Origin of the sequence: Micromonospora sp. DT43, from assembly GCF_049841645.1 — a bacterium.
GTDB lineage: Bacteria > Actinomycetota > Actinomycetes > Mycobacteriales > Micromonosporaceae > Micromonospora.
In genome coordinates, this window is the sequence record NZ_JBNCKR010000010.1 from 56,259 (window position 1) to 171,601 (window position 115,343).

The following is a 115,343-nucleotide window of genomic DNA, read 5'->3' on the forward strand; positions in this document are numbered from 1 at the left end:
CACGACGCGATCGGCTTGGCGCTGCCGGCCGACTCGGCGACGCCGCCGGCCGGCCCGGGCCCGGCCGCGCCTGCCGTCCGACGGGCAGCTCATCTGGCGGCGGTCGCCGACGTGATCGACCGCCTGCCCGACGGCTACCGCACCCCGCTTGTGGACACACCGCTCTCCGGCGGTGAGACGCAGCGCCTCGGCCTGGCTCGGGCGTTCGCCGCCGAGCGGCTGCTCATTCTGGACGACGCGACGTCCAGTCTGGACACCGCAACCGAGCACCGGATCACCGAGGCGGTTCTCGGAGGCGGCGGCGAGCGTACCCGACTGGTGGTCACCCACCGGAGCGCGGCGGCCGCGGCGGCCGACCTCGTCGCCTGGCTGGACGGTGGTCGGCTGCGCGGCCTGGCGCCGCACCGGCGACTCTGGGCCGACCCGGAGTACCGTGCCGTCTTCCAGCCGGCCGGCGGCGGGTCATGAGCCGTCGCAGCGTACGACGGGTCACCTGGCGGGCGCTGCGGGCCCGCCGGCGCGACCTCGCCCGGCTCTGCGGCTGGTCGCTCGTCGAGTCGTTGCCGGCGCTGCTCTCCGGCCTTCTGGTCGCCCGCGCCGTCGACCAGGGGTTTCTGGCCGGACGTCTCCTCACCGGCCTGGCGTGGTTGGCGGTCCTCGCCGTCGCCGTCATGCTCGGCGCGGCGGCGACCGGCCGGACGTACCGGAGCCTGGGCGCCGTCGTCGAGCCGTTCCGCGACGAGGTGGCCGCCCAGGTGGTCCGGGGTGCGCTGCGCGACGCCACCCGGGCGGGCGGTCGCCCGGACGGCGCAGCGGTGACCCGGCTGACCCACCAGATGGAGATCGTCCGCGACACCTTCGCCGGTCTGCTGATGGTGACCCGCGGTTTCCTCTTCTCCGCCGGCGCGGCCCTGCTCGGCCTGCTCGCACTGGCGCCGGTGGTGGCGGCGCTGGCCGCCGCGCCGCTGCTCGCCGGCCTTGTCGTGTTCCTCGCCGCGCTGCCGTCGATGGTCGGGCACCAACGCGCGTACGTCCGGGCCGGTGAGCAGCTCGGCCAGTCGGCGTCGACCGCGCTGGCCGGTCACCGCGACGTGGTGGCCTGCGGCGCGGAGGCACGCGTCACGTCCGAGGTGGAGCGGCGCGTGTCGGCGCAGGCCGTCGCCGAACGTACCCTCGCCCGGATGGCGGTGATCCGCAGCCTCAGCCTCGGCATCGGCGGCTGGTTGCCGCTTGTCGTGCTGCTTTCGGCCGCTCCGTGGCTTGTCGAACGCGGACTGACGGCGGGCGCGGTGCTGGGTGCGCTGATCTACGTCTCCACCGGCCTGCAACCGGCCCTGCACACGCTGGTGCAGGGCCTCGGCGGCGGTGGGCTGCGGTACGTGGTCACCCTGGAGAACATCCTGCGAGCCGGTACGGCGCCCGACGGACCCCACCTGCCCGCTCCCGCCACCGGGCCAGCGCCCGCCCGCCCGCTGACCGGTCCGGCCGGCCGCGCACCTGCCGTCGAGGTTCGCCGACTGACCTTCGGGTACGGCCCGCGCGCCCGGCCGGTGCTGGAGGACTTCTCGCTGACGCTTGCCGACGGGGAGCACCTCGCCCTGGTGGGCCCGAGCGGCGTGGGCAAGTCCACGCTTGCCGCCCTGCTGGCCGGTCTGGTGCCGCCGCAGACCGGCACGGTCCACCTGGCCGGCGTCACGGTGGCCGACGTCGCGCCGGCCGACCTGGCCCGGATGCGGGTGCTGGTGCCGCAGGAGGCGTACGTCTTCACCGGCAGTCTCGCCGACAATCTCCGCTACCTGCGGCCGGACGCCGACGCCGACCTGCTGGAGGCTGCCCTCGACGCACTCGGCGCGCGTCCCCTGGCGACGCGCCTGGGCGGTGTGGACGCGCCTGTCGCGCCGGCCCTGCTGTCCGCCGGTGAACGGCAGCTCATCGCGGCGGTCCGGGCCTGGCTGGCACCCGCACCGCTGGTGGTCCTCGACGAGGCGACCGGTCACCTGGACCCGGCGCTGGAGGCGACAGTCGAGAGTGCCTTCGCCCGGCGGCCCGGCAGCCTCGTGGTGATCGCGCACCGGATCAGTTCCGCGCTGCGGGCCGATCGGGTGCTGGTCCTCGGCGGCGACGAGCCCATGGTGGGAACGCACGAGCAGTTGATGGCCCGCTCAGCCACCTACCGGGAGCTCGTCGGCTGCTGGGACGATCCGGTGGCGCGGCCCCGGACGGCGGTGGCGCGGCGGGGGTGAACTCCGCCTGCCCGAGCCGACGCCGCTGTCAGATCCAGCCCGCCTCGCCTGCCATGCGTACGGCCTCCACCCGGGTGCGCGCACCCACCTTGCGGGTGATTCGACCGAGATGGTTGCGGACGGTGCCCCGGCTGAGCCCGAGCGACGCGGCCACCTCCGCGACCGGCGCCCCCGCTGCGGTAAGCGTCAACACCTCTGTCTCGCGGCTGGTCAGCGGCCCGTCCGAGCGCAGCGCCGCCACGATGAGATCCGCGTCGAGCACCGGCTCGCGGCGGGCGAGCCGGCGAATCCCCTCGATGACCCGCTGAGGGGCCGCGTCGCTGCGCAGGATGCCGACCGTCCGGGTCGGGCAGAGCATGCCCCGCAGGCGCCGTGCCCGATGTGGGTGGGCCAGCACCAGGACGGGGCACCGGCCGAGGCGGCTCGGGTCGACTCCCTCGACGACGTCGAGGTCGGCCACCACCACGTCGGGGCTTTGGGCACGGACGGCGGCGGAGACCGCGTCGCCACGATCCACCTCGGCCACGACACGGATGTCGTCCTCGGCGGCGAGGACGAACGACAGCGCGCCCAGCATCAGGGCGCCGTCCAGGGCGAGCAGGGTACGGATCACGATGAACCTTCCCGCACTCCGATGAATGACGATCACACAACGTCAATATTCAAACACGCATCCACGGGGTCCGCACGGCGACGGGGCGGGGCCAGGACACCTCTGCCGGCCCCGCCCCCGACGGCTACAACCAGCCGTTACTTCGCGCGCGCCACACCGCTTCCAGACGGTTGCGAGCCCCCGTCTTGCGCAGGATCACCGACAGGTGGTTGCGCACCGTCCCGTGTGCCAGAAAGAGGCGGGACGCGATCTCCTTCAGGGGCAGACCCTCGGCCGCCATCCGCAGCACGTCCATCTCCCGAGGTGTCAACGGGGTCGCCGCAGGGCTCAGCACCGCCACCGCGGCGGCCACGTCGATCGCCCGTTCCCCGGCGGCGAGCGCGCGGATCGCCCGCACCAGCTCCACAAGTGAGCTGTCCTTTCCGACCAGGCCGCGTGCGCCGGCCTCCAGCGCGGCCTCGACCAGGGCGGGGTTCCACCGAGGGCTCATCGCCAGGACGGCCGCGTGCGGCACCTCGACGCTGATCCGAGCGACCACCTCCACCGGGTCGGTCGACTCCGGTGTCAGTGCCAGCACCACCACCTGGGGTCTGCACCTGCGGACCACGGTCAACAACTCGCCGACACCCTCGACGTCGGCGACCACCTCCATGTCCTCCTCACGTGACAGCGCGGCGCAGAGCGCCCCGCGAAGTAAACCCATGTCCTCGGCGACGACAACGTGGATCACCACGTTTCTCCGATCTCAGGTACGCGTCACACCGGCCACCGAACCCGGAACGTCCACGGGCTGGTCAGGCGGTCGTGCGCGACGGACGGACAGGCATGGGCCCGCGGCACACCGTCAGGGCAGACGGGCACGGGCACTGATCGACCAGACCAGCGGGCGGGGCCGAGCGGATCGGCCGGCCACCCGGGGGCGGTCGATCCGCCTCAGCCCGGTCGGGCGATCGCAGACGGAGCGCGGCTTGTGACGAGGACCGGCACGAGTTCGCAGGGCACCCAGTTGCCGAGGGGGGACTGCCGGTCGACCGGCCGGATCAGCCCGGGGACTGGCGTCGATCCGTTGTCGACGCCGGCGGCATCCTCGTCGACAGGCGCGACGGGTCGGACGGGATGGCCGGCGGCCACAGCCAACGGGGCTGAGCGCACGGCCGGGTGTTCCCTCGAGGCCGTGGAACGCGCGGGTCCGGCGACGGACATCGGCGGCGGCGCGGCCGGAGGCGCGGCCGCCGTGGCGCGTACCGCCCCGCACGCGGCGTGGACGGGTGGCAGCGCCGGTGATGTCGGAACGGCCGCCGCCGGTGGCGAGCCGGTCACCGGCACGTCGGCCGGCCCGGGCGCTCGGGGAGCAGTCAGCGGAGGTGCCGGCGGGATCACCGCCCGGAGGGCGGGCGGGAGAAGAGCGTCGGTGACACGGACGAGCGCGATGATGACCGACTGGATCGGCACCGCGCGCACGATGTCGACGACGTGCGGCAGAGGGGCGGTGATCAGGCCCACCGCGAGAGCATCGGCCGGTACGGGCAGCGCCAGCGTGTCGGTCGTGGCGGGGACCGGCCGTGGCGATGGGCCAGTGACCGGCCGGGACAGGCGCCCATGGCGAGCGGGCCGATGAGCCGCGGGTGCGGGGGAGGCGGGCCGCAGCCGTGTGCGCTCGGCGGTGCCGGACGGGACGGTGGCGTCGACCCGAGGCGGCGGCACGGGCCGGGGCGATGTGTGCGTCGAGCGACGAGGCGCCGCCGGGGGTGTCACCGCACGGGTGGCGACGACGCTGCCGATGGCCCCCGCCAGCGGGGCGCGGGGCCGGTCATGACGGGGTTTGTCGGCCCGTACGACGCGCGGGCGGGCATCCTCGGAACGCTCGGCGACGGTGAGCCGCGCGATCGGCTCGACCAGGGCGCGGAGCTGCCGATGAGGTTCGTCGCCGGGGTGGCTGCGTGTCCCGTCGGCGGCGGCCGGCTCCTGGAACAGGGCGGCCAGCAGGAAACCGGCGCCGACGGCAGCCGCGATCAGCACCACCCGCCGGGCGAGCCTGCGCAGTCGGCCGGCCACGAGCGGAGCCGATCGGTCTGGCGCAGACATCGTCGCGGTTCCGTTGACGGGACTTCGCACGCCGGCACGACCCCCCTTCCCTCTGGATTGCTGACCCATAGTAGCCACGCACTTACGTATTCGCATCTGGTGATGCGTGAGAGTCGTCAACCGGACTCGGCACCGCGCTCGCGCGATCTCGGCGGTGCGGTTCGGGAATCCCGCCCAGGCCGGCGAGAACGCGTGTCCGTTCGTCCGGCGGTAGTGTCCCCGGCGTGGCGCGACGGTGGACCCTGGCGATCGTGATGGCGGCCTTCGGCGTGGTGGTCCTGGTGGCCCAACTGCGCGCCGGGTTGCCCGTGGTCGGTGGCGTCGAATTCCTGATCCTCGTGCTGCTGGCGCTGTTGCTGTCGCCGTGGGCCTTTCCCCGCTCGGCGGGCGCGGCCGTGGCGCAACGGGCAAGCGCGGCGGACGGGCGGCCGATCGTGTACTGGCGTCCCGGCTGTCGCTACTGCCTTCACCTCCGGTTCTCGCTCGGCAGGCTCGCCCGGCGGGCGCACTGGGTGGACATCTGGCACGACCCGGCGGGTGCCGCCGCCGTCCGGGCGATAACCGGCGGCAACGAGACCGTGCCCACCGTCGTGCTCGGTGGTCAGGCCGTGGTGAACCCCGATCGGGCCTGGCTCCGCGAGCGACTCCGCCCGTCCTGACACGCTCGTCGTCATCTTCGGGAACCCGCAGGCGGGCACCCCGCTCATGCAGGCCCATCCGGCGATCGCCATCGACCTGCCGATGCGAATCATGGTGCGCGACGACGGCGAGCCCGGGCTCGCTGGTCACGTGGCAGGCCCCGGCGTACCTCGTCGAGCGGTACGGACTGGGCGAGGATCAGCTCGCACCCCTGAAGGCCCCGGCCACCATCGCCTCCGCGCTGGACGGCGGCTGACCGGCGTACGCCCGCACGAGGTCACTCGGGCACGCACGCGCAGCCGTGTACCCGTCACATCCGGCGTAGCCTCGGCCCATGCGCCTGCTCGCCGGTCTCGCCAGCTCCACCTCCGCTGTCGGCGACCTGATCCGGCTCGGCCCGGTGACGATGTCCGCCGAGCGTCTGCTGGGATGCGCCGCCGCGGTGGCGGACGACCTGCACGGCGAACCGGTCGTCGCCGTGCACGCCACCGCCACCGCCGAGACCGTGGTGGGGGTGGTCGGCGCACTGCTCGGCGGGGCTGCCGTCGTCCCCGTGCCGCCCGACTCCGGGCCTCGGGAGAGGGCGCACATCCTGCGCGACTCCGGGGCGACTTTGCTGCTCGGCGGCACCGGAGACGAGCCGGCGCAGGTCGATGTCCGCCGGGTCGACCTGGGGCGCGTCTCGGACACCCGGCACCCGGCGCCGGCCCCCGAACGAACCGCCCTGATCATGTACACGAGCGGCACCACGGGGGCGCCCAAGGGTGCCGTCCTGTCGCACCGTGCCGTGGAGGCCGGCATCGACGCGCTCGCCGACGCCTGGGCCTGGACCCCCGACGACCTCCTGGTGCACGGTCTTCCCCTGTTCCACGTCCACGGTCTCGTCCTCGGCGTGCTCGGCGCCTTGCGGGTGGGTTGCCGACTGCACCACACCGGACGACCCACCCCGCAGGCGTACGCCGAGGCCGGCGGCACCCTCTACTTCGGGGTGCCGACCGTCTGGTCGCGGATCTGCGCCGAGCCCACGGCCGCCGCGCGCCTCAGTTCGGCGCGGCTGCTGGTCTCCGGCAGCGCCGCGTTGCCCGTACCGTCGTTCGAGCGGATGCGTCAGCTCACCGGTCACCGGCCGGTCGAGCGCTACGGCATGACCGAGACGCTGATCACGCTGAGCAACCGGGCCGACGACCCGTCCCGTCGGCCCGGCATGGTCGGCACTCCGGTGCCGGGGGCGCAGACGCGGGTCGTCGACGACGACGGACGCCCGGTACCCGCCGACGGTACTGCCATCGGGGAGCTCTGGGTTCGCGGGCCGATGCTGTTCGACGGCTACCTGGGCAAACCCGACGTCACCGCCCGACTGCTCGACGGGGACGGGTGGTTCCGTACCGGTGACATCGCGAGCGTGTCACCCGACGGCGCGCACCGACTGGTCGGTCGCCGGTCCACCGACCTGATCAAGAGCGGTGGTTACCGGATCGGCGCGGGTGAGGTCGAGGACGCGCTGCTGGCCCACCCGGGCGTTCGTGAGGCCGCTGTCGTCGGTACGCCCGACGACGACCTCGGCCAGGAGGTGACCGCCTTCGTCGTCGCGGACCAGGTCACCGCGGCCGAGCTCGTCGACTTCGTGGCGCGGACGCTGTCCGTCCACAAACGGCCTCGAAAAATCAGGTTCCTCGACACGCTGCCCCGCAACGCGATGGGCAAGGTGCAGAAGCACCTGCTCGCCGGCTGACCACCGGGAGACCGGTGGCGCGCGGCCTGGCCCCGGCGTCTGTCATCCTCGTGCGGACGGTCGGCGTCGGGTCAGTCGGAGGCCCTGTCGGCCGGGGCGTCGTGCGTCAACTCCGCGCGCAGCGCGTCGAAGGCCTCGTTGATGAGGTGGCGCAGGTCGTCGGCGCCGTTGCTCTCCGCCCAGTACCGGATGGCCTCCGTGGTGGCCGCCAGGGCCGCCGCGACGACGACCCGCAGGTGCAGTTCGCTGCGGGACCCGCCGGCGGTGGGCGCCAGGGCCGCGAGGAGCAGCCGCTGGTCGGCGTCGCGCCGCTGCCCGGTGCCGGCTCGCAGCGCGGGCGTCCGGTGGACCAGCCGCATCCGGGCCAGCAACACGTCGCGTTCGCTGTCGTAGAGCTGGTTGAGCCCGTGCGTGAGAGCGTGCCGAATCTTGTCGATGGCGGGCTCGTCGGCGGGGCGCTCGTCGATCAGGTCGGCGATCATCGGGTCGTAGTCGTCCTCGAGCGCCGCGTCCTCCTTGGTGGGGAAGTAGCGGAAGAACGTCATGTGGGAGACGCCGGACGCGGAGGCGATCTCCTCGACCGTGGTGGCGTCGAAACCCTTCTCCAGAAAGAGCCGCATGGCGTTCTGTTGAAGCAGCCGACGGGTGCGCTCACGTTTCGCGCGCCGCCAGTCGGTTCCCGCGGCCCGGGACGCATCAGTACCGCTCACAGGGGGCTCATTCTGCGGATTCATCGGGATACCGTGGCAGCCTAACCTCTGCTGTGCGCGGTGGTACGCGCCGGGGATTCGTCGTCATCGTGCGGTGTCACCGCCGTGAGCGATTCGCGTGTCGGCAGGAACGCCAGGCAGAGCGCGCCGCCGACCACGGCGAGCCCGAAGCAGCACCACATCACCATCGACATCGCATCGACGTACGCCAGGTGGGCGGCGCGCAACAGCGCGGGACCGGACGGTCCGAGCCTCTCGGCCACGGCGGCCGCGCCGAACACCGACTCCTTCGCGGCGTCGGCCGTGTCGGAGGGGAGGCCGTCGAGAGCCGGAGCGAGGTCCTTTCGGTAGACGCCGGACAGCACGCTGCCCAGCGCGGCAACCGCCACGGCGCTGCCGACCTGGCGCAGCGTGTTCACCACGGCCGAGCCGCTGCCCGCGTCGTCGTCGCCGGCCGAGCCGACCGCCGCCTCCAGGGAGGTGGCCATCACGGCGCCGACACCGAACCCGCAGCCGGCCAGGCCGACCGCCAGCCACAGGTACCCGCTGGCATCGTCGACCCTGGTCAGCAGGAGCAGACCGGTGCCCAGCACCACCAGACCGGTGATCACGATGGCCTTCCCGCCGAATTTTCGGTCCAGGCTGGTGGCCAGGGCGCCGGACACCAGGAGACCAGCCATCATCGGGATGATCCGTAGGCCGGTGCCGAGCGGGTCGAAGCCCCGCACCGCCTGCAGATAGAGCGGGACCACGAAGATGACGCCGGCGAGTGCGAAGGCGACGATCATGATGGCGACGGTGTTCCAGGTGAACTGCGGCATGCGGAACAGTCGGAACGTCATCAACGGGTGGGTGACGTGCCGTTCCCAGGCCACGAACAGCGCGATCGCTGCCACCGCGCCGATCAGCAGTAGCCCGGCCACGAACGCGATCGCGAGGATCGGAACGTTGATCCAAAAGACCGAACTCCACGAGTAGCGCTCGAGCAGGACGCCGCCGAGGATCGGCCCGAACGGCATCCCGGCGCCGACCGCGGCCGTGAAAACGGCCATGGCCCGGGTGCGTTCCCGGCCGGAGAAGGTCGTGATGACAAGCGCCGGGGTCAACGGCAGGATGATCGCGGATCCGACACCCAGCACGGCGCGGGCCGCGATCAACTGGCTCGCCGTCTCCGACAGCGCAGCGGCGAACGAGGCGACGAAGAACAGGCCGACCCTGCCAGCATGACCTTCTTGCGGCCGATACGGTCGGCGATCGCGCCGGAGGGCAGCATCGCGCCGGCGATCGCCAGCGAATACGCGTCGACGATCCACTGCAGGTCGGAGGTGCTGGCGCCCAGCGAACTCGAGATGCTGGGCAGGGCCACGTTCAGGACGGTGAAGTCGAGACTCAGCACCAGTACGGCAAGGCAGACGGCGACAAGCATCCACCAGCGGCGATCAACGCGAGTGCTCATCCCCGGACCCCTTCGAGTTAGCCACTAACATGTTAGAAGCTAACGCTTGGATGCCTCGCGGACAAGTGGGTGCCGACGGCGTTGGGTGACCTGTGGCAGGGTGCACCGAATGTAGGACTTCTTCGTATAAGACCGGTTAATGCGAGTTCCGCTCGGCTACGTTCCCCGTGGGGGCGACAACCGATTTGTCGCTGTCTGCACCGAGTGTGACGTGCAGAGACATGGTGTACGGAGAAGGGGCAGGTATGTCCGACCATCGACACCCGAACGACAACGACACAGCGGCAGATCAACCTCGTCCGCCGAGGAAGCGGCGGGCCCGCTGGCTCGTCGCCGGGGTGGCTGGCCTGACCGGCGTCGCCGGCCTGGCCGCCGTCGCGGCACCGGCAGGGGTGACCGCAGCGTTCGCCACGGGCGGCGGCAGCCTGCTGAACGTCGGAGAGCAGGTACTCACCGGGAGCAGCCGGGCGGCGGACGACGACAAGGCGGGGCATGACTCCGGCGGTCGCGACGACAAGGACCACAAGGGCGACGACCAGTGGAGCGGCGCGGGCGGCGACGTCTGGGACGTACCCTGTGGCGCGAATGAGCTGATCGCGGCGCTCGTCCGCGCGAACGCCGGCCACGGCGGGAAACTCAAGCTCGCCGAGAGGTGCACCTACACGCTCAACGCGTCCGCGCCACAGCCGCCCGTGCCCCATGGTCCCATCGGCCTGCCGATCGTCACTCAGCCGATCACCATCGACGGCAACGGGTCCACGATCGTCCGCGCGGCCACCGCCACACCGTTCCGGATCCTGGAGGTGGGCGCGGGCGGAGACCTGAAGCTGCGCGACGTCACCATCAAGGGCGGCGAGGACAGGAGTGGGATCGGCGGCGGTGGAGGCGGCATCCGGATCGACATCGGTGGCCGGGCCACCCTCGAGAACATCGAGGTGGTCTTCAACCACACCAACGGCCTGGGCGGCGGGATCGCCAACTTCGGGAACACCAGCATCCTCGGCCGGAGCGATCACGGCGCGGACAAGGGCCGGAACGACAAGGGCGGGGACGACAAGGGCCGGGACGGCAAGGACGGCGACAAGCACGGGGACGACGAGAGCAGGATCAGCGACAACGGTTCCCAGATTGACGGCGGGGGCGTCTACAACAACGGCAACCTCACCGTGCGGAACACCAGGCTCAGCGACAACAGCACGGTCGGGATCTTCAACGTCCTGCCCATCGGTGGCACGGGCGGTGGCCTGTCGAACTCCAGCGTCGCGGTGCTCGAGGACGTCCGCGTCCACCACAACACGGCCGGCTTCCGGGGTGGTGGCATCCGCAGCGGCATCAACGCCACCACCACGGCCCGGAACATCGAGGTCACCGAGAACGCGACAGGCAGCGAGGGCGGCGGAATCTTCAGCGACGGCGTCTTCCACCTGGAGCACAGCAAGATCGGCCGCAACAACGCCGGCCAACGCGGCGGCGGGATCTTCAACCAGATCGGTCAGTTCGTGGCCGAGGACGTCCAGATCAGTGAGAACGCCGCCAGCACGAACAGCAGCATAGAGAACGGCGGCGGCGTCTACGTCGGCAGCGGCGTCGTCGTCCTGCGGCACACCCAGGTCCACCGCAACAAGGCGTTCGGCACGGACTCGCGGGCCGGCGGCATCTACAACGGGGGCACCGTCACCCTGACCGAATCCAGGGTCACGGAGAACATCTCCGTCCTGGCGCCTGGCGGGATCTTCAACGACGGTGGCCAGGCCACCGTGGACGAGAAGTCGGTCGTCAGCGGCAACCGGCCCACCAACTGCACGCCCAGCGCACCACCCGTGACCAACTGCTTCGGCTGAGCAAAGCCTCGGCCAGCTTGCCGAGCGAACCAGCGCGACCGACAGCGGTACGGGGACATCCGGTCCCGCTCCGGCTCGATCACCAGATCGGACCGTGGCGGGACCGGATGCGCGGTTCAGAGCGGCTTCTTCCTGCCGGAGGCGACCGGGAGCGGCCACCGCCGACGCGGTCGTCGCGTCAGAGCCGGGAGGTGAAGGTGGCCAGGAAGCGGTGCGGGGTGACCACACCGGCGTTGTCGAAGCAGATCACGTCGACGTCGGCGTTCGTGGTGTACGTCCACGGTTGGGTGAGGTGGCAGTAGTTGCTGCCGGTGCCCTGCGCCACCACCTGGACGTGGGTCTCCTTGAGACCGATCTGCGGGAAGGTCGCCAGGTAGCGGCCGGCCGGCGCCAGCGGCGCCACAGTGTTCGCGCCGACGCCGAGCACGGAGTTGTCGTTTGTCGGCCCGCCGACGGCGGTGCCCAGATACCCGAAGCGCGACGGCGGCGCGAGGGAGCCGATCACCGGCCGGCGACGGTGGTACGACAGCGCGAAGTCGGTGTTGACGAACGCGCCGGCCTGGTCGTAGCAGAAGACGTACACCTGCACGTCGCTGCCCACCGCGGCCCAGGAGTAGACCTTGCAGCGGCGGGGACCGGCGTTCGGCTGCACGGCGGTGACCTGCACGTTGCCGGCGAGCACCCCGGCCAGCCCCACCCCGGGCAGCCGCACCAGGTACTGCCCGACCCCCAGCGGCCCGGCCGTGTTCACCACGCCCGTCGAGTTGTACGACTGCACCACCACGCCGCTGCCCCACTGCACGTACGCGTGGGAGGTGCCGGCCGGCAGTACGCCGGAGCTGGTCGTCCAGAGCACTGTGAACGGGGTGTCCTCGCGCGTGCCGCCGGGCCTGTGGCACTGCACGTCGACGATCTCGTCGGCGCCGGACTGGAACCAGCGAACCACCTCGCAGTAGTGCCCGGTCCGGTTCACAGGCGTCACGTGCGGCACGCCCCGCGAGGCGGCGCCCACCTGTGGGAAGCGGACCTGGAACCGGCCGGGCGCGAGCTTGACGCCGGTGGCCCAGGCCGCCGGGAACGCGGTCTTCCAGCTACCCCACTGCCGGCTGGTGTCCAGCACGGTCCAGACCGGCACCGTGGGGTCCTGCACGTACGCGAACCCCCAGCGGTCGGCGGTGGCCGCGGCGGCCGGCGTCGGCGGTGTGAGTGCGCCGACGGCCAGGACGGCGGCCAGCGCGGCGGTGACAAACGATCGGAGACGCATCTGTTCCTCCAGTCGACAGGGACGTGTCGGCAAGGAGTGTGCGCCTGGTGACGGATTGGTCACAGTCGGCTGCGCCGCGTGCGGGTGTCGGGTGTCGGCCACCCACAGGTGATGACGGACGGCCCCCTCGCCGAGCGAGAGGGCCGTCCAGTAGTGCGGATGCGGGGATCAGCCGCCGGCGAACGTCGGTTCCACCCCGCACTTGGCGTCCTGGTTGAGGCAGGACTTCACCAGGGCGCCCAGGTGATCGGGCTCCCAGGCGTTCATGAAGTCGCCGTGCATCGAGGACGGCTTGCCGGAGGCGAGGCTGAGACCGTCCCCGCCCAGCGACTGGTAGTTGACCATGAAGGAGAGGTCGGGCACCGCCACCGGGTACTTGCCGGTGCAGACGCCGTTCACGGGGTCGCCCATGTGCGACTTGTGGTCGGGCGAGTCGATGTTCTTGCCGTCCCAGCAGTCCTTGAACACCAGCTGGAAGATGAGGTTGCCGCCGGGGGCGCAGACCGGCCAGTTGCCGTCGGCGCTGCGGCCGATCTCGGCGCTGCCGGCGCACCAGAACTGATTGCTACCGGCGTTCTTCGGGGTGTCCACCTGCTTCTTGGCGTCGCCCTCGACAACCCGCAGACCCGGCGGGAAGGGCTTGACGGTCGACGGGTCCTTGACCCGCGAGCCGTAGTAGACCCGGAAGCTCTTCATCGGTACGGGCTTGCCGTCCTTGCGCAGCTCCGGGACCCAGTAGGCGCTCAGGTCACCGGGAGCGTTGCAGGTGGTCGTCGAGGAGAGCAGCTTGTCGGTAGTGGTGAAGGCGTCGACCTTGGGGCCGAAGAACGTGTGCATGTGCGAGGCGCCCGACAGGCCGGGCAGGACGATCGGGTCGTCCGGCGCGGAGTTGGCGACCTCGCAGTCGGTGTGGAACTCGGGGACGCGTGTGGTGCCCGGCGGCACCGCCTTCGGCGTGATCGCGTTGAAGGCGGCCAGTTCCTTGCTCCACCTGGCCTGGTCGACAGGCACCCAGCCGCCGCCGGCCGGAGCGCCCGACGGGGACGTCGAGGGGGACGCCGACGGGCTGGAGCTCGGTGCGGCAGTGGCGCTCGGCGTCGTGGCCGTCGCCGGACCGAACGTGAACCAGTTCAGATTCACGAAGTCCGACGTGCCGATGCTCTTCAGGACGGCGAAGACGGTCTGCGCGCCGGCTGGCACACGTGACGCCTTCGCGGTGACTGTCGTCCACTTCTGCCAGCCGCCGGTGGAGGCGATCGGGAAGCTGGCCAGCAGTTGACCGTCCTGCGCGCCGAGGTGCAACTCGACAATGCCGCCGGTGGTGTTCTGTGCGGCGACCCGGGCCGTCAGGTCGGCACCGGTAATCGACACATTGTCGTATCGCAGCCAGTCGCCGTCGGCCAGCCAGCCGACGTTCTTGCCGCCGTCGGTGTCGCCGGTGCTCTCGGTCTGCGCACCGGACTGGGCGGCGAATGCCTCCGCCTGGACCCGGCCGGGCACGGCTACCTCTTCGGCCTGGGCGCCGGCGATGTAGATGCCGCTGCCGCCCAGCGCGGCGACGACCGCGGCGGCGAGCGTGGCGCGGGTGAGGCGACGGCGCTTTCGCGCCCGGTCCGGCGGTGCGACATGCGCGGGGGGAGTCCGCATTGCCAGTGGTTTCCTTCGAGTTGGCGATAACGCTCCGGTCGGGATGAAGTATGTGCACGTCCAGAACCCGCAGCAACGTGCGGAAAAAGATTTAAGGAGGGTGGTGAGCAGGTCTCCTGGTGGCCGGCGTCCCCGCTCCGGATAACAGTTTTTCGACCGCTCAGCCTTAATTTTGTTTTAACTCTCCGAAGTCGGCCCGGCCTCGCTGATTACGAATTTTGCGGTAACGAATCGTGCTCCGATCGGATACTGGGAGGCATGTCGTCCCGACCGGGCACTCCTCGGCTGACGCGCCAGCCGGGGCGGCTGGTCGCCTTCAGCGACGGTGTCTTCGCCATCGCCGTGACGCTTCTCGTGCTGGAGATCCAACCGCCGAAGGACTTCGGGCGCCTCCTGCCGGGCCTCGGGGCGTTGTGGCCGTCGTACCTGGGGTACGCGCTGAGCTTCCTGCTCGTCGGGCAGGTGTGGGTGAACCATCACGTCATGTTCGACCGGGTCCGGCACGTCGACCGTCCGGTCCTGTTCCTCAACACGCTGCTCCTGATGGTCATCGCGTTCCTGCCGTTCTCCACGTCGCTGCTCGCCGACGCGCTCCGCGCGGAGCAGGGGCTGCGCATCGCGGTAGTCGTCTACGGCACGACACTGTGGGCGGCGGCGGCCCTGTTCAACGTCATCTGGGCACACCTTCGCCGGGCGAAACTCCTGGATCCCGGTCTCGGCCCCTTCGGCGTCCGGGCCATCGGCCGCCGCTACGCGTTCGCGCTGGTCTGGATCGGCGGCGGCATCCTCGTCGGCGCGTTCGTGCCGATCGCCGGCGTGGCCATCATCGCGGCCTTCCTGCCCGCCTACTACCTGCCCATCCGCGGTGAGTACGGCGAGGACGGCGAGACCACCCGCCGTCGGAGCTGAACCGGACCCGATGGCCCGGAGACCGGCTCGGCGCGCACCGCGTGGAGATTCGTCAAAATAATGTGGGCGTGGTTGTCGATCGGGGCCGGCTCTCTTCGTAGCCCTGGTGAGAGCCCGGCATCGAGACGGGCCACGCACCCGCTGGAGGGCACGATGACCACCACCGCGCAGACCACCCGCACCACCACGTCGGCCTTCGGCGCGCTGATCGGGGCCGGTGCGCTCGCCACGGTCGCCGCGAGCGCCGCCACCATGGCCGTCGCCGCCGTCGGTCGTGCGGCGGGCATCAGCCTCGACGTGAGCGGCGCCCCGATTCCGGTGCCGGGGTTCGGCGTGCTGACCGCTGTCTTCTCGTCGATCGGCGTGCTCCTCGCCGTACTGCTGTCCCGCTTCGTGCGGCGGCCGCGGCGCGCGTTCGTCCGTACGACTGTGGTGTTGACGGTCCTGTCCCTGGTGCCCGACGTGCTCGCCGACGCCGGGACGGCCACCAGGGCGCTGCTGATGCTCACCCACCTGGTCGCGGCCGCGATCGTGATTCCGGCTGTCGCGCGTCGCCTGGCCGCCTGACCCGTTCCCATCCCACCGTCGAGTTCGTCGAAAGGACCACCATGAAGCAGTACCTGCTGTCCGTGCACTCCGTCGAGGGTGCGCCGACGCCGTCCGACGAGGAAACCCAGATCATGTTCCGGGAGACCGGTCGGATCATCGACGACATGCAGGCCGCGGGCGCCTGGGTCTTCGCCGGAGGGCTCACGTCGCCCGACAGTGCCACTGTCGTGCGGGTCGAGAACGGCGCCACCTCGATGAGCGACGGGCCGTTCGTCGAGACGAAGGAACACATCGCCGGATTCTGGGTGATCAAGTGCGACGACCTGGACGCGGCGCTGGCCTGGGCCGAGAGGTGCGCGGCCGCTTGCGGTCCGGTCGAGGTGCGCCCCTTCGACGACCTCTCGCAGGCCTGAGCGGAGGTCATCACCCGACATGGACCTGGCGAGCGTCTACCGCGCGGAGTACGGCCGCTGCGTCGCCACCCTGGCCCGCCTCCTCGGCGACATCAACCTCGCCGAGGAGGCCGTCCAGGACGCCTTCACCACAGCGCTGCAGAAGTGGCAGACCCTGCCGCCCAACCCCGGGGCCTGGATCGTGACGACCGCGCGCAACCGGGCCATCGATCGGCTCCGCCGGGAGTCGACACGCGAGGCCCGACACGCCCAAGCCCTGCTGCTTCGCCAACAGGACGAACCCCAGGAGGTGGGACCGGTGCAGGACGACCAACTGCGACTCATCTTCACCTGCTGTCACCCGGCACTGGCCCCGGACGCGCGGACGGCCCTCACACTCCGTCTGCTCGGCGGTCTGGAGGTACCGGAGATCGCCCGGGCGTACCTGGTCCAGGAGGCGACAATCGCGCAGCGGATCGTGCGCGCGAAGAAGAAGATCCGGGACGCCGGAATTCCGTACCGGGTGCCCGCCGAACACGAGCTGCCGGACCGGCTGCCGCCCGTGCTGACCGTGCTCTACCTGATGTTCAACGAGGGCTACGCGTCCACCGCCGGGCCGCTGATCAGGACGGACCTGTGCGCCGAGGCGATCCGGCTCGCCCGCGAGCTGGCCGCGTTGATGCCCGACGAACCCGAGGTCCTGGGCCTGCTCGCCCTGCTGCTGCTGACCGAGGCACGCCGTCCGGCCCGGCTCGGCCCGACCGGCGAACTCGTGCTCCTGCCCGACCAGGACCGGTCACTGTGGAACCGGGCGCTCATCGCCGAGGGCCACGACCTGGTTCGGCGCTGCCTGCGGCGCAACCGCCCCGGCCCGTACCAGATCCAGGCCGCGATCGGCGCGGTGCACACCGACGGCGCGGCCACCGACTGGCCGCAGGTCCTGGCACTGTACGACCAGCTCCTCGCACTCGCGCCAACCTCTGTCGTCGCGCTCAACCGGGCGGTCGCGGTCGCCGAGGTGCACGGGCCGGCGGTGGCCCTCGCCGTGTTGGAGGACGTCGACCTCCCGGGCTACCACAGGCTGCCCGCCACCCGGGCCGAGCTGCTGGCCCGGCTCGGCCGCGACGGAGAGGCCCGAGCCGCCTACGACCAGGCCATCGCACTGACCAGCAACGAGACCGAGCGCGCCTTCCTGCGGACGCGTCGTACCGCACTCACCCACTGAGGGAGACAAGCATGACCGCCACCTACACCTTCGACGTCTTCACCAGCCTCGACGGCTTCGGCAGCAGCACTGGCAACTGGGGCGGCTACTGGGGTAAACAGGGCCCGGAGCTGCTGGAGCGCCGACTTGCCACGTACGGCGAGGACCACCGCATGGTCTTCGGCGCCAGCACGTACCGGATGTTCGCGGGGATGCTGGCCGCCAGCACCGAGGACTCCGACGTCCGGGACGCCTGGGTCAACCGCATGGTCAAACTTCCGGCGACCGTCGTGTCGAACACGGTGGAGGGCCCCCTCGACTGGCCGGACGGGACCGTCGTGCGCGGTGACGCCGTCGACGTCGTCGCCCGGCTCAAGGAGGAGTCCAAGGTGCCGTTGCGCTCGCACGGCAGCCTCTCGATGAACCGGGCACTGCTGGCCGCCGGTCTGGTCGACTTCGTCCAGGTGACGCTCTTCCCGGTGGTCACCGGCGCGACCGGAACCGAGCCGATCTTCCACGGGACGGCCGACTACGACCTGGAGCTGATCGAGAGCCGGACGCTCGACGGCCGTACCCAGGAGTTCATCTACCGACCCACCCTGCACGCCTGAGTCGTCCCTGCACCCGGCGATGGTGGTGCGGCCGGCACGGGCCGCACCACCGTCACCGCGGCGCACCGGCCGCTCGGGTGACCACCTGAGCGCCGCGCCAGGCGTCGACAGCGCCGGTCAGCAGCGCACTTCGGTCTCCTTCTGCGCCACGTCCGAGATTCCGCCGAGGGCCCGGGTGCACACCGTCAACGTGTTGGCACCCAGCGACCAGACGTCGGGGCCGCTCGAACACTGCAGGTCGCGCAGCGTGCTGCCGGTGACGATCGAGGTGCAGACCTGGTACGAGCCGTGGCTGGCCCGGTACTGCTGCCACACGTACGTGTACGCGTAGTTCTTGCCACAGCCCTTGTACTGCTTGACCGATGCGGCGGTCTGCCCACCGACGGTCACGTACGCCGTCGCGCCGATCTGCACCGAATCCGCGCAGCGCGGGTTGGTCTCGGCGTGGGCGGGTCCGGCGAATGCCAACGTCGCGGGCACAGCCAGCCCGGCGGCCGCGAGGATGCGCACGCCGCGTCGGGAAAGGCTCTTCATCGGTGACCTCCTTGAATGCACCGGGACCGTCGATCCCCGTGTCGTCGGTGCACCACATTGATGGTCGCCGCGGCCCGTTCGGTAGCCTCTGACACGCTCTGACAACGTCTGACGAAGTCGTCTGACATGGGGGACGGATGAAGGACCAGCGTGCCGCCGCGGTGTCGAATCAGGACGGACGGGCGGCCGAGAGGTTCGCCGAACAGTTGCGGGCACTGCGGAGCGCCGCGGGAGACCCGTCATTCCGCAAGATGGCGGGGCGGTCGGGCCGAATCTCGCACACGACGTTGCACGAGGCAGCCGCCGGGACCAGGTTCCCGTCCTGGGAGACCACGCGGGAGTTCGTCCGAGCCTGCGAGGCGGACGAGGCCCAGTGGCGACGCCGATGGGAGGATGCGCAGCACCCGGGGAGGAGCCACGCCACCCCGGAGGGCGGCCTCGCGCCGGCCGTCGCCGACTTCCCGATCGGGGCCGGCAGCTCAGTCACGGCCGACGGCACAGAGACCGGAGTCGAGGCGTCCGGCGGCTTGGGCGCTCCGATGGTCCACAGGCCAGTCGTGTCGGGCGTCGACGCGTCCGCGTCGAAGGATCAGGGCGCGCTGCCGACAGTGGAATATCCGCAGGCCGAGGATGATGTCGAGAGTGCGCGGCGGGGCCGGCTGCCGTGGCTCAACGCCGCCGCGGTGGTGCTTGTGGTGGCGATGGTCGCCGTCTTGGCCGTGGCCGTCCGCAGTTGGTCGTCCCCGGCTGGCTCCGACACCCCGTCGGCGGCACCGTCGGTGGCGGCACCGTCGTCGGCGGCGTCGCCGTCGGCGTTCTCGGACTCGCTGATCCCCGGGGACGCGAGCAAATTCGTCGCCGACGTCACCATCCCCGACGGTACGCAGGTAAAGCTGAACGCCCAGTTCGACAAGGTGTGGGCCCTCGCGAACGTGGGGAAGGTCGACTGGCACAACCGGTTCCTGGCGCGAATGGACCCCGCCGCCGACGGTGCCGGTTGCCGGACGCCGGATCGGGTGCCGATCGGTGACACACCGCCCGGCGAGCAGGTGATGATTCGCGTTCGGGTGACCGCGCCGAGCCGCCCCGGCAAGTGCTGGGTCAGTTGGAAGATGGTCGACGAGACCGGGCGGGAGTACTTCCCCACCCGCCGGCCGGTGTACTTCATGGTCAACGTCGTGGCCTGAGCGCGCCTGACGGCGGCTCCGGTCACGTTCACCTGTCGATCGTCCGGCCCAGGGTCGCGCCGATCGGTGTCAGGGCGCGAACGACCGATGTCAGTCCCGGGTGCCGCCTGAACTGACAACACCGCATTCATCGAGGTCGGTGACGGCCTGACGGATCTGACAGGACGACGGGGGTACCGAACAGCGGGGTGCTTCTCGCAGGGTGATGTCTGTTCCGAACACGACTCACCACTAACGAGGAGGACCGACCTTGCGTCGTCCCTGGTTATCCGTCGGGCTCGTCGCGCTCTGCGTGGGCGTCGCGGTTCCGACCCATGCGTGGGCCGGGACATCCGGCGCCGCAGCGCAGCAGCGGGCGGTCACCACGGCTGCGGTGCCCGTGGTGAACATGGAGGCCACCGTCCTGGCCGCCCAGATCGACCCCCGCCGCGCGGACAACACACTGACCCCGGGTGCGAAGAGTTCCGTACTCGCCGTCGAGCAGGCGCTCCAGGCCAGGAATCTGCTGGACGCGCAGTGGGTCGACGGCTACTTCGGCACCGTGACCGTCTCGGCGTACGCGGCCTATCAGCGCTCGCTCGGCTACACCGGCCTGGCCGCGAACGGGCTGCCCGGCACGACGTCGCTGACGAAGCTCGGGCTGAACCGCTACACCGTCGGCAACACGATCGGACCGGGCGCGAAGGTCCCGCGTGACGGGTACGTCGTCAATGCCCGTACCCAGGCGATGCTGGCCGAGGCGCAGCGTCTGCTCGGCCGCACGCTGCTGCTCGAACAGGGGTCGTACAACCCCGGGGGTGACCCGACCTCGGCCGGTACGCACGACGGCGGGGGTGTGGTGGACATCGCGGTCGCCGGCATGACCGCGGCCCGGCGCACCGCCGTCGCCAAGGCTCTGCGCCAGGTCGGCTTCGCCGCCTGGGTCCGTGACCCGAGCCAGGGCGACTGGCCGTGGCACATCCACGCCACGGCGATCAACGACACCGACCTGTCCAGCCAGGCGCAGCACCAGGTCGGCGACTACTACCTCGGCATGAACGGCCTGGCCAACCGTGGCCCGGACGACGGCCCCCGGATCCCGATCCAGACCTGGGAGCAGTACCAGCGCGGGCAGTGACCCGCACCCCTCACCGTTTTCGGAAAGGACACCATGAACATCCGTAAGAGTCTCGCCGCCGCCGGCGTCGTGCTGGCCGCGAGCACCTCGATCCTCAGCGTCGCATCGCCCGCGTCGGCGGCGGCCCGCGACGGCGTTTGCGACAGCGGCGAGTTCTGCTACTACTACAACAGCGACAACGCGGGGTCGATCTCGGACTTCACCGGTTCGCTCGACGACTACGGCACCGAGCAGCCCTCGTGCTACGACTTCAAGGGCGCTGGCGCCGGCAAGGGCCTGTGCATCAAGAACGAGGCCGCCTCGGTCTGGAACCGCAGCACCAAGACCGTACGCGTCTACTACAACAGCGGCTACGCCGGTTCTTACCAGGACTTCGCGGCCGGGGCGAAGGGCAACCTCAACGCCACGCTGAAGAACAACAACGCCTCGCACCAGTTCTCACCGTCGGCGCGCACGAACCTGTCGTACGCCCTGTACCAGGCTAGCGGCGGCTCGGTCACGTGCGGCTTCGACGGTTACACCACCACGCCCGGCCGGCACGAGGGCATCGACATCGCCCGCAGCGTCGGCTCGGACGTGCACGCGCTGGTCTCCGGAACTGTCACCTACGTCGCGCGGGGCAGCACCGGCAGCGGCGGCCTGTCCACGATCTCCGTCTACAACTCCTCGTCCAACAAGACGGTGATCTACCTGCACACCGCCCCGAGGTCCGGGGTGAGCGTGGGCGACGCCATCAGCAAGGGCGAGATCATCGCCGACGAGTCGTGGCACGGGGTGTCCTCCAGCTCGGGCGCGCACACCCACGTCGAGGTCCGGGCCGGCCGGCAGACCCACGCGGCAGTAAGCGTCGGCGACCCCACCCTGGACAACGCCGACCCGACCGCGTTCTGGAACTCCCAGGGCTACAACGAGAAGTAGGACACCGTGAATATTCGCAAGGGCCTCGCCATCGTCGGCGCCGTCCTCGCCATGTCCACCTCCATCCTGGGTGTCGCCTCACCGGCAGCGGCGGCCACACGGGACGGAACCTGCGACAGCGGTGAGTTCTGCTACTACTACAACAGCAACCAGGCCGGCTCGGTCTCCGACTTCACCGACTCCCTGGACGACTACGGCACCACCCAACCGACCTGCTACGACTTCAAGGGCACGGGCGCCGGCAAGGGCCTGTGCGTGAAGAACAACGCGGCGTCGGTGTGGAACCGGACCGGCAGGACCGTGCGGGTCTACTTCAACAGCAACTTCGCCGGAGCGAGCCAGGACTTCGCGGCCGGGGCGAAGGGCAACCTCAACGCCACGCTGAAGAACAACAACGCCTCGCACGAGCTGGTGAGCGGATCGACCGGTTGCAGCACCGACGGCACCAACGCCAAGCTGCCGAGCACCATCCTCGTCTACCGGGTCGGTCTCGGTCGCGTCGACCGGGTCGACTTCAAGACGTACGTCAAGAACGTCCTGCCGAACGAGTGGATCACGAGCTGGCCGAAGGCCTCGCTGGAGGCCGGTGCCGTGGCCGTCAAGAGCTACGGCTGGTACTGGGCGCTGCACTCGACCCGGAAGACCCCCGGCGGCCAGTGCTACGACGTCCGGGACGACACCGGCGACCAGGTCTACCGGCCGTCGTCGGCGCAGGCGTCGACGTCCGCCGCGGTGGACAGCACCTGGTCGACCCGGATGACCCGCAGCGGCAACATCCTGCAGGCCCACTACTGCGCGACCACGACGGCGTGCGGTGGCTGGGTGGACGGGGACTGGCTGTCGCAGTACGGCTCGCGTGATCAGGCGAACGCGGGCAAGACCTACCAGACGATCCTGCGCTACTACTACCGCGACGTGGTCATCTCCTGACGTTGCGCGTCGACCGTGCCGCCCGCCGCACACCCGCGGCGGGCGGCACGCGGCTGGCCGGCCAACCGCCCGGCGCGGTCGGCCCGTTCGCCGGGCCGAGGGGACGCGCCCGCGCCGGCCGTGCGGCGACGGGTGGCAGACTCGTCGGCGTGAACGACATGGCCGCATCGACCGTGGACGGCGAGCTGGAGAGCGTCAGTCTGGTGGACCTCGCCGTCTCCCGGCTGACCAGGGAAATCCTCAGCGGCAAGAGCGACCCGGGTGAACGCCTCGTTGAGGAGCAGTTGACCCGCCGACTGGGGATCAGCCGGGCTCCGCTGCGGGAGGCGCTGCGGTTGCTGGCCCAGCAGGGCCTGGTCGAGCACGTGCCTCGACGCGGTGTCCGGGTGGCCACCCTGTCCGACCGCGACGTGCGGGAGTTGTACGAGCTGCGTGACGTGCTGGAACGTTTCGCGGTGCGGGCGGGGATCCCGGTCGGCCGGGAGAGCGACCTGACGGGGTTGCGGGCGACGCTGGACCAGATGCGGGAGGCGACGCGGGCCGGCGACCGGATGGCGGTCGCGGAGTCGCACCGGGCGTTCCACGTCGCGCTGGTGGCGCTGGCCGGCAACCGCCAGCTCTCCGCAGTGTATGGCTCGATCCTGGTGAAGTTGCAGCTCTACATGGCCATCAACCTGCGCCGCGAGGCTGAGGTGGCGCAGCCACTTGATGGGGTGCACCGGCACGAGCGGCTGTTCGAGGCGGTCGTCGGGGGAGATCCCGAGGAGGTTCTCGCCGTGCTCTCCGCGCACGGCGCGCGCTCGTACCTCGACTGACCGGCGAACGGCGGACGGGTAGGCGTGCCGTCATGCCCTCGTTACAGAGAGCGTGATTCCCTGAAACAGAACGGTCGACAATCGACAGTATGCCAGAGCGAGTGGAGTCCATTTCGGAGCTTCGGTCGGCGTACCACGCGGGTGGCCGCACCCCTGTCGACCAGGCCGAGCGCATCCTGGACGGCCTGGCCGAACGCGACGGCGAGTCGGTCTGGATCAGCACCGTCCCGGCCGACCGCCTGCGCGAACGGGCCGAGTCGCTGACCCGCCACGGCGATCCGGCACTGCCGCTGTACGGGATCCCGTTCGCGGTCAAGGACAACATCGACGTGGCCGGCATGGTCACCACGGCCGGCTGCCCCGACTTCGGATACCTGGCGGGCGAGGACGCGCCAGTGGTGCGCCGACTGCTCGACGCCGGCGCGCTGCTCGTCGGCAAGACCAACCTGGACCAGTTCGCCACCGGTCTCACGGGCGCCCGCTCGCCGTACGGCAGTTGCCAGAGCGTCTTCGGCGGCCGCCTCATCTCCGGCGGCTCCAGCTCCGGCTCCGCGGTCGCGGTCGCCGCCGGCCAGGTCAGCTTCGCCCTGGGTACGGACACGGCCGGCTCCGGCCGGGTGCCGGCGGCACTCAACGGGATCGTCGGCCTCAAGCCCACCCGCGGTCTGCTCAGCACGGCCGGCGTGGTGCCGGCCTGCCGCTCGCTCGACTGCGTGTCGGTCTTCGCCCCCGACGTGGCCGGCGCCCTCGACGTGCTGCACGCCGCCCGTGCCGTCACCTCGGCCGACCCGTGGGGCCGTCCGTTGCCGGCGGAGCGGGTGGTTCCCCGCATGCCAGGGACGCTACGCCTCGGGGTGCCGCGGGCAGAAGACCTCGAATTCTTCGGCGACACCGGGCAGGAAGCCCGGTTCGCCGCCGGTGTGCAACTGCTGCGTACCCTCGTCGGGTCCCCTCGGTCGGTGCCACTCGGGCCCTTCTTCGCGGCGGGGGACCTGCTCTACCAGGGGCCCTGGGTGGCCGAGCGGCTCGTCGCGCTCGGCGGTTTCCTGCGGTCGCGCCCGGACTCGGTCCTCGCGGTCACCCGGGCCGTGCTGGAGACCGGGTGGCGCTACGACGCGATCGACGCCTTCCGTGGCCAGCACCGGCTGCGCGAGCTGCGCGCGCAGGTGGACCAGCTCTGGCAGGACGTCGACGTGTTGGTCGTGCCCACCGTCGGCACCACGTTCACGCTCGACGAGATCGCCGAGGACCCGATCGGCCGCAACGCCATGCTCGGCCGCTACACCCAGTTCGCGAACCTGCTCGACCTGGCCGCGGTGACCGTACCCAACGGATTCACCGCCACCGGTCGACCGGCGAGCCTGACCCTGCTCGGCCCGGCGTTCAGCGACACCACCCTGGCCGCGCTGGCCGCCACCCTCACCGAGGGCGGCACACCGACCGGGGCCGTCGAGGCCAGCTCACCGCCGGCCCAACGACCGGCGGACGTGCTGATCGCCGTGGTCGGTCGGCACCTGGCGGGCGAGTCCCGCAACGGCGAGCTGATCGGGCACGGCGCGGTCCTCGCCGGCGCCGCCCGCACCGCGCCGCTCTACCGGCTCTACCGGATGGACACGCCCGATGGCGAGGGGCTGCCCGGTCTGGTCCGGATCGCCCCGGACGGGCCGTCGGGCCATCCCATCGAGGTCGAGCTGTGGCGGTTGCCAAGCGCCGCGGTCGGTGGGTTGCTGGCCGGCGTGCCCGCACCCCTCTCGCTCGGCTGGGTCCGCCTGCACGACGGGCGGGACGTGCTCGGCTTCCTCTGCGAGGCGTACGCGGCCGGCCCGCCGGCCGAGGACATCAGCGCCAGCGGTGGGTGGCGGGCCTACCGGCGTTCCGCCGCCCGGAGCTGACGCGGGCGGCACCAGCGATCACGACAGGAGGCGAGAGGATGGGCAGCATCGGGCCGGTACCGGCCAACCCCTACCCGTGGCCGTACGACGGCGTCGCGGACACCGCGCGTACCGCAGTGCTCTGCATCGACTGGCAGACCGACTTCTGCGGACCGGGCGGCTATGTCGACGCGATGGGTTACGACATCGGCCTCACCCGGGCCGGCCTGCCGGCCACCGCCCGGCTGCTGGAGCACGCCCGGTCGCTCGGGATGCTTGTCGTGCACACCAGGGAGGGGCACGATCCGCAACTGTCCGACCTGCCGGCGAACAAGCGGTGGCGCTCGGCGCGCATCGGCGCCGAGATCGGAGCGGCCGGTCCGGCCGGCCGGATCCTGGTCCGGGGCGAGCCGGGTTGGGAGATCGTGCCCGAGGTCGCCCCGGTGGCCGGTGAGGTGATCATCGACAAGCCGGGCAAGGGCGCCTTCTACGCCACAAACCTCGACCTGGTGCTCCGTACCCGGGGCATCACCCACCTGATCCTCACCGGCATCACCACCGACGTCTGCGTACACACCACGATGCGCGAGGCGAACGACCGGGGGTACGAGTGCCTGATCCTCTCCGACTGCACCGGCGCCACCGACAAGGCCAACCACGACGCGGCGCTGCACATGGTGACCATGCAGGGCGGCGTCTTCGGCTGCGTCACCACATCCGACGACGTCATCGCCGCCACGGCGAAGTGAGGTGCGCCCATGTTGACAATCGCGGCGAGGCCCGGCCCGTACTCCTTCGACATCTCGACCACCGCGCTGCTCCTCATCGACATGCAACGCGACTTCCTGGAGCCCGGCGGGTTCGGTGCGAGCCTGGGCAACGACGTCAGCCACCTACGCGCGACGATCGCGCCGCTCGCGGCGTTGCTGGCCGACGCCCGCGCCGTCGGTCTGACCGTCCTGCACACCCGCGAGGGGCACCTGCCCGACCTGTCCGACTGCCCGCCGGCCAAGCTCAACCGGGGTGCACCGAGCATGCGCATCGGTGATCCCGGCCCCAAGGGCCGGATCCTGATCCGCGGCGAGTACGGCCACGACATCGTCGACGAGCTGACGCCGCTGCCCGGCGAGCCGGTCATCGACAAGCCCGGCAAGGGTGCCTTCCACGCCACCGACCTGGACGCCCTGCTTGCCGAGCGGGGCATCCGCAGCCTCCTGGTCACCGGGGTCACCACCGAGGTGTGCGTGCACACCTCGGTCCGGGAGGCCAACGACCGCGGGTACGAGTGCCTCGTGCTCGCCGACTGCGTCGGGTCCTACTTCCCGGAGTTCCAGCGGGTCGGGCTCGACATGATCGCCGCCCAGGGCGGGATCTTCGGGTGGGTCGCCGACTCGGCGCAGGTACGCGTCGCGCTGTCCACCACGTCCGCGTTGCAGCCCTCTTCCTGACCGGGAGCAGCCATGGTCTCCACGAAGTCCACAGTCGTCGGGCTCCCGTTCTGGGTGCGCGGCGACACCAACGCGTTCTTCGGTTTCGGCGTCAACGTCCTGGTCAACGTGCTCACCCTGACCGGGCTCTGCATCGCCGTGGTGAACCTTCCCGAGGGGGAGGTGTTCGGCACCATCCTGCCGGCGCTCGGCATCGCCCTGGTCGCCGGAAACGTCTACTACACCTACCTGGCCCGCCGCCTCGCCCGCCGGGAGAACCGTTCCGACGTGACGGCCCTGCCGTACGGGCCGAGCGTGCCGCACATGTTCATCGTCATCTTCGTCATCATGCTGCCGATCTACCTGCGCACCCAGGATCCGGTGCGGGCCTGGGAGGCCGGGCTGGCGTGGGCCTTCATCATCGGCGTGATCGTGCTGATCGGCGCGTTCGTCGGGCCCTACATCCGCCGGTACGCGCCCCGGGCCGCGCTGCTCGGCACCCTCGCGGGGATCTCGATCACCTTCATCTCGATGAACCCGGCCGGTCAGATGTGGCGCATGGCCTGGGTCGCCCTGCCGGTCCTCGCGTTGCTGCTGATCGGTCTGCTCACCGACGTGAAGTTGCCGTTCAACTTCCCGATCGGGCTCGCGGCGCTGCTGGTGGGCACCGCGATCGGCTGGGCCGGCGGAGCGATGTCGGTGCCCGACGTCACGGCCGCGGCACGGGACATCGCGTTCGCCGTACCCTCGTTCAAGCTGGACCTGCTGTTCACCGGGCTGGCCGACATGGCGCCGTTGCTGGCGACGGCGATTCCGCTGGGCGTCTACAACTTCACCGAGGGCATGACAAACGTGGAGAGCGCCGCGACCGCCGGGGACAACTACAACCTGCGCAGTGTGCTGCTGGCCGACGGCGCGGGCGCCGTGATCGGCGCGGCGCTCGGCTCGCCGTTTCCGCCCGCCGTCTACGTCGGCCACCCCGGCTGGAAGGCCGCCGGTGGCCGCAGCGGCTACTCGATGGCGACCGGCGTGGTGATCGCGGTGCTCTGCTTCCTCGGCATGTTCGGGCTGCTCGCGGCGATCTTCCCGACGGCGGCCATCGTGCCGATCCTGCTCTACATCGGTCTGCTGATCGGGGCACAGGCGTTCCAGGCGACCCCACGGGCGCACGCCGCGGCAGTGGTCGCCGCGCTGATCCCCAACATCGCGGCCTGGGCGACAGGGCAGATCGACAACGCGTTGGCGGCGGCCGGCACCAGCGCCGCCGCCGTCGGCGACGACGCTCTCAACGGCGCCGGCGTGGTGTACGACGGGCTGCTGGTGCTCGGGCGGGGCGCCATCCTCGCCGGCCTGGTGCTCGGCGCGGTGGTGGTCTTCATCATCGACAAGCGGTTCGTCCGGGCGGCGGTCTTCGCCGGCACCGGCGCGGTGCTCTCGTTCATCGGGCTGATCCACGGCGAACGGATCGAGTGGAACGCCAGCGGACAGGTGGCGCTCGGTTATCTCTTCGTCGCGGCGATCTGCGTGATCTTCGCGCTCGGTCGCCCCACGCCGCGCGAACCCGACCCGGAGGAGGCCGAACTGGACCGGACGCCCGGTCCGGCCGCCCCCACCGGCCCCGATCCCGACCGACTGGCTGACGAGCAGAGGACGTCGGCGCTGAGCGGCTGAGCCGGCGGGCGCGGTGGGGGATGTCGCCGCCTTCCCACCGGGCTCGCCAGCGCCGACCCGACGGATCGAGAGGACGTACCGCATGGAGATCGATCGGACCGACGTGGTCGCCGAGGTGGCGGCGGCTTTCGCCGGCTACGAGCGGGCGCTGGCCGACGGCGACGCCGAGGGAGTCTGCGGGTACTTCTGGGACTCCGACCGGACCGTGCGGTTCGGCCTGGCCGACCACCAGTACGGGTTGGACGAGCAGCGCAAGTGGCGGGCAGCGCAGCCACCGCTGCCGGCCGGACGCCGGCTCGTCGACCCGATGATCAGCACGTTCGGCGCGGACCTCGCGGTCGTGACGACCCGATTCGGGTACGCCGGCACCGCCGCCACCGGGCGGCAGACCCAGACCTGGGTACGCCTGCCCGTCGGCTGGAGGATAGTCACCGCCCACGTCTCCGAACCATCCTCGGACTCCGCCTGAGCGGGCCCGCCGGGCTCGACGAAGCGCCCCGTCCAGATCTGGACGGGGCGCTTCGTCGGTTCAGCCGAGCTGTGTGCCGGGCACCGGTCGGGCCTCGTCGGCGTTCGACTCCGGTGCGGCCACCTCGATCCGGGGCGACCGGTCCGGCGGAAGATGGGCGGGGTCGGCGATCACGACGACGTCCACCTCCCCGTCGACCATCTTCTGCTCGACCCTCTCCCACGACGCCCGCATGATCCCGTTCAACCGGTAGTCATGTCGGCGGAGGTGGTGAAGGCACATCGCGATGGCGTGCTCGGACGGCTCGATGTCGGCGGGTACCCAGATGACGGCCAGTTCCATGATTCTCTCCTGATCAACGCAGTGGACGCGGATGAAAGATCAGGAGCTGCCGTGGCGGCGGGGGACCCCGCTCCACGGGCCGACTGGCGGCGTGGCTGTCGAAGGGGACGACGGCGCGCCCCCGGTGCAGCGGTGCGGCACGCGGTGGCCCGTCGGTCGCCGACGACGCCTGGTCGAGCCCGCCGACGCCGGCGCCGGCGGAGGCGGACACGTGTGCCGGCGCCAGCGCCGGTCGACCGGGGAGGGGCCCGGCGGGAGGGGGCGGCGTCGGCGGCGGAGCGGTCATCGTGACAGGCGTTCGAGCCGGCGCGCGACCGGTGGCGGGGAGGCCGGCGCGGGACGCCCTCGCCGTCAGCTGGGTCTGCGATGGTGGCGAGGTGGGGCGTGCGGCCGGCGAGTCCGCGGTGGACGGGACGGGCGCGGTGGGCCGCGGAGACGACTGTCGCGCACGGGGCGGCCGAGTTGGCGCGGCTGTCGATGGTTCGGCCGACGGCTTCGGTGCGGCTGTGGCCGTGGGCAGGGGCAGGGGAACTGCCGTCGGCAGCGGTAGCGGAAGGGTCGTCGGCACCGGCAGGGGGATCGCGGTCGGCAGGGGCAGGTCGACGCCCAGGGGCCTCTCGACCACGTCGTGCAGCAGCGACCCGACGATCCCCGGTGCGGTGGCGTCGGCCGTCGGTGAGCCGGTCGACGGCGACGGCGACGGCGACGGGCCGGCGTACGCGGGCTCCGCGCCCAGGGCGGCACCGAGCGCCGCCGCACCCAGCGCTGCCGCCCCGAACGCCGCCGCGCTGAGCGCGACCGGCGGCGGACGCCGCTCCGGCCGCCTCACGCGCTCCCACCCATGCGCGGACTGTTGCCCCCGGGCACCTCGCGCTACACCTGTCGCGGGCCGGCACGTCGGCCCGGCTGGACGCCGCTCCGCACCCTCTGCGGTACGCGGGGTAGGTGACCTGGACTGTGAGCGATAACAAGACCTCCGCCCGGTGCGCTCAGCGCGTCGAGAGGGGATGGATCATCGACCCGTTTCGGCGCGGACGTCGACAGGTAACGATGAGCCGGGCAACGCGAACCGATTCGGTCCGGTGCCTATGTGGCCGGCTCGTTACGTCTTGACGAACAGCATGTTATCGCTCACTCTCGATGCAGAGGTCGGCGGCGTCGGTGGCTCACCGGGCGAGTCCCGCGGTCGCGCCTCGAAGAAGCACGGCGTCCCCGGGCAGCGGACGTCGTTCAGGACTCGCGTGGTTACCGGCGAGCGCCGGCCAGGCCGCGTGTGCCGGTGCGAGGTGCCCAGGATGACCGTCCCGGATTCCTTGGCTCACACCGGCACCAGCGGCCGGGGCCAGTTCGTCCTGAGTGACGTGGCACATCACCCCACCGATGCAACCACTGAAAAGGAACGACATGAGACCCAAGAAAGCTCTGCTGGCGACGGCGACCCTCGCTGTCGCACTGACCGCGGGTATGACTGTGGCGCTGGCGCCCATGGCCAGCGCCGGAACGACGTTGCGGGCGTCGGCGGCCGAGAAGGGCCGCTACTTCGGTGCCGCCGTCGCGACGGGCAAGCTCTCCAACAGCCAGTACACCGGCATCCTCAACAGCGAGTTCAACAGCGTCACCCCCGAGAACGAGATGAAGTGGGACGCCACCGAGCGGTCCCAGGGTCAGTTCAGCTACACCGGTGGTGACCGCCTTGTCAGTCACGCGCAGGCCAACGGCATGAGCGTGCGGGGGCACGCGCTGTTGTGGCATGCCCAGCAGCCGCCGTGGGCGCAGGGCATGTCCGGCACGGCGCTGCGCAACGCCGCGATCAACCACGTCACCCAGGTCGCCACCCACTTCCGGGGCAAGATCTACGCCTGGGACGTGGTGAACGAGGCGTTCGCCGACGGTGGCAGCGGCGGACGTCGCGACTCCAACCTGCAGCGCACCGGCAACGACTGGATCGAGGCGGCGTTCCGCGCCGCCCGCGCCGCCGACCCGGGCGCGAAGCTCTGCTACAACGACTACAACACCGACGGGATCAACGCGAAGTCCACGGGCATCTACAACATGGTGCGCGACTTCAAGTCCCGCGGCGTCCCGATCGACTGCGTCGGCTTCCAGTCCCACCTGGGCACCACGTTGGCCGGTGACTACCAGGCCAACCTGCAGCGCTTCGCCGACCTCGGCGTCGACGTGCAGATCACCGAACTGGACGTGATGACCGGCTCCAACCAGGCCAACATCTACGGCGCGGTCACCCGGGCCTGCATGGCCGTCGCACGCTGCACCGGCATCACCACCTGGGGCGTCCGGGACAGCGACTCGTGGCGCGGTAGCGACAACGCCCTGCTGTTCGATGGGTCGGGCAACAAGAAGGCGGCGTACACCTCCGTCCTCAACGCCCTCAACGGGGGCAGCACCAACCCCACCACGCCCCCGCCGGGCACTGGGGTGGACACCACCGCCTGGTACGTCCTGGTGAACCGCAACAGCGGCAAGGCGCTCGACGTGTACGAGCGGTCGACCACCGACGGCGCGCGCATCGACCAGTGGGCCCGTAACGACGGAGCGTGGCAGCAGTGGCAGTTCGTGGACTCCGGCGGCGGCTACTACCGGCTGAAGTCCCGCAACTCCGGCAAGGTGCTGGACGTCGCCAACCGCTCCACCGCCGACTCCGCGCCGGTCGTGCAGTGGAGCGACGCCAACGGCACCAACCAGCAGTTCCGGCTCGCCGAGTCCTCCGGTGGCTACCAGCGCCTGCTCAACCGCAACAGCGGCAAGGCCGTCGAGGTGCAGGGCTCGTCCACCGCCGACGGCGGCAACGTCGTGCAGTACGCCGACTGGGGCGGCACCAACCAGCAGTGGCAACTGGTCCGTGTCGGGTAGCCTCCTGACCCACTGACCGGCAGCGCGGTGGCGCGGACGCACCTCGTCCGCGCCACCGTCGCCGCTGACCGTGACGCCCGTTGGTACGCGGCCGTTGAACCCGGTGCCTGCGCCTCCACGTTTCGGACAGCGGATGGACAAGACCAGCACTATTGGAGAGCATCTATTTCATGATTATCCGGTCCGCCACCCCGCCACCGACCACGGAGAACGTGCCACCCGAGCCGACCTCCGACGACCGGCCACCGGCCGACTGGGGTCGATGGCGCTGGGCCCGTTCGGAATGGACGGTGGCGGTGCTGGCGAGCCTGCTGGTGGCGGCGGTGCTGACCTGGCCGACACTGCGGCATCCGGCGAGCACGATCCCCGGCGACCTGGGTGACCCGCTGTTGCAGGCGTGGCAGGTCGCCTGGTCGGGGCACGCTCTGCTCAGCAGCCCGGCCGACCTCTGGAACTCCAACACGTTCTACCCCGAGAAGTACACCTACGCCTACAGCGACACCCTGCTCGGCTACGCGCCGATCGGGATGCTCGGCTCCGGCTTCGGGGCCGCTGTGATCCGGTACAACGTGCTCTACGTGCTGCTGCACGCGTTGGCGTCCCTCGGGGCGTACGCCCTGGCGCGGCAACTCGGCGCGAACCGGTGGGGCAGCGCGGTCGCCGGGATCGCGTGGGCGTACGCGCCCTGGCGGTTGGCGCACTCCGGGCACCTGAACATCCTGTCGAGCGCCGGAATCGCGTTGTCCCTGGCCATGCTGGCCCGTGGTCACGGCTGGTCGCTGCGTCACGGGTACCGGCCGGAGCTGCGACGGCCCGGCTGGGCGTTGGCCGGTTGGCTGGTCGCCGCCTGGCAGGTCAGCCTCGGCTTCGGCATCGGCCTGCCGCTCGTGTACTTCCTGCTGGCCGCTGTCCTGGTGGCGGCGGGCTGCTACGGCTGGTCCTGGTGGCGACGGCGGGAGCGCCCGCCGTTCGGCCGGCGGCTGCTGCTGGCCGACCTGCTCGGTGGGGGCGCGTTCGGCGCGGTGACGCTGCTGCTGGGCATGGTCTACCTGCGGGTTGTCGACCTCAACCCGCAGGCCGAGCGGACGTTGGACTGGACGAAGATGTTCTCGCCTCCGTTGATCGGCTTCGTCACCGCGCCTGGGGATTCGTGGTTGTGGGGCGAGCGGCACGCCGCCGCACGCGAACAGCTGTCCTGGCCGCCGGAGATGGCGCTGCTGCCGGGCATGATGCTGATCGGGCTGGCCGCCGCGGGGCTGTTCCTCTCGGCGTATCCCGTCCGGCACCGCGTCGCGCTGGGGCTCGGGGTGCTCGGCACGGTGCTGCTGGGCCTGGGCGCCACCCTCGGCGGTGACGGCGACCCGGGCTACCTGACCCTGTCCACGCTCCTGCCGGGTTGGGACGCGTTGCGTACCCCCGGGCGGATGATGCACTGGACGAGCCTGCTGCTGGCGGTGCTGGCCGCCGGAGCGGTGACGGCGTTGGCCGAATCGCTGCGCGAGTCCACACCCCGCCAGTGGACGCGGATCCTCACGCCGTTGGTCCTGCTGGTGCCGTTGACAGTGGTCACCCTGGAGGGCGTCAACCGGACACCCCACCCGACGGTGCCGCAGCCACCGGCCGCGATGAGCACTGTGCAGGACCCGATCCTGGTGCTGCCGGCCGGCGGCCTGGGCGATCTGACGTACATGTTGTGGACGACCGACGGGTTCCCCCGGGTGACAAACGGTCTGGCCGGGTTCGAGCCGGTGAGCCAGGCGCAGACGCGGACGGCTGTGGCGTCGTTCCCCGATGCGGGCAGCGTGGCGTACCTGCGGGGGATAGGCGTGCGGTCGGTGGTGGTCGTGCCGAGCCGCGCAGCCGGGACGCCGTGGGACGGCATCGCGGCCCGGCCCGTCGACGGGCTGGGCATCACCCGGGAGGATCTCGATGGCACGCTCGTATACCACCTCTGACCGCGCCGGCGCCGGGTCGGCCGGCATCGGCGGCTGCCCGCGTACGGGGCGGGTGGGGTGACGACCGTGCGATTGTCAGTCGTGGTGCCCTGCTTCAACGAGGAAGAGTCGGTGGAGCGGTTGCACGAGACCGTGTGCGCCGCCCTCGCCGAGCTGCCCGACGTGGACGTCGAGGTGGTGTATGTCGACGACGGCAGCGAGGACGGCACCCTCGCGGCGCTGCGCCGGCTCGCCGCCGCCGACCCCACCGTCTGCTACACGTCGCTGAGCCGTAACTTCGGCAAGGAGGCGGCGATGCTCGCCGGGTTGCAGCGGGCCACCGGCGACGCGGTCGTCATCATGGACGCCGACCTGCAGCATCCGCCGCGTCTGCTGCCCGAGATGGTGCTGCTGTACCAGCAGGGCTTCGACCAGGTGATCGCCCGCCGGGACCGGCGGGGTGACCGGTTCGTACGGATGGTCGCCTCGCGGTCCTTCTACCGCATGATCAATTGGTGGATCGACGTGCGCCTGCAGGACGGGGCGGGCGACTTTCGTCTGCTGTCCCGCCTCGCCGTGGACGCGATCCTGGCGATGCCGGAATACAACCGGTTCTCCAAGGGATTGTTCTCCTGGATCGGCTTCCGGACGGCGGTGGTGGCCCACCCCAACGAGACCCGGCAGTCGGGGCGGAGCAGGTGGACGTTCGGCAAGCTCTTCAACTACGCGTTCGACGGCCTGCTGTCGTTCAACAACAGGCCACTGCGCCTGGCGATCTACGGTGGAATGTTCCTCACCCTCATCGCACTTGTCTACATGGCCTGGGTGGTCGCGGACGCCGTCGAGAAGGGCATCGACGTCCCCGGCTACACCACAATCATCGTCAGCGTTATCGGGCTCGGCGGCATCCAGATGACGATCCTGGGTGTGATCGGGGAGTACATCGGCCGGATCTACTACGAGACCAAGCGGCGACCGCACTATCTGGTGCAGGAGACCGAGCACCTGGTCGCGGAGACCGGCGAGGCGTCGCCGCGGCTGCCGGTCCCACCCGCGCCGCGCGCGACGGTCCGGGGCCAGCGGACGGTACCGGCCCGCGAGGAGCCCTTCCGCCGGCCCTCGGCGCCCCGCCGACGAGGAGTCAACGACCGCGACCCGAGCTGACACCGGGCCGGCGGGTGTCGGGCGATGACCATAGTGGCCTCGGTCAGCGACCGCAGGAGCGGCACGCGCCGCGGGTGCGCAGGTGGTAGTCGGCCGACGCGGCGAGCAGGCCGAGTCCCAGGAGGAGGTACGCCGACATGGCCACCCAGAGGAACACGTCGGAGAACTCGCTCTCCGATCCCGATGCCACCTGCGTCAGCCCCATGCCGAAGTAGGCCACGATGCCCGCCCCGAGCCCGAAGCCGGGCACCAGCAACAACCGTCGGGGGATCGTGCGGCCGGCGAGCAGCGGCACCCACCCCGGCCAGACCTCACCCCAGTGCCGCACCAGCGCCAGCGGCAACAGCGCTCCGGCCAGCACGAGTCCGATCTCCAACCCGATCATCGAGGCGTCCCCCGCGAGGCCGTCGGGGTCCACCACGACCTGGGCCGCGAACCGGGTCACGAGGCCGGCCACCGCGACGTACGCGGCCCAGCGTGCCCACGGCGCCGGTACCGAGCGCCGTCGACCGGGTGGGATGGTGCGGCAGCAGTCCGGACAGTCGCCCCGGGTGCGCCGCTGGTAGCGGGCGGTGGCCAGGCCGAGCAGGGCCGCTCCGGTGACGCAGCCGAGCCGGCTCGCGAACGCCACCGGGTCGAACGACGGGCCGGGAGCGAACAGCAGGAGGCTCACCAGTTCCGGCAGCAGGATCGCGGCCGCCGCGACAAGCGCCCCGCCGAGGGTCCACGCGAATCCCGCCAGTACCGGCCGCCAGGTTGTCGCCCGGGCCACCGCCACCGCCGCCGCGCCGGTGGCCAGGCACAGGCCCACCGACCACCAGCCGGTGAAACCGAGCAGGTCGGACCCGAGCGGCGGGAAGTCCGGCGCCTCGCCGACCGTCCACGCCACACGTAGACCGCCGTAGACCACGGCCCAACCGAGGACGGCGTAGGTCAGCTCGTGACCGTTGTCGCGCGAGATCGCTGGAGGCATCGTCATGCGTCCGATCCTCGCGGGGTCCGGGCGGGAGCGGTCCCCTCCGGTCGGGGAGGTCGCTCCCCGTCGGGAGGGAGCCGCGGCAATCGATCTTGATCCTCCGACCGTCCCGCCGTACGGGAGTGAGGCGTGGGGGTGGGCACGATCGCGCACACCCCCACGCCCCGCCGACACGGTCAGAGAGTGAAAACGACTGTGGAGATGCTGCGGGCGCCGACGTTGATGGTGGCCTGTCCTCCGTTCACGCTCGTCGGCTGGCTGGCCGCGTTGGCGTTCTGGGAGGTGAGGTAGTACTCGGCCTTGCTGACGTTCTGCGGCGCCTGGATCACGGCGTTGTTGACCGCGCTGTTCGACCGGTTGAGGATCACCAGCGTGATCTTCCCGTCACCCTGGTAGGCGGTCACCTCCAGCGGCGAGGCCTTGGAACTCTTGGTCAGCGCGACACGCTGGTAGCCGGGCCGCACGTACTTCGCGTACTGCGAGAACGCGTACCCGCGCTTGAGCGGAGCGCCCGCCGTGGTGCCGTAGGCCGCCTCGCCGTCGCCGATGAAGGAGTAGTAGCGCTTGCCGTACCACCAGATGTAGGCGCTCCAGTTGGCCTCCATCGACTTGTGCACCGTACGCATGATGTCGTCGAGCGTCTCGTTCCAGACGGCCTGGTTGGCGGGGTTGCCCCAGATGTTGGAGCCGCTGCCGTCCGCCTCGTGGTAGTTCCACTCGGTCATCCACACGGGCTTGTTGTACTGCTGGGCCAACGGGTATGGCTTCAGCCGGCCCGAGTCCTCGGTGCCGTACAGGTGGCCGCCGATGTAGCCGATGTTGTTCCGGGCGGTCGCGTCGTTCAGGGTCGGGTCGGTGTAGCCATAGTTCAGGTTGACCGCCTCGGCGACCATCAGCTTGCTGTTCTGCACCTTCGTGCCCTGGTCGCGGACGAAGGTGCGCAGCTCGGTGCCGCTCCAGTCCATCGAGTCGTAGTCCGGGTGCCAGTCCGGCTCGTTCTGCACCGATGTGACGTCGATGGTGACGCCCTGGCCGCGCATGTACTGGACGTAGCTGTTCAGATGGTTCGCGTAGTCGTCGTAGTAGTCGGTCTTCAGCTTGCCGCCGCCGGTTCGACTGTTGTTGGTCTTCCACGCGGCCGGCGCCGTCCAGGGCGAGGCGAGGATCTTGACGTTCGACCCGTACGACTTCGCCGTCTGCAACGAGCTCACGTGGGTCGCCCATTCGCTGGACACCGGCGAGAGGCCGGTGCGCACGATGGACAGACCGAGCTGGTTGGGGCCCATCCCGACAAGCGTCTGGGTGTCGGTCGTCGACCAGGCGCTGCCCCAGATGGACTGCGCGGCCCCGAACCCGTCGATCGTCTGGTACCGGGTGGCGCCGTTCACCGTGATGTCCGCCGGCCCGGTGGGCGGCGGGGTGGTGGGGGGCGGCGTGGTCGGGGGTGGCGTCGTCGGTGGCGGTGTCGTCGGTGGCGGCGTGGTGGGCGGCGGCGTGGTCGGCGTCGTGTCGCCGGTGCAGGTCACACCGTTCAGCGCGAAGCTGGCCGGATCGGGGTTGCTGCCCGTCCACGAGCCGTTGAACCCGAACGACGCCGTGCCGTTGGTGGGGATGGCCCCGTTGTAGCTGACGTTCTTGGCGGTGACCGCGGCGCCGCTCTGGGTCAGTGTCGTGTTCCACGCCTGCGTGACCGTCTGGCCGGCGCTGTAGGACCAGGTGAGCGTCCAGTTGCTGACCGCGTCGCCGAGATTGGTGATGGTGACGTTCGCACCGAAGCCACCCTGCCACTGCGACGACACGGCGTAGTTCACCGAACAACCCGCGGCGGCGGCTCCGGCCGGTGCGGCCAGGGCGACAGCCGTCGATGCCAGTAGGACGGCGCCGGCCGACACCAGGGCGGCGTTTGTCACTCTTCGTTTTCTCATTCGGACTTCTCCTGTGGTGGTGGTGGCGGCCGTCGACCGCCAGCCCTCATCAAGGGCGAGGGATCACCGGGGGAGCGCCGGTGTGGCGACCGGGACGTCGGCACCGGACCGAGCCGCGTGTCGCCGGTCGCGGATGCGGGAGCGGCGGCATGACGGCGATGGTGCGGCGAACGGGCCCGGCGGGACTGCGGCACCCTCCTCTGCCGGCCGGCCCATGGATCGGCCCGGCCTCGCTGCTCATTCGCAGGCTCGCGGGTGAGTGCCGCACGGCGAGCGCACGAAACAGTTTCTCGTTGCCCGGAATTTATTTCGTCGAGTGGTGCCTGTCAATGCCTCGCGGGTTGCCCGACCGCTCGGACGATGCGCGGCACGTCGTCGGCGGCACCGGTTCGGCTGGCTTCGCGGCCGGGTGAACGTGTTGAGGCGGTGTGCTGACCCGGAACGGCGGCCCCTCGCGTGGCCGACGTCTGCAAAAAACCTGCAAACGCTAACCCTTGCCGAAAGGGAAACCGCTTTCCTACGATTGCGTTACGTCGATGTTTCTTCCCCCGAGCCGGGCGGCGCGTGTCGGGATACGCCCCCGGTGGACGTGCCGCTTGGCCAGCGGGTTCGCCGCACACGCCAGGGCGACGAAGGTTTCGGCGATTAGCAGGCAATTGGTTGCCGTCAATGCGCAGTGATCGACCGACTCGCATCCCCGAGGACGGTCGGCGCGTCGATCGCCGCTGCCGTCGGCACATCGAAGAACGATGACGAAGGAGACGCGAGATGAGACGACGAGTCGCACTGCGACTTCAGGCGGCGGTGGCCACGGCCGCTGTCGGGATCGCGATCGGGGTGACACTGTCCACCCCGCACGCGTCGGCGGCGGCCGGCGCCGCCACCGGCTACGCCACCCAGAACGGCGGAACAACCGGCGGCGCGGGCGGGGCGACGGTACGGGCCAGCACGGGCACCGCGATCCACGCCGCGCTCTGCGGGCGCGCCAGCAGCAGCACCCCGATCACCATCGAGGTCACCGGGACGATCAACCACGGCAACACCAGCAAGGTGTCCGGATCCAGCTGCAACACCGCCGACGGCGTGATCGAGCTCAAGCAGATCAGCAACGTCACCATCATCGGGGTCGGCAGCGGGGCGGTCTTCGACCAGTTGGGCATCCACCTCCGCGACTCCAGCAACATCATCATTCAGAACGTGACGGTCCGGAACGTCAAGAAGTCGGGTTCGCCGACCTCCAACGGTGGAGACGCCATCGGCATGGAGAGCACGGTGCGCAACGTCTGGGTCGATCACGTCACCCTGGAGGCGTCCGGCGGGGAGTCGGAGGGCTACGACGGCCTCTTCGACATGAAGGACAACACCCAGTACGTGACCCTGTCGTACAGCATCCTGCGCAACTCCGGGCGGGGCGGCCTCATCGGGTCCAGCGAGAGCGACCTCTCCAACGGGTTCGTCACCTTCCACCACAACCTGTACGAGAACATCGACTCGCGCGCGCCCCTGCTGCGCGGCGGCGTCGCCCACATCTACAACAACCACTACGTGAGCCTGCACGAGTCCGGTATCAACTCCCGGGCCGGCGCACGGGCCAAGGTGGAGAACAACTACTTCCGTAACTCGAAGGACGTCCTGGGCACCTTCTACACCAACGAGCGCGGGTACTGGCAGGTCAGCGGCAACACGTTCGACAACGTCACCTGGTCCAGCGCCGGCAGCGAGAACTACCCCGCCGGCCCCAACCCGACGTCCACCACCACCGTCAACACCCCGTACGCGTACCGCCTCGACGCCGCGAGCTGCGTGCCGGACGTCGTTCGTCAGACGGCGGGCGCCAACACCGGCCTGCGGGTGTCCGACGGCAGTTGCTCGCCGCAGACGCCGTCGCCGACCACGCCGCCGGCGACCACCGCGCCACCCACCACGCCTCCGCCGACCAGTGGGACCAACCTCAGTCTGGGCGCCGGCGCCGACGGCTCCAGCAAGGCCAGCGGGACCAGTTACGGCAACGTGCGCGACGGCGACAACAGCACCTGGTGGTCACCGGTCGGGTCGACCGGGTCCATCTCGATCAAGTGGGGGTCCGCCACCCGAGTGTCCCGGGTGATCATCCGGGAGCCCTCCGGGACCCAGGGCTCCATCGGCTCCTGGCAGCTCGTCAACCATGACACGGGCGCCGTCCTGGCCTCCGGCAGCGGCGCGGGCGCGATCACCTTCTCCGCGACGGCACTGAGCAAGATCACCTTCAAGATCAACAGCTCGAGCGGTGCGCCGCGGGTCGGCGAGTTCGAGACGTACGCCTCCTGACGACCGGGATGGGCGGGGGCGGCGAGGGCCGCTCCCGCCCGACGCGTCGGTCTACGAAGGACGCCCGCACGGGTCGCGGCAATCGTGCTCGCGAGCGGTTCGCCGGCTGTTAGCGTACGGCAATGTCCGCAGCTCAAGAGGGTATCCAGGCGGGCGATGGCGGTCCTGCGGTGACCGACGCGGGTCGTCTGGCGGCATTCAGCGACGGTGTGTTCGCCATCGTCATCACGCTGCTGGTGTTGGATCTGCGGGTCCCGGAGTTCCACGAGGGTGGGTTGGCCGAGGGGCTCCTCGGGGAGGGCCCGTCCTATCTGGCCTTCGTGGTCTCGTTCATCTACGTCGGCGTCCTCTGGCTGAACCATCACGCGGTGCTCCAGCTGGTCCGGGGCACCACGCCCGCCTTCAGCTCGATCAATCTCGCCATCCTCTTCGGCGTGGTGATCATCCCGTTCCCGACTGCCGTCCTGGCGTCGGCGCTGGCCGACGGCAACACCGACGACCTGCGCGTGGCTGTCGTCCTGTACGCGTTCGCCGCATCGCTGATGTCCGCGCCCTGGTGGGTGCTCTTCGCCTACGTGCGCCGCCACCCGGCGTTGCGTGCCGACACCGTCGACCAGGAGCAGGTCCGGGTGCAGGAGGCTCGTCCGATCGTCGGCCTGGTCCTCTACGGGCTGACCGGGGTGCTCGGCTGGTTGGTGACCCCACTGCTCGGCCTGATCGGCGTGGTCGTGATGATCATTTTTCACGGTGCCACCAGTCAGGGCCTCCGCCACGGGCTGTGGTGGCGCAGGCGGAACGCCCATCCGCGCTGATCCACCCGGCGCTCCGCCGGACCTCGATTCGCGCAGGTCACGCCGCTGCGGCTATCTTTCTGGCTTCGGTGGAGATCGTCCGGGGGAGGACCATGAACACCATCGCCGATCGGATGGCCGCGGCGTACGACGACGCCATCGAGGATCTGTGCGGGGCGACTCCGAAGGGTTGGTACGCGAAGCGGGGCACTGCCCGCGGTGCGGTGACCCACGCGGGCGCGGCGACGTTGAACGTCGCGTACGACCTGTCGCCGGAGCCGGATCTGGAGTCGCTGGACGAGCTGGCGGCCGAGGTGGGCCGGCAGGTGCCTGTGTGGTCGGTCATGACCCGGGCAGCGGCGGACGGCGCGGTTGCCGATCTCGCCGGCCGGTACGGGCTCCGGGAACGCAGTGAGCTGCCGCTGCTGGGCTGCACGGCGGACGAGTTGGTCTTCCGTGCCGACCCGGCCCGGCGTGAGCTGGTGCGGCGGGTCGGCGCGGCCGAGAGTGATCGGTACACGGACGTCCTCACCAGCGGATTCGAGGTCCCGGACGGCCTGTTCGGATCGCTGATGGGCGGCGATGTGCTCGACGCCGAGCGCATCGTCGGTTACCTGTGCGAGGAGGCCGGTCAACCGGTCGGCACCGGGCTCGGCATGTGGACGCGTGGTGTGGTCGGCGTGTTCAACATCGCCGTCGTCCCGGGTGCGCGGGGTCGCGGTCTGGGTCGCGTGCTCACCGAGGAGGTGCTGCGCGACGGCGTCGCGGCCGGCGCGGACGCGGCGTACCTGCAGTCCAGCGCGCTCGGCCGGCCGCTGTACGAGTCGATGGGCTTCCGCCTCCTGGAGAACTGGACCGCCTTCCATGCCTGACGGTGGGCGGGGGCGGGGGCGGCCGTGAGCTTCAGTGACGACGTCCGTTCGGCCTTCCGGCGTGGTGAGACCGACACGGTGGTGCGGATGAGCACTGCCGAGATCGAGCGGGCCCGGACGGTCGGGGATGCGGCGGGCGAGGTGGAGGCCCGGTACAGCCTGGCCCGGGTGGCGATTCGTGGGGGCGATCTGCCGCTCGGTGAGACGCGGGCCCGGGAGGCACTCGACGTCGCGGTGCGCTCCGGTGATCGCGCGTTGGAGGAACGGCCGAGGCACGTGTTGGCCGCGGTGGCGCGGATGGCCGGTGACCTGGTGCGGGCGCGGGACCTGTACCGGGAGAGCATCGCGCTGAACGAGGCTCTGGGCCAACCGGAGATCGTCAACTCGGAGACGCACAACCTGGCCTTCTGCGAGCTGGGTCTCGGCAACCTCGCCGAGGCGAGGAGGTTGTTCGGGGTCAGCCGTGCCCGGGTGTTCCTCCAGGGCTGGGACGATTTCGTGCCGTACGTCTGTGTGGCCGGCGCGGCCGTCGCCTCGGCCGAGAGTGATCACGCGCGGGCGGCGCGCATGGTCGGCCTCGCCGACGCGGCGTTCGCGGCGCTCGGTCAGGTGCCGGACCCGGACGACGCGGCCGACCTGGCCGCCGTGCGGGACGCCGCGACCGAGGCGCTCGGTTCGGCCGGTTTCGCGAGCGAGCACGAGCGGGGCCAGCGTCTCGATCCCCGTACGGCGTTCGACGACTGAGACATCCGGTCAGGGGTGCAGTGGCGGGCGGCCGGCGGTGACCGTCGGTGACCTCCGCGGGGGGCGGATGCTGTTGTGAGCGGTATACCTCAGAGTCATATTCATACCTCTGCGGTATACCGCTCAACAGCACATCGACATGCCGGCAGCCAACGGCGATCGAGGGCTCGTCGCTTCCTTCACCGTGTTCTTCGCGGCCCTGGTCGCGGCGGCATCACTTCGTTCCGGCGGTCGGCGCGGGCCAGGGCCGGTGAGGGCCGGCTAGGGTTGGGGCGTGCACCTGCAGCAGTTGACCGCCGCGCATCTGGATGCTGTCCTCGAATTCGAAACAGTCAACCGCGAGTACTTCGCGGCGGTGATCCCCGACCGGGGCGACGGCTTCTTCGCCGACTACCCCGCCCGTCACACTGCGCTGCTGCGGATGCAGGCCGAGGGCACCGATCTGTTCCACCTCCTGCTGACCGACGATGGGACAGTCGCCGGCCGGGTCAACCTTGTCTGCATCAGCGATGGCGAGGCGGAGATCGGCTACCGCGTCGGCCGCGACTTCGCCGGGCGTGGCCTGGCCACCGAAGCCGTCGGGCGCGTCTGTGTGCTGGCAGGCGCCGTGTACGGCCTCAAGCGCCTACGAGCCGGCACCGCCGTGGATAACCACACCTCCCGCAAGGTGCTGCTGCGCAACGGTTTCAGACTCCTCGGCGAGACCACGTTGGGCGAGCGCCCCAGCCTGCAGTTCCTGCTCGAGCTGACCGGCTAGGATCTCTATCAGAGCCGGTTACAGCCATTCGTTGATGGCGGCGATTTGGACGGTGGCTTCGTAGCGCACGGCGAGTTTGTCGAACCGAGTTGCGACGGAGCGGTTACGTTTGCGCCGGTTGATCCCGCGTCGGCGTAGGTAGCGGCGGTTGGCTTTCGACGTGTACGCCTTGTCGGCCAAGACCCGGTCGGGGCGGGTGCGGGGCCGGCCACCACCGGGCCGGGGCACCCGGATACCGTCCAGCACGGCCGTGAACTGCGGACTGTCCCCACGATGCCCGGCGGTCAGTACAACGGACAGCGGTTTCTGGGCCTGTTCACACCCCAGGTGCAGCTTGGTGGTCAGCCCGCCACGAGAGCCAGGCCCTGCAACGTGGTCAGGATCCGCGCCCAGGTCCCATCCCGCTGCAGCGGCGAAACAACGCATACGCCGCCCACGAGCCATAACAGTCCGGGATGTCCCGCCACGGTGCGCCGGCCCGCACCCGCCACCGGATCCCATCAATGAGCTGCCGCTTCGTCCACGACGGCGGCCGATCCGGCCTGCTCACGGTGGGCAGCAGCGGCTCCAGCACCGCCCACTGTGCGTCGGTCAGGTCGTGCCGCCTCGTCACCGCTACAGTGGCCATGGCCACGAGGTCTCCGTGCTGATGATTCGTCTTGGTCGACAGACCATCTACCGGAGACCTCGCCGTCTATCGATCAACAACGCGCCGAGACTTCATCACTGAGCCGACTTTGATACACGCCCTAATCGCTCGTGCCGGCACGCGCGGCGGCGACGGCTCGGCCCCGCTCCGATGCGGGAAAGCGGTCGAGCATCGCCCGCACCTCGTCGGCGCTCACATTCGCGCCGAACAATTCGCTGCCCGGTTCGAGTCGTACCCCCTCGGCCAGGGGGCCGGCGACGACCGGGTCGAAGCCGAGGGCGTCCACCAGGGACGCGACCGGGGCGAGGTCCGTCTCGTCGTCACCGGCGATCGCGATGGCCTTGCGGCCGGCCGCGCCGGACGGCCGCGCCTCGTCCTCAAGGTCGTGGTAACCCATGTGGTTGAACGCCTTGACGACCCGCGAGCCGGACAGGAACGCCTGGACGATCTCACTGGACGAGGTGCGCGGGTCGGTCAGGTCGTCGCGGATGCCGTCCACCTCCCACCAGTAGTTCATCGCGTCGACGACGAGCTTGCCGCGCAGCGCCTCGGCGGGGAGCGCCCGGTACTTGCCCAGCGGGAGGGCGAGGATGACGATGTCGGCGTCGGCCACGGCGTCGGTGGCGGTGGTCGCCACCGCCCCGGGCGTGAGCACCTCGATGGTCAGCGCGATCTTCGCCGGGTCACCGGAGCCGGCGACGAACACCCGGTAGCCGGCGGCGAGCGCGAGCCGGGCGAGTACGGTGCCCACCTTGCCGGCGCCGAGGATGGCGAGGGTCCGGGGTGGGTCGGTGGCGCTGTCGAACATGTCGTCCTTTCCAGTGTGGCGGCCGGCGGGTCAGCCGGCCAGGATGTCACGGACCATGGGGATCACCCGGGAGCCGTACAGCTCCACGGCGCGCATCCGGGCGCTCACCGGCTGCGCGCCGGCGGTGTAGATGAGGTCGAACCGGCCGACGTCCACGCTGCGGATGGCCTCCGCGATCCGGCGGGCGACCGTCTCGGGCGAGCCGATGTAGAGCGAGCCGTGTTCGACCTCGGAGTCGAACTCCGTACGGCGGATCGGTGGCCAGCCCCGCAGCGCGCCGATCCGGTCTCGCATGACCCGGTAGTGCGGCCAGAACAGCTCCTTGGCCTCCTCGTCGGTGTCGGCGACGAAGCCGGGTGAGTGCATCCCGACGGGGTGCGCGGTGGTGCCGAGCTGGTCGGCCGCCCGGCGGTAGAGGTCGATGTAGGGCGCGAAACGCTCGGGAGCGCCGCCGATGATGGCGAGCATGAGCGGCAGGCCGTACCGGGCGGTGCGCACCACCGACTGAGGTGAGCCGCCCACGCCCACCCAGGTGGTGAGGTGCCCCGACTCCGTCTTGGGGAAGACGTCGGCGTCCTTGAGCGGCGCGCGGGTGGTGCCGCTCCAGGTGACCGGCTGCTCGTCGAGCAGCTTCGCGAACAGCTCGATCCGCTCCTCGAACAGCACGTCGTAGTCGGCCAGGTCGTAGCCGAACAGGGGGAAGGACTCGGTGAACGAGCCCCGGCCGAGGATGACCTCGGCCCGGCCGTGTGACAGGGCGTCGACAGTGGCGAAACGCTGGAACACCCGGATCGGGTCGTCCGAGCTCAGCACCGTCACGCCGGAGGACAGTCGGATCCGCGAGGTGCGGGTGGCGATGCCCGCCAGCACCGTCTCCGGCGTCGACACCGAGTACTCCGGACGGTGGTGCTCGCCGAGGGCGATGACGTCGACGCCGAGGTCGTCGGCCAGTACCGCCTCGTCGACGACCTGCCGAATCGCGGCGGCGTGCGACACGGGCTTGCCGGAGTCGTCCTCCGGCACGTCACCGAAGGTGTCGAGGCCGAACACGAGATCAGACATTGGTGGGCTCCTTCGCCAACAGCTCCCGGACCCGCGGCGCGACCTCGCTGCCCAGCAGCTCGATGGTGCGCGCCCGTGCCTCGCGAGGCAGGTGCATGATGTCGTACTTCAGGTCGAACCGATTCAGCCGCAGGTCGCGGGCCATCTTGGCGATCTTGCGGGCGACCGTCTCCGGTGAGCCGACGAACAGCGCCCCGTGGTCGATTTCGGCCTCGTAGCGCGCGCGGTCCGGTTTGTAGAAGCCGCGCTCCTCGGCGAGCCGCGCCACGGTCGGCTGCCAGTACCGCCACCAGGTCTCCACCGCCTCCTCGTCGGTGTCCGCGACGAGCCCGAGCGAGTGCTGACCGACCGGTTGCGTCGGCTGCCCGAACTGTTCGAGCGCCTGGTGGTAGAGGTCGACGTGGCCGGCGAACCGCTGGGGACGCCCCCCGATGATCGCGAGCATGAGGGGTAGCCCGTAACGGGCGGCGCGGACCACCGAGTTGGGGCTCCCGCCGACGCCGATCCAGGTCGGAATTCCGCCCGGCCGCATTCGTGGATGCAGTCGCTGGGCGACCAGGGGACTGCGGGTCGTTCCGGACCAGGTGACCGTCTCCTCGCGCTGGAGCCGTAGGAAAAGGTCCAGCTTCTCCTCGAACAACCGCTCGTAGTCCGCCAGGTCGTAGCCGAACAGCGGGAACGACTCGGTGGCCGATGCCCGACCGAGGACCAGTTGGGCGCGGCCGTTGCTCACCGCGTCGAGGGTGGCGAACTCGTGGTAGAGCCGTACCGGATCGTTCGTGCTGAGCACCGTGACCGAGGTGCCGAGGCGGATCCGCTCGGTCGCCGTCGCGATCGCCGCGAGCAGGACGGGTGTGGCCGAGTCGTTGTGGCCCTCCCGGTAGTGCTCGCCCAGGCTGAACACGTCGAGCCCGACCGACTCCGCGAGCCGGGCCTCGTCCACGAGCAGTCGTACGGTCTCGGCGTCGCTCAGCGCCCGGTCGCCCTGGGTGGCCACCTCGCCGAACGAGTTGAGCCCCAGTTCGAAGCCTTCCGCCGTCATCTCTCCTCCTCGGCGATCCTCGCCGTCAACCACTCGGAAGCTCGGTTGACGTGTCAATCATGCTAACCTGCTGATTGACGCGTCAATTCCCGGGAGAATCGCATGGCGAGCGCCACACCCGAGCGGCGGAGGGGCCGCCAGTTGCCGACTGCGGAGGAACTGCGGATCTGGCGGGACTTCGTCGAGACGACGGAGGTGCTCACCTCCCGGGTCGCGGCACGCCTCCAGCTCGACTCTTCCCTCTCGTCGGGGGACTACGCCGTCCTGCTCGCCCTCACCGAGGCGCCGGGCCAGCGGATGCGCTCGTCCGCCCTGGCCGCACACATCGGCTGGGAACGGAGCCGGCTCTCGCACCACCTGGGGCGGATGGAGCGGCGCGGGCTCATTCGTCGCGAGGAGTGCGCGACAGTGCCCCGTGGGGCGGAGGTGCACCTCACGCCGAGCGGGGCGGAGTCGTTCGCGCAGGCGACCTATCCGCACCTGCGCGCCATCCGCGAGCTGTTCGTCGACGCCCTCGCACCGGATCAGCTCCGCGCGGCCGGCGACATCGCGGCGGCCCTGCGCAAGCACCTCGGACCGCGCCCGGAGGAGTAGGCCGGGTCGGCATGCGACGCGGCACAGCGGGTACGCGGCTGCGGCGCCACACGCCAGCCGCGCACCCGAGGAGCACCGACATGTCGATCGCGGGGCGGACACGACTGCCACCGACCGTCTCCCTGGTGCTGCTCGCGTCGATCCTCGTGTCGTTCCTGGCCGCGTCGGCGGCGCCGACCCCGCTCTACGGGATCTACCAGGAGCGCTGGAACTTCTCGCCTGTCACGACCACCCTGGTGTTCGCGGTCTACGCGCTCGCGGTGCTGGCCTCGCTGCTCATCTTCGGCAGGTTGTCCGACCATGTCGGCAGGCGTCCGGTCCTGGCTGTCGCCATCGCCGTACAGATCCTCGCGCTTGTGGTCTTCGTCCTCGCCAACGGCGTACCCGCGTTGCTGGCCGCCCGCCTCGTGCAGGGGCTCGCGGCCGGTGCCGCCACGGGTGCCGTCGGCGCGGCCATGCTCGACATCGACCGTGCGCGCGGCACCCTGGCGAACTCGATCGCCCCCGGTCTCGGCACCGGCAGCGGCGCGCTGCTCTCGGCGTTGCTCATCCGATACCTGCCAGCGCCGACGAGGCTGGTGTACGTCGTCCTCATCGTGATCCTGCTGATCCAGGCCGTCGGGGTCGCCCTGATGCCGGAGACGGTCACGCCGATGGCGGGCGCCCGACGGAGCCTGCGGCCGGAGGTCAGGCTGCCCAGCTCCGTACGCGGGCCGGTGCTTGTCGTCGTTCCGGTGCTGTTCGCGGTCTGGGCGCTGGCCGGCTTCTTCGGAGCGCTCGGCCCGGCGCTCGTGCGCAGCCTCATGGACACGTCGATCGTGGTCGCCGGTCTGGTCCTCTTCGTCTTCGCCCTCTTCGGGTCGGTCGCCGTCCTGGTGCTGCGCAACACGGCGGCACGGACCGTGATCCTGACCGGGATCGTCGCCCTCATCCTGGGCATGGTCGTCACGGTGGTGTCGGTGATGGCCGAGTCCGTGCCCGGATTCTTCGTCGGCCTCGCGCTCGGCGGAGTCGGTTTCGGCGGGGGATTCCAGGGCAGCCTCAAGACGATCATGCCGCTGGTCGAGGCGCACGAACGCGCGAGCGTGCTGTCGCTGCTCTACGTCGTCTGCTACGTCGGCTTCGGCCTTCCCACCGTGATCGCCGGCTTCCTCGTGGTCTACGCCGGCGGCCTGCCGCGCACCGCCGACGAGTACTCCGTCGCCGTCATCCTCCTCGCCCTCGTCGCCCTGTTCGGGGTGCGCAGGGCGACGAGGGCGGCACCCCGCTGATGCCGGAAACGCCGCACCCGACGCCGGAGTGGCACGTAGCGTGGTGATCGCCGACGGCAGTGCCGCACGCGATCCAGGAGGCCACCATGAGCCCGAAGGCTGGGCAGGGCGACACGAGCGCCACGCCGAGAGTCGACAGCCTCGACGTGAAGGTCGAGGTGATCGTCATCCCGGTGTCGGACGTCGAGCACGCAAAGCGGTTCTACCAGGGCCTCGGATGGCGACTCGACCAGACGCCGCCGGGCATCGTCCAGTTCACGCCGCATGGTTCCGGGTGCTCAGTGCAGTTCGGCGCGCAGCTCACGTCGGCGACACCGGGTTCGGCAACGGCGTACCTGGTCGTGTCGGACATCCAGGCGGCCCGCGACGCGCTGGTCTCCGCCGGCGTCGACGTGGGCGGCGTCTTCCATGTCACCCCGGACGGGCCGGCCGACGGCCCGGACCCGCAGCGGCGCAGCTACGTCTCGCGCGCCACGTTCCGCGACCCGGACGGCAACACCTGGCTGATGCAGGAGATCACGACCCGGCTGCCGGGGCGCGTCGAGGGCGGCGTGACGTCGTACGGGTCCGCGAGCGATCTGGCGAGCGCGCTGCGGCGCGCGGCCGCCGCTCACGGCCAGCACGAGGAGCGTACCGGCGAGCGGGATGACAACTGGCCCGACTGGTACGCGACGTACCTGGTGAGCGAGCAGTCGGGGGCCACACCGCCCGAGTGAGCGGTGCCGGCCCCACCCCACCGCCCGCCGAGCCCGGCGCGGCGGTGCTACGGCATGCGCCCGCCACCGGTGCCCGAAAATCGTCAGATGTATCGGCGAGGCGTGATGGTGGTGCGGATGTTCACCACGGCCGCCGGGCCCCGCAGCCGTCCCGGTTGAGTCCACTCTTTCAAGACAACCGTCGGGTCGCCGCCCGCAAGCCTCCCGGCGATCGACCGTTGCCTATTGCGTGACACCGGAGTAATCTTCCCGAAACACATCAGACGTTTGGTCGTCTGAGGGTCTGCCAACGGCCTGCGCAGCGAGGTCGGTGCCACCGCGCGGACCCACTATCGGGGGTCGTCGTTGTCGCGCTTGGGGTGGCCGGATCGGTCACCGTTTGGAGGATCGATGTCAGACCTGACCCGGCGGCAGGCCCTCAAGATCGGCGCAGCCGGTGCGGGTGGCGCCATGCTGCCCCTGCCCTGGACGGCGACCGCCCGAGCCGACTCGGTCGCGCCGCCGCAGGTGCTGGCCGCCGGTGACCTCGCCCTCTGGTACGACGAGGGCGCCGGCACCGACTGGCTCCGGGCGCTGCCGATCGGCAACGGCCGGCTCGGCGCCATGGTGTTCGGCAACGTCGACACGGAACGACTTCAGCTCAACGAGGACACCGTGTGGGCCGGCGGCCCACACGACCCCAGCAACACCCGGGGCGCGGCGGCGCTGGCGGAAATCCGGCGGCTGGTCAACGCGAACCAGTGGACGCAGGCTCAGGACCTCATCAACCAGACCATGATGGGCAACCCCGGCGGGCAGTTGGCCTACCAGACCGTCGGCAACCTCCGGCTCGCCTTCGGATCCGCCAGCGGCGCGTCCCAGCACAACCGGACGCTCGACCTCACCACCGCCACGACCACCACGTCGTACGTCCTCAACGGGATCCGGTACCAGCGTGAGGTTTTCGCCAGCGCTCCGGACCAGGTCATCGCGATGCGACTGACCGCCGACCGCAGCAACTCGATCAGCTTCACCGCCACCTTCGACAGCCCGCAGCGCACGACCGTGTCCAGCCCGGACGGTGCCACGATCGGCCTCGACGGTGTGTCCGGCAGCATGGAGGGTGTCACCGGGCAGGTCCGCTTCCTCGCGTTGGCCAATGCCACCGTCAGCGGGGGCACGGTGTCCAGCTCCGGCGGCACCCTGCGGGTCACCAACGCGACGAGCGTGACGGTGCTCGTCTCGATCGGCTCCAGCTATGTCAACTACCGCAACGTCGGCGGCGACTACGGGGGCATCGCCCGACAGCGCCTCAGCGCCGCCCGGGCCAGCAGCTACGACCAGCTGCGCAGCCGGCACGTGGCCGACTACCAGGCGTTGTTCGGTCGGGTCACCCTCGACCTGGGCCGCACGTCGGCGGCCGACCAGACGACGGACGTCCGGATCGCGCAGCACAACAGCGTCAACGACCCGCAGTTCTCCGCGCTGCTGTTCCAGTTCGGCAGGTACCTGCTGATCTCGTCGTCGCGGCCCGGCACCCAGCCGGCGAACCTCCAGGGCATCTGGAACGACTCGCTGGCCCCCTCCTGGGACTCGAAGTACACGATCAACGCCAACCTGCCGATGAACTACTGGCCGGCCAACACGACCAACCTGGCCGAGTGCCACAACCCCGTCTTCGACATGGTCAGAGACCTCGCCGTCACCGGGACACGGACCGCCCAGGTGCAGTACGGCGCTGCCAGCGGCTGGGTCACCCACCACAACACCGACGCCTGGCGGGCCACCGCGGTGGTGGACGGCGCGTTCTGGGGCATGTGGCAGACAGGCGGCGCCTGGCTGTCCACGCTGATCTGGGACCACTACCTGTTCAACGGCGACATCGAGTTCCTGCGGGCGAACTACCCGGCCATGAAGGGCGCGGCGCAGTTCTTCCTGAACACGCTGGTGACCGAGCCGACCCTCGGCTACCTGGTGACCAACCCGTCGAACTCGCCTGAGCTCAGCCACCACGCGAACGCCAGCGTGTGCGCCGGCCCCACGATGGACAACCAGATCCTGCGCGACCTGTTCGACGCGTGCGCCCGCGCGAGCGAGATCCTCGATGTGGACAGCACCTTCCGGGCCCAGGTCCGCGCCACCCGGGACCGCCTCGCACCCATGAAGGTCGGCTCGCGGGGCAACATCATGGAGTGGCTGTACGACTGGGTGGAGACCGAGCCCAACCACAGGCACATCTCCCACCTGTACGGGCTCGCCCCCAGCAACCAGATCACCAAGCGCGGCACCCCGCAGCTGTTCGAGGCCGCCCGCCGCACGCTGGCGCTGCGCGGCGACGACGGCACCGGCTGGTCGCTGGCCTGGAAAATCAACTTCTGGGCGCGGATGGAGGAGGGCAAGCGGGCCCACGACCTGATCCGCTACCTCGCCACCACCGCCCGGCTCGCGCCCAACATGTTCGACCTGCATCCGCCCTTCCAGATCGACGGCAACTTCGGCGCCACCGCAGGCATCGCCGAGATGCTGCTGCAGAGCCACATCGGGGAGCTGCACATCCTGCCCGCGCTGCCGCCGGCCTGGCCGAGCGGGCGGGTGACAGGCCTGCGGGGTCGCGGTGGGCACACCGTCGGCATCACCTGGGCGAGCGGTCAGGCGACCGAGGTGCTCGTCCGACCGGACCGCGCCGGCGCCGTCCGCCTGCGCGCCCGGATCCTCACCGGCACCGTCACCGTCGTCGACACCGCCGACGGCACCTCGCCCCGGGTCACCCGGATCGAGTCCGACCTCGTCGAGGTAGCCGTGCAGGCCGGACGCACCTACCGGATCACCAGCACGGGCGTGGCCCTACCGACGCTGGAGCAGAGCTTCAGCAACGTCGGCATCACCAGCGACAGCAACACGAACGTCGGCAACTTCGACGGCGGCGGGGCGTCGCTCTCGGCGCAGGCGCTGGCCGCTGCCGGTGCCAGTCCGGGCGGCACGGTGAGCCGCAACGGGGTCACGTTCAGGTGGCCCAACGTCAGCTCGGGCGCGGCCGACAACGCCATCGCCTCGGGTCAGACGATAAGCGTGACCGGCACGGGCAGGACCCTCGGCTTCCTCCTGACCGGCACCTACGGCGCCCCGTCGGGCACCGGCACGGTGGTCTACGCCGACGGCACCCGCCAGACGTTCACGCTGAGCACGCCCGACTGGTACGGCGGCCCGGCGTCCGGTGCGACAGCCGCCATCGTGTCCGCGTACCAGAACCGGCCCAACAACCAGCGGCAGAACACCGCCGCCTGCGTCTACTACGTGGGTGTCACGTTGCAGAGCAAGGCGGTCGCCTCGGTCGTGCTGCCCAACATCAGCGCCCGGCCGGCGACGAACGTGTCGACGATGCACATCTTCGCCATCGCCATCGGGGGCTGACGGCGACGGATCCCGCTCGGGGGAGCGCTACCGGGCCCGTCCCCATCGGGGACGGGCCCGGTAGCGGCTTTCGGTGTTGCGGCTCCCGAACCGCCGGGAGCAGACCGGCCGGGTCCGGCGTAACACCGGATCCGGCCGACACTCGCGCTAGCGGATGCGCTCGCCTCGGCTCTCGACCCGGAAGTAGTCGAAGGCGACGTCGAGGTCAGTGGAGGTACCGGCCCGGTTGAAGGCCAGCAGCCCGGCCTTCGTCGGCGCGACGGTCAAGGTCGTGGAGCCGAGGTAGCGGTAGACGCTCCCGTCGCGGGAGTAGTAGGCGCGGTAGCTGTCGCCGATCTTGGTGAGTCGGAGCCAGATGGCGCCGTCGGCCCCGACGATCCGCTGGGCGTCCGCCCCGGTGATCTCCACAGTGGAGGTCACGCCGTTCTGCTCGCGCAGCAGGACGAGCCGGACCTTGTTGACGGCCGCGGTCGCGCTGCCCATCTCCCAGGCGAGCTTCACGTAGTTGTCGTCGTCGGCGTACCCGATGACACCGCCCTGTTCGTTGTTGGCGGCCAGCGGGCGGGAGAAGACGACCTTGGACTCGGCCGTCCAGTCACCGTCGACGTCCTGCAGGGCGAGGTTCTTCGCGGTGTTGGTGCCGCCCTGCAGGTCGCCCTGCTGCGCGGTGATGACGAGCGACCCGTCGGCCAGACGCCACCGGCTCTCGTCCGGTCGTACCCACTGCCACTGGGAGCCGAGTGCGGTCGAGCCGAACTCGTCGCTGCCCGTGCTTCTCGTGTTCAGGTCCACGGTGTAGACCGACGTCGCCGCGCCGTTCGTGACGGTGACCCGGGCCTGCCCGGTGGCACTGCTCGCCTGCGCGACCGCGACGGAGGCGGCGGGGTCGGCGGCCTCGGCGGTGACCGTCGGCACCGCCGTGGTGCCGGCCGGCAGGAGGGCGTTGTAGTGCAGCACCGACGGTGCGAAGGAGGTCAACGGCGCACCGTCGACGCGCAGGCTCGTCAGCGTCGTGTCGGGCACCAGGTTGAAGACGTAGTTCTTCACGAGCGGGCCGAAGAAGCTCTCCGTCGTGACCTTGACGATCGCCTGCCCGGGAACGCTCGCCGCCTGGGAGACGATCTGGTAGCGCGCCTTCCGGTCGGCCGTCCGCACCTTCGTGATGGTGGGTGAGCCTCCGGCGCGAACCGGGATGGTGTACGACGTGTCGGACAGGTTGAAGCCGCCGAACTCCCTACCGTTGACCACGATCTTCGCCGAGAGGGGCGCGTCGTCGACCGGGATGTCCCGCCCGCTGAACTCCTTCCAGTAGTTCACCGACGTGTCCCGCCAGTCGGCGGCGTCCGTCTCGTGGACGGCCAGCTTGGCGCGTACCTCCGCGAACCGCCGCGCGTCGATGTCGGCCCGGAGCGTCTCCCAGGTCTCCCGCATCCAGGTCACGTACTGCGCGCCCATCTGGTAGCGGTAGACCAGCTCGTCCCAGAACGGTCGGCCGCTGTCCATCCGCTGACCCCACGGCACGTGGTGGAACCACATCAGCAGGTTCTCCGGGACCGAGTCGATGTCCCCGTAGCGCCGCTGGAGCCGGGGGAAGTACTGGGCGGCGAGATTGCTGCCGGTGGGGGAGCGGTCGTAGCCGAGGCCGACGGTGTCCGCCTGGTTGTAGTAGACCGGGCTCCAGTCGTCGCGGCCCGCCCAGTCGGCCGGGTCGGGACGGTAGTGGGCGCCCTCGGCGAACTGGTGGCCGATGCCCAGCGGCGTCTGGTAGCTCACCAGCGCCTCCCACGAGCCCATCATCATCTTGCGGATGGTGTCGACGACACGCTTGTCGTTGCCCCAGGTCATCCGGACCCAGTCCGTCGCGATGTCCGCCGAGTCGAGCGTCCAGTCCCACGCCTGGCGGCCGAAGGCGAACAGGTTGGCCTGGGCGAAGTGGTGCCCGGTCAGGTTGTCGGCGTTGCCGAGGTTGGCGACACCCACGATGGCGGTGTCCGGATGGTGCTGAGCCGTCCCGTCGACGATGTTGCCGACCAGTCGCTTCTTCAGCAGCTTCCCGTTCGCGTCGGTCGCGTACGTGTCGGTCTTGAGGATCTCCTCGTACATCGGGCCGAGGTAGGTGAGCATCCAGTTCTGGCCCGTGTACTCCTGGGTGATCTGGAGTTCCAGGGCCTGGTTGGTGTTCTCCATCCGGCCGAACATCGGGTGGATGGGCTCCCGGGCCTGGAAGTCGAGCGGCCCGTTTTTGGTCTGCAGGAACACGTTGTCGGCGAAGCGACCTCTGCTGCCGTCCGGCTGGACCTCGTCGTCGATCGGCCCGAACTCCAGGTAGGCCCGCTTGAGCCGGTCGTTGTCCACCTCGGCGTTGTAGACGAACGTCCGCCAGTGGACCGTCATCCCGAGTGGCGCGACCGCCGCGCCGATGGCGTTGGCGCCGTCGCCGTGGTCGTACCCGAAGTCCTGTGGCCCCGGCTGCCCCTCGGAGTTGGCCTTCACGGTGAAGCCCATGAAGTCCGGGACGGCGGCCTGGATCTGCTGCGCCCGGCGGTGCCACCAGCCCCGGAATTCGGCGCCGTACGGGTCGAGTTGGCTGTTGGTGAGCGTGTCCGGTGCGAACCGGGTGTCCGTGGGGGCGGTGTAGCGGATCGACAGGCCCAGCTTGATCCCGTACGGACGCAGCGCGTCGGCGAGGGCGGCCTCCTGCGCGATCCGAGCGCTCGTCAGGTACGCGTTGTCGGCGTTGACGTTGTTGATGGTGATGCCGTTGATGCCCAGCGACGCCAACGCGCGTGCCACGACGACGTAGCGGTCGAGGATGACGGGCAGGTTGGCGCCGGCGCTCGCCCCGGTCGCCGCGAAGTTGAAGATCGCCCCGCTCTCACCGTTCAACCCGCCCAGACCGGAGGGGTTGTTGCCGGCGTAGAGCCGCTCGGTCTCCCAGTTGTTCAGCAGGCGATGCTTGATCTTCGGTGACTCCGCGAGACGGAGGTGGTCGATGGGTTTCTGCGTCTGCAGCAGCCGCAGGAACGCGTAGGTCCCGTAGAGCGCGCCGAGGTCGGTGTTGCCGGCGATGACGGTGAACCGGTCCTTACCGCGCGACAGCGAGCGGACGAGGTAGCCCTCGTCACCGACCCGGGCCAGGTCGCCCGTGGAGAGGAGGCGGCGCACCAGTGGCGAGCTTGCCGGCGTGCCCACCACGACCGCGCCATCGGGGATCCGGTCGCCGCTGACAGTCGCCACGGGCACCGTCCGGTCGAGGAGCCCGCCCAGGCCGCGCACCAGCTCGTCCCGGGCCGCGCCGAGCGTGCTCTCGGCCAGCTTCTCGGTGGAGCCGGGCGCCATGGCGAGGTCGGCCGTGTGCCGGTGGACCCGATTGGCGTCGGCGTTCTCGACCACGATCGTCGTGACCGTGCGGCGGTAGTCGCGCAGCAGCTTCGCGTCGCTTACCGGCACGTATCGCAACCACAGGTCGGAGCCGCTGTAGTCGTCCGGCGACGGGGCCGCGGTGGCGGGCGTGGTGGCGACGGCGAGGGTGGCCGCGACGGTGGCGAGCGCCGTGCCGAGCACGATGAGAACTCGCCGCAGCCTGGGCACCGAACCTCGGTTCATTGCCTTCTCCTCTGTTGTCCGACGGGGACGTCGATCGGGACGGCGCACGAACACAGTGACGTGTCTCAATAAGAGGTGCGCCGATCGTGTCCGGGTTGTCGCAGGCTGGGCAAGGAGTTGTCGTTTCTTGTCGCGCGCGCTCACCACAGGTGCGCCGTCGGGCTGGGCGCGGGCCGTTTCCGTACCCAGGTCGAGCGGGCTCGACCCGGGCTCGGGTTGCGGGCGGCCGTGGAGTGGCGGACCACGAGCCGTACCGGAAGGACCATCGGTCGCCCGGTGTGCCCGGGCGCCCCCTCGATCATCGTGAGCAGGTGTCGGGCGGCGGCCGAGCCCTCCGCGTAGAGGGGTGCCGCGACGGTGGTCAGCCCGGGTGTGACGATGTCGGCCGCGACGATGTTGTCGAAACCCACGATGCTGACGTCGCCCGGGATGTCGATGCCCCGCTGGCCGAGACCGCGAATGAGGCCGATCGCCATCTGGTCGTTGAAGGCGAGGACGGCGGTCGCCGGCCGAGCGCACAACTCCTCGGCGGCCCGCTCGCCGCCCGCTATGGTCGGGCTGAAGGGGCCGATCTGGCGTACCTTGATCTCCAGCTCCATGCCGGCCTCGAGCAGTGACCGCCAGCGGATGCCGTTCGGCCAGGAGGCCTCCGGCCCGGCGACGTACGTGATGTGGTCGTGGCCCAACTCACCGAGGTGTTCGACGGCCCGCCGTACACCCCGGGGGTTGTCCGTCACGACGCAGGGCACGTCGGCGATGGCGCGGTTGAGGACCACCACCGGCCGCTGCTTGGCGAACATCCGGATGGCCGAGTCGGACATCCGGCTGCTGGCCAGCACGATGCCGTCGACGGTCGACATGGTCCGTTCGATCGCCGCCCGTTCCCGTCGGTCGGACTCCTGCGCGTCGATCAGCACTGTGGTGTATTCGCCGTCGGCAGCCGCCTCCTGTGCGCCGCGCACGATCTCGGCGTACACCGGGTTGGTGATGTCGGCGATGACCAGCGCGATCATGTGCGTGCGTGCCGTGCCGAGGGTGCGTGCCAGCGGGCTGGTCCGATAGCCCAGCCGCTCCGCGACCCGCCGGACCCGCTCTGCGGTCTCGGAGTTGACGCGGCTCGGCCTGGAGAAGGCACGGGACACCGTGGACGGTGAGACGTCGGCTTCGCTCGCGACGTCGTAGATCGTGACCCTCTTGTCGGGCGGCCTGGTGTGGTCGGGCATCTGCATGCTCCTCCCGGCTACGCGCCGTGATCATGGTATGACGGCGGTGAGCACTCGGCAATTCCCTCGCAACAATCCGTGCCGGGAACGCATTCGCGCGAGGCAATACATGGCAACCCGTTGCCGTCGCGTCACGTCGGCTGCCTCAATCAGCGGAGACGACACCCGACGGAGGGAACTGCTCATGGGTTTGACGCGGCGCGGCGCTCTCCTGGTCACGGCATCGTCGGTCATCGTGGGCGCGGTCGGGTGCGGGGCACCGGACGGTCCCGGCAAATCCACCGGCGACACCACGGGCGAGGTGCCGCAGCGGCCCGGCCGGGCCGTGACGCTCAACGTCCTCGACGTTGCCGGCAACCTCCAGCTGACCCAGGGGATGATCGACGACTTCGTCGCCAAGAACAGCGACATGATCTCCCGGGTGACCTATTCGAAGGCGCCGGCGCCGGAGCTGGCCGGCAAGATCAAGGCTCAGCAGGGCGCGAACCGGGTGGACATCGGCCTCGTGCTGACCGGTGTCGACGGGCTGGCGGCGGGGATCGAACAGGGGCTCTGGCTCGACCTGTTCCCGAGGTTCCAGGACCGCCTCGGTGGCATGCGCGACTACCTCGAACCGGCCGCCGCCATGCAGAAGCTCGCCGGTAACTCAGGCGTCACGGTCACCTACTACCCGTCCGGCCCGCTGCTGGAATATCTGCCGGCCCGCCTTGCCACGCCGCCGACCAACGCGCAGGCCCTGCTCGACTGGGCCAGGGCCAATCCCAAGAAGTTCCAGTACGCCCGGCCGGCCAACTCCGGCCCCGGCCGGACGTTCCTGATGGGACTGCCCTACATCCTCGGCGACACCAACCCCAAGGACCCCACCGCGGGGTGGGACAAGACCTGGGCCTTCCTCAAGGAGCTGGGCCAGTACGTGGACTACTACCCGTCCGGCACCACCGAGACGATGAAGAACCTCGCCAACGGCACGGCGCACCTGATCGTCAGCACGACCGGCTGGGACATCAACCCCCGGGTGCTGGGCACGGTGCCGAAGGAAGCCAGGATCACCCCGCTCGACGGCTTCCACTGGGTCACCGACGCGCACTACGCCGTGCTGCCCAAGGGCGTCTCGACCGACACCCAGGCGGCGGTGCTGGCCCTGCTGGCGTTCATGCTCACTCCCGAGCAGCAGGCCAAGGCGTACGACGAGGGCTACTTCTACCCGGGCCCGGCGGTGAAGGACGTCGGGCTCGCCTCGGCGCCGCAGAAGAGCCAGGACGCGATCCGGGAGTTCGGCCGCCCCGAGTACGAGGCGCTGATCGCCGGGCACCCGACCGAGGTGCCACTCGACGCGAAGAGCCTCGTGGCCGCGTTCAACCGCTGGGACCGCGAGATCGGCGGCGGGAAGGTCAAGCAGGGATGAGCGCCTTCTCCCAGCTGCGGTTGGACGGGGTGTCCCGTCGGTTCGGCGGCCAGGACGCGCTCACCGACCTGGACCTCACCATCGAGACGGGCGAGTTCATCGCTCTGCTCGGCCCGTCCGGCTGCGGCAAGTCGACGGCCCTGAACTGCCTGGCCGGGCTCCTGCCGTTGACCCGAGGGAGCATCTGGCAGGACGAGCGGCGGATCGACACGCTGCCGCCGGAGCGCCGGGGCTTCGGCATGGTGTTCCAGAGCTACGCCCTCTTCCCGCACCTGACGGTGCGGGCGAACATCGCCTTCGGACTGCGCATGCGGCGACTGCCGAAGGAGGAGACGCGCCGGCGTACGGCGGAGGCGGTGCGGCTGGTGCGGCTCGAGGACCACGTCGACAAGTTGCCCGGTCAGCTGTCCGGTGGTCAGCAGCAACGCGTCGCCATCGCCCGCGCCGTCGTGTTCGAGCCGTCGCTGGTCCTGATGGACGAGCCGTTGAGCAACCTCGACGCCAAACTGCGGCTGGAGATGCGGACCGAGATTCGCCGGCTGCACCAGTCGCTGGGGCTCACCACCGTCTACGTCACGCACGACCAGGAGGAGGCGCTCTCCCTGGCCGACCGGCTGGTGGTGCTGCGGGAGGGGCGGGTGCAGCAGATCGGGTCACCGCGCGAGCTGCACACCCGCCCGGCGAACTGGCACGTCGCCGACTTCATGGGCTACCGGAACCTGTGGCGGGGCCGGGTGGTGCGGCGCGACGGCACCCGGGCCACCGTCGAGTCGTCCGGTCAACGCCTGCTCGGCGAGGCCGTCGGGGACCTTGCCGACCACGAGGACGTGGTGGTCGCGGTACGCCCCGAGGACATCCGCGTCGACGGGGCGGGGGAAACCGCCAACGCGCTGTCGACGACCATCGAGGTGGTGGAATATCAGGGCCGCGAGTTGGCGGCCGAGGCGCGTAGCGACACGGGCCAGCCGCTGCACCTGCGTACCGAGCAGCGGATCGCGCCCGGTGACCAGGTCAAGCTCGCCATCGACCCGCAGCGGCTGCTCGTTTATCCCGCCGGCCCGACGGCGGAGACCGACGGCCTCGTGGGCACCCCGGTGGCGACGCCGTGAGCGCCGCCGGACCCGGTCGACCGTTGGCGCACTGGCAACACCGACTCGCCGAACGGGGCATCGACCGTCAGCTCATCCTGCTGGTCCCGGCGCTGGTCTTCGTCATCGCACTGTTCCTCTACCCGTTCTTCTACGGACTGTCGCTCTCGTTCCAGCCGACCGACGGCGGGCCGTTCAGCGACTACGCCAGGTTCTTCTCCGACGCCTACGAGCGGGGCACGATCTGGATCACGCTGCGGATCGCGCTGCCCGCCGCGCTCCTGAACGTCGTCGCCGCCGTCCCGATCGCGTACCGGATGCGCGGCCGGTTCCGGGGCAAGCGGTTGGTCACCACGCTGCTGGTCGTGCCGATCACCCTCGGCACCGTCCTCACCGCCCAGGGGCTGCTGAACTTCCTCGGCCCGACCGGTTGGTTCAACAGGACCCTGCTCGCCACGCACCTCGTCGACGAGCCGGTACGACTGACCCACAACTACTGGGGCGTGTTCTTCTCGCTGGTGATCACCGGCTTTCCGTTCGCGTTCCTGCTGGTGCTCTCCTACCTATCCGGGATCGACCCCACCCTGGAACGGGCGGCCGCGACGTTGGGGGCGGACTGGCGTCGCCGGTTCACGCGGATCACCCTTCCGCTGCTGATGCCGGGGCTGGCCATCACCTTCTGCCTGACGTTCGTGCTGGCGTTCAGCGTGTTCCCGTCGGCCGTCCTGGTCGGCAACCCGGCCGGTGAGACACGGGTCATCTCCCTCGCTGCCTACCAGGCGGCGTACGAGCAGTACGACTACCCGTACGCGTCGGCGATCGCCATGATCATGGGTTTCGTCGAGCTGGTCGTCATCGCGGTCGTGCTGGCCGCCCGCAGCCGGTTCTACACCGGCGCCACCGGAGGCAAGGGCTGATGGCTTCGATCACCCAGGCGCCACCGGCGCGACCCCCCGCCACCGACGACAGGCGTCGGCGTGTCACCGCGCGGCCGGCCGCCTGGATTGTGTGGGGCGTCGTCATCTTCTTCTTCCTCAACCTGCTGGGCGTCGTGGCGTCGGTGCTGGTCAGCTCGTTCGGCCAGCGCTGGTTCGACACCTGGCTCCCGGACGGCTACACCACGAGCTGGTACGGCCGGGCCTGGGAGGAGTTCGCGCTCCTGCAGGTCATCGTCGTGACGCTTGAGGTCTCGGTTCTCGTCGTGGGCCTCTCGCTGCTGATCGGTGTGCCGGCGGCCTACGTCCTCGCACGGCGGTCCTTCCCCGGCAAGCGGCTGATCTTCCTCGTGTTCCTGCTGCCCATCCTCATGCCCCCGATCACGTACGGCATCCCGCTGGCGACAGTCCTCTACAAGTTCGGGTTGGCCGGGAACATGTCAGGGGTCGTGCTCGCCAACCTCGTACCGTCGGTGCCCTTCGTCATTCTGACCATGACCCCGTTCATCGAGCAGATCGACCCGCGCATCGAGAGCGCCGCGCGCATGTGCGGCGCGGGTCTGCGCACGGTGTTCCTCCGGGTCCTCACGCCGTTGCTCGTGCCGGGCATCCTCGCCTCCGCGATCCTCGTCCTCGTCCGGACCGTCGGCATGTTCGAGCTGACCTTCCTGACCGCGGGACCCGACTCGCAGACCCTGGTGGTGGCGCTCTACTACTCGATGTCCGCGTCCGGGATCAGGGCGCAGCAGTCGGTGGACGCCATGGCGGTCATCTACACCTCGATGATGCTGATCCTGCTGGTCGTCGCGCTGCGCTACGTCAATCCGACCCAGCTCGTGGCCCAGGTCAAGGAGGACCCCGAGCACTGAGGCCCGGCGACCGGCCCGGTCAACCGCCCACCACGTCCCGGGACCCCGTGGTGGCCCGCCAGCCGACGCCCGGCCCCGCCGCCACCTCGTCGAGGATTTCGCCCACGCGGCCCACGACCGTGCGGAGTGCGGGCATCTTCGCGCGCAGCCCGCGATAGGTCGTGGCGAGGACCGGGTCGACCGCGACCGGCTCGGCGCGAGCGCCCTCGGGATCGAGCAGGGTGACGGCCCCCTTGAGATCGGCGGCGAGGCCGATCGCGAAGAGCCCGAGCGCGGCCGCGCCGAGGGCGGCGTCGTCGTCCCCGCCCGCCACCCGGGTCGGACAGTCCAGGACCGCGGCCATCACCGCACGCCACAGTGGATGACGAAAGGCGCCGCCGGTCAGCCGAACGCTGCTGATCGGCGTCAGCTCGGCCAGGCGGTCACGGACGCCGCCGAGGTGCAGGCACACACCCTCCAGCGCGGCGCGCACCAGGTGACCTCGGGAGTGCTCGCTCCGCAAACCCAGATACGCGCCCGGGGGGCCGGAACCGGCAGCCGGCGCCGGGTCGGCCAGCAGGTAGGGCAGCATCACGAGGCCGTCGCTGCCTGGGGGAGTACGTTCGGCGAGAGCCAGGAGCTCGGGCGCGGCGAGAGGGTCGTCGGACGCCGGACGCCTGCCGGGTTCGAGGGCGTTACCGGCCCACCGCACGACGTTGCCGCCGTTGTCGACCGTCTCGCCGACCACCCACGCGTCCTCGGTCAGAGCGGCGCTGGAGAAGGTCTCCGCCGGGTCGACGAGTGGAGCCGCGACGACCGTCCGCAGGGCCCCGGTTGCCGCGAGCGTCAGAGCGGCGACGGTGCTGTCGATCGCCGCCACGCCCAGGCTGCTCGACGGGCCGTCACCCGCGCCGACGACGACAGGTGTGCCGGACGGCAGGCCGACCGCCTGTCCCGCCGCCGAGGAGAGCCGCAGCACGCCCGTCGTGGGCAGGACCGGGGGCAGTTGGTTGCCGGAAACCCCGACGAGGTCGAGTACGCCCGCGCTCCACACCCGCCGGTGGATGTCGAACATGCCGGTGCCCGACGCCGATGACAGCTCGGTCACCAACGTCCCGGTCAACCGATGGACCAGGTAGTCCTTCAGGCCGATCCACCACCGCGTCGAGGTGCAGAGGTACGGCTCGTGCCGGGCGAACCAGATGAGCTTGCAGAGCGGGCTTCGGGGGTGCACGGGCGTGCCGGTAACCCGGTGCAGCTCCTGGCTCTGGCCGGAGGCCCGCAGGTCGCGGGCCACCTCCGCGGACCGTGTGTCACGCTCGGTCAGCAGCGGCGTCACCGGGCTGAGTGTCGCGTCCAGCCCGATCACGCCGTACCTGGGAGAGCTGACCGCGAGGGCGACGACCTCCGCCCCGGCGGTGTCGGCGACACACGCGGACACCGCCGCCAGGGTGGCCGCCACCAGTACGTCGGGGTCCTGTACCTGCCAGCCGGGCAGCGGTTGGAGCAGCGGGTACGCGCGTGTCCGGACGTGTCGGGCGGTGCCGTCCAGCGCGAACGCGCCCGCCCGCACGGCGGTGGTGCCCACGTCGACCCCGAGGATGACACGACGCTCCGGCCCCATGAGCACATGGTCGGGCGGCTTTCGGCGGGTGGGCAAGCGGTTGCGCACAGTTGTCGTGTCGTGTGGCTGAGTTGGCACCGCTGTTCGTCCCGGCGAGCCAGCACCTCCCTGAGCGCCGTCGACAGTGCTCACCGGCGGCGTGGCGCGACCAGCCCCGACTCGTACGCCCACACGACGAGCTGGGCACGGTCACGGCAGTGCAGCTTCGTCATCGCCCGGTTCACGTGCGTCTTGGCGGTCAACGGACTGATCACCATGCGCAGGGCGATCTCGTCGTTGGTCAGCCCCCGGGCGACGAGCGCGACGATCTCCTGTTCGCGGGCGGTCAGCACGTCACGGCCCGCCGCCGGCACGGCCGGTGGTGGGCCGGCCACGAACTCGCTGATGAGCGTACGGGTGACGGCCGGCGCGAGCAGCGCGTCGCCGCGTGCCACGACGGCGACGGCCTGCAACAGGTCGGTGGGGTCGGCGTCCTTGAGGAGGAAACCGCTGGCGCCCGCTCGGAGGGCGGCGAAGACGTACGAGTCGAGCCCGTAGTTCGTGAGGATGAGGATCCGGATCGCAGCGAGGTCGGGGTCCGCGGCGATGTGCCGCGTCGCCTCGATGCCGTCGAGCCCCGGCATCTGCACGTCCATCAGCACGACGTCGGGGCGCAGGCGTCGCGCGAGCTGCACGGCCGACGCGCCGTCGGTGGCCTCGCCGACGACCTCCAGGTCGTCCTCGGCCTCCAGCAGCGCCCGGAACCCGGCGCGCATCAGCGCCTGGTCGTCGGCGAGCAGAACCCGGATCATGCCGACTCGTTCAGGGGGAACGTGGCCCGCACCCCGAACCCGTGGTCGTCGTGGGCGGCAGCGTGCAGCGTGCCGCCCAGTCCGGTGACCCGTTCCCGCATACCGCGCAGTCCCACCCCCGGTGTCGGCGGCCGCGCCGGCGACGCCTGCCCGTCGTCGGTGACCGCGACGGTCAGCCCGGCCGGGGCGTACTCGACGTGGACGTGCGCGCTCGCGGAGCCGGCATGGCGGGCCACGTTTGTCAGGGCCTCCTGGATGACCCGGTAGCCGGCCTGGTCGACCTCGTCGGGCAGGTGCCGGGGCCGGCCGGTGACGGTGACCTGGACCGGCACGCCGACCGCCCGGGTCCGCTCGGCGAGCTCGTCCACCCGGGCCAGTCCGACGCGGTCGTCGTCGGGTGCGCGCAGGACGTCGAGGGTGGTGCGTAGTTCCCTCATCGCGGCGCCGCTGGCCTCCTGGATCGCCAGCAGCGTGGCCGACGGTTCCTCGCCGTGTTTGCGGGCCAGGTGCACGGCGATCCCGGCCTGCACCTTGATCACCGAGATGCTGTGGGTGAGGGAGTCGTGCAGGTCGCGGGCGATGCGCAGACGCTCCTCCCCGGCACGTCGCAACGCCATCTCCTCGCGGGTGCGTTCGGCCTCGATGGCCCGCTGTTCGACCTGCTCCAGGTACGCCCGGCGTTGCCGGCCGACCAGCCCGGCGACGTTGGCCGCCACGAACCAGCCCAGTAGCAGGGCCGTCCGCTCGACGATCAGCTGGTTGGGCCGGTCGACCGCCGCCACCGAGATGTCGCGGGCCAGGAAGCCACCGAGAAAGGCGAGGCTGGCCACGGCGGCGGCCGCTCGGCGACCCCGCCAGGCGGCGAGGTAGACCACGCCGAGGACGGGAAACGCGGCGGACACCCCTGAGTGCACCCGGACGTGCAGGGCCAGCATGGTGGCGGTCACCACGCCCAGCGCGACCACCGGGTACCGCCGGCACACCGCCAGGGCCGCGGCCATGGCGAGGACGAGGGCGACGTCGAGGGCCCCGACGGGCGCGGCGTCCGGCGCGAGCGCGGCGTTGCCGAGCAGGAGGCCGCCGAGGGCGAGGCCACTGAGGGCGTACGGCAGGTCGCGGCGCATGGTCGCACTGTAGAACGGCAGTCGTTGGTGGAGCATCCCGCGCGCGCGGTAGATCAGGCGTACCACGGGCGTGGTATCGCGCCGGGGCAAGTGTCTGCGGCGGCACGACGTTTTCCCAGCCCGCCACGGCAAGCATCGAACCCATGACATACCGCTTCTTCACCCCCGTCCCCCCGAAGGCGGCCACCGGGCGCACCGCTGAGGTCTACCAGCAGTCGCGGGACGACTTCCTCGGGCCGCTGCCCACCTTCCAGGTGCTCTCGGCCGTACCCGAGGTGCTGGCCGCGACCTGGTCGCTGCTGCGCGAGGCCCTGCTCGCCGGGGACACGTCCCGGGTCGAGCGTGAACTCGTCGCGGCGGCCGTGTCCCGGGCCAACCGCTGCCAGTTCTGCGTAGACGCGCACGTGTTGCTGCTGCACGCCCTGGGCGAGCACGGGCTGGCCGAGGTCGTCGCTCGGGGCGGGACACCATCCGACCCGAGGTACGCCGAACTCGTCCGCTGGGCCCAGGCCAGCCGCAGCCCCCGCGCCGCCGACTGGAGCAGCGCGTACGCCCCGGAGGTCACCGGCACCCTGCTCGCCTTCCACTTCGTCAACCGGATCGTCTCGGCGCTGCTCGATCCCGACCTGCTCCCTGGCGGCCTGCAACGCTCCCCGCTGGTGCGTTCGGTCGGCGGCCGGTTGTACGCCAGGGCCGCCCGGGAGCGCAAGGAACCCGGACGCAGTCTCCCGCTCCTGGATGCCGGTTCGACGCCGCCGCCGGCCTGGGCGGGGGACAGCCCGGTCGGTGTGGCCTACGCGTCGCTGCGTTCGGCCGCCACCCGGGGCGGGGACCTGCTGGGCGACGTGGCCCGCCAGACCGTGACGGCCACCGTGCGCTGGGAGGACGGGCGGTTCCCGGCCCGGCCCGCGGACTGGGCCGTCGACCTGGTCCGGGATGTGCCCGGCAGGGATCGCATCGGCACCCGGATCGCGTTGCTGGCGGCGTTCGCGCCCAGCGCGGTAAGCGTGGGGGACGTCGCCCTCTGGCGACTGTCGCACCCCGCCGACGCCGACCTCGTCGCTCTGGTCGCCTACGGGGCGATGACGGCCACCGACCACGTTGCCCAGGCCCTGGCCTCGGCGCACCTCCAGGAGGGTCACCGTGCGTAAGGCATTCGTCGTCAGTGCCGCCCTGCTGCTCGTCGCGTTCGCAATCCAGTTCATCCTCGCCGCCGTCGGCGCGTTCACGAAACCAGGGGGCGACGGCGCGTACGCCCTGCACAGCGTCAACGGCATGGCCGTCATCCCCGTCCTCACAGTGCTCACCGTCCTGTTCGCCGCGCTGGCGAAGGCGCCCGGCCGACTCGTCGCATGGTCGGTCCTGCCGCTCGGCCTCGTCGTCGTGCAGGCGCTGCTCGCCATGCTCGCCAACGCCTCCACCGACGCCGCGGGCGTCAGCACCGCGTTCGGCCTGACCCTCGGCGGGTTGCACGCGCTCAACGGCATCGTCGCGGTGCACGTCGTGGTCGGTGTCCTGCGGGCCGCGCGGAGGCTGGGCGTTCCGCTGCCGGTGGGCGACACCCGCGAGGCCGTCCGCGAGGGGGAGCCGGCATGACCACCGGCTCACTGCTCGTGGCGGACCTGGTGCTCGCGGTCCTCGCCGTCGGCGGATGGCTGGGCGGCGGCGCGGCGGCGGCCGCCCGACGCCGTCCGCTCGCACTCGGGCTGGCCGCCGTCGCGCTGCTCGCCACGGTCGGCCGTGCGATCACTGTGGTCGCGCTCGCCCGCGCCGGCTGGTGGTTCGCCGCCGAGAAGGTCCTCGTCGCCGCGCCCCTGTCGCTCGCGGCGGTGGTCGTCGCCGGGCCTCGGCTGCTGCGGGCCGCGGGTGACATCCGGTCCGTCGCGGTCCCGCTCCTCTTCGCCGGGTACGCCATGAGCGGCGCCCTGCTCGTGACGATCCTGCACGGCTATCCGGCGTCGGCGTCGGCGGGGCTGCTCGCGGTCGCCGGGGTCGGCACGGCGACGGCGGTCTCGTGGCGCTTCCTCGACGCGCGTCCGTCCCGGACCGTGTCCCGGGTGGCAGTCGTGGGGACGGTCGCGGCGCTGCTGGCCGGAACCGGGCTGGCCGTCGCGCCGGGCGCCGCGCCCGCCGTACCGCATTCTCATGGCTATCCACAGGTCCGGACCTCCGACGAGCCCACCCGGCGGTTCACCCTGACGGCCGGGACCGCCACGGTGCGCGTGGGCGGTCGCGACGTCGCCGCGTGGGCGTTCAACGCGCAGGTGCCCGGGCCGGAGCTGACCGCCACCGTCGGCGACGTCGTCGAGGTGACGTTGCGCAACCGGGACATCGGGCGGGGCGTCACCCTGCACTGGCACGGGTACGACGTGCCGAACAGCCAGGACGGCGTACCCGGGGTGACGCAGGCGGCCGTGCGGCCCGGCCAGGAGTTCGTCTACCGGTTCCGTGCCGACCAGGCCGGGACGTACTGGTACCACACCCACGCGGTGTCCGACGTCGGTGTGCGGATGGGCCTCTACGGCGTCCTGGTGGTGCGTCCGGGGCCACCGACCGGTCTCGACGTCACCGTGCCGGTGCACACCCTGGCGGGTCGTCCGCTGCCGGCGGCGAGAGTGGAGCGCGTCGAGGCCGGCGTGCCGGTCCGGCTGCGCCTGATCAACACCGACAACACGACGCATCGCTACGCCCTGGCCGGGACCGCTTTCCGGGTCGCCGCGATCGACGGCTTCGATCTGACGGGTCCGACGCCGCTCGCGGACACCGCCGTGCTGATCCCGGCGGGGGGCCGCTACGACCTGACGTTCACCGCGCCCGCCACCCCGGTGGCCCTGTTCGTCGACGGGCGGGCGGTCTACTCCACCGGGGAGGTGTCGACGGCGACCGGCGGGTGGCCCGTCCTGGACCCGCTCACCTACGGCGCGCCGGCGCCGGCGCCGTGGACCCGGTTCGACAGGGAGTTCACCCTCGTCCTCGATCGTGGCCTCGACCTGCACGGGCTGCTTCCGCGCTACGCCCACACGGTGAACGGCGCGGCCGATCCGGACATCCCGCCGCAGGTCGTGCGCCGAGGCGACGTCGTCCGGTTCACGATCGTCAACCGGTCGCAGACCGTGCACCCGTGGCACCTGCACGGCCACCACGTCCTCGTGCTGTCCCGCACCCGGAAGGCGGCGGTCGGCAGTCCGTTGTGGCTGGACTCGTTCGACGTCCGGCCGGGGGAGGTGTGGGAGGTGGCGTTCCGGGCCGACAACCCGGGGATGTGGGCCAACCACTGCCACAACCTGGGGCACGCCGACGCCGGGATGACGCTGCACCTGATGTACTCGTGATCTCCCGCGCCGTCCCCGGTCTCGGCCCGGCCCTGGCGGGCGCGCCCCGCATGGGCGTGCGCGGCACCCGGCCCCGTCGCGTGGCGGCGGGGCCGGGTGTCGGTGCGCGGGGTCGGTCGGGATCAGCCGGTGGTGCAGGTGACCGTCGGCCAGTTCCAGTTGCCGTTGGCCATGACCGTTATCCCGAAGTTGTTGCCGTTGCCGTTGGGTCGAGCGGTGACGGTGCCGCTGGTGCCGCTGACGGAGGCGTTCCAGCTGTTCTGAATGCTCTGGCCGCCGCCGAGGCCGAGGCTGACGACCCAGTTGTTGGTGCCACTGACCGCGACGTTGAGGTTGAAGCGGTCGCCCCACTGCTGACCGGCGGAGATCGTCGCGTTGCAGTTGCCGTTCCCGGGGTTGCCGGTGGTGGGCCCGGAGGTGGGCCCGGAGGTCGGGTTGCCGCCGCTGCCCTCGCGGACGGTGACGTCGGAGCTGCCGCTGCTCTGATAGCCCTCGGTGGCCATGATCTGGTACGCGTGGTTGGTGCCGAGGTTCAGGCCGGCGCGGGCCCAGGCGTCGAAGTGGTTGGCGGTGGTGATGGTGCCACTCGAACGCTTCTGCTGGCGGACGCTCCAGTACTGGTAGAACGTCTGGTTGCCGTCGATCGACGGGGCGTTGACCCGCTGGCTGCGCAGGATGTCGTAGGTGCCGCCGTCAGTGGTCACCGTGCCCATCCGCTGGGCGCCGCTGCTCGGGTTGTAGCTGCCGAAGTTCTCCACCACGTAGTACTCGATGAGCGGGTTGCGCGTCCATCCGTACAGGGCGAGGTAGGTGTTGTTGTTGCCCGGGTTGTAGGTGGCCGAGTAGCTGACCGTCCGCCGCGAGCCGGTGGCCCAGCCCTTGCCGCCGACCCAGTTGTTGGTGCTGCGGTCCCAGCTGCTGGAGTACCGGCCGTCGGCGCGCAGCGTCATGCTGGCGTTGCCGCCGTCCTTCCAGAAGGAGAAGTAGTAGCCGTTGTGGGTGCCGGTCAGGCTCGAGGTGAGCGTCCGGTCGGCCTCGGCGTACGCGTTGGTGGCGGTCATCGTGCCCGTGACGGCGAGTACGGCCGCGCACGCGGTGCCGAGGAGCAGCCGCAGGCGGCCGCGTCTCCCTGGTCTGGTGGGGGTGTGGTCGGTGTCGGTCATGGACGTGTTCCTCCTGGTGGTGGCCGGTCGTCCCGTACGACGATCGGAGGAGTGGGTCGGGGTGAATGCCATTGACGGTAATAGAGAGCCGTCGATGGGCACCGTATTGACCCAGTTGTCGTCCTGTCAACACTTTCCGGAAACAATGCGGCAACCTTGCGCCTGTCGCCACTCACCCCCGCGAAGGCATTACCGCCTGGTCAATGATCGGTCACCGGCCAGGCATCGCGCATCGACGGCGTGCCGTACTGATCGCAGGCCGCATTGTCGACACCGAAATTTCCGGAGACTTTCCGGACCGATGATTCCTCCGGGGTGACGCGATCCGGCAGCGGTCAGCGGTTGCGGCGGTGGTGGACGATAAGCGCCACCGCGCAGAGCACCGCCACCAGGCCGAACGCCGAGCCGACCCACGGGTTGTCCACAGCTGTCGACAACACCGCGTTGGCCGCCGCGCTGACGAACAGCACCAGCCACAGCAGCGGACGGAGCGCGCCGCCCGGCTTCTCCGGGGCGGCGACCGGGGTCTCGGCGATGCGATACGGATCTGACATGACTGCCTCCCTCGGCGACGCTTCACGACACCATCGACGCTAGGCCGCCGGCACGGCGGAGACGATCCCGCCAGCTCGACGATCGCCGTACAGCAGGCTGTACTTTCCATGGCGGACCCTGGTCCTGTCGGCGTACGTGGAGCAGGCGTTCGCCACCGAGCTGTTCTCGGTCGGCGCCTCCGGGCTCGGTTACCTGTTGAAGGAGCGGGTGGGCCGGGTCGAGGAGTTCCTCGCCGCCCTGCGTCGCGTGGCGGACGGCGGCAGCGTGATCGACCCGGAGGTGGTGGCGCAGTTGCTCGCCCGCAACCGCCGGCCGGACACGGCGCTGGGCGAGTTGTCGCCGCGCGAGCGTGAGGTGCTGGGGCTGATGGCCGAAGGGCTCGGCAACACGGCGATCGCCGAGCGGCTGTTCGTCACCGACGGCGCGGTGCACAAGTAGCGCCTGCTGTACCCGGACCGGCCAGTCCGCTGGATGGTCGCCGTTCTCCCCGCTCAATAGCGTTTCTGGTGCGCGCAGTTCCTGTTGAGGACACGGAGAGAGGCCACCAGAATGCCCGAGTATCCGGGACCGACCACCGACGCCGCAGTACGCGTCGAACACCTCACCCGGGTCTACGAGACCGGCCAGACGCGGGTCACCGCGCTGGCCGGGATCGACGCCGAATTCGGCCGGGGGACCTTCACCGCGGTGATGGGTCCGTCCGGCTCCGGCAAGAGCACCCTGCTGCAGACCGCCGCCGGTCTCGACCGGCCCACCTCCGGCCGGGTCGTTCTCGGCGGCACCGACCTGTCGCGGCTGTCCGAGACCCGCCTCACCGAACTGCGACGCACCCGGATCGGGTTCGTCTTCCAGGCGTTCAACCTGATCGGCGCGCTCACCGTCGAGGAGAACATCGTGCTGCCGCTGCGCCTGGCCGCGGTCCGTCCGGACCGCGCCTGGCTGAACCGGGTGGTCGACCGGGTCGGCCTCGCCGACCGGCTGCACCACAGGCCTGCCGCGCTCTCCGGCGGCCAGCAGCAACGGGTGGCGATCGCTCGGGCGCTGGCCACCCGCCCCGAGGTGATCTTCTGCGACGAGCCCACCGGGGCGCTCGACACGCAGACCGCGGGGGAGGTGCTGACACTGCTGCGGGCGGTCGTCGACGAACACGGGCTGACCGTGGTGATGGTGACCCACGATCCGGTCGCCGCGTCGTACGCGGACCGGGTCCTCGTGTTGGCCGACGGCCGGATCGTCGCCGACCTGCCGCAGATCGGTGCGGCTGGCATCGCCGAGCACCTGGCGTCGCTGGACCGGCGGGTCGTCCGATGACGGGGCTCGCCGCTCGGCTGCTGCGGCACCGCACCGGCCCGGCCGCCGCCACGCTGCTCGCCCTGATCGCCGGGGTGCTGATCCTGGTCGCCATGGGCACGCTCGTCGAGTCCGGGCTGCGCTTCCGCCCGGAGCCCCGGCTCTGGGTGACGGCGGATCTGGTCGTCGCCCACCGCACGGTCAGCCACACGATCAAGGAGTTCGACGGCGGCACCACGACCAGCGCCGTCGCGCTGCCCGAGGGCGGCACTGTGGACGCGGCAGTGGTGGAGGAGATCCGGCGGCTGCCCGGGGTCGCCGCCGTGAGCGGCGACGACCGGGTGCTGATCGGCTCGCCGGCCGCCGTGGGGCACGGCTGGGGCACGTACACCTTCGCCGGTCGTCCGATCACCGCCGGGGTCCCGCCGCGAGCCGACGACGAGGTGGTGGTCGACGTCCGACTCGGCACGGCCCCGGGTGACAGCATCGACCTGGTCGTCGGCGGAACCAGCCGGTCGTACCGCGTGAGCGGGACCGCCGCGACCGGCACGGCCGCCGTGTTCTTCACCGACGCCCAGGCCGCGCGACTGTCCGCGCACCCCGGCCGGGTGGACGCGATCGGAGTGCGGGTGGCCCCCGGCGCCGACCGCGGGGCGGTCCGCGACGCGGTCGGCCGGCTCGCCTCGGCGGCCGACGTCACGACGTACGCCGGAGCGGATCGCGGCGAGGCCGAGCAGTCCGCGAACCTGGCGGCCCGCTCGCTGCTGATCGAGGTCGGGTCGGCGTTCGGCGGGTACGTCATCCTGTTGATCGTCTTCGTGGTGGCCGGCACGATCGGACTGTCCGTCCGGCACCGCCGCCGCGATCTGGCGCTGCTGCGCGCCATAGCGGCCACCCCGGGCCAGATCCGCCGCCTGCTGGTCGGCGAGGCCGCGCTGCTCGGCCTGGTCGCCGCCGTGGTCGGCGCGCCGGCCGGCCTGCTGGCCGCCCGCTGGGTGCACGGTGAGCTGGTCGGGCGCGGCTTCGTCCCGGCGGACTTCCCGATGACCGGTGGCCTGTTCGCGGTGCCGGCCGCGGTGGGTACGGCCCTGCTCGTGGCGGTGCTCGCCGCGCTGCTCGCCGGGCGCCGGGTGGCCGGGATCAAGCCGGTCGAGGCGCTGGGTGAGATCGCCGTGGAGCCTCGGCGCAGCGGGCGGGTGCGGCTCGTCGCCGGGGTGCTGACGCTCGTGGCGGCCGGGACCTCGGGGGTGTTCACGCTCGGCGGCACCGGTTCGACAGCGGCGCTGGCCGGCGCGGTCGGCATGCTCTACCTGTTCGTCATCGCGGTGGCGCTGCTCGCGCCGAGGATCAACGCGCAGGCGGCGCGACTGCTCACCCGGGTGCTGCCCCGGATCTGGGGGGTCAGCGGCTACCTGGCCGCGGCCAACCTGCGGGCCAACGCGCAGGGCATGGCGACCGTGTTGACCGCGCTCGTCCTGTCGGTCGGGTTCGGCGGCTCGGTCTGGTTCCTGCAGAACAACCTGGAGCGGCAGACCATCGGGCAGAGCAGCACGGGAACGCTCGCCGAGCGTGTGCTTACCGCGCCGGGCGGGCTGCCAGCCAACGCGGCGGGGGAGGTCCGCGAACTGGCCGGGGTGCGGGCGGCCACCGGTGTGCGGCGTACGCAGGTGGTGGTGCGGTCGTTCGACGGGATCGAACCGGTCGCCGCGCAGGCCGTCGACCCGCTGGGGATCACCGCCACAATGGACCTCGACGTGCGCGAGGGTAACCTCGCCGACCTGGGTGCGGGCACTGTCGCGCTGTCCGCGACGCAGGCGTCCGCGTCCGGCTGGCACGTCGGCGACCAGGCCGAACTCTGGCTGGGTGACGGAACGCCGAGCACGCTGAGGGTCATCGCGGTCTACGGTCGCGGCCTCGGCTTCGCCGACGTCACACTGGCCGCGGAGACGGTCGCCGGGCACACCGCCGGCGCCACCGACGACGAGATCCTCGTCCGCGCCGGACCGGACGCCGACGCCGCGCTGGCGGCCTGGTCGGCAGCGCATCCGGGCAGCGCCGTGCTCGACGCGGCCACCCGTACCCGGCTGATCGGCATCGACCTGGCGATCGGCGCCTGGCTGAACCGGCTGCTGATCGGCGTACTGGTGGGGTACGCGGCGCTGGCGGCCGCGACCACGATGGTGCTGGCGGCGCTGGCCCGTCGTCGTGAACTGGCGCTGCTGCGACTGGTCGGGCTCACCCGCCGGCAGATCCGGAGGATGGTCCACGTCGAACAGGCTGGGCTGCTGGGCACCTCGGTGCTGATCGGCGCGACGATCGCGGCGCTCACCCTGGGCGCGGTCGTCAACGCGCTGACCGGCAGCCCGATCCCGTACGTCCCGCCGCTCGGCTGGGTGGTGGTGCTCGGCGGCGCGACGCTGCTCGCGCTGGCGACCACTGTGTGGCCCGTCCGGCGGCTGCTCCGAATCCCGCCGATCGACAACATCGGGATAAAGGAGTAGGACCCGCGTTCCGTTGGTGCGGCCCATCCCGGTTCAGGCATGGGCCGCACCAGGCGCGGCTGACGTCACAGTTTCCGCTGTTCGTGCCCGGCCGTGTGGCCCGTGTCATAGCCTGGGTGGTCGGTGGCCTCCGGCCGTGGACGACGCCAACCGTAAACTTGATTTATTCCAAAAGAGCGGACTACTGTCGTCCCGTGACGTCCGACCTCGAGGCGCAGCTGCGAGCCGCCTCGCTGCGCGTGACCCGGCCCCGACTGGCGGTGCTCGCGGCCCTGCGCGATCACCCCCACGTCGGGACCGACGCGGTGATCGCGCTGGTGCGGGCCGAACATCCCACGGTGTCCCACCAGGCGGTGTACGACGTGCTGCGGGTGCTCACCGACGCCGGTCTGGTCCGCCGCATCCAGCCGGCCGGCGCCACCGCCCGCTACGAGTCCCGCGTCGCGGACAACCACCACCATGTCGTGTGCCGCTCCTGCGGCGCCATCGCCGACGTCGAGTGCGCCGTCGGTCACGCCCCCTGTCTCACCGCCTCGAACGACCACGGGTTCGTGGTCGACGAGGCGGAGGTCGTCTACTGGGGCACCTGTCCCGGTTGCGCGGCCGCCAGCATCTCCCAGTGATCCGCCAGTTCGGAAGGAAGTACATGAGCGACACCCAGGACAACGGTCCCACCAGCGCGCAGGGCGTGGACCAGAAGGCCGCTGCCGGCTGCCCGGTCGCGCACGACTCGGTGACCGCGCACGGCAGCGAGAGCGAGAACCCGGCGATCGACTCGCCGACCCCGAAGACCGGCGGTCGTCCGCGCACCAACCGGGACTGGTGGCCCAACCAGCTCGACCTCTCGGTGTTGCACGCCCACTCGTCGAAGGGCAACCCACTGGGTGCGGACTTCAGCTACGCCAGGGAGTTCGCCAAGCTCGACGTCGAGGCCCTCAAGCGCGACATCACCGAGGTCCTCACCACCTCGCAGGACTGGTGGCCGGCCGACTTCGGCCACTACGGCGGCCTGATGATCCGGATGAGCTGGCACGCCGCCGGCACGTACCGCATCGAGGACGGCCGCGGTGGCGCCGGCGACGGCGGTCAGCGGTTCGCCCCGCTCAACAGCTGGCCGGACAACGCCAACCTGGACAAGGCCCGCCGGCTGCTGTGGCCGGTCAAGCAGAAGTACGGCCAGCAGATCTCCTGGGCCGACCTGCTCGTGCTCGCCGGCAACGTCGCCCTGGAGTCGATGGGCTTCAAGACCTTCGGCTTCGGCTTCGGCCGCGAGGACGTGTGGGAGCCCGAGGAGATCTTCTGGGGCCCGGAGGACACCTGGCTCGGCGACGAGCGGTACGCCTCCGAGAAGGAGATGGCGGCCGGCGTCGGCTCGACCGAGATGGGTCTGATCTACGTCAACCCGGAGGGCCCGCGCGGTAACGCGGACCCGGCGGCGGCGGCGCACTTCATCCGGGAGACCTTCGGCCGGATGGCGATGAACGACGAGGAGACCGTCGCCCTCATCGCCGGTGGTCACACCTTCGGCAAGACCCACGGCGCCGCCGTGGCCGACAGCCACGTGGGCCCGGAGCCCGAGGGCGCCCCGATCGAGGCGCAGGGCCTCGGCTGGCTGAGCACCCACGGCAGCGGCAAGGGCGGCGACACGATCACCAGTGGTCTCGAGGTGACGTGGACCGACGTACCGACGCAGTGGAGCAACCGCTTCTTCGAGATCCTCTTCGGCTACGAGTGGGAGCTGACCACCAGCCCGGGCGGCGCGAAGCAGTGGGTCGCCAAGGACGCCGATTCGATCATCCCGGACCCGTTCGACCCGGCGAAGAAGCACCGGCCGACGATGCTCACGACCGACCTGTCGCTGCGCGTCGACCCGGCGTACGAGAAGATCTCCCGCCGCTTCCTGGAGAACCCCGACCAGTTCGCGCTGGCCTTCGCCAAGGCGTGGTACAAGCTGCTGCACCGCGACATGGGCCCGATCGAGCGGTTCCTCGGGCCGTGGGTGGCCGAGCCGCAGCTCTGGCAGGACCCGGTGCCGGCCGTCGACCACGAGCTGGTGGGTGACGCCGACATCGCCGCGCTCAAGTCGACGATCCTGAACTCCGGCATCCCGACCGACCAGCTGGTCTCCACCGCCTGGGCGTCCGCGGCGAGCTTCCGGCACACCGACAAGCGCGGTGGCGCCAACGGCGCCCGGATCCGCCTGGAGCCGCAGCGCAACTGGGAGGTCAACCAGCCCGAGCAGCTCGCGTCGGTGCTGAGCACCCTGGAGGGCATCCAGCAGGAGTTCAACGCCGCTGGTGGTGCGAAGATCTCGCTCGCCGACCTGATCGTGCTGGCCGGCTCGGCCGCTGTCGAGAAGGCGGCCCGCGACGCGGGTGTCGAGGTGACAGTGGCGTTCCGGCCGGGCCGCACCGACGCCACCCAGGAGCAGACCGACGTCGAGTCCTTCCGGGTCCTCGAGCCGCGCGCGGACGGGTTCCGCAACTACCTGCGCGCCGGCGAGAAGACCCAGCCGGAGGTGCTCCTCGTCGACCGTGCGTACATGCTGAACCTGACCGCTCCCGAGATGACAGTGCTCGTCGGCGGTCTGCGGTCGCTCGGCGCCAACACCGGCGGCAGCCGGCACGGCGTTCTCACCGACCGGCCCGGTGTGCTCACCAACGACTTCTTCGCCAATCTGCTCTCCCCGGGCACCCGGTGGAGCGCGTCGAAGTCCGACGAGCACGTGTACGAGATCCGGGACCTGGCCACCGACGAGGTGAAGTGGACCGCCACCGCGGTCGACCTCATCTTCGGCTCCAACTCCCAGCTGCGCGCCCTCGCCGAGGTCTACGCCAGCCAGGACGCGCGCGACAAGTTCGTGCACGACTTCGTCGCGGCCTGGACGAAGGTCATGGAGCTCGACCGGTTCGACATCGCCTGATCCTGCGCACACCGACGAGCCCCGGCCGATCCGTTCGCGATCGACCGGGGCTCGTCCGCGCTCTGCCGTGTTCGGTTGCGTTCCGTCGGCGGCGCGCGGTGCGAGAGGCCGGTGAGTGTCGGACGAGTTTGGGATGCTGTGGCCGTCTATCTGCCGACAGCACCTGACGTGAAGGAGCACACCGCGATGGCGAAGGTCATCTCCACGCTGTTCATCTCGGCCGACGGCGTGGCCGAGATCGATCCCGATTGGCACTTCCCGTACTTCGACGACAACATGGGCCGCGCCGTCACCGAGGACTACGACACCTCCGACGTGCTGCTCATCGGCCGGGTGACCTACGACAGCTTCGCCGGGGCGTGGCCCGACCGGGAGGCGGCGGGTGGTGAGGACGCCGGGTTCGCCAAGCAGCTCGGTGACGTACGCAAGGTGGTCGTCTCCCGTCAGCCGCTGGAGTTCTCCTGGCGCAACTCGGAGATCATCGACGGCGACCTCCCGGCTGCCGTCGCCGCGCTCAAGGCCGACGCCGGCATCAAGGGGATCCTCATCCCCGGGTCGATCTCCGTGGTGCAGCAGCTCCTGGCCGCCGGGCTTGTCGACGAACTGCGCCTGCTGGTGCACCCGGTGGCGGCGCGTAAGGGCCGCCGGCTGTTCGACGATGGCGACACGCCGTACCACCTGCGGGTGACGGCGACCGAGGCGTTCCCGACGGGCGTGCTCCGCGTGATCTACGCGCCGACCGACGCGCCCCGCGCGGCCGGCTACGACGACGTCAAGGAGCAGGTGCCCGCGGGCAGCTAGACGAGCAATTCCTGACCCTGGCTGGGGCGGTGACCGTCGGTAACCTCCGTGGGGGCGGATACGGTCGTGAGCGGTATACCTCAGAGTCATATTCATACCTCTGCGGTATACCGCTCAACAGCACATCGACACGGCGGGCAGCCGCAACCCCAGCCCCGTCTTGAACACCCCACCGGGCGCCTGGCCGGAGCCGGCCTCGCCGCCGCCGCGCGACGAGGCCGGCTCGATCTGGTCCGGCCCACCAGGCGGATGCTGTCGCCGGCCGGTCGCGGTCAGGCGATCGTGCAGGCCGCCCCGTTGAGGGTGAACGAACCCGGCCGTGCGGTGTCGCCGGTGTGCGTGGCCTGGAAGCCGATGGTTACCGATCCGTTCGGTCCGATGCCGGCGTTGTAGGCGACGTTCCTGGCCGTCACCTGTCCGGACGCGGGGGAGTAGGAGGCGTTCCAGCCCGAGGTGATGCTCTGCCCACCCGGCAGGGTGAAGACGAGCGACCAACCGTTGACGGCGCCGGAACCGGTGTTGGTGATGGTGAGGTTCTCGGTCAGGCCGGTGTTCCAGGCGTTGACGGCGGCGCTCACCCGGCACGCGCCGGACCCCGGCGGCGGCGTGGGCGTCACGGTCGGGCTGGGTGTCGTGGTCGGGCTGGGCGTCGCCGTCGGGCTGGAGGTCGCGGGCGGCGCGGTCAGGCCGAAGAAGGCGATGGCGGCGGCGGCCATGCCGCCAGCGGGCAGGCTGTGCCCGGCGCCCTGGATGCTGTACGCCTCGACCTGGACCGTCCCGTTGGCGTCGGCGTACCGCCGTCGGTTCCAGTTAGTCTGCGGCGTGTCGGTGGAGGTGGGTGTCTGGCTGAGCCCGAACACGTTTGTCCACTGCTCGATCGTCTCCTGCAGCAGCGAGTACGGCACGAGGTTGTCGCTGGTGCCGTGCCACAACTGCACGCGCGGGCGGGGGCCGGAGTAGCCGGGGTAGGCCTGACGGACGGCGTCACCCCACTGCTGCGGGGTCCGGTTCATGTTGCCGCCGGTGCACTGGCTGCTCCCGGGTGGGTAGTCGGCCGCGTTGGCGAAGCAGTTGTAGGGGACTCCCATGAACGCCGCGCCGGCTTTGAACACGTCGGGGTAGAGGGCCAGCATGTGGTTGGTCATCATGCCGCCGGACGAGCTGCCGGTGGCGTAGACCCGGTCGGGATCGGCACCGTACTGCTGCTGGGCGTAGCGGACCATCGAGATGATCGACACCGGGTCGCTGCCGCCGCCGCGGCGCTTGGCGGCGTCCGACCAGGTGTCGAAGCAGTTGCCGAATCCGGCCTGCTGGGTCGCGCTCGGGTAGATCACGATGAATCCGTACCTGTCGGCCTGTGCGGCGAACTCGCTGCCGGAGTAGAAGCCGGGCCCCGACCCTCCGCAGCCGTGCATGGCCACCACCACGGCGGGCCTGGCCGGGCGGGTGTCGGGCACGTAGACGTGCATGCGCATCCGCCCCGGGTTGTCGCCGAAGGCGGTCACCTCGGTGAGCGACGCGGCGTACGCGGGCTGGAGCGTGGGTGCCACCAGGCCGGCCGCCGCGAGCGACGTGACCAGGCCGAGCAGCAGTTTCCTTCTGATCTTCACGGGGACGACTCCTTCGATCACCTGTGCGGGGGTACGTGTGGTCGCGCGGCGCTCACGGGTGTGCCCGACTGCCCGTGGTGATCGCGCTTCGCCCACTACGTGTGTGTGCCCTGTTCCCGGCTCCGTACGGCGTCGTATAGCAGATAGTGTTCCTCGCGGTCGCCGAAGTGTCAATCGACGTACCTCAATTGAGCGCGTGGTCGTGGCTGCCGCGGCGGACCCGGCGGCCCGGCGGTCCGTCTACAGTCGGTGGACCGTCCCTGAGCCGAGCCGGGAGCGCCCGTGGCAAGCCCCTTCACCATCGAGGAGATCTATCCCGACGACGGGGGCGACGCGCCGCGGCTGCCCCGGCGACAGGCCGGCAGCTCGCCGCAGGATTTCGCAGTGACCCTGCTGGCCGACTACACCCTGCGCCACCGCGTGCGGATCCCGTCCGCCGCCCTCGTCGCGCTGCTCGCCGAGTCCGGGGTGAGTACGGCCGGCGCGCGTGCCGCGATCAGTCGCCTGACCCGTCGCGGTGTGCTGGAGGGCAGCCGGGAGGGGCGGCGCAGCTCCTATCGGCTCAGCCGCGCCGCCGCCGCGAACCTGTCCAGCGGAGGCAGCTGGATCCTGGCCGCCACCACCGAGGTGTCGGCGTGGGACGGCTGCTGGACGATCGTCGCCTTCTCGCTGCCCCAGGAGCGCAGCACCCAGCGGCGGGCCCTGCGTGGCCAACTCCGCTGGCTCGGGTACGCGCCGCTGTACGACGGGTTGTGGATCTCGCCGTACGACCTGAGCGCGCTGGGCAGGGCGCAGCTCGCCCGCTTCACCCCCGGCGCCGTCACGGTGTTTCGCGGGCCACAGGCCGCACTCGACCTGATCGGCCAGCGCGCTCCGATCGACGCCTGGGACATCGAGGCGATCGGTGGGCACTACGAGGAGTTCCTGCGCCGGTGGACGCCCCTGGTGCCGAAGCTGCGATCCGGGGGCGTCGACGGCGCGGCGGCGGTGCGGGCGCGTACCGAGGTGATGGACACCTTCCGGCGGTTCCCCACCCTCGACCCCCGGTTGCCGCTGGACCTGCTGCCGGCCGGATGGCTCCGACAGCCGGCACGGGAACTGTTCGAGGCCGTCTACGACGGCCTCGCCGAACCCGCCGCGCGCCACGTCCGGTCGGTCGTCGCGCGGTTCGCCGACGGCGCGCAGCCCGGCATCCAGGCGCACACCACAGCCGACCTCCTCGCCGGCGTACGCGATGCGGAACCGCCTCCGGAGCCGGGCGGTGCGTCGGCGACTGTCGAGAGCTGCGCGACCTGATCGGGGGCCGCCGGGGTCTGCCCACCGGCGGCGGGGTGTGTACCTTGTGGAGAACGCGCAGCGCTGGGAGGCCGGATGACGTTACATGGTGCGAACCCCTCGGCGGCCGACCGGATCGACACCTCCGTCGCGCACCCGGCCCGCAGGTACAACTACCTGTTGGGTGGCAAGGACAACTTCGCCGCCGACCGGGAGTCGGGCGACGCGCTCGCGGCCGCGATGCCCACCATCCGGCTCTCCGCAGTGGAGAACCGGATGTTCCTGCAACGCGCGGTGCGCTTCCTGGCGCAGCACGGCGTCCGGCAGTTCCTGGACATCGGGACCGGCATCCCTACCGCCGACAACACCCACGAGGTCGCCCAGGCCATCGACCCGTCCGCACGGGTGGTCTACGTCGACAACGACCCGATCGTCCTGGCCCACGCCCGCGCGCTGTTGTCCAGCACCCCCGAGGGGCGGACGGCCTACCTCGACGCCGACCTGCGGGAGCCGGACACGATCCTCGCCCACCCCGATCTGCGCAGGACACTGGACCTGACCCAGCCCGTCGCGCTGATGCTGGTTGCCATCCTGCACTTCATCCGCGACGACGAGGACCCCAGGGGCATCCTCGATCGGCTCATCACGGCGCTGCCGTCCGGCAGCTACGTGGTCGCCTCGCACGTGACCTGGGAATACCTGCCGCCCGCCGTCACCGCCCAGCTCGAAGCCAACAACCGCGACGGCCGGTTCCAGGCCCGGAGCACCGAGCAGTTCGCGGCGCTCCTCGACGGGTTGGAGCTCGTCGAGCCCGGCATCGTGTCGGTGGCGCGGTGGCACGCCGACGACGCGCCGCAGCCGCGACCGTCCGTGCAGGACGTGTCGTTCAACGCCGCCGTCGCCCGGGTCCGGTGACGACGACCGCCACCGAAGCCGGTGCGACTGTCGCTCAGCGGGTCTTCTTCGTCGGCCGTTTGCGCGGCGGCGTCAGCAGGTCGGCAATCGCCGCGATCGCCGACGGCACGATGCGGTAATACGCCCAGACGCCGCGCTTCTCGCGCTCGATCAGCCCGGCCTCGGTGAGAATCCGCAGGTGATGGCTCACGGTCGGCTGAGAGAGGTTGAGTGGCGCGGTGAGGTCGGTGACCGAGGCCTCGCCCTCCGGGGCGGCCTGGATCAGGCTGAGCAGTCGCAGTCGGGCCGGATCGGCGAACGCCTTCAGCACCCCCGCGAGCCGCTCGGCATCCGCGCGTTTGATCGGCTCACCGGCGAGGGGTGAGATGGCAGGCATGGCAGTCTCGGCAGTTCCCACGACAGCCATCGTTCCACCTACTTGCGGAAAAGAGCAGCGGAACCGGACAAATCCCCGAGCCGATGATGTGCTCTCCGCAACACCAGCGGCTCGGGGCGGCTCACGTGCCAGCGAACAGCTCCCGGGGGAGAGCTGTCTCAGGGCAGGTTGATCGTGTACTCGGCGGTGTGGACCTTCCCGTCGACCTGGAAGTCGAAGAACGCCCGGTACCGGCCGGAGCTGGGGACGGTCAGCCAGAACGCGACAGTCCCGTCGACGAGGTCCTGCTCCGGGTGGACGTGCACGTACCCGAGGTCACCCTCGCGGACCACGACCAGGTGCCCGTACGCGCCGAGGTACCGCTGCGGCTGAACCGGCCCGGCGGCGCCGGTGCGCGTGAGCTGGAAGCGCACCGGCGCCGTCACGCCGGCCGTGGGCGTTCCGGTCATCGACACGGTGAACGGCCCGACCGTCGCCTGCGGCTGGGCCGGTGGCAGGGCGGCCGGGGCGTACGCGCCCGGGACCTGGTGGTCGACGCCCAGCACGAGGGGCACCTGTCGACCGTCGGGAGCGGCGACGGAGAAGTCGGCGAAGACGCGGTAGCCGCCCGGTCGGGCCAGGGTCAGCGGAACGCTCCAGGTGCCGTCGGGCGCCATCGTCGGGTGCAGGTGTTGGTAGCCGCCCAGGTCGCGACCCACCACGATGAGGTGCAACTGCTTCTCGTGCACGACTGCGAAACGCGTCGCCGGCTGCCTGTCCGTCCCGACGATCCGGAACCGGTAGTCCGCGCGTACGCCGGGCGGCTGCGTCCGCTCCAGAGGCTGCAACGTGTAGCCACCGGCGCTCACCGTCGTCCCGGTCGCCAGGGTCTCACCCGCGCTCACGTCGCCAGGATGCGAGTGCGGCCCGGTTCCGGGCGCATGGTCGTGCCCGGTTCCGGCCGACAGGGCCTCCCCGGAGCCGCTCGGCACGCCGCCGGGGGCCGCGGGTCGGCGCGCGTCACCGCTGGGCGACGTGTCGCCGGTGCCGATGCGGGCGAGCCCGAAGCCGGCCAGCAGGGCCAGCACCAACCCACCGACGAGCAGCGCCAGGTGGGTATTGGTCAGCCGTGACCCGCGTACCGCTGTGGTGTCCTGCGTGTCGGGCTGCGACCGCTCGGCGGGCGACGCGTCCTCCGGTGTGGCCAGGGCCTGCGCGGTAGCCGCCGGCCGTGGCGCGGACTCGACCGCGACCGAACTCCGGGCGCCGGCGAGCGCGCCGCTCCCACGTGCCGCGGGTACGACGGCGCCTCGCTGCCGGCCACCGGGACCGCCCGCCGCGCGACTGCCGCCGGTGGTCGCCGGGCTCTTGCGGGTGGTCGCTGCGGTCCTGCCGGCGGCGGACTTGCGTGCCGACGGTGCTCCGCGACCACCCCGGCCGGCCGGGGCCTTCGACGCGCGTGCCCGGCCGGACGGTCGGCCGGCGGGGGGCGTGCGACGACGCCAGACGACGAGCCCCGCCACCGCCGCCAGGGCCGCGATCGCCCCGCCGATCCAGACCACCGCGCCCGGGCCGCTTCCCTCATCCGAGGGCACGGCGGGGGCCGCCTGCGGTGTGCCAGGCGACCCGGCGGGCGCCGCCTGCGGTGTGCCGGGCGACCCGGCGGGTGCGGCCGAGGCCACCGGCTGCTGCCCCGAGGACGCGTGCTGGTCGATGGCGGCCAGCAGCGCGGGGTCGGGCTGCTGGGTCGGCGGTCGCCACCCCTGCGGCGCCTTGGTCGCCCGGCCGGTGTAGCGGAACGTCATCGTGCCGCGCACCGCGTCACCGTCGGAGGCCACCGACAGGTAGCTCACCGAGTACTGGCCGGCCGCCGGCAGGTGCGCGACAGACACCACCGCCGGAAAGCCCGTCGTGTACTCACGAGGCTGGAACTGGCCGTCGACCAGGAAGTACTCCCGCACGGGCTTGGTCAGCGCCTTCGGCTCCCCGTACGTCCAGCCGTTGTCGACACGGACGCCGTTAGGCGCGGTGACAGTGAAGTACGCGTTGGCGCCGACCTTCTCCGTGAAGTAGAGCGCCACCGACGTCAACGGTGCCCGCAGCGTGGCGCCGCTCTCCGGGGTGGACATCGCGAGCGTCCCGTGCGCTGCGGCGGGCTGGGCGGACGCGAGGAGGGTGACCGCCGTGGCGAGGACGAGCGCGAGCAGGCCCGCGACCGGCCGGCCGAAACTCTGGGGGAGACGACGCATCTGAATATCCTCACCGGGGTGAGGCTTTCTTCACAAGAAGCTGATCTTTTTTCCTGAACGGCGAAAGTTGGCAACGCTGCGCACGGCCGATGCCGCGAGAGGCCACGACCGTTGCCGCGGCCTCGACCCCGGGCCACACCGACGCGTGGCCCGGGGTCGTCGCTCAGCAGGTCGCGGGTGGGATGCTCTGCTCGTACTGGAAGACGTTGTGCGGGTCGTACTTCGCCTTGATCTTGCGCAGTCGGTAGAAGTTGGACCCCCAGTAGGCCGACTCCCACTCCGCCATCCCGATGTTCGGCACGTTCACGTAGGCGCCGTCGACGTACGGCCGCAGGGCCTGGCTGAACTCGGCGATCCAGGCCTGGGCGACAGGCGTGAGAGCCTCGCCGCTGTCCGGCTCCCCGCGCGTGCCCCAGCCGACGCCGGGCTCGGAGTAGAAGAGCGCGTCACGATGCGGGAACGCGGAGCCGCCACGCGGTTCGTGCGCCTGCTTCCCCCGGCCGAACGCCTGGAGGAAGAAGTTGCTGTCGTCCGTGGGCGCGTCCTCCATGAAGGCGCGGACCACGCCTATCGCCTTCTTCGGGAACGGCTGGTTGGAGAACTGCGAGAAGAACTTCCAGTTCGCGGGCTCGTCCTCGGTCGGGATCTGGAAGCCGTTGTAGATCTCGCCCCAGCCTCCGGTCTGCACGGTGACCTCGGGGTTACCGATCGACAGGATCGGCTCCAACAGCTTCCTCGCCTCCGCCTCCGGACCGTCGGCGAGCACCGCGAACAGCAGGATCGCGGACTTGTGGATCTCGACCTGGGTCCCCAGGCGGTAGTCGGTGAACGGAGCGATGCGCTGCCAGGTATCGAAGATCTCCTCCAGGTCGGCGAGGCTGTCCCAGGTCGCCTGGACGTAGGCGACGCTGCGCAGCGGCGCCACCCGGTAGGTGAGCGAGGTGACGATCCCGAAGTTGCCGTTGCCCGCGCCGCGTAGGGCCCAGAGCAGGTCCTCGTGGTTGTGCAGGTCCACCTCGATGGCCTTCGCGCCGTTGCTGCCCCACGCGACGACGATCTCCGCCCCGATCAGGCTGTCGCAGGCCATGCCGAGGTAGCGGGTGAGGAACCCGAGACCGCCGCCGAGGGTCGCGCCGGACAGGCCCACGCTTCCCTCTGTTCCGGTCGTCACCGCGAGGTCGTGCTCGCCGAGCGCGGTGACCGCCTCCAGTTGGTTGAGCCCGGCGCCCACCCGTGCGGTACGGCTCGCGTAGTCGATGTGTGTCGACTTCAGCTCGCTCACGTCGATCACGATGCCGTTGTCGACGTTCGACCAGCCCTCGAGGCTGTGCCGGCCGCTGCGCACCCGCAGCGCTACGTCGTTCTGCCGCGCCCAGGTCAGGGCGTTGACCACGTCCTGGGTGTTCTGCGCGAAGACGATGACAAGCGGGTAGCGGACGAACAATTCGTCCCAGCCGAGGCTCGCGTTCGCGTACCCGGGATCCTGGGGGCGGACGATGCGCCCGGTCAGCTCCGCCGGCGGGCACTCGGCGGTGGAGGAGGGCCCCGGGCCGCCGTCGGCCGCGAATCCGGGGGTGCCGGCGGCCACGATGCCGGGGAAAACCGCGGCTCCCGCGCCGACGGCCGCCGTCGCCTTGAGTACTTCGCGACGAGATAGGTCGCGCATGGTCCGATCCTCTCGAAGTGGGTGACGCCAGCGATCGACCAGAGTGACTCTGGTTCGGTGGCACGCAACTCACGGTATTACGGGAGAGATATTCGGAGATGAGCCTTTTTGTCCGAAAACCCGGTCGAGTGAGCCAGGCGGCCGGCCGGCCATCGACCGGGACGGGGGTCGCTGTCGCCCGCATGTGGACCTCGCGCCCGGGGTGGCCGAGGACGGGCATGACGGTCGCGGCGCCACACGCGCGTGTCGTGGCGGACTGATCGGGTCGCTGCTCAGGGGGCGTTCGGCGGGCCGGGCGAGTACGGTAGGAGACCTGTAGTCCACGTTCGAGGTATCGGCGTGGCGAACCGGCGTCAAGAAACGGCGTGGGTCCCGGCTCCGCCACGGCGGGCGTCGTGCAGCGGCCCGCCAAGGCGAGCTGCCATTCGCGCGTCTGCCGGGCTGTTGCTGTATCGCAGGGGCGCGCACCCGCCGTGAGGACCTGCCGTAGTGACCCACCCGATGTCGGACCCTGCCGACGCCTTCACCGAACTCGGCCGCATCAATCTCGGTGAGGTCGGTCTCGACGATGTCCTGCAACGCGTCGCCGAACTCGCCAAGCGCGTCCTGCCCATACCGGTGGAGGTGTCGGTCACGCTGGCCCGCAACGGCGCCGGGCACACCGCGGCGTCCACCGACGAACTGGCCCGGGATCTGGACGAGCGGCAGTACGCCCAGGGGCGCGGCCCGTGTCTGGACGCCGCCGCCAGCGGCCACATCCTGCCCGTACCCGACCTCCGGGCCGAGGATCGGTGGCCGGAGTGGGCCGAAGCGGGAGTGCGAGCCGGGTTCGGCAGCTCGTTGTCGATCGGCCTGCCGATCCAGGAAGCCGTCGTCGGCGCGCTCAACGCCTACGCCCGTGCCCCGCACGCCTTCGACGAGGACACGGTGGTGATCCTGGAGACGTTCGCGGCGTACGCGGCGGTCGCCCTGGCCCACGCCCAGCTCTACGACAGCACCGCCAGCCTCGCCCGGCAGATGCGGGACGCGATGACCAGTCGTGCGGTCATCGAGCAGGCCAAGGGCGTCGTGATGGCCGAGCGGCGGTGCACACCCGCCGACGCGTTCGCGGTCCTGGCGAGGGCGTCGCAGGACTCCAACCGCACGGTGCGCGACGTGGCTCAGGCCCTGGTCGACCGGGCAGCCGAGGCGCAGGTCCCCTCCTGACCGGGCGCAGTGAAGGGCGTCAGTGACCGATAACAGGTGTGTATCGGGACATCCCGGGTAGGGCCCAGGCAACCGAGAGAAGGGACCTTCCGGATGCCGACCACCACGATGCCGATGCTGGAGACGTACCCGAAGTCGATCAACCTGGACCGGGCGAAGCTGGCGGCGACGATCGACGCCCTCACCGACTGCGCCCAGGCCTGCACCGCGTGCGCCGACGCCTGCCTCAGCGAGGACATGGTCGCCGACCTGACCACGTGCATACGCACGGACCTGGACTGCGCCGACATCTGCACGACCACGGCACGGGTGCTGTCCCGGCACACCGGCTACGACGCGAACCTGACCCGCAGCCTGCTGGAGGCGTGCGCCACCGCGTGCCTGTCGTGCGGGGACGAGTGCGCCCGGCACGCCGACATGCACGAACACTGCCGGGTCTGCGCCGACGCGTGCCGCGCCTGCGAGCGGGCCTGCCGGGACCTGTTGGCCGCCATGAGCTGAGAACGGCAGGCGGCGCCGGCCCCCGACGGGGCCGGCGCCGCGCGGCGTGGTCGGTGGCTCAGACCGTGAGGGCGACCTTCAGCCAGCCCGGGTCGCGGTCCTGGAACTGGCGGTACGCCTCCAGCACGTCACCGATGGGTTCGTGCTTCGTCAACAGCCGCGCCGGGTCGACGGTGCCGTTGGTGACCAGTTGCAGCAGCTCCGGGATGTACCGGCGGTGGTGGCAGTTGCCGCTGCGGATCGTCAGGTTCTTCATCATCGCCTCGCCGAACGGCCAGGTCGTGACGGTCTGCGGGTAGACGCCGATCACGCCGAGCGTGCCCGCCTTCGCCACGGCCTGCACGGCCCACCGGGCGGCGAGGCTCGGCGCGTCACCCGGCGCCCACGCCGGGTCGGTCTCCGGAGCGATCTGCTGGACCTCGCTGTCGAGCTGCTGGGCCTGCTCGTCGGTCTGCTCGGTGGCGGGGCCCTCCGCGGGACGTTCGGCGTCCACGCCCACCGCGTCGATGACCTTGTCGACGCCGATGCCGCCGGTCATCTCGAGAATGGTCTGTACCGGGTCCTCGGCGTTGAAGTTCACCACCTCGGCGTGCTGGGCGCGGGCCATGGCCAGGCGGTCCTCCAGCCCGTCCACGGCGATGACCCGTCCGGCGCCCTGCAGGTACGCCGACAGGACGGCGAGCTGGCCGACCGGTCCCGCGCCGAACACGGCTACGGTCTCGCCGGGGCGGACGTCGGCGAGGCGGGCCCCGAACCAGGCGGTGGGCCAGATGTCCGACAGCATGATCGCCTGCTCGTCGCCGACCTCGTCGGGGATCGGCACCAGGCCGACGTTGGCGTAGGGCACCCGGGCGTACTCGGCCTGCAGGCCGTCGAACCCACCGGCGGCCTCGGGTCCACCGAAGAACGCGGTGCCGGCGCGCTTGCCACCGGGGTTGGCGTTGTCGCACTGGGCGAAGTACCCGGCACGGCAGTACGAGCAGTAGCCGCAGGCGATCGTCGACGGCACGATGACCCGGTCGCCGGGGGAGAGGTTGCGGACCCCGGGCCCCACCTCGACGACCTCGCCGACGGCCTCGTGGCCGAGGACGACGCCGGGGCGCAGGCCGGGCATCGTGCCCCGGATCATGTGCAGGTCGGTGCCACAGATCGCGCTGGTAGTGATCTTCACGATCGCGTCGGTCGGATCCTGGATCTTCGGATCGGGCACGTCGGAGAACCGGATGTCCCCGACGCCGTGCCACGTGACGGCCCTCATCGGATGTCCCTTCGTCGGCTTGCTGCACCGATCACGTACCCACCTGTGCTCGACGAAACCACCCACGCCCGACCGACGGTGCCGACCGGGCCGGTCCCACTCCACCATGGACGTAACCTCCGGGCCGCGCCGTCGGACGCTCGGCCGGCGCCGTCCGCTTCCGCCCTGCCAGCTGATCCACCTGCGCCGTTCCGGGCCGCGCCGGACGTCGTCGTGTAGTGACCACGCAGCCGACGCCCGGTGCGTCGGCGAGTAAGCGTCCAGCAGCGGCGCGGCCGGACTCGACCGACGAGTTCGGCGTGGCGCCCCGTGTCCGCGGTGCGCCATCACCACGCGCGCTGCCGACGCCACCTCGCAACCGGTACGCGCCCCGGGCTCCGAGGGATCTTGACGTCATGGCACAGCAACCGGTTGATCCCGCCGAGGCGTTCTTCGAGCTTGGCCGGATCAAGCTCGGCGAGACCGACCTGTCCGGAGTGCTGACCCGGGTGTCCGAGCTGGCGCAACGGACGATCCCCGGCGCCGAGGAGGTGTCGGTGACGCTCATGCGGCAGGAGGGGGGCGCACACCGCCGCGTTCAGCGGCGAGATGGCGCTGCGACTCGACGAACTGCAGTACGAGTACGACCAGGGCCCGTGTCTGGACGCGGCGAGGGAGTCCGTTGTCGTGTCCGTTCCGGACATGTCCGTCGAGGAACGCTGGCCACGCTGGGCGCCGCGAGCTGTCCTGGCCGGGGCCGGCAGCTCACTGTCGATCGGCCTGCCGATCCGGGAGTCGGTGCTCGGCGCGCTGAACATCTACGGCGACACGCCCGCCGCCTTCGACGACGACGCGCTCACCCTGGCCCGAACCTTCGCCGGGTACGCCTCCATCGCCCTGGCCAACGCGCACCTGTACGACAGCACCGTCACCCTTGCCGCGCAGATGCAGTCGGCGATGCAGAGCCGGGCCGTCATCGAACAGGCGAAGGGCATCATCATGGGCGAGCGGCGATGCACCGCCGACGAGGCCTTCGCCATCCTCGCGAAGGTCTCCCAGGACTCCAACCGGAAGCTGCGCGACGTGGCCGCCAGTCTGGTGGAACGAGCTGCCCGTCCCGCGAGCCCGCGACGCGACCGCGGTGTTTCCGGTCAGCTGCCATGAACGTACGGCCCGCCGACGAGTCGACTGGCGGCCAGCGGAAATCCTTATTACGGTGTCATTGGGTCAAGTCACGCGCCCATCCTGTTACGGATCTCCAACAGGAGGCGTGTGCCCATGACCGACCGCGTAGAGATGGCTGTCCAGCCTCCGCACGCGACACCCACCCGATCCGCCCGTCGCCACCCGGGCGGGTTCTGGGCCCCGGCCGTTCCGGAGCAGCCGTTCTCCGTGCGCCGCTACACCGAGCCCACCGACTCGTCCGCGGCCTTCTCCGCCGACCGGCTGATCGTCGCCCCGGCGGGCTACGTCGACATGGACACTGCCCCGCTGCTTGCAGCGGCGCTCCACAACGCCCTGGACAGCCACCCCGACGTCTGTTGTGACCTCGCGGCTGTCGACTTCTTCAGCGCCGCGGGAGTGCACGTCCTCCTCCTGGCCGGCGACCGGGCCAAGCGGGGCGGCTCCCGCTTCTCGATCAGAGGTGCCGCCGGCATCACCAGACGTGTACTGCGGATCACCCAGGTGGAGCACCTGTTCGCCACCCTCGACGGACCCGTGGAGGCGCCGGACGGCCGGCTGCGCCGCGGGCCGGGGGTTCCGACATCTTTCGAAGGATCGAGTGAATCGTGATTATGGATGTTGCGCCGACGCGGGGCGAACAGGTCAGGCGGGCCGCCGACGACGACGCCGCCGCTCTGCTGGCCGAGTACGTCCGCACCGAGGTCGACACGTCACGGCGTCAGGAACTCCGCACGGAGGTGATCCGGGCCTTCCTGCCGCTGGCCCGCAACCTCGCCCTGCGCTACCACGGCAGGGGTGAGCCGCTCGACGATCTGGTCCAGACGGCGACCATCGGGCTCATCAACGCGGTGGACCGCTTCGACAGCGGCTTCGGGATCGACTTCGTGGGCTACGCGGTCCCCACCATCACCGGTGAGATCAAACGGCACTTCCGTGATCGCACCTGGGCGCTTCGGGTCCCGCGCAAGGTGCAGGAACGTCGGAGCGCGCTGACCCGCGCCACGCAGTTCCTCACCCACCGGCTCGAACGGTCGCCGACGGTGGCCGAACTCGCCGTCGAGCTGGACATCAGCGAGGAGGAGGTGCTGGAGGCTCTGGAGGGCGCCCGTGCCTACCACGCGGTCTCACTGTCCACCCCGACCGCCGCCAACCAGGACACCGAACTGGGTGACACCCTCGGCCAGCTCGACGACGAGTACGAGCGGGTGGAACTGCACCTCGCGCTCGGGCCGGCACTAGCCGCCCTCACCGAACGCGAACAGAGGGTCATCAGCCTTCGCTTCTACGGCAACCTCACCCAGACCCAGATCGCCGCGCGCACCGGCATCTCGCAGATGCACGTCAGTCGTACCCTGTCCAAGGCGCTCGCGAAGCTGCGTCCCCACCTGACGGCGTAGGCGGTCGCCGGCCTTCCGCGCCGGTCCGCCCCGCTCCCGTCCTGCGTGGCGTCCGGGCCGACGCCACGCAGGACGGCCGCGGTGTCAGCCGGCCGTACAGGAGCGGATCTGCGGTCGGGCGCCGCTGTTGCCGTTGAACATCGTGGTGAAGCCGAACGTGTTGCCGCCGCCGTTGGGGCGCACGGTCATGACGTAGCCGCTGCTGTCCCAGCTGGCGCTGCCGTTCCAGATGGTGGAGACCTTCTGCGGCGCGGTGAGGGCGACGACCACGGTCCAGGTGCTGGTCCCGCTGACGGTGACCGAGGTGTTGTACCGGTCACCCCAGACGTTCGGCGTCGTCGCCGTGGCGGTGCAGCTGCCGCCGGACGGCGGCGGGGTCGTGCCGGTGGGCGGTGGAGTGGTGCCGGTGGGTGGCGGGGTCGTGCCGTCGGGTGCGACCGCGCGACCGGTGGACGGCGAGATCATGCCGGGGCAGAGGTTGCGGCTGGTCAGGTTGGCCACGATCTGGCCGATGGCGTCCCGGGTGTTCTGGATCCCGTCGTGCATCAGGATCACCTGGCCGGCCTGGAGGCGGCTGGCGTTCGACACGATCTGGCTGACGCTCGCGCCGTTCCAGTCCTGCGAGTCGACATCCCAGATCACCTGCCGCATCCCGAGCGACGAGGCGACCGACTGGAGGGTGGTGTTCGTCTCCCCGTACGGCGGCCGGAACAGCTGCGGACGGCTGCCGGTCGCCGACTGGATCGCCGAACTCGTCTGGGACAGGTCGGACTGCATCTGCGACTGACTCATCGACGTCATGTGGGCGTGGCTCCAGCTGTGGTTGCCGACCCACATGCCGGCGGCCACCTGTGCCTGCGCCGCCGACCTGTTGTTCTGCGCGTTCTGCCCGATGTTGAACATCGTGGCCCGTACGCCGTTGGCGCGTAGCACGTTCAGCAGCGCGCTGGTGCTGCCGGTCGGACCGTCGTCGAAGGTGAGGCCGACGTAGCCGTTGCAGGTGGCGGCGCTCGACGGAGTCGCCGTTGCCACGACGACGACGCCGCACGTGGCGACGGCGGTGGCGAGGATGGACAGCACCGCTCGGAGTCGCCTCGACCGTACGAGCGTGCCAGCGGAGACAGTGCTCATCTGTGCTCCTTCTACCGGCCCGGAGGCGCCCCGGTGTGCGAGGGCAGCCGGCCCGGTCCGGACGTGTGGGTGGTGGGTGGGGGAGATCAATCGAACCCGCCGGAAGCGGATATCGCATCGACCGGAATGGATCGGAGTATTACAGCGGGAATTCCGAGGCGTCAACAATTTCCGGAACCCCCGGCGATGGCGATCGGCGGTCGCCCGTATGCCCGGCCCGACGCGGAGCAGCCACGATGATGCCCTAGTCCTCCGCCGCAGAGGTCAGCCGCCCCCCGATCGGGGTCAACTGTGCGGCCATGATCCGGAAACCTGCCGAAACTATCGGCCCGAAGTCGATCGGTAGATGGACGGCGTCCTAGAGGAATCCTTTGTCGAACAAAAGATCACGGTCGTGACCAGGGTCGACAGGCCGCACGCCGGGGCAGCACCGGCAAGTCGATCCGTAGCTTTTCCGGTAAACGTTGACAGTGTCCCGAGGTTCTCCCAATACTGTCGCCATCGACAGACCGGGACGGATGTCGATTCGGGTCGCTCGCGGCGACCTGGCCTGCCGGGCGGCGACGGCGGGCGGCCGGACCCCTGGCCGACGGTGTTCCGCAGGGCGAGCCGACCGCCGGCCGGACCGCCCCGCACGGCGGTCCGGCCGGCGGGGGATCACCGTGGACTCGGCGTGCGGTGGCGGCGCGTCCTGTTCCGACCTCGGACGGTGACCCCGATGATGGGTTTTGTCCTTGATGGAGTGAGATCGTTGACAGGTGCCGCGACGCGATCTTTGATGGTCGATGTTGCTTCCTCGTCGGTCCGGTCGGACGCTGCGTCGTCCGGCGCGGGGGTCGGGCCGTCCGATGCCCCGACCCTGGAGGACTGATGCGAAATCTCGCCCGAGTCAGACCACGACGTCTGCTGTCGGCGCTTGCCGTGGCGGTGCTGCTGGCGGTGACGGTCGGCGTGCCGGCGTCGGCGGCGGGCCCGTCGACAGTCGTCGGTGTGGCGTCCGGCCGCTGCCTGGACGTGGTGGGCAACTCGCGGACACCGGGCACCGGCATCAACATCTACGACTGCGTCGGTCAGGCCAACCAGGCGTGGACGTTCACCTCGGCCGGCGAGTTGCGGGTGTACGACGCGACGATGTGCCTGGACGTGGTCGGCCAGGACACCAGCGCGCCGGCCGCGCTACAGGTCTACGGCTGCACCGGCGGCGCCAACCAGCGCTGGCGGATCAACGCCGACGGGAGCATCGTCGGTGTCCAGTCCGGCCTCTGCCTGGACGTCAACGGCGGAGGCACCGCAAACAGCACCACCGTCGGCCTCTGGACGTGCAACGGGCAGGCCAACCAGCGCTGGACGTCGTCGCTGGGCAGCACCGACAGTCAGCCACCCACGCCGCCCGGCAACCCCCGGGTGAGCGGGTTGACCTGCAACTCGGTGACGTTCGCGTGGAACGCCTCGACGGACAACGTCGCAGTGGCGTTCTACGACATCTACCACGACGGCCAGCTGATGACCTCGGTGAGCGGCAGCACCCTGTCCGCCGGCCTCACAGTCGTCCCCGGAGCCAGTTGGGGGCTGTACGTCAACGCGCGAGACGCCGCCGGAAACGTGTCGCAGGCCAGCTCGACCGTGACGATCACGCCGCCGCAGTGCCAGGCCGACACGGTGCCGCCGAGCACGCCGACGCAGCTCACGGGCACCGCTTCGGGGACGACTGTGACCCTGCGCTGGGCCGCGTCGAGCGACAACGTCGGAGTCCGGGCGTACGACGTCTACCGCGGTGGCGTGAAGATCGGCACCGTCACGGGCGCCCCGCCGGTCACCACCTTCACCGACAGCGGCCTGGCGGCGAACACCACGTACCAGTACCAGGTGGTCGCTCGCGACGGCCAGGACAACGCCTCGGCGCGCAGCTCCACCGTCGCGGTGAGCACCGGCGCCAGCTGCGCCAACCCGGTGTGCACGGTGCGGCAGGTCACCACCGACACGGACATCCCGTGGGGGCTGGCGACGCTGCCGGACGGCACCGTCCTCTACAACCGCCGCGACGCGCACGACATCATCCACCTCAACCCCGCCACCGGGGCGAAGACCACGGTGGGCACCGTGCCGAACGTGCAGAGCACCGACGGTGAGGGCGGCCTGCTGGGTCTGGCGATCTCGTCGAGCTTCGCCAGCGACAGGTGGCTCTACATCATGCACACGTCGCCAAGCGACAACCGGATCGTGCGGATCAAGATGGAGAACGACAGGCTCACCACCTCCAGTGAGCAGGTCCTGCTCAGCGGGATCCGGCGCAACAAGTTCCACGACGGCGGTCGCCTGCGGTTCGGCCCGGACGGCAAGCTGTACGCCAGCACCGGCGACGCGCAGAACGGCGCCTACGCCCAGGACCGCTCCACCCTGGAGGGCAAGATCCTGCGCCTCAACCCGGACGGCAGCGTCCCGTCGGACAACCCGTTCGGCAACTACGTGTGGAGCTACGGCCACCGCAATCCGCAAGGGCTCGCGTTCGACTCGCAGGGGCGTCTCTGGGAGCAGGAGTTCGGCAACTCGATCATGGACGAGACGAACCTGATCACGCGCGGCGGCAACTACGGCTGGCCGGCCTGCGAGGGCACCAGCGGTACGTGCGGCACTGCCGGCTACATCGCACCGGCGCGCACCTACCCGACCGCCGAGGGCTCCTGCTCCGGCATCGCGATCGTGCGCGACGCGCTCTACGTCGCCTGCGCCCGCGGTACGCGGATGTACCGCGCCGTGATCAGCGGCAGCAGCCTGACGAACGTGCAGACGTACTTCAGCGGCACGTACGGCCGGCTGCGGACGGTGGAGCCGGCGCCCGACGGGGGACTGTGGCTCACCACTACCACCACCGGTGACAAGGACAGCACCCCGAACAACAGCAACGAACGCATCCTGCACGTCACCCTCGGCAACTAGGGCCTGTCGTTCGCCGACGGCCACCGGATCGTCGCGGTGGCCGTCGGCGAACCCCGGCACGGCGGCGACGCGCCGCCGTGGTGTGTGCACCTCTGAGGTTCGGCGAGCGTTTACCCTCCGCTTGCGGCGAGGTCATCGTGCCGGACGGCCTCTCACCTAGCCTCACCAGGGCATCTGCACCTGAAGAGCTGAGGTTTGCACCATGTCCCTGCGTCACGTCCTGGCGGGCCTTGCCGTTCTGCCCGCGCTCGCCGCCCCGGTGGCCGCGCACGCGTCAACGGTCGACAGCGCCGGCGCGCTGCACCCCCAGAAGACCCACTTCGACCTCCAGGCCCACCGCGGCGGCATCGGCATGACCACCGAGGAGTCGCTGGAGGGCTTCGGCAAGGCCATGCGCCTCGGTGTCACCACGCTGGAGCTGGACACCCAGATCACCAAGGACCGCAAGGTCGTCGTCAACCACGACCGCCAGGTCAGCGCCCAGAAGTGCGCCGACACCGCGCCGGTCAAGGCCGGTGACCCGATGTACCCGTACGTCGGCAAGTACATCAAGGACCTCACCCTCGCCCAGCTCAAGACCATGGACTGCGGCTACCAGCAGCTTCCGGGCTTCCCCGAGCAGGAGCAGGTCAAGGGCTTCCGCATGGTCGAGCTGAAGGACGTCCTCGGCCTCGTCAAGAGCTACAAGGCCAAGCAGCTCACCCTGAACATCGAGACCAAGGTCGAGGCGGGCGCGCCCGAGCAGACCGCGCCCCGTGAGCTGTTCGTCCGGCGGGTCTTCGAGGAGATCCACGCCTCCGGCATCGAGAAGCAGGTCACCATCCAGTCGTTCGACTGGGGCGCGCTGAAGGAGATGCACCGGCTCGCGCCGAAGTGGCCGCTGGTGGCCCTGACGAACTACGACTTCCTCCAGGTCGGCAAGCCCGGCGCGTCCCCCTGGCTGGGCGGGATCGACGCCGACGACTACGATGGTGACTTCGTGAAGGCCGCCGCCGCCATCCCCGGCGTCACCGCCCTGTCGCCGAACTACGGGTTCCCGCAGAACGGCACCATCAGCGACCCGAACTTCCGCTTCTACCCGGACGCGACAATGGTGGCCGAGGCGCACGCCCGGGGCCTGAAGGTCATCCCGTGGACCTGCGACGACCCGGCCACAGTTTCCGCGCTCATGGACATGGGCGTCGACGGGATCATCACCAACTACCCCAACCGGGTCCGGGCGATCATGGCCGAGCGCGGCATGCGGCTGCCGAAGAGCTACCAGCCGCGTCACTGACCCGGACGCCCGACCCGAGATCGGCCCCGTGAGCTGCCTGGGCGCGCTCGCGGGGCCGTCCCGTCCCGTCGTCATCCGAGGATCCTCACCGCTGCGGGGCGATTCGTCTCCGGAGCGCGTGAACCACTGCCGCAATCGGTGCATCCAACCCTGTGACAGAACGACTTCGCGGGGGAAAGGACAGTCCATGCGCGACAGGATCCTCATCGGTGCGGCGCTCGGCCTCACACTCGTCGCCGGCTGTACCCCGTCGACCGACCGGATCGGCGGAGACGCCGCGCCGGCCGGCTCCCCCTCTGCGAGCGCCAGCCCCGTCCCCTCCGCGTCGAGCGTTGCGGTGACCGGAAGCCCGGCGCCAAGCGAATCCGCCAACGGAACCGCCCGGCCGACCGCGTCGGCCACCCGTGCCCGCGGATCGGGCGCTCCACCGACCGGGATCCGGGGGACCGACTGGCGCAACGTGGTCATCAGCGGCCTGGCCTTCTGCGGGGAGTCCGACACCGTCCGGTTCCGCAACGGGTCGAACGGCCTCGACGTGCCGTGCACGATCCTGCCGAGGGGCGCCCAGCCGGTGTACGCCGAGTTCGTGGTCGAGGAGCCGGCGATCGCGCCCTCGACCGAGGACGCGCTCGTGCTGGTGGAGCTGGGCAACCCCGGCGCGTGGCGACGGCAGGCCCTGGTGCCCGTTCAGCTCTCGTACAACGGCCGGGACCGGTACGCGCGGCCGGTCATCCGGGGAGACGCCCCCTCCGGTGGCAAGGTCATGACGTTCACCTCGTACCGGGTGGTGGGGCAGGACGTGGAGGCCACCGTCCGTAGGCTCGACGGCGGCACCGAGACCCGGCGGTGGCGCAAGGTCGACTTCGACGGCAACTGGGAGCGGGTCTAGCCTTGCGCGATCACCGCCCCGTCCACGCGCAGCGTGTCGAGGATCTGATCGGTACGGTCGGGCCCGTCCGTCTGCTTGACCTGGACGTACACGCCGAAGGAGCCCTCGGGGGCGACCAGGGTGACCTCGCTGAAGGACGTCGTGGCCCCGCCGCATCGCGTCCAACGGCCGACGCTGCCGCGCAGGGCACCGACCGTGACCGTGCGGTCGGGCTCACGCGTGCAGCCGCTGTGGTCGGGCAACGTCGGCGTGCCGGCAGTGCCTGCTGTGCCCGCGGTCCCGGCGAGCGACCGGCTCGTTCCGACGAAGACCCCGGACGTCCGGCTGTCCACGTCGGGCCAGAGCACGAGATCCGGCCCGACGAGCAGACCCGGGCCACGGCCGCCGGGCAGGCCGATCACGCCGGGGTTCCAGCCGCCGTCGCGCAACTGTCGGGCCCACCCGTCGGGTACGGCGACCGACAGCGCCCCAGTCGCGTCGTCCACCCGCGTCCAGCCGAGTGGTGCGGCCGCGACTGGCGACGAACCCGCCACGACAAGCGTCACCGCCGCGGTGCCGACGGCGGTGACGAACCGGCGTACCCGCCGCAGCGTCGGGCGGGCCACGGCCGGTCGGCCAGCGAGCAGACCCTCCAGCGCCGAGGCGTACGCGGTCGCGGACGGCCAGCGGCGGCCTGGATCGCGGTGCAGGGCCCGGCGCACCACGCGCTCGACCGCGGCGGGCGTGCGACGCGCCACCGTGGCGGTCTGACCCGGCGGCGACCCGGTCAGCATGTGGTGCGTCAGGGCGCCGATCCCGTACACGTCGGCCCGTGCGTCCAGGCCACCACCGCCGACGCGCTGCTCGGGCGCCATGTAACCAGGCGTGCCGGCGACAAGCGTGAAGCCGGAGGCGTGCGCGAGTGTCTTCGCCAACCCCAGGTCGGCGACCAGCACCCGACTGCCACGTCGGGCGCTGTCGAAGAGGACGTTCGAGGGCTTGAGGTCGCGGTGCAGCACACCGTTGTCGTGCAGGACCGCCACGGCGCGGGCGATGTCGACGGCGATGCGCAGCGCCTCATCGACCGGCAGCGGGCCGTCGGCGAGACGGTCGGCGAGCGTGCCGCCACCGGCGTACGTCATCACCAGGTACGGCCGGCCGTCGGGCAGCTCGCCGACGTCCAGCACCCGGACGAGGTGGTCGGAGTCGACCTGCCGCATGAACCGGGCCTCCTGGCGGAAGCGCGCCCGGATGTCGGCGCGCTGTGACCAGTTGTCGGCGAGCACCTTGACGGCGACGGGTGAGCGCAGCTCGTCGTCGTACGCCAGCCAGACGGTGGCGAACGCACCGGTGCCGACGGAGTGCGCGACGCGGTATCGGCCGATCTGCGGCGGGATGGACACGGCCGTATTATCCAGCGACAACGCGCACGGCTGGGGGGCGTCGGTGACGGACGGATCGGGCACCGAGGAACTGGCACTCCGGGCCGCGTCCGGCGACGCGGCGGCGCTCGACCAACTGCTGCAGGCGATCGGGCCACGGGTGTTGGAGCAGTGCGGTCGGTTCCTGCCGTGCCGGCAGGACGCGGAGGAGGCGGCCCAGGACGCGCTGGTGCAGGTCGCGAGGCACATCGAGCGGTTCGAGGGCCGGTCGCTCTTCTCGACCTGGTTGTACGCGGTGGTCGCCAACTGTGCCCGGCAGACGTACCGCTCGCTGCGGCGGCGCGCCGCCGAGCAGCCCAGCGAGCTGCTGCCCGTCGAGGTTCCCGATCCCCGCACGACAAGTGTCATCGCCGGCTCCCGTCTGGACCTGCTCGACGCGCTGGACCGACTGGAGGCGCACCGACCGGAGTTGGTGACGGCACTGGTGCTCCGCGATCTGTGCCAACTGGACTATCAGGAGATCGCCGGTCAGTTGGGCATCCCGGTCGGCACCCTCAAGTCGCGGATCCATCACGCCCGCCGGCACGTCCGGCAGTCGCTGGAGGGCTGAACCCCCACACCGACGGGCGTTCCTCGCCATGGCCGGCGACAGTCGGGCAGCCCGGTCAGGCCGGATGCTCAATGAGCCTCCTCGGGTGCCCGCCGCGCTGCGCCGGGACGCCGCCCGGGTGGTGGGCGGCGCCCAACTCAGTCGTCCACGGTCGGGTCTGCGCGGCAGGTGCCCGCCACCGGGCCACCCGTGCCCCCGGCTCGCCAGGCTTCCCGGCGCCGGACCCGGCGGCCTGCGCCTCGCTCGCCTCGCCGCCGGCCGGCGCGATGCCCAACTCCCGCATCCGCTCGACGTACGTGCGGTAGCGCCGCTGCGCCTCGCCGTGCCGTCCGGCCGCGCGCAGCACCTGCACCAACTCCAGGTGGGCGTCCTCGTCGTACGGGTCCCGGTGCACCAGCCGCATCAGGTAGACCAGCTTCTGGTCGGTGTCCGAGGCGTGCTGGGCCAGGGCCCGCAGCACGCTGGTGTGGGCGACCTGCGCCTCCTCTCGCAGCGGCTGCGCCCAGTCCTCGTACGGGTCGTCGGCGAGGAAGTCCCCGCCGTACAGCTCGTCGGCGCGGACCAGCGCACGTGCCGTGTCCGGGTGGCCGCCCCGCAGGGCGACCTGCGCCTCCTCGGCGGCGGTCAGGAACGTCTCGACGTCCACGTCGATCACGTCCAGGTCGATCGCCACCGATCCCCGGTCGGCCAGCACCGCCCCCCGACCGCTGGTGCGGCGGCCGGTGCCCAGCACCCGGCGCAACGTGGACAGCAGCACCGACAGCCGGTTCGCGGTACGCGACGGCGACTCGTCGGGCCAGAGCAGCTCCATCAGCCGGGCACGGGGCACGGCACGTCCCCGGTGCGCGACGAGGATCTTCAGCAGGTCCCGGGCCTTCTTGGACTGCCACTCCCCGTACGGGACGACGACGCCGGCCCGGAACACCCGGAAGTCGCCGAGGGTGTGGATGACCACCGCCGGTACGCGCAGCGTGATCGCGGTGAGCCCGTCGGCGACGCCCGGGTCCAGGCGTACCCCGCAGCGGCGTAGCTTCTGCTCCGCGCCCTCGGCGCCGCGGCGGGCCTGCCGCCCCTGCAACCGCGCGGCGATGAGCGCGACGGTGGCCTCCTCGGCCGGGTCGCCCAGTTCCCGGCAGAGCGCGGCGGCGTCGTCGAGCAGCCCGGCGGACGCGCGCGGGTCGTCGGCCGCGAGCACGGTGAGCTGGAGCGCCTCGACGAGGGTGGCGCGTCGCCGCCCGACGGTCGCGCCGGTGCGGGCCTCGGCGGCGTCGAAGTGGGCGGCGGCGGTGTCACCCCGCAGCAGCGCCACCCAGCCGCGAGCCAGCAGGGCGTACGGCCGTTCGGGCTCCCGGGCCATGGTGACCGCCCGCTCGGCCAGTTCCTGCGCGGCGCACAGGTCGTCGGCGGCGCGGATCCGCGCCAGCTCCGCCAGTACCCAGGCCGATGAGACGATGCGGGGCTGACCGCTGCCCACCGCGGCCAGGGCGCTCTCCAGCGCCTGCCGGGCCTGCCGCGGCTCCCGCCGGCGGCGGTGCACCATCCCGAGGGCGGCCAGCGAGATCGCCTCGTCGGCGGCGACTCCCGCCAGTTCCCGCAGGCGTTGACCGGCGGCACCGTCGGCGAGCGCCTCCTCCAACCGGCCGAGCTGACACTTCGCCACGGCGGCGAGGGTCAGCGCGTACGGCTCGTAGCCGGTGTCGCCTGCCACCTCGGTCAGTCGAACGGCCGCCTCGGCGTGCCGTAGCGCGTCGGCGGCGTCGCCGGCCCACAGCAGATGGCCGGCCAGATCCAGGTGGACCATCAACCGGAACAGGCCGGCATCCGCGCGACGCAGCCCGTCGGTCGCCTCCGCACGCCCGAGGGTCGCCGCCGGGTCGCCGGTGGCGGCGGCGAGCAGCACGACCATCCGGGCGTACGCCTGGTGGGCCGACGGGACGCCGCACGCGTGGGCGGCACGCGCGGCCTCCTCGACGTCGGCGCTGGCCCGCTCGATGTCGTCGTCGAGCAGGTGGTGTACCGCCGCGTGGCAGTACATCTGCACGGCGTGCGGGCCGGTCGCGCCGATCGGTGCGGTCGCCAGACGGGCCGCGGCCAGGTGCGGTTCCCCGGCGAGGTGGTGCCGCAGCGCCGCGCGCCAGATCTCCGCGACCGGGGCGTCGGCCGGGTCGGGTGTCGCGGCGAACAGGTCGGGCTGGGTGGCGAGCCACAGGTGTGCGGCCGCGCGGTCACCGGCGGTGGCGAGGTGACGCAGCGCCCGCCCCGGGTCACCACCCGTACGGTGTTGTTCTGCGAACGATGCCTCGCCTCCACCTTCGCTGCGAGCCGGCGTCGACGGGCGCCAGGCATGGTTGACATTGTCTCCGGACATGCACCGCTCCTGTGTTCTCTCGTGGAGGCTCAGGCGAGCGAAGAGACAACCGGGCACTACGAGTCGTCGCCCCCGGCGTGGCTTCCCCCCGGGCACGATCATTGTCTTCATCGAGCGGCATCGCCATAACCAAAAGAGTCGGTGTACTTACTGACTGCAATGCGCTATCGGCATAAAGGCGCACTCAGGTTTCCCTCAGACCGCCGCAACGGCACCCGAACGGCCCCTACAAGCAACTGGCACGGGCGCGGTCCAGACTTCCCGGCATTGCGTGTCACCCGCCGATCGGAGCTGAGATCCGATGACCGAACAGACAGTTTTCCCTGGCCTTTCCGCCTTCTGGGAACGACAGCTCGCGGCCCCTCCGGAGCCGCCGGACCTGCCCTTCGCGCCGACGACCGACCCGGCCGTCGACGCCCGTGTCGAGCTGCCGGGCGACTCGGTGGAGCCGCAGGTCAGCGCGTTGGCCGGCCTGTTCGCGCTGCTGCGCCGCTGGACCGGCGGCCGGGACCTGCTCGCCGAGACACCGGCCGCGCCGGTCGGCTCGGGGCGCTGGCTGCCCGTGCGGGTCCGGATGCCCGACGATCCCACGTGGACCGAGCTGCGGGACCTGGTCCGAACGGCTCTGCGCGAGGCCCGGGAGCACGACGCGGAATTGCCCGAAACGGTTCCCCACTATCGGCCAGTGGTATCGATCAGTCCCGATCCTGCACTTCCCGGTTATCGGGGTGCGGTGCGGCTGCTGATCGACGACGCGAGCGAACGGCCCGCGGCCACGGTGAGCCACCACCCGCACGCGACGGCGATCGCGGCGGCGCTCGGCGTACTCCTCGCCCGGGCGCGGGAGAGCCCGCAGGCGCGCCTGTCCGACCTGCCGCTGCTCGACCCGGAGTTCGAGCGGCTGGTGCTTGTCGACTGGAACGCCACCGACACCGACTATCCGCGCGGAAAGTCGGTGCCGGACCTGTTCGCCACGTGGGTTCGGCAGACCCCGGACGCGCCCGCGCTGCGCGCCCGCGACCGGGTCCTCGCCTACCGGGAGGTGGACCGGCGCGCCAACCACCTGGCGGTGCGCCTGCGTGGGCTGGGCATCGGCGCCGAGACGCTCGTCGGTATCTGCCTCGCCGACACCACCGACTGGGTGATCGCCGCGCTGGCGACGCTCAAGGTCGGAGCCGCGTACCTGCCGCTGGACCCCGGATACCCGCCGGAGCGGCTGGCGCTGATGTGCCGCGACGCCACACCGGGGGCGATCGTGCACACCGCCGCGCTTGCCGACCGGCTCCCGGCCGACGACACGCCCCGGCTCGTCGTGGACCGGCTCCCGGCCGACGACGGCCCGGCGGACCCGCCGGCGGTGACCATCCACCCCGACCAGCTCGCGTACGTCATGTACACGTCGGGCTCCACCGGCCGCCCCAAGGGCACCGGCGTCAGCCACCGCAACATCGTCCGGCTGGTCCGCGACACCAACTTCGTCGACGTACGTCCCGACGACGTGATGGGCCAGGCCGCGACCATGTCGTTCGACGCGGCGACCCTGGAGATCTGGGGCGCCCTGCTCAACGGCGCCTGCCTGGCGGACCTGGACATCAACGACGTGCTCGTGCCGGACCGGCTGCGCGCCCGGCTGCGCGACACAGGCGTCACGATGATGTTCCTGGCCACCTCGGTGGCTCGCCAGGTGGCGGCCGACGCGCCGGACGCCCTGGCCGCGTTGCGCTACCTGACGTTCGGCGGCGAGCAGGCCGACCGGACGGCCGTGGACCGGCTCCGGGCGGCCTGCCCGGACACGACGCTCGTCAACGGGTACGGCCCGACCGAGGCCACCACCTACACCACCACGTACGACTGCGCCCGCCTCACCGCCGCGGACCCGATCGTGCCGATCGGCGGCCCGGTCGCCAACACCCGGGTGTACGTGCTGGACCGGCTCCTGCAACCGGTGCCGCCCGGCGTGCTCGGTGAGCTGTTCATCGGCGGGGACGGGGTGGCCCGCGGCTACCTCGGTCGTCCCGACGCGACAGCCGAGAGGTTCGTGCCCGATCCGTTCGGACCGCGCACCGGGGGTCGGCTCTACCGCACCGGCGACGTGGTCCGGCAACGCTCGGACGGGTTGATCGAGTTCGTCGGCCGCTCCGACCACCAGGTCAAGATCCGCGGGTACCGGGTCGAGCCGGGCGAGGTGACCGAGGCGCTGCGCGGTGGCGGGCTGCTGCGCGACGCGATCGTGCGGGCCGACCGTGACGCCGCAGGTGACGCGAGGCTTGTCGCGTACGTCGTGCCCGACGACGGGGCGCGCGTCGAGGCGATCCGGGAACGGGCCCGCGAGCAACTGCCCGACCACCTGGTGCCGGCCGTGTTCGTGGTGCTGCCGCGGCTGCCGCTCAACCGCAACGGCAAGGTGGACGTCGCCGCGCTGCCCCCACCCGACGCCGCCGCCACGGGCGACGACGACGCGCCGCAGACACCTACCGAGCGGGCGGTGGCCGAGATCTGGCAGGACGTCCTCGGCGTGCCCGTGCGCCGCCGCGTCGACGATTTCTTCGACCTCGGCGGACGGTCCCTGAAGGCGACCCGGGTCCGCTCCCGGCTCGCCGCCGCGATCGGCGCGGAGGTGCCGCTGCGGCTGATCTTCGACCACCCGACAGTGGCCGGGTTGGCCGCCGCCGCCGACGAGATCAGCGGGACGCCTGTCGAGCCCATTGACGCGGCCACGCCGGTCGCGCTGGACGGGCCGCCACCCGGCGACCTCGCCGGCCTGCTCGACCAGCTCGAACAGGGGATCGCCCGATGACAGACGCCCTCACGCCCGAACGGTTACGCCAGCGCGTGGACGCCCTGCCGCCCGAGCGGAGGCGGGCGTTCCTCGCCGCGATCCGCGCCGACAGCGACCGGTACGGCCTCCACCCGCTCACCGCCGCGCAGGAGTGGATGCTGCTGCTGGCGCAGCTCCGCCCGGACAGCCCGGCCTACCACGTGCCGTACCGCGTGGACCTGCGCGGCGACCTGGACCTGGCCGCGTTGCGCGGCGCGCTCGACGAGGTCGTGGCGCGGCACGAGGCGCTGCGTACGGTGTTCGTGCCGCTGGACGGGCAGTCGTACCAGCTGGTCCTCCCGCCGACCGGCCTGCCGCTGGCCGTCGAGGACGTCGCGCCGGAGCGGATCGACGAGTACGCCGCCGCCGAGGCGGTACGCCCGTTCGACCTGGCCCGGGGACCGCTGGTGCGGGCCACCCTGTGCCGCACCGGCCCGAGCGACTTCTCGCTGCTGCTCTCCCTGCACCACGTGGTCTGCGACGGCTGGAGCATGGGCCTGCTGTTCGAGGAGCTGTCGACGGCGTACGCGGCCCTGCTCCAGGGGCGGTCTCCGACGCTGCCGCCGGTACCCCGGGACGTGCCCGCCGCGCTGGCCCAGGACCGACTGCTCGGCCCGGCCGAGCTGGCCCGACGCCTGGACTGGTGGCGCGACGCGCTTACCGGCGCGCCGCCGGGGCTCGACCTGCCCACCGACCGGCCCCGCCCGGCCGAGCTGGAGGACGCCGGCCACGAGATCGAGTTCTCCTGGCCGCCCGAGCTGGCCGACCGGGTCGCCGAGGCGGGCCGCCGCACCGGCGCGACGCCGTACATGATCTTCGCGGCGGCCTGGGCGGCGTTGCTGCACCGCCGCAGCCAGCAGCCGGACCTGCTGATCGCCACGCCGGTGGCGAACCGGCAGACGCTCGACAGCGAGACCGCTGTCGGCTTCTTCGTCAACACGCTGGTTCTGCGCAGCCGGGTCGACGGTGGACTGACCTTCGCCGCGCTGCTGGACCGGCTGCGGGACTCCGCGCTGACCGCGCTCACCGACCCGGTGCCGTTCGACGCCCTGGTGCAGGAGCTGCGCCCGGTTCGCGACCCCGGCCGTCACCCGCTCGCCCAGGTGATGTTCGCCGTCGAGGACGGCTGGGAGCAGCGACTGACCCTGCCCGGGGTGAGTGTGCTGGCCAGCGGCGAGACGCACACCGGCACGTCCATGTTCGACCTGACGCTCACAGTCATCCCGCAGGACTGCCGCATCGACGGACGGATCGAGTACCGGACGCGGCTCTTCGACGAGTCCACCGCCCGCGCGCTCGCCGACCAGCTCGACACGCTGCTCACCGCCGCGCTCGCCGCCCCGGACACCCCAGTGGACCGGCTGCCGCTGCTCGACGCCGCCGCCGGCCGGGAGTTGGTCGCCCGCTGGGCCGCCACCGCGCCCGCGCCGCAGGGTCAGCCGAGCCTGACCGAACTGGTCGCCCGCCAGGCCGTGACGGCACCGGAGACGGTCGCCCTGGCGTACCGTGATCAGACCCTGACCTACCGGGAGCTGGACGCCCGGGCCGGCCACCTGGCCCGGACCCTCGCCGCGCGGGGCGTGCGGGCCGAGACGACAGTCGGGGTCTGCCTGCCTGCCGGCCCGGAGTGGGTGGTCACGTTCCTCGCCGTACTCCGGGCGGGTGGGGTCTACCTGCCCCTGGACCCGCAGTTGCCGGCGGCCCGGCTGGCGCACCTGCTCGCCGACTCCGCCGCCGCGCTTGTGGTCACCACCGCCGACGCGGAGTTGGCGTTGCCCACCACAGGCGTGCCGCTGCTGCGCCTCGACGAGCAGCCACCGCCCGTCGACACCCCGCTCCCGGCGACGATCCACCCCGACGCCGCCGCCTACCTCATCTACACGTCCGGCTCGACCGGGCTGCCCAAGGGCGTCGTCGGCACCCACCGGGGGTTGGCCAACCTCGCCGCGGCGCAGTCCCGGCTGGTCGGCGTCCGGGCCGACGACCGGGTCCTGCAGTTCCACTCGATCAGCTTCGACGTGGCGCTGTCCGATGTGGTCACAGCGCTCACGGCGGGCGCCACGTTGCGCCTGCTCGGCCCGGACGAGCGCACCCCCGGCCCCGACCTGGCCGCCGCGCTCACCCGGCACCGCGTTACGGTGGCCGACCTGCCGCCGGTGGTCCTCGACGCGCTGGATCCCGCCGCCGTGCCCGACCTGCGGATCCTCACCGTCGGAGGGGAACCCTGCGCGCCGGATGTCGCCGCCGCCTGGTCGCGCCACCGGATCCTGATCAACGGGTACGGCCCTACCGAGGCCACGGTCACCGCCACCGCCGCCCGCTGCACGCCCGTCGACGTCGAGCTTCCGATCGGCTGGCCGCTGACCGGGGTGCGCGCCTACGTGCTCGACACCGAGCTGCGGCCGGTGCCGCCCGGGGTGCCCGGCGAGCTGCACCTCGGCGGCGCAGGTGTGGCACGTGGCTACCACGGCGACCCCGCGCTCACCGCCTGTCGGTTCCTTCCCGACCCGTACGCGCCGACGCCGGGGGAGCGGATGTACGCCACCGGCGACCTGGTTCGCTGGCGTGCCGACGGGCAGGTGGTCTTCCTCGGCCGGGCGGACAACCAAGTGAAGATCAACGGCTATCGGATCGAGCTGGGCGAGGTGGAGGCCCAACTGCGGCAGTGTCCGGGGGTGCGCCGCGCCGCCGCCGTGGTGCGCACCGACGCGCCCGGCGGTCGACGACTGGTCGGCTACCTCGTCGGCGACGGGTTGTCGATCGACGAACTGCGCCAGAGCCTGCTGCGGCGGTTGCCGCGCTATCTCGTGCCGAGCGCCTTCGTGGTGGTCCCCGACCTGCCGGTGACGGCTAGCGGCAAGCTCGACCCGTCCCGGCTGCCCGCCCCCACCGTGGCCCGCGCCGACCTCGGCGCCGCGTACGTGGCACCGAACGGCGTCGTCGAACGGGCCATCGCCGACACCTGGCGACAGGTGCTCGGGGTCGATGACGTCGGCGCGGACGACAACTTCTTCGACCTGGGCGGCACGTCACTGCTGCTGGCGCGGGTGCAGACCCGGCTCACCGAACGGCTGGGCCGCGCGGTGCCGGCCGTCGAGCTGTTCCGCTACCCGACGATCGCGCTGCTGGCCCGGTTCCTCGACGGCGGCGACGCGGAAGTGCCGACGGCCCGGCCGACCGGGGACCCGGCCACCGGCCGGCGACGAGACGAACGCAAGCAGGCACTTGCCGACCGGGCCCGCCGGGCCCGCCCGGTGCCGGCGGGGGAGGGACGAGCGTGACCGACCAGGAGACCGGACTGGAGATCGCCATCGTCGGGATGGCCGGCCGCTTTCCCGGGGCCGCCGACGTCGACGAACTGTGGCAGCGGATCCTCGCCGGACAGGAGACCATCACCCGGTTCACCGACGCGGAGTTGGCGGCCGCCGGCCTCACCGTGCAGGAAAGGCGGCACCCCGACCTCGTGCCGGCACACGGCGCGCTGCCGGACCTCGACAGGTTCGACGCCGGCTTCTTCGGCTACTCGCCTCGCGACGCCCGGCTGCTCGACCCGCAACAACGCCTCTTCCTGCAGACCGCGTGGGCCGCCCTGGAACGCGCCGGCCACCTCGCCGGGAACCCCGACCGCCTCGTCGGGGTGTATGCCGCAGCAGCGGCCAGCGGGTACCTCCTGCACCACCTGTTCCGCAACCCGCGGCTCGGCTCGGTCTCCGAGTACGAGCTGATGCTCGCCAACGACAAGGACTCGCTGCCCACCCGGGTGGCGTACCACCTGGACCTGCGCGGCCCCGCCGTGGCGGTGCAGACGGCCTGCTCCTCGTCGCTCGTCGCCGTGCACCTGGCCGCGCAGGCGCTGCTCGCCCGGGAGTGCGACGTCGCCCTCGCCGGCGCCGCGCACGTCCTGCTGCCCACCGGCACCGGCTACCGCCACGAGGCAGGCGGCATCATGTCCCGCGACGGGCACTGCCGCCCCTTCGACGTGCGCGCCACCGGAACGGTGGGAGGCGACGGGGCAGCCGCGGTCGTCCTGCGCCGGCTGGCGGACGCCCGCGACGACGGCGACACGGTGTACGCGGTGATCCGCGGCTCCGCGATCAACAACGACGGCCGGCTGAAGGTCGGCTTCACCGCGCCAGGCGTGGACGGTCAGGTCGCCGCGATCCGGGCCGCACAGGAGGTGGCCGAGGTCGACCCCGCCACGATCGGCTACGTCGAGGCGCACGGCACCGGCACCGAGCTGGGCGACCAGATCGAGCTGCGCGCCCTGGCCGAGGCGTTCCGGGGCGCCGACCAGGGTCGGTGCGCGATCGGCTCGGTCAAGTCGATAGTCGGTCACCTCGACGTCGCCGCCGGAGTGACCGGGCTGATCAAGGCCGCGCTGGCGCTGCACCACCGCGTGGTGCCGCCCAGCCCGTACTGCACCCAACCGCACCCCGAGCTGGCCGGCGACGGGCCGTTCCGGGTGCCCACCACGTCGCAGCCCTGGCCCGACCTGGGCACGCCGCCCCGGGCGGCGGTCAGCTCCTTCGGCATCGGCGGCACCAACGCCCACGTCGTGCTCCAGGCCGCCGAACCGGCGGATCACGTCCCCGCCGACGACGGATCCGCACAGCTGCTGGTGCTCTCCGCCCGGGACGCCGACGCGCTCGACCGGGCCCGCGCCCAGCTCGCCACCCACCTGGGCGAGCACCCCGACGTGCCACTGGCCGACGTCGCGTACACCCTGGCCCGCACCCGACGGGAGTTCGGCCACCGGCTCGTCACCGTCGCCCGCGACGCCACGACCGCCGCCGCCCAGCTCGCCGACCGCGACTCGGCGCTCGTCCGCACCGGCGTCGCCAGCGGTACGCCGACCGGGGTGGCGCTGCTCTTTCCCGGCCAGGGCGCGCAGTACGCCGGGATGGGCCGCACCCTCTACCGCACCGAACCGGTCTACCGGGCGGCCTTCGACAGCTGCGCCGACCTGCTGCGTCCACACCTCCACGTGGACCTGCGCGCACTGCTCTGCCCACCCGGCGACGCCGTTCCCGCCGCACCCGAACTGGACGAGACCCGGTTCACCCAGCCGGCCCTGTTCGCCGTCGAGTACGCGGTCGCCGAACTGCTGCGCCACCACGGCGTACGCCCGGCCGCGCTGGCGGGACACAGCCTCGGCGAGTACGTGGCCGCCTGCCTGGCCGGTGTCTTCACCCTGCCCGACGCGCTCGCCACGGTCGCCGTTCGCGGCCGGCTCATGCAGGCGCAGGCCCCCGGGTCGATGCTCTCGGTGGCCCTCGGCGTCGACGAGGTGACGGCGCTGCTGCCCGCCGGCGTGGAGGTGGCAGCCGCCAACGCGCCGCACCTCACCACCGTCTCCGGCGCGACAGCCGCCGTCGCCGCGCTCGCCGCCGAACTGCGCGGACGCGGGGTGGCCTGCCGGGAGGTTCGCACCTCCCACGCGTTCCACTCGGCCCTGATGGACCCGGCCCTGGCCGGCTTCGCCGCGCATCTGCGCGAGGTGCCGCTGCGCCCGCCCACAGTGCCGATCGTGTCCAACGTGACCGGTCGCTGGCTCACCGACGACGAGGCCACCGACCCCGACTACTGGGTGCGGCAGCTGCGCCGGCCGGTCAACTTCACCGCCGCCGCCGACCTGCTGCTCGCCGAGCGGTACGCGCTGCTGGAGGCCGGCCCGGGACGCACCCTGGCCACCCTCGTCCGACAGCACGACGCCGCACGCGGGGTGCCGGTGCTGACCAGCCTGCCCGCCGCTCGCACCCCGGCCGGTGAGGACGACGCCGTCGCCCTGGCCGTCGGTCGACTCTGGCTCGCCGGGGCGCCGGTGCGCCGGCCGGACGGGCGCGCCGACGGGCGACGGCGCGTGCCCCTGCCCACGTACCCGTTCGCCCGCGAGCGGCACTGGGTCGACGTGTACCGGCCGGGATCCGTCGCCCCTGCCGAGGTCACACCGGCCGCCGCGCTACCGCCACCGGTCCCGGCGGAACCGGTGGCGGCCTCGACGACGAGCGCGCCGAGCGACGAGCCGTACGAGGTGGTGCGCCGCATCTGGGTGGCGCTGCTCGGCGTCGACGAGATCGGCCCCGACGACGACTTCTTCGAGCTGGGCGGGCACTCGCTGCTCGGCACCCGGGTGGTGGCGCGACTGCGCGACGCGCTCGGTGTCGACCTGCCGCCCGCCGCGATCTTCGAGTCACCCACCCCCGCAGCGCTGGCCCGTACCGTCGCCGCGTTGGCGGGGCCGGCTCCCGCCGTACCCCCGGCGGTTCTGCCGCCCACGGACGGCGACCTCACCGACCTGCTTGCGGAGATCCGGGCGTTGTCCCCGGAGAGTCTCGCCCGCGAGCTGCACCTGGCCCGACACGAGGAAGGCAACTCCGATGGCTGACGAACACCGCGTGGTGGTAAACGACGAGGAGCAGTACGCCCTGTGGCCCCGGCACAAGGAGGTGCCGGACGGTTGGCGGGATGCCGGCTGCGCCGGTAGCCGCCAGGAGTGCCTGGACTTCGTGACGCGCACCTGGACCGACATGCGTCCCCGCAGCGTCCGCGAACACCTCGTCGCCGGCTGAGCGGTCGGTCACCGGCCCGCTGAGTGACGTCGGCACCACAGTGGTTCCCTCGGCGGCGGCGCACCGACGTGGTGCGCCGCGTCGGGGTCAGCGGCGGCGCAGGGCCGGGTCGAGCAGGGCGGGCGGGGTGTCGAACTTCTCGTGTGCGGCGAGGTCGACGCCCGGGGCGACGATCGCGTCGATCACGTCCAGCACGTCGGCGGGGAGCACGGTGTCCGCGGCGGCGAGCTGCGAGTGCAGGTGGTCGACCGTGCGGGGGCCGATGATCGCGCTGGTCACGCCGGGGTGCGCGGTGACGAATCCGAGCGCGAGCTGGATCATGGTCAGACCGGCCTCGTCGGCGAGCGTGGCCAACCGCTCGACGGCGTCCATCCTGGCCCGGTTGGCCGGCAGCGTGGTGTCGAAGCGCTCCGGCAGGATCGCCGCCCGGCTGGTGGTGATCTCCCGACCCGCCCGGACCGCGCCGGAGAGCCAGCCCGAGGCGAGCGGGCTCCACGCCAGCACGCCGAGGCCGTACTGCTGGGTCACCGGCAGGACGTGGCTCTCGATCCCGCGTTGCAGGATCGAGTAGCTGGGCTGTTCGGTGACGTACCGGCTCAGGTGGTGCTCCCGCGCCGCCCACTCGGCCTGCACGATGCGGTACGCGGGGAAGGTCGACGAGCCGAAGTAGCGGATCTTTCCGGCCCGCTGCAGGTCGGTCAGCGCCGACAGCGTCTCCTCGTCGCTCGTGGTCGGATCCCACCTGTGGATCTGGTAGAGGTCGACGTGGTCGACGCCGAGGCGGCGCAGGCTGTTGTCCAGTTCGGTGACGAGCCAGCGGCGTGAGCTGCCCCGGTGGTCGCGCCTGTCGCCCATCGGCATGCCGGCCTTCGTGGCCAGGACGATGTCGTCGCGGCGGCCGGCGATCGCCCGGCCGACCATCTCCTCCGATTCGCCCTGGCTGTACATGTCGGCGGTGTCGATCAGGTTGATCCCGCCCTCCAGGGCGGCGTCGACGATGGCGGTGACCTCGTCCTGGCCGGTGCGCCCCAGCTTGCCGAAGTTCATGGCGCCCAGCACGAGTGTGCTGACCTGGACGCCGGTACGACCCAACGTGCGGTACTGCATTGCTGATCCTCCGTGCTCAAGGGGTGTGACTGGTCGTGGCCCACCCGTTCTGGCATCCTGAACAAGTGGAACGGTGTTCCGCTAACCAATATACGGAACATCGTTCCGTTTGCCAACACTGATCATGGGGGGTCGGGGCGCGGTGGCCGACATCGACGGCGGATCAACGGCAGCGGCGTCGCGGCGGGAGCCGGCGCCCCGCAAGCGGGCGGACGCGCGACGCAACGAGGCGACGCTCCTGGACGCCGCCGCCGCGGCCTTCGTGGCGTCCGGCGTCGACGTTCCCGTTCGCGAGATCGCCGCCAGGGCGGGCGTTGGCGTCGGCACGATCTACCGGCACTTCCCGACGCGCGCGGACCTGATCGTGGCCGTCTACCGGCACCAGGTCGAGACCTGCGCCGAGGCCGGTCCGACGCTGTTGGCCACCGTTGGCACGCCGTACGCCGCCCTCGCGCAGTGGATCGACCTCTTCGTCGACTTCCTCGTCACCAAGCACGGTCTCGCCGAGGCGTTGCAGTCCGACAACGCCGCCTTCCAGACCCTGCACAGCTACTTCCTCGACCGCCTGGTGCCGGTGGGCACCCTCCTGCTCGACGCGGCCGTCGCGGCGGGTGAGATCCGTACCGACCTGAGCGCCGTCGAGCTGCTGCGCGGCGTCGGCAACCTCTGCATCGGCGCGGCCGACACCCGCTACGACGCGCGCCGCATGGTCGAGATCCTCATCGCCGGGCTGAGCGTCCGCTAGCCATCGCCTGCGCCGAGCCGACGTCACCGGCCCCGAGGGGTCGACCTCGGGTGGAGGCGTGGCTTGCCTCCACTGCCGCCTTTAGGGCTGCCCCATGTCTGGGGCATTGAGCCTGCCGTGTCGGGGGAGCGCGCCTGCCGGCTCGGGGCGGTGAGCCTGCCGTCTCGGGGGCAGTAAGCCTGCCGCTTCTGGCGAGCGAGCCTGCCCCAGATCTGGGGCAGCTCTACAGCGTCAGCCGGAGGTCAGGCGCACCCAACAGTCGGGGGCTTCCGTGTCGTCGGAATGTCAATGTAATGTTGACGAATGACGACGCCGTTGGCCGGCTTGGCTGAGGTCCGTGCCGCTCGTGCCCACCTGGACGAGCGGGAGGCGGAGTTGATCGACCGGGCGCGCCACGAGGGCGCGACCTGGGCGCAGATCGCGACGGCGCTGGGGTTCAGCAGTCGGCAGGCCGCCGAGCAGCGCCGGCAGCGCCTCACGGCCGCTCGACGTGCGCGGCGGCATGACCTGGACCGTGGCTACTCGGCGCAGATCGTGGCAGTGCGCGGCGCGGTGGCCGAGCTGGGCCGCTGGATCGCGACGGATCGGCGATGGGACTCGCGGTTCCATCGGGCGGCACTCGTGCGGAGCACCGTCGACGCCGCTCTGGACGCCGACCCGGGCTCGCTCTACGCGCTGGCCCTGCACCTCCGTGCCGATCTTGACGCCGCGGGCGACCGGTTGCCGCCGCCGGTGCTGGCGGTGGCGACGACGATGGACACCGTGCTGTCAATGCCTCATTGACGTCGTCTGTCGGTATTGCCTCGGCTGAGCTCAAGAATCAGGATGTGAGTCATCTCGACTCAACCTGGAGGGCTGATGCGGCGCAACGCAGGTCTGCTCGTGGCGATCTCGGTACTGTCCGGCTTCGGCAGCAGCGCCATGGCCCTCGTGTCCGGCATCTGGATCCTGGACCTCACCGGCTCCACCGGCCTGGCCGCCCTGGCCGGGCTCTGCGTGTACGCCCCGGTGCTCGCCGGACCATGGCTGGGCGGCCTGCTCGACCGGGCGCCCCGACGACCGTTGGTGATCGCCGTCAACCTCCTGCTGGCGACCGCGCTGCTGACGCTCCTCGCCGTCCGGGGTCCGGGGCAGACGTGGCTCATCTTCGCCGTCTCGGGCGCCTACGGTGTCAGCTACGTGTTGATCGACGCGGGCGAAACGGCGCTGCTGCCGTCCGCGCTCTCGCCAACCGACCTCGGCGACGTGAACGGGTGGCGCTCAAGCGCCCAGGAAGGCATGAAACTCGTCGCCCCGGTGGTCGGCGCGGGCCTCTACGCCTGGCACGGAGGCCACGCGGTCGCCGTTCTCAGTGCGGCCATGCCGCTTGTGGTCGCGGTGCTGTACCTGGCGGTGCGCCTGAACCGGATCCCTCCTGAGCGGTCGACCCAGCGGCGCCAGGGTCCACGCGCCGGGCTGGCGGTCCTGAACGGACAGCCGACGACACGCGTACCGCTCGTGCTCGCGGCCGTGTCGATCGCCATGTCAGGCTTCACGACCGCGGCCGTCTACCGGATCGTCGTCATCGACCTGCGCCTGCCGAGCACGTTCCTGGGCGTCCTGGCCAGCGCGCAGGGTGCGGGCTCCATCCTCGGTGGTCTGATCGTCGGACGGCTCCTCGCCCGACGGGGTTCGGCCG

The 115,343-nt window shown here is 71.3% G+C and carries 91 protein-coding genes and 4 pseudogenes (2 of these 95 cut by a window edge); 63 read left to right on the top strand and 32 right to left on the bottom strand.

Annotated features, from left to right (window positions below):
• Both ACLQ26_RS22555 and ACLQ26_RS22560 read left to right on the top strand, forming a co-directional pair.
• Positions 1-468 carry the end of an ABC transporter ATP-binding protein gene (locus tag ACLQ26_RS22555; protein ID WP_425746312.1) on the top strand. 1,260 nt of this gene lie to the left of the window's left edge, so 468 of the gene's 1,728 nt are visible here — the last part of the coding sequence; its start codon lies off the left edge, out of view; the stop codon is at positions 466-468.
• Entirely contained in the window at positions 465-2,243 is a 1,779-nt protein-coding gene (locus tag ACLQ26_RS22560; protein WP_425746313.1) for an ATP-binding cassette domain-containing protein, read from the top strand. Before ACLQ26_RS22555 ends, ACLQ26_RS22560 begins: the two co-directional genes overlap by 4 nt.
• A 28-nt stretch (positions 2,244-2,271) precedes the next feature.
• Here ACLQ26_RS22560 and ACLQ26_RS22565 read toward each other — a convergent pair whose 3' ends face one another.
• From ACLQ26_RS22565 to ACLQ26_RS22575, 3 genes are all read right to left on the bottom strand, one after another.
• Complete coding sequence (locus tag ACLQ26_RS22565) at positions 2,272-2,856, bottom strand: response regulator transcription factor (RefSeq protein ID WP_425746314.1); 585 nt, start codon at positions 2,854-2,856, stop codon at positions 2,272-2,274.
• Positions 2,857-2,980: 124 nt separating this feature from the next.
• Positions 2,981-3,586, bottom strand: coding sequence for a response regulator transcription factor (locus tag ACLQ26_RS22570; RefSeq protein WP_425746315.1), 606 nt, complete (start codon positions 3,584-3,586; stop codon positions 2,981-2,983).
• 203 nt (positions 3,587-3,789) lie between these two features.
• Entirely contained in the window at positions 3,790-4,911 is a 1,122-nt protein-coding gene (locus tag ACLQ26_RS22575) for a hypothetical protein (RefSeq protein ID WP_425746316.1), read from the bottom strand.
• A 254-nt stretch (positions 4,912-5,165) separates the two neighbouring features.
• Between ACLQ26_RS22575 and ACLQ26_RS22580 the strand changes: the two genes are divergently transcribed.
• Both ACLQ26_RS22580 and ACLQ26_RS22585 read left to right on the top strand, forming a co-directional pair.
• Positions 5,166-5,600, top strand: coding sequence for a glutaredoxin domain-containing protein (locus tag ACLQ26_RS22580; RefSeq protein WP_425746317.1), 435 nt, complete (start codon positions 5,166-5,168; stop codon positions 5,598-5,600).
• A gap of 314 nt (positions 5,601-5,914) precedes the next feature.
• Positions 5,915-7,312: an acyl-CoA synthetase gene (locus ACLQ26_RS22585; RefSeq protein WP_425746318.1), complete on the top strand. Its 1,398-nt coding sequence runs from the start codon at positions 5,915-5,917 to the stop codon at positions 7,310-7,312.
• Between the two features lie 71 nt (positions 7,313-7,383).
• Here the strand turns inward: ACLQ26_RS22585 and ACLQ26_RS22590 are convergent, their stop codons facing one another.
• Both ACLQ26_RS22590 and ACLQ26_RS22595 read right to left on the bottom strand, forming a co-directional pair.
• Complete coding sequence (locus ACLQ26_RS22590) at positions 7,384-7,932, bottom strand: TetR family transcriptional regulator (RefSeq protein ID WP_425746319.1); 549 nt, start codon at positions 7,930-7,932, stop codon at positions 7,384-7,386.
• A gap of 131 nt (positions 7,933-8,063) precedes the next feature.
• Positions 8,064-9,478 (bottom strand): annotated as a pseudogene (locus ACLQ26_RS22595) (MFS transporter).
• A 245-nt stretch (positions 9,479-9,723) separates the two neighbouring features.
• Between ACLQ26_RS22595 and ACLQ26_RS22600 the strand changes: the two are divergent.
• A complete protein-coding gene (locus ACLQ26_RS22600) occupies positions 9,724-11,319 on the top strand; it encodes a hypothetical protein (protein ID WP_425746320.1) in 1,596 nt (531 codons plus the stop codon).
• A gap of 178 nt (positions 11,320-11,497) precedes the next feature.
• Here ACLQ26_RS22600 and ACLQ26_RS22605 read toward each other — a convergent pair whose 3' ends face one another.
• Together ACLQ26_RS22605 and ACLQ26_RS22610 are read right to left on the bottom strand one after the other, a co-directional pair.
• Positions 11,498-12,583, bottom strand: a complete 1,086-nt coding sequence (locus tag ACLQ26_RS22605; protein ID WP_425746321.1) for a hypothetical protein — start codon at positions 12,581-12,583, stop codon at positions 11,498-11,500.
• Positions 12,584-12,751: 168 nt separating this feature from the next.
• A complete protein-coding gene (locus tag ACLQ26_RS22610; RefSeq protein WP_425746322.1) occupies positions 12,752-14,230 on the bottom strand; it encodes a DUF1996 domain-containing protein in 1,479 nt (492 codons plus the stop codon).
• A gap of 258 nt (positions 14,231-14,488) precedes the next feature.
• Here ACLQ26_RS22610 and ACLQ26_RS22615 point away from each other — a divergent pair, with 258 nt between their 5' ends.
• From ACLQ26_RS22615 to ACLQ26_RS22635, 5 genes are all read left to right on the top strand, one after another.
• Entirely contained in the window at positions 14,489-15,139 is a 651-nt protein-coding gene (locus ACLQ26_RS22615) for a TMEM175 family protein (RefSeq protein WP_425746323.1), read from the top strand.
• Positions 15,140-15,292: 153 nt separating this feature from the next.
• Positions 15,293-15,706, top strand: coding sequence for a DUF6069 family protein (locus ACLQ26_RS22620; protein ID WP_425746324.1), 414 nt, complete (start codon positions 15,293-15,295; stop codon positions 15,704-15,706).
• A gap of 41 nt (positions 15,707-15,747) precedes the next feature.
• On the top strand, positions 15,748-16,101 hold the full coding sequence (locus ACLQ26_RS22625) for a YciI family protein (RefSeq protein ID WP_425746325.1): 354 nt from the start codon (positions 15,748-15,750) through the stop codon (positions 16,099-16,101).
• 19 nt (positions 16,102-16,120) lie between these two features.
• Positions 16,121-17,305 carry an RNA polymerase sigma factor gene (locus tag ACLQ26_RS22630; protein WP_425746326.1) on the top strand — a complete coding sequence of 395 codons (1,185 nt, stop codon included), beginning with the start codon at positions 16,121-16,123 and terminating at the stop codon, positions 17,303-17,305.
• Between the two features lie 11 nt (positions 17,306-17,316).
• Positions 17,317-17,895: a dihydrofolate reductase family protein gene (locus ACLQ26_RS22635; protein ID WP_425746327.1), complete on the top strand. Its 579-nt coding sequence runs from the start codon at positions 17,317-17,319 to the stop codon at positions 17,893-17,895.
• Between the two features lie 117 nt (positions 17,896-18,012).
• Here ACLQ26_RS22635 and ACLQ26_RS22640 read toward each other — a convergent pair whose 3' ends face one another.
• Positions 18,013-18,429, bottom strand: coding sequence for a hypothetical protein (locus tag ACLQ26_RS22640; protein ID WP_358112282.1), 417 nt, complete (start codon positions 18,427-18,429; stop codon positions 18,013-18,015).
• A 137-nt stretch (positions 18,430-18,566) separates the two neighbouring features.
• Between ACLQ26_RS22640 and ACLQ26_RS22645 the strand changes: the two genes are divergently transcribed.
• From ACLQ26_RS22645 to ACLQ26_RS22690, 10 genes are all read left to right on the top strand, one after another.
• Positions 18,567-19,616: an NBR1-Ig-like domain-containing protein gene (locus tag ACLQ26_RS22645; protein WP_425746328.1), complete on the top strand. Its 1,050-nt coding sequence runs from the start codon at positions 18,567-18,569 to the stop codon at positions 19,614-19,616.
• 250 nt (positions 19,617-19,866) lie between these two features.
• Entirely contained in the window at positions 19,867-20,733 is an 867-nt protein-coding gene (locus ACLQ26_RS22650; protein ID WP_425746329.1) for a peptidoglycan-binding domain-containing protein, read from the top strand.
• 33 nt (positions 20,734-20,766) lie between these two features.
• The gene (locus ACLQ26_RS22655) at positions 20,767-21,651 is read left to right on the top strand and encodes a peptidase inhibitor family I36 protein (protein ID WP_425746330.1); all 885 of its coding nucleotides are present in this window, start codon (positions 20,767-20,769) and stop codon (positions 21,649-21,651) included.
• Positions 21,652-21,657: 6 nt separating this feature from the next.
• Positions 21,658-22,581, top strand: a complete 924-nt coding sequence (locus ACLQ26_RS22660; RefSeq protein WP_425746331.1) for a SpoIID/LytB domain-containing protein — start codon at positions 21,658-21,660, stop codon at positions 22,579-22,581.
• A 158-nt stretch (positions 22,582-22,739) separates the two neighbouring features.
• The gene (locus tag ACLQ26_RS22665) at positions 22,740-23,396 is read left to right on the top strand and encodes a GntR family transcriptional regulator (protein WP_425746474.1); all 657 of its coding nucleotides are present in this window, start codon (positions 22,740-22,742) and stop codon (positions 23,394-23,396) included.
• Positions 23,397-23,485: 89 nt separating this feature from the next.
• Positions 23,486-25,288 carry an allophanate hydrolase gene (gene atzF, locus ACLQ26_RS22670; RefSeq protein WP_425746332.1) on the top strand — a complete coding sequence of 601 codons (1,803 nt, stop codon included), beginning with the start codon at positions 23,486-23,488 and terminating at the stop codon, positions 25,286-25,288.
• A gap of 38 nt (positions 25,289-25,326) precedes the next feature.
• Positions 25,327-26,016 carry a cysteine hydrolase family protein gene (locus ACLQ26_RS22675; RefSeq protein WP_425746333.1) on the top strand — a complete coding sequence of 230 codons (690 nt, stop codon included), beginning with the start codon at positions 25,327-25,329 and terminating at the stop codon, positions 26,014-26,016.
• 9 nt (positions 26,017-26,025) lie between these two features.
• A complete protein-coding gene (locus tag ACLQ26_RS22680; protein WP_425746334.1) occupies positions 26,026-26,715 on the top strand; it encodes a cysteine hydrolase family protein in 690 nt (229 codons plus the stop codon).
• A 12-nt stretch (positions 26,716-26,727) separates the two neighbouring features.
• Positions 26,728-28,365, top strand: a complete 1,638-nt coding sequence (locus ACLQ26_RS22685) for a regulator (protein ID WP_425746335.1) — start codon at positions 26,728-26,730, stop codon at positions 28,363-28,365.
• 82 nt (positions 28,366-28,447) lie between these two features.
• Positions 28,448-28,834: an AtzH-like domain-containing protein gene (locus ACLQ26_RS22690; RefSeq protein ID WP_425746336.1), complete on the top strand. Its 387-nt coding sequence runs from the start codon at positions 28,448-28,450 to the stop codon at positions 28,832-28,834.
• 60 nt (positions 28,835-28,894) lie between these two features.
• On the opposite strand, the gene ACLQ26_RS22695 is transcribed toward ACLQ26_RS22690, so the two are convergent.
• Together ACLQ26_RS22695 and ACLQ26_RS22700 are read right to left on the bottom strand one after the other, a co-directional pair.
• A complete protein-coding gene (locus tag ACLQ26_RS22695) occupies positions 28,895-29,176 on the bottom strand; it encodes a hypothetical protein (RefSeq protein WP_425746337.1) in 282 nt (93 codons plus the stop codon).
• Positions 29,177-29,189: 13 nt separating this feature from the next.
• Entirely contained in the window at positions 29,190-30,005 is an 816-nt protein-coding gene (locus ACLQ26_RS22700; RefSeq protein WP_425746338.1) for a hypothetical protein, read from the bottom strand.
• A gap of 575 nt (positions 30,006-30,580) precedes the next feature.
• Between ACLQ26_RS22700 and ACLQ26_RS22705 the strand changes: the two genes are divergently transcribed.
• The 3 genes from ACLQ26_RS22705 to ACLQ26_RS22715 all read left to right on the top strand — a co-directional run bounded on the left by ACLQ26_RS22705 (position 30,581) and on the right by ACLQ26_RS22715 (position 35,145).
• Complete coding sequence (locus tag ACLQ26_RS22705; protein WP_425746339.1) at positions 30,581-32,047, top strand: endo-1,4-beta-xylanase; 1,467 nt, start codon at positions 30,581-30,583, stop codon at positions 32,045-32,047.
• A gap of 170 nt (positions 32,048-32,217) precedes the next feature.
• Complete coding sequence (locus ACLQ26_RS22710) at positions 32,218-34,002, top strand: hypothetical protein (protein WP_425746340.1); 1,785 nt, start codon at positions 32,218-32,220, stop codon at positions 34,000-34,002.
• A gap of 57 nt (positions 34,003-34,059) precedes the next feature.
• On the top strand, positions 34,060-35,145 hold the full coding sequence (locus ACLQ26_RS22715; protein WP_425746341.1) for a glycosyltransferase family 2 protein: 1,086 nt from the start codon (positions 34,060-34,062) through the stop codon (positions 35,143-35,145).
• Positions 35,146-35,188: 43 nt separating this feature from the next.
• Here ACLQ26_RS22715 and ACLQ26_RS22720 read toward each other — a convergent pair whose 3' ends face one another.
• The gene (locus tag ACLQ26_RS22720; protein WP_425746342.1) at positions 35,189-36,124 is read right to left on the bottom strand and encodes a hypothetical protein; all 936 of its coding nucleotides are present in this window, start codon (positions 36,122-36,124) and stop codon (positions 35,189-35,191) included.
• Between the two features lie 173 nt (positions 36,125-36,297).
• Positions 36,298-38,046 (bottom strand): cellulose binding domain-containing protein, encoded by a 1,749-nt coding sequence (locus ACLQ26_RS22725; protein ID WP_425746343.1) that lies wholly within the window; start codon positions 38,044-38,046, stop codon positions 36,298-36,300.
• Between the two features lie 768 nt (positions 38,047-38,814).
• On the opposite strand from ACLQ26_RS22725, the gene ACLQ26_RS22730 reads away from it, so the two are divergent.
• The 5 genes from ACLQ26_RS22730 (at position 38,815) to ACLQ26_RS22750 (ending at position 43,517) form a co-directional block, all read left to right on the top strand.
• Entirely contained in the window at positions 38,815-40,353 is a 1,539-nt protein-coding gene (locus ACLQ26_RS22730) for a pectate lyase family protein (RefSeq protein WP_425746344.1), read from the top strand.
• 122 nt (positions 40,354-40,475) lie between these two features.
• On the top strand, positions 40,476-41,165 hold the full coding sequence (locus ACLQ26_RS22735) for a TMEM175 family protein (RefSeq protein WP_425746345.1): 690 nt from the start codon (positions 40,476-40,478) through the stop codon (positions 41,163-41,165).
• A 92-nt stretch (positions 41,166-41,257) separates the two neighbouring features.
• Positions 41,258-42,016 (top strand): GNAT family N-acetyltransferase, encoded by a 759-nt coding sequence (locus ACLQ26_RS22740; RefSeq protein WP_425746346.1) that lies wholly within the window; start codon positions 41,258-41,260, stop codon positions 42,014-42,016.
• An 87-nt stretch (positions 42,017-42,103) separates the two neighbouring features.
• Positions 42,104-42,760: a tetratricopeptide repeat protein gene (locus ACLQ26_RS22745; protein ID WP_425746347.1), complete on the top strand. Its 657-nt coding sequence runs from the start codon at positions 42,104-42,106 to the stop codon at positions 42,758-42,760.
• A gap of 274 nt (positions 42,761-43,034) precedes the next feature.
• A complete protein-coding gene (locus tag ACLQ26_RS22750; RefSeq protein ID WP_425746348.1) occupies positions 43,035-43,517 on the top strand; it encodes a GNAT family N-acetyltransferase in 483 nt (160 codons plus the stop codon).
• An 18-nt stretch (positions 43,518-43,535) separates the two neighbouring features.
• Here ACLQ26_RS22750 and ACLQ26_RS22755 read toward each other — a convergent pair.
• The 4 genes and pseudogenes from ACLQ26_RS22755 to ACLQ26_RS22770 form a co-directional block, all read right to left on the bottom strand.
• Positions 43,536-44,145: pseudogene (locus ACLQ26_RS22755) on the bottom strand (transposase).
• Positions 44,146-44,266: 121 nt separating this feature from the next.
• A complete protein-coding gene (locus ACLQ26_RS22760) occupies positions 44,267-44,974 on the bottom strand; it encodes an NADPH-dependent F420 reductase (protein WP_425746349.1) in 708 nt (235 codons plus the stop codon).
• 30 nt (positions 44,975-45,004) lie between these two features.
• Positions 45,005-46,036 carry an LLM class flavin-dependent oxidoreductase gene (locus tag ACLQ26_RS22765; protein WP_425746350.1) on the bottom strand — a complete coding sequence of 344 codons (1,032 nt, stop codon included), beginning with the start codon at positions 46,034-46,036 and terminating at the stop codon, positions 45,005-45,007.
• Positions 46,029-47,078, bottom strand: coding sequence for an LLM class flavin-dependent oxidoreductase (locus ACLQ26_RS22770; RefSeq protein WP_425746351.1), 1,050 nt, complete (start codon positions 47,076-47,078; stop codon positions 46,029-46,031). The genes ACLQ26_RS22765 and ACLQ26_RS22770 overlap by 8 nt, the downstream gene beginning before the upstream one ends.
• 102 nt (positions 47,079-47,180) lie before the next feature.
• Here ACLQ26_RS22770 and ACLQ26_RS22775 point away from each other — a divergent pair, with 102 nt between their 5' ends.
• From ACLQ26_RS22775 to ACLQ26_RS22790, 4 genes are all read left to right on the top strand, one after another.
• The gene (locus tag ACLQ26_RS22775; RefSeq protein WP_425746352.1) at positions 47,181-47,672 is read left to right on the top strand and encodes a MarR family winged helix-turn-helix transcriptional regulator; all 492 of its coding nucleotides are present in this window, start codon (positions 47,181-47,183) and stop codon (positions 47,670-47,672) included.
• Positions 47,673-47,752: 80 nt separating this feature from the next.
• Positions 47,753-48,943, top strand: coding sequence for an MFS transporter (locus tag ACLQ26_RS22780; protein ID WP_425746353.1), 1,191 nt, complete (start codon positions 47,753-47,755; stop codon positions 48,941-48,943).
• Between the two features lie 86 nt (positions 48,944-49,029).
• Positions 49,030-49,659: a VOC family protein gene (locus tag ACLQ26_RS22785; RefSeq protein ID WP_425746354.1), complete on the top strand. Its 630-nt coding sequence runs from the start codon at positions 49,030-49,032 to the stop codon at positions 49,657-49,659.
• A 390-nt stretch (positions 49,660-50,049) separates the two neighbouring features.
• The gene (locus ACLQ26_RS22790) at positions 50,050-53,049 is read left to right on the top strand and encodes a glycoside hydrolase family 95 protein (protein ID WP_425746355.1); all 3,000 of its coding nucleotides are present in this window, start codon (positions 50,050-50,052) and stop codon (positions 53,047-53,049) included.
• A gap of 147 nt (positions 53,050-53,196) precedes the next feature.
• Here ACLQ26_RS22790 and ACLQ26_RS22795 read toward each other — a convergent pair whose 3' ends face one another.
• Together ACLQ26_RS22795 and ACLQ26_RS22800 are read right to left on the bottom strand one after the other, a co-directional pair.
• Entirely contained in the window at positions 53,197-56,655 is a 3,459-nt protein-coding gene (locus ACLQ26_RS22795; protein ID WP_425746356.1) for an alpha-glucuronidase family glycosyl hydrolase, read from the bottom strand.
• A gap of 140 nt (positions 56,656-56,795) precedes the next feature.
• The gene (locus ACLQ26_RS22800) at positions 56,796-57,878 is read right to left on the bottom strand and encodes a LacI family DNA-binding transcriptional regulator (protein WP_425746357.1); all 1,083 of its coding nucleotides are present in this window, start codon (positions 57,876-57,878) and stop codon (positions 56,796-56,798) included.
• 184 nt (positions 57,879-58,062) lie between these two features.
• Here ACLQ26_RS22800 and ACLQ26_RS22805 point away from each other — a divergent pair, with 184 nt between their 5' ends.
• From ACLQ26_RS22805 to ACLQ26_RS22820, 4 genes are read left to right on the top strand one after another with little or no spacing between them, the layout of a single operon-like run.
• Entirely contained in the window at positions 58,063-59,283 is a 1,221-nt protein-coding gene (locus ACLQ26_RS22805; protein WP_425746358.1) for an extracellular solute-binding protein, read from the top strand.
• Complete coding sequence (locus ACLQ26_RS22810) at positions 59,280-60,392, top strand: ABC transporter ATP-binding protein (RefSeq protein WP_425746359.1); 1,113 nt, start codon at positions 59,280-59,282, stop codon at positions 60,390-60,392. The genes ACLQ26_RS22805 and ACLQ26_RS22810 overlap by 4 nt, the downstream gene beginning before the upstream one ends.
• Positions 60,389-61,288 (top strand): ABC transporter permease, encoded by a 900-nt coding sequence (locus ACLQ26_RS22815; protein WP_425746360.1) that lies wholly within the window; start codon positions 60,389-60,391, stop codon positions 61,286-61,288. Before ACLQ26_RS22810 ends, ACLQ26_RS22815 begins: the two co-directional genes overlap by 4 nt.
• Positions 61,288-62,175: an ABC transporter permease gene (locus tag ACLQ26_RS22820; protein WP_425746361.1), complete on the top strand. Its 888-nt coding sequence runs from the start codon at positions 61,288-61,290 to the stop codon at positions 62,173-62,175. The genes ACLQ26_RS22815 and ACLQ26_RS22820 overlap by 1 nt, the downstream gene beginning before the upstream one ends.
• 19 nt (positions 62,176-62,194) lie before the next feature.
• Here the strand turns inward: ACLQ26_RS22820 and ACLQ26_RS22825 are convergent, their stop codons facing one another.
• From ACLQ26_RS22825 to ACLQ26_RS22835, 3 genes are all read right to left on the bottom strand, one after another.
• Positions 62,195-63,778 (bottom strand): FGGY family carbohydrate kinase, encoded by a 1,584-nt coding sequence (locus ACLQ26_RS22825; protein ID WP_425746362.1) that lies wholly within the window; start codon positions 63,776-63,778, stop codon positions 62,195-62,197.
• A 128-nt stretch (positions 63,779-63,906) separates the two neighbouring features.
• Entirely contained in the window at positions 63,907-64,569 is a 663-nt protein-coding gene (locus ACLQ26_RS22830) for a response regulator (RefSeq protein WP_425746363.1), read from the bottom strand.
• The gene (locus ACLQ26_RS22835) at positions 64,566-65,693 is read right to left on the bottom strand and encodes a sensor histidine kinase (protein WP_425746364.1); all 1,128 of its coding nucleotides are present in this window, start codon (positions 65,691-65,693) and stop codon (positions 64,566-64,568) included. Before ACLQ26_RS22835 ends, ACLQ26_RS22830 begins: the two co-directional genes overlap by 4 nt.
• A 143-nt stretch (positions 65,694-65,836) precedes the next feature.
• Between ACLQ26_RS22835 and ACLQ26_RS22840 the strand changes: the two genes are divergently transcribed.
• From ACLQ26_RS22840 to ACLQ26_RS22850, 3 genes are read left to right on the top strand one after another with little or no spacing between them, the layout of a single operon-like run.
• Positions 65,837-66,844: a carboxymuconolactone decarboxylase family protein gene (locus ACLQ26_RS22840; protein WP_425746365.1), complete on the top strand. Its 1,008-nt coding sequence runs from the start codon at positions 65,837-65,839 to the stop codon at positions 66,842-66,844.
• Complete coding sequence (locus ACLQ26_RS22845) at positions 66,837-67,289, top strand: DUF6220 domain-containing protein (protein WP_425746366.1); 453 nt, start codon at positions 66,837-66,839, stop codon at positions 67,287-67,289. The genes ACLQ26_RS22840 and ACLQ26_RS22845 overlap by 8 nt, the downstream gene beginning before the upstream one ends.
• Positions 67,286-69,025: a multicopper oxidase family protein gene (locus tag ACLQ26_RS22850; RefSeq protein ID WP_425746367.1), complete on the top strand. Its 1,740-nt coding sequence runs from the start codon at positions 67,286-67,288 to the stop codon at positions 69,023-69,025. The genes ACLQ26_RS22845 and ACLQ26_RS22850 overlap by 4 nt, the downstream gene beginning before the upstream one ends.
• A gap of 122 nt (positions 69,026-69,147) precedes the next feature.
• On the opposite strand, the gene ACLQ26_RS22855 is transcribed toward ACLQ26_RS22850, so the two are convergent.
• Positions 69,148-70,188 (bottom strand): glycoside hydrolase family 11 protein, encoded by a 1,041-nt coding sequence (locus tag ACLQ26_RS22855; protein ID WP_425746368.1) that lies wholly within the window; start codon positions 70,186-70,188, stop codon positions 69,148-69,150.
• A gap of 335 nt (positions 70,189-70,523) precedes the next feature.
• Positions 70,524-70,742 (bottom strand): hypothetical protein, encoded by a 219-nt coding sequence (locus ACLQ26_RS22860; RefSeq protein WP_425746369.1) that lies wholly within the window; start codon positions 70,740-70,742, stop codon positions 70,524-70,526.
• A 118-nt stretch (positions 70,743-70,860) separates the two neighbouring features.
• Between ACLQ26_RS22860 and ACLQ26_RS22865 the strand changes: the two are divergent.
• The 6 genes and pseudogenes from ACLQ26_RS22865 to ACLQ26_RS22890 all read left to right on the top strand — a co-directional run.
• Positions 70,861-71,178: pseudogene (locus tag ACLQ26_RS22865) on the top strand (LuxR C-terminal-related transcriptional regulator); the annotation flags it as partial.
• Positions 71,179-71,292: 114 nt separating this feature from the next.
• On the top strand, positions 71,293-72,054 hold the full coding sequence (locus ACLQ26_RS22870; protein WP_425746370.1) for an ABC transporter ATP-binding protein: 762 nt from the start codon (positions 71,293-71,295) through the stop codon (positions 72,052-72,054).
• Positions 72,051-74,534, top strand: a complete 2,484-nt coding sequence (locus tag ACLQ26_RS22875; RefSeq protein ID WP_425746371.1) for an FtsX-like permease family protein — start codon at positions 72,051-72,053, stop codon at positions 74,532-74,534. The genes ACLQ26_RS22870 and ACLQ26_RS22875 overlap by 4 nt, the downstream gene beginning before the upstream one ends.
• 194 nt (positions 74,535-74,728) lie before the next feature.
• Entirely contained in the window at positions 74,729-75,157 is a 429-nt protein-coding gene (locus ACLQ26_RS22880) for a Fur family transcriptional regulator (protein WP_425746372.1), read from the top strand.
• 23 nt (positions 75,158-75,180) lie between these two features.
• Positions 75,181-77,457, top strand: coding sequence for a catalase/peroxidase HPI (katG, locus tag ACLQ26_RS22885; RefSeq protein WP_425746373.1), 2,277 nt, complete (start codon positions 75,181-75,183; stop codon positions 77,455-77,457).
• Between the two features lie 186 nt (positions 77,458-77,643).
• Positions 77,644-78,258, top strand: coding sequence for a dihydrofolate reductase family protein (locus ACLQ26_RS22890; RefSeq protein ID WP_425746475.1), 615 nt, complete (start codon positions 77,644-77,646; stop codon positions 78,256-78,258).
• 272 nt (positions 78,259-78,530) lie between these two features.
• Here the strand turns inward: ACLQ26_RS22890 and ACLQ26_RS22895 are convergent, their stop codons facing one another.
• Positions 78,531-79,868: an extracellular catalytic domain type 1 short-chain-length polyhydroxyalkanoate depolymerase gene (locus ACLQ26_RS22895; protein WP_425746374.1), complete on the bottom strand. Its 1,338-nt coding sequence runs from the start codon at positions 79,866-79,868 to the stop codon at positions 78,531-78,533.
• A gap of 282 nt (positions 79,869-80,150) precedes the next feature.
• On the opposite strand from ACLQ26_RS22895, the gene ACLQ26_RS22900 reads away from it, so the two are divergent.
• Together ACLQ26_RS22900 and ACLQ26_RS22905 are read left to right on the top strand one after the other, a co-directional pair.
• On the top strand, positions 80,151-81,164 hold the full coding sequence (locus ACLQ26_RS22900) for a PaaX family transcriptional regulator C-terminal domain-containing protein (protein WP_425746375.1): 1,014 nt from the start codon (positions 80,151-80,153) through the stop codon (positions 81,162-81,164).
• Between the two features lie 75 nt (positions 81,165-81,239).
• Positions 81,240-82,058 (top strand): SAM-dependent methyltransferase, encoded by an 819-nt coding sequence (locus tag ACLQ26_RS22905; RefSeq protein WP_425746376.1) that lies wholly within the window; start codon positions 81,240-81,242, stop codon positions 82,056-82,058.
• A gap of 34 nt (positions 82,059-82,092) precedes the next feature.
• Here the strand turns inward: ACLQ26_RS22905 and ACLQ26_RS22910 are convergent, their stop codons facing one another.
• The 3 genes from ACLQ26_RS22910 to ACLQ26_RS22920 all read right to left on the bottom strand — a co-directional run bounded on the left by ACLQ26_RS22910 (position 82,093) and on the right by ACLQ26_RS22920 (position 86,328).
• A complete protein-coding gene (locus ACLQ26_RS22910; RefSeq protein ID WP_007461709.1) occupies positions 82,093-82,464 on the bottom strand; it encodes an ArsR/SmtB family transcription factor in 372 nt (123 codons plus the stop codon).
• A 128-nt stretch (positions 82,465-82,592) separates the two neighbouring features.
• On the bottom strand, positions 82,593-84,662 hold the full coding sequence (locus ACLQ26_RS22915) for a copper resistance protein CopC (RefSeq protein WP_425746377.1): 2,070 nt from the start codon (positions 84,660-84,662) through the stop codon (positions 82,593-82,595).
• 163 nt (positions 84,663-84,825) lie between these two features.
• The gene (locus tag ACLQ26_RS22920) at positions 84,826-86,328 is read right to left on the bottom strand and encodes an FAD-binding oxidoreductase (protein WP_425746378.1); all 1,503 of its coding nucleotides are present in this window, start codon (positions 86,326-86,328) and stop codon (positions 84,826-84,828) included.
• 501 nt (positions 86,329-86,829) lie between these two features.
• Here ACLQ26_RS22920 and ACLQ26_RS22925 point away from each other — a divergent pair.
• Both ACLQ26_RS22925 and ACLQ26_RS22930 read left to right on the top strand, forming a co-directional pair.
• On the top strand, positions 86,830-87,534 hold the full coding sequence (locus tag ACLQ26_RS22925; RefSeq protein WP_425746379.1) for a GAF and ANTAR domain-containing protein: 705 nt from the start codon (positions 86,830-86,832) through the stop codon (positions 87,532-87,534).
• Between the two features lie 93 nt (positions 87,535-87,627).
• The gene (locus ACLQ26_RS22930) at positions 87,628-88,035 is read left to right on the top strand and encodes a four-helix bundle copper-binding protein (RefSeq protein WP_425746380.1); all 408 of its coding nucleotides are present in this window, start codon (positions 87,628-87,630) and stop codon (positions 88,033-88,035) included.
• 58 nt (positions 88,036-88,093) lie between these two features.
• Here ACLQ26_RS22930 and ACLQ26_RS22935 read toward each other — a convergent pair whose 3' ends face one another.
• The gene (locus ACLQ26_RS22935; protein ID WP_425746381.1) at positions 88,094-89,293 is read right to left on the bottom strand and encodes a zinc-dependent alcohol dehydrogenase; all 1,200 of its coding nucleotides are present in this window, start codon (positions 89,291-89,293) and stop codon (positions 88,094-88,096) included.
• Positions 89,294-89,688: 395 nt separating this feature from the next.
• Here ACLQ26_RS22935 and ACLQ26_RS22940 point away from each other — a divergent pair.
• The 3 genes and pseudogenes from ACLQ26_RS22940 (at position 89,689) to ACLQ26_RS22950 (ending at position 91,854) form a co-directional block, all read left to right on the top strand.
• Positions 89,689-90,436 (top strand): annotated as a pseudogene (locus ACLQ26_RS22940) (GAF and ANTAR domain-containing protein).
• A 114-nt stretch (positions 90,437-90,550) separates the two neighbouring features.
• Positions 90,551-91,066: an STAS domain-containing protein gene (locus ACLQ26_RS22945; RefSeq protein ID WP_425746382.1), complete on the top strand. Its 516-nt coding sequence runs from the start codon at positions 90,551-90,553 to the stop codon at positions 91,064-91,066.
• Positions 91,067-91,068: 2 nt separating this feature from the next.
• Positions 91,069-91,854 (top strand): SigB/SigF/SigG family RNA polymerase sigma factor, encoded by a 786-nt coding sequence (locus tag ACLQ26_RS22950; protein ID WP_425746476.1) that lies wholly within the window; start codon positions 91,069-91,071, stop codon positions 91,852-91,854.
• Between the two features lie 84 nt (positions 91,855-91,938).
• Here ACLQ26_RS22950 and ACLQ26_RS22955 read toward each other — a convergent pair whose 3' ends face one another.
• The gene (locus ACLQ26_RS22955) at positions 91,939-92,985 is read right to left on the bottom strand and encodes a polysaccharide deacetylase family protein (RefSeq protein ID WP_425746383.1); all 1,047 of its coding nucleotides are present in this window, start codon (positions 92,983-92,985) and stop codon (positions 91,939-91,941) included.
• Between the two features lie 870 nt (positions 92,986-93,855).
• Between ACLQ26_RS22955 and ACLQ26_RS22960 the strand changes: the two genes are divergently transcribed.
• The 3 genes from ACLQ26_RS22960 (at position 93,856) to ACLQ26_RS22970 (ending at position 98,087) form a co-directional block, all read left to right on the top strand.
• Positions 93,856-95,922, top strand: a complete 2,067-nt coding sequence (locus tag ACLQ26_RS22960) for a PQQ-dependent sugar dehydrogenase (protein ID WP_425746384.1) — start codon at positions 93,856-93,858, stop codon at positions 95,920-95,922.
• 202 nt (positions 95,923-96,124) lie between these two features.
• Complete coding sequence (locus tag ACLQ26_RS22965) at positions 96,125-97,198, top strand: glycerophosphodiester phosphodiesterase family protein (protein WP_425746385.1); 1,074 nt, start codon at positions 96,125-96,127, stop codon at positions 97,196-97,198.
• 187 nt (positions 97,199-97,385) lie between these two features.
• Positions 97,386-98,087 carry a hypothetical protein gene (locus ACLQ26_RS22970; RefSeq protein WP_425746386.1) on the top strand — a complete coding sequence of 234 codons (702 nt, stop codon included), beginning with the start codon at positions 97,386-97,388 and terminating at the stop codon, positions 98,085-98,087.
• On the opposite strand, the gene ACLQ26_RS22975 is transcribed toward ACLQ26_RS22970, so the two are convergent.
• Positions 98,084-99,469 (bottom strand): serine/threonine-protein kinase, encoded by a 1,386-nt coding sequence (locus ACLQ26_RS22975; protein ID WP_425746387.1) that lies wholly within the window; start codon positions 99,467-99,469, stop codon positions 98,084-98,086. The genes ACLQ26_RS22970 and ACLQ26_RS22975 overlap by 4 nt on opposite strands.
• 43 nt (positions 99,470-99,512) lie before the next feature.
• Between ACLQ26_RS22975 and ACLQ26_RS22980 the strand changes: the two genes are divergently transcribed.
• On the top strand, positions 99,513-100,058 hold the full coding sequence (locus tag ACLQ26_RS22980) for an RNA polymerase sigma factor (protein ID WP_425746388.1): 546 nt from the start codon (positions 99,513-99,515) through the stop codon (positions 100,056-100,058).
• Between the two features lie 55 nt (positions 100,059-100,113).
• Here ACLQ26_RS22980 and ACLQ26_RS22985 read toward each other — a convergent pair whose 3' ends face one another.
• Positions 100,114-102,426: a BTAD domain-containing putative transcriptional regulator gene (locus ACLQ26_RS22985; RefSeq protein WP_425746389.1), complete on the bottom strand. Its 2,313-nt coding sequence runs from the start codon at positions 102,424-102,426 to the stop codon at positions 100,114-100,116.
• Between the two features lie 301 nt (positions 102,427-102,727).
• Between ACLQ26_RS22985 and ACLQ26_RS22990 the strand changes: the two genes are divergently transcribed.
• Genes ACLQ26_RS22990 through ACLQ26_RS23005 form a run of 4 tightly spaced genes read left to right on the top strand, consistent with a single transcriptional unit; the run spans position 102,728 to position 111,813 of the window.
• Positions 102,728-105,223: a non-ribosomal peptide synthetase gene (locus ACLQ26_RS22990; RefSeq protein ID WP_425746390.1), complete on the top strand. Its 2,496-nt coding sequence runs from the start codon at positions 102,728-102,730 to the stop codon at positions 105,221-105,223.
• Positions 105,220-108,525 carry an amino acid adenylation domain-containing protein gene (locus tag ACLQ26_RS22995; protein ID WP_425746391.1) on the top strand — a complete coding sequence of 1,102 codons (3,306 nt, stop codon included), beginning with the start codon at positions 105,220-105,222 and terminating at the stop codon, positions 108,523-108,525. The genes ACLQ26_RS22990 and ACLQ26_RS22995 overlap by 4 nt, the downstream gene beginning before the upstream one ends.
• Complete coding sequence (locus ACLQ26_RS23000) at positions 108,522-111,629, top strand: type I polyketide synthase (protein WP_425746392.1); 3,108 nt, start codon at positions 108,522-108,524, stop codon at positions 111,627-111,629. Before ACLQ26_RS22995 ends, ACLQ26_RS23000 begins: the two co-directional genes overlap by 4 nt.
• Complete coding sequence (locus tag ACLQ26_RS23005; RefSeq protein WP_425746393.1) at positions 111,622-111,813, top strand: MbtH family protein; 192 nt, start codon at positions 111,622-111,624, stop codon at positions 111,811-111,813. Before ACLQ26_RS23000 ends, ACLQ26_RS23005 begins: the two co-directional genes overlap by 8 nt.
• 87 nt (positions 111,814-111,900) lie before the next feature.
• Here ACLQ26_RS23005 and ACLQ26_RS23010 read toward each other — a convergent pair whose 3' ends face one another.
• The gene (locus ACLQ26_RS23010; RefSeq protein ID WP_425746394.1) at positions 111,901-112,920 is read right to left on the bottom strand and encodes an aldo/keto reductase; all 1,020 of its coding nucleotides are present in this window, start codon (positions 112,918-112,920) and stop codon (positions 111,901-111,903) included.
• 124 nt (positions 112,921-113,044) lie between these two features.
• Between ACLQ26_RS23010 and ACLQ26_RS23015 the strand changes: the two genes are divergently transcribed.
• From ACLQ26_RS23015 to ACLQ26_RS23025, 3 genes are all read left to right on the top strand, one after another.
• Entirely contained in the window at positions 113,045-113,665 is a 621-nt protein-coding gene (locus ACLQ26_RS23015; RefSeq protein ID WP_425746477.1) for a TetR/AcrR family transcriptional regulator, read from the top strand.
• A gap of 303 nt (positions 113,666-113,968) precedes the next feature.
• Positions 113,969-114,448, top strand: a complete 480-nt coding sequence (locus ACLQ26_RS23020) for a hypothetical protein (protein ID WP_425746395.1) — start codon at positions 113,969-113,971, stop codon at positions 114,446-114,448.
• A 75-nt stretch (positions 114,449-114,523) separates the two neighbouring features.
• Positions 114,524-115,343 carry the 5' portion of an MFS transporter gene (locus ACLQ26_RS23025; RefSeq protein ID WP_425746396.1) on the top strand. It continues 389 nt past the right edge of the window, so only the first 820 of its 1,209 coding nucleotides appear in the window; the start codon lies at positions 114,524-114,526; its stop codon lies beyond the right edge, outside the window.

Excerpts from the sequence above, each read along its gene's own strand:
- ACLQ26_RS22685 (WP_425746335.1), top strand. The coding sequence starts at position 26,728 with ATGGTCTCCACGAAGTCCACAGTCGTCGGGCTCCCGTTCTGGGTGCGC.
- ACLQ26_RS22655 (WP_425746330.1), top strand. The coding sequence starts at position 20,767 with ATGAACATCCGTAAGAGTCTCGCCGCCGCCGGCGTCGTGCTGGCCGCG.
- ACLQ26_RS22995 (WP_425746391.1), top strand. The coding sequence starts at position 105,220 with ATGACAGACGCCCTCACGCCCGAACGGTTACGCCAGCGCGTGGACGCC.
- ACLQ26_RS22730 (WP_425746344.1), top strand. The coding sequence starts at position 38,815 with ATGAGACGACGAGTCGCACTGCGACTTCAGGCGGCGGTGGCCACGGCC.
- ACLQ26_RS22810 (WP_425746359.1), top strand. The coding sequence starts at position 59,280 with ATGAGCGCCTTCTCCCAGCTGCGGTTGGACGGGGTGTCCCGTCGGTTC.
- ACLQ26_RS22790 (WP_425746355.1), top strand. The coding sequence starts at position 50,050 with ATGTCAGACCTGACCCGGCGGCAGGCCCTCAAGATCGGCGCAGCCGGT.
- ACLQ26_RS22765 (WP_425746350.1), bottom strand. The coding sequence starts at position 46,036 with ATGTCTGATCTCGTGTTCGGCCTCGACACCTTCGGTGACGTGCCGGAG.
- ACLQ26_RS22695 (WP_425746337.1), bottom strand. The coding sequence starts at position 29,176 with ATGGAACTGGCCGTCATCTGGGTACCCGCCGACATCGAGCCGTCCGAG.
- ACLQ26_RS22605 (WP_425746321.1), bottom strand. The coding sequence starts at position 12,583 with ATGCGTCTCCGATCGTTTGTCACCGCCGCGCTGGCCGCCGTCCTGGCC.
- ACLQ26_RS22665 (WP_425746474.1), top strand. The coding sequence starts at position 22,740 with ATGGCCGCATCGACCGTGGACGGCGAGCTGGAGAGCGTCAGTCTGGTG.
- ACLQ26_RS22835 (WP_425746364.1), bottom strand. The coding sequence starts at position 65,693 with ATGCGCCGCGACCTGCCGTACGCCCTCAGTGGCCTCGCCCTCGGCGGC.
- ACLQ26_RS22820 (WP_425746361.1), top strand. The coding sequence starts at position 61,288 with ATGGCTTCGATCACCCAGGCGCCACCGGCGCGACCCCCCGCCACCGAC.
- ACLQ26_RS22725 (WP_425746343.1), bottom strand. The coding sequence starts at position 38,046 with ATGAGAAAACGAAGAGTGACAAACGCCGCCCTGGTGTCGGCCGGCGCC.
- ACLQ26_RS22930 (WP_425746380.1), top strand. The coding sequence starts at position 87,628 with ATGCCGACCACCACGATGCCGATGCTGGAGACGTACCCGAAGTCGATC.
- ACLQ26_RS22680 (WP_425746334.1), top strand. The coding sequence starts at position 26,026 with ATGTTGACAATCGCGGCGAGGCCCGGCCCGTACTCCTTCGACATCTCG.
- ACLQ26_RS22960 (WP_425746384.1), top strand. The coding sequence starts at position 93,856 with ATGCGAAATCTCGCCCGAGTCAGACCACGACGTCTGCTGTCGGCGCTT.
- ACLQ26_RS22710 (WP_425746340.1), top strand. The coding sequence starts at position 32,218 with ATGATTATCCGGTCCGCCACCCCGCCACCGACCACGGAGAACGTGCCA.
- ACLQ26_RS22635 (WP_425746327.1), top strand. The coding sequence starts at position 17,317 with ATGACCGCCACCTACACCTTCGACGTCTTCACCAGCCTCGACGGCTTC.
- ACLQ26_RS23020 (WP_425746395.1), top strand. The coding sequence starts at position 113,969 with ATGACGACGCCGTTGGCCGGCTTGGCTGAGGTCCGTGCCGCTCGTGCC.
- ACLQ26_RS22560 (WP_425746313.1), top strand. The coding sequence starts at position 465 with ATGAGCCGTCGCAGCGTACGACGGGTCACCTGGCGGGCGCTGCGGGCC.
- ACLQ26_RS22805 (WP_425746358.1), top strand. The coding sequence starts at position 58,063 with ATGGGTTTGACGCGGCGCGGCGCTCTCCTGGTCACGGCATCGTCGGTC.
- ACLQ26_RS22915 (WP_425746377.1), bottom strand. The coding sequence starts at position 84,662 with ATGCGTCGTCTCCCCCAGAGTTTCGGCCGGCCGGTCGCGGGCCTGCTC.
- ACLQ26_RS22690 (WP_425746336.1), top strand. The coding sequence starts at position 28,448 with ATGGAGATCGATCGGACCGACGTGGTCGCCGAGGTGGCGGCGGCTTTC.
- ACLQ26_RS22770 (WP_425746351.1), bottom strand. The coding sequence starts at position 47,078 with ATGACGGCGGAAGGCTTCGAACTGGGGCTCAACTCGTTCGGCGAGGTG.
- ACLQ26_RS22705 (WP_425746339.1), top strand. The coding sequence starts at position 30,581 with ATGAGACCCAAGAAAGCTCTGCTGGCGACGGCGACCCTCGCTGTCGCA.
- ACLQ26_RS22935 (WP_425746381.1), bottom strand. The coding sequence starts at position 89,293 with ATGAGGGCCGTCACGTGGCACGGCGTCGGGGACATCCGGTTCTCCGAC.
- ACLQ26_RS22905 (WP_425746376.1), top strand. The coding sequence starts at position 81,240 with ATGACGTTACATGGTGCGAACCCCTCGGCGGCCGACCGGATCGACACC.
- ACLQ26_RS22800 (WP_425746357.1), bottom strand. The coding sequence starts at position 57,878 with ATGCCCGACCACACCAGGCCGCCCGACAAGAGGGTCACGATCTACGAC.
- ACLQ26_RS23010 (WP_425746394.1), bottom strand. The coding sequence starts at position 112,920 with ATGCAGTACCGCACGTTGGGTCGTACCGGCGTCCAGGTCAGCACACTC.
- ACLQ26_RS22785 (WP_425746354.1), top strand. The coding sequence starts at position 49,030 with ATGAGCCCGAAGGCTGGGCAGGGCGACACGAGCGCCACGCCGAGAGTC.
- ACLQ26_RS22945 (WP_425746382.1), top strand. The coding sequence starts at position 90,551 with ATGACCGACCGCGTAGAGATGGCTGTCCAGCCTCCGCACGCGACACCC.
- ACLQ26_RS22780 (WP_425746353.1), top strand. The coding sequence starts at position 47,753 with ATGTCGATCGCGGGGCGGACACGACTGCCACCGACCGTCTCCCTGGTG.
- ACLQ26_RS22875 (WP_425746371.1), top strand. The coding sequence starts at position 72,051 with ATGACGGGGCTCGCCGCTCGGCTGCTGCGGCACCGCACCGGCCCGGCC.
- ACLQ26_RS22950 (WP_425746476.1), top strand. The coding sequence starts at position 91,069 with ATGGATGTTGCGCCGACGCGGGGCGAACAGGTCAGGCGGGCCGCCGAC.
- ACLQ26_RS22600 (WP_425746320.1), top strand. The coding sequence starts at position 9,724 with ATGTCCGACCATCGACACCCGAACGACAACGACACAGCGGCAGATCAA.
- ACLQ26_RS22830 (WP_425746363.1), bottom strand. The coding sequence starts at position 64,569 with ATGATCCGGGTTCTGCTCGCCGACGACCAGGCGCTGATGCGCGCCGGG.
- ACLQ26_RS22990 (WP_425746390.1), top strand. The coding sequence starts at position 102,728 with ATGACCGAACAGACAGTTTTCCCTGGCCTTTCCGCCTTCTGGGAACGA.
- ACLQ26_RS22645 (WP_425746328.1), top strand. The coding sequence starts at position 18,567 with ATGAAGGACCAGCGTGCCGCCGCGGTGTCGAATCAGGACGGACGGGCG.
- atzF (WP_425746332.1), top strand. The coding sequence starts at position 23,486 with ATGCCAGAGCGAGTGGAGTCCATTTCGGAGCTTCGGTCGGCGTACCAC.
- ACLQ26_RS22740 (WP_425746346.1), top strand. The coding sequence starts at position 41,258 with ATGAACACCATCGCCGATCGGATGGCCGCGGCGTACGACGACGCCATC.
- ACLQ26_RS22630 (WP_425746326.1), top strand. The coding sequence starts at position 16,121 with ATGGACCTGGCGAGCGTCTACCGCGCGGAGTACGGCCGCTGCGTCGCC.
- ACLQ26_RS22720 (WP_425746342.1), bottom strand. The coding sequence starts at position 36,124 with ATGACGATGCCTCCAGCGATCTCGCGCGACAACGGTCACGAGCTGACC.
- ACLQ26_RS22970 (WP_425746386.1), top strand. The coding sequence starts at position 97,386 with ATGCGCGACAGGATCCTCATCGGTGCGGCGCTCGGCCTCACACTCGTC.
- ACLQ26_RS22610 (WP_425746322.1), bottom strand. The coding sequence starts at position 14,230 with ATGCGGACTCCCCCCGCGCATGTCGCACCGCCGGACCGGGCGCGAAAG.
- ACLQ26_RS22775 (WP_425746352.1), top strand. The coding sequence starts at position 47,181 with ATGGCGAGCGCCACACCCGAGCGGCGGAGGGGCCGCCAGTTGCCGACT.
- ACLQ26_RS22640 (WP_358112282.1), bottom strand. The coding sequence starts at position 18,429 with ATGAAGAGCCTTTCCCGACGCGGCGTGCGCATCCTCGCGGCCGCCGGG.
- ACLQ26_RS22840 (WP_425746365.1), top strand. The coding sequence starts at position 65,837 with ATGACATACCGCTTCTTCACCCCCGTCCCCCCGAAGGCGGCCACCGGG.
- katG (WP_425746373.1), top strand. The coding sequence starts at position 75,181 with ATGAGCGACACCCAGGACAACGGTCCCACCAGCGCGCAGGGCGTGGAC.
- ACLQ26_RS22590 (WP_425746319.1), bottom strand. The coding sequence starts at position 7,932 with ATGCGGCTCTTTCTGGAGAAGGGTTTCGACGCCACCACGGTCGAGGAG.
- ACLQ26_RS23015 (WP_425746477.1), top strand. The coding sequence starts at position 113,045 with ATGGGGGGTCGGGGCGCGGTGGCCGACATCGACGGCGGATCAACGGCA.
- ACLQ26_RS22855 (WP_425746368.1), bottom strand. The coding sequence starts at position 70,188 with ATGACCGACACCGACCACACCCCCACCAGACCAGGGAGACGCGGCCGC.
- ACLQ26_RS22985 (WP_425746389.1), bottom strand. The coding sequence starts at position 102,426 with ATGTCCGGAGACAATGTCAACCATGCCTGGCGCCCGTCGACGCCGGCT.
- ACLQ26_RS22825 (WP_425746362.1), bottom strand. The coding sequence starts at position 63,778 with ATGGGGCCGGAGCGTCGTGTCATCCTCGGGGTCGACGTGGGCACCACC.
- ACLQ26_RS22585 (WP_425746318.1), top strand. The coding sequence starts at position 5,915 with ATGCGCCTGCTCGCCGGTCTCGCCAGCTCCACCTCCGCTGTCGGCGAC.
- ACLQ26_RS22920 (WP_425746378.1), bottom strand. The coding sequence starts at position 86,328 with ATGCGCGACCTATCTCGTCGCGAAGTACTCAAGGCGACGGCGGCCGTC.
- ACLQ26_RS22795 (WP_425746356.1), bottom strand. The coding sequence starts at position 56,655 with ATGAACCGAGGTTCGGTGCCCAGGCTGCGGCGAGTTCTCATCGTGCTC.
- ACLQ26_RS22910 (WP_007461709.1), bottom strand. The coding sequence starts at position 82,464 with ATGGCTGTCGTGGGAACTGCCGAGACTGCCATGCCTGCCATCTCACCC.
- ACLQ26_RS22625 (WP_425746325.1), top strand. The coding sequence starts at position 15,748 with ATGAAGCAGTACCTGCTGTCCGTGCACTCCGTCGAGGGTGCGCCGACG.
- ACLQ26_RS22615 (WP_425746323.1), top strand. The coding sequence starts at position 14,489 with ATGTCGTCCCGACCGGGCACTCCTCGGCTGACGCGCCAGCCGGGGCGG.
- ACLQ26_RS22850 (WP_425746367.1), top strand. The coding sequence starts at position 67,286 with ATGACCACCGGCTCACTGCTCGTGGCGGACCTGGTGCTCGCGGTCCTC.
- ACLQ26_RS22760 (WP_425746349.1), bottom strand. The coding sequence starts at position 44,974 with ATGTTCGACAGCGCCACCGACCCACCCCGGACCCTCGCCATCCTCGGC.
- ACLQ26_RS22925 (WP_425746379.1), top strand. The coding sequence starts at position 86,830 with ATGTCGGACCCTGCCGACGCCTTCACCGAACTCGGCCGCATCAATCTC.
- ACLQ26_RS22955 (WP_425746383.1), bottom strand. The coding sequence starts at position 92,985 with ATGAGCACTGTCTCCGCTGGCACGCTCGTACGGTCGAGGCGACTCCGA.
- ACLQ26_RS22890 (WP_425746475.1), top strand. The coding sequence starts at position 77,644 with ATGGCGAAGGTCATCTCCACGCTGTTCATCTCGGCCGACGGCGTGGCC.
- ACLQ26_RS22965 (WP_425746385.1), top strand. The coding sequence starts at position 96,125 with ATGTCCCTGCGTCACGTCCTGGCGGGCCTTGCCGTTCTGCCCGCGCTC.
- ACLQ26_RS22870 (WP_425746370.1), top strand. The coding sequence starts at position 71,293 with ATGCCCGAGTATCCGGGACCGACCACCGACGCCGCAGTACGCGTCGAA.
- ACLQ26_RS22745 (WP_425746347.1), top strand. The coding sequence starts at position 42,104 with ATGAGCACTGCCGAGATCGAGCGGGCCCGGACGGTCGGGGATGCGGCG.
- ACLQ26_RS22735 (WP_425746345.1), top strand. The coding sequence starts at position 40,476 with ATGTCCGCAGCTCAAGAGGGTATCCAGGCGGGCGATGGCGGTCCTGCG.
- ACLQ26_RS23005 (WP_425746393.1), top strand. The coding sequence starts at position 111,622 with ATGGCTGACGAACACCGCGTGGTGGTAAACGACGAGGAGCAGTACGCC.
- ACLQ26_RS22675 (WP_425746333.1), top strand. The coding sequence starts at position 25,327 with ATGGGCAGCATCGGGCCGGTACCGGCCAACCCCTACCCGTGGCCGTAC.
- ACLQ26_RS22860 (WP_425746369.1), bottom strand. The coding sequence starts at position 70,742 with ATGTCAGATCCGTATCGCATCGCCGAGACCCCGGTCGCCGCCCCGGAG.
- ACLQ26_RS22620 (WP_425746324.1), top strand. The coding sequence starts at position 15,293 with ATGACCACCACCGCGCAGACCACCCGCACCACCACGTCGGCCTTCGGC.